Source organism: Leclercia sp. LTM14, assembly GCF_023736175.1.
Lineage (GTDB): Bacteria > Pseudomonadota > Gammaproteobacteria > Enterobacterales > Enterobacteriaceae > Enterobacter > Enterobacter barmai.
The window spans coordinates 1-115,343 of record NZ_JAIKTT010000002.1 but is presented as its reverse complement, the minus strand read 5'-3'; the positions used below and the strand labels follow the sequence as shown (position 1 = coordinate 115,343).

The 115,343-nt window shown below is 57.6% G+C and carries 88 protein-coding genes and 6 pseudogenes (1 of these 94 running past the window's edge); 40 read left to right on the top strand and 54 right to left on the bottom strand.

Going from position 1 to position 115,343, the window contains the following annotated elements; all coding sequences use genetic code 11:
• A protein-coding gene (locus K5I40_RS04905; RefSeq protein WP_039028582.1) for an isocitrate/isopropylmalate dehydrogenase family protein crosses the window boundary here: on the bottom strand, positions 1 to 1,061 show its 5' portion. It extends 10 nt beyond the left edge of the window; only the first 1,061 of its 1,071 coding nucleotides appear in the window; the start codon lies at positions 1,059 to 1,061; the stop codon falls past the left edge of the window.
• Between the two features lie 324 nt (positions 1,062 to 1,385).
• Between K5I40_RS04905 and otnK the strand changes: the two genes are divergently transcribed.
• The 6 genes from otnK to K5I40_RS04875 all read left to right on the top strand — a co-directional run bounded on the left by otnK (position 1,386) and on the right by K5I40_RS04875 (position 10,178).
• Positions 1,386 to 2,645: a 3-oxo-tetronate kinase gene (gene otnK / locus K5I40_RS04900; RefSeq protein ID WP_223075381.1), complete on the top strand. Its 1,260-nt coding sequence runs from the start codon at positions 1,386 to 1,388 to the stop codon at positions 2,643 to 2,645.
• Positions 2,638 to 3,276, top strand: coding sequence for an aldolase (locus K5I40_RS04895; protein ID WP_223075382.1), 639 nt, complete (start codon positions 2,638 to 2,640; stop codon positions 3,274 to 3,276). The genes otnK and K5I40_RS04895 overlap by 8 nt, the downstream gene beginning before the upstream one ends.
• 592 nt (positions 3,277 to 3,868) lie before the next feature.
• Positions 3,869 to 4,438: a TetR/AcrR family transcriptional regulator gene (locus K5I40_RS04890; protein WP_223075383.1), complete on the top strand. Its 570-nt coding sequence runs from the start codon at positions 3,869 to 3,871 to the stop codon at positions 4,436 to 4,438.
• A gap of 147 nt (positions 4,439 to 4,585) precedes the next feature.
• The gene (locus K5I40_RS04885) at positions 4,586 to 5,707 is read left to right on the top strand and encodes an efflux RND transporter periplasmic adaptor subunit (RefSeq protein ID WP_223075384.1); all 1,122 of its coding nucleotides are present in this window, start codon (positions 4,586 to 4,588) and stop codon (positions 5,705 to 5,707) included.
• A complete protein-coding gene (locus tag K5I40_RS04880; RefSeq protein WP_223075385.1) occupies positions 5,707 to 8,817 on the top strand; it encodes an efflux RND transporter permease subunit in 3,111 nt (1,036 codons plus the stop codon). Before K5I40_RS04885 ends, K5I40_RS04880 begins: the two co-directional genes overlap by 1 nt.
• Positions 8,817 to 10,178, top strand: coding sequence for an efflux transporter outer membrane subunit (locus K5I40_RS04875; protein ID WP_223075386.1), 1,362 nt, complete (start codon positions 8,817 to 8,819; stop codon positions 10,176 to 10,178). Before K5I40_RS04880 ends, K5I40_RS04875 begins: the two co-directional genes overlap by 1 nt.
• A gap of 185 nt (positions 10,179 to 10,363) precedes the next feature.
• Here the strand turns inward: K5I40_RS04875 and K5I40_RS04870 are convergent.
• The 3 genes and pseudogenes from K5I40_RS04870 to K5I40_RS04860 form a co-directional block, all read right to left on the bottom strand.
• Positions 10,364 to 11,223 (bottom strand): annotated as a pseudogene (locus K5I40_RS04870) (SMP-30/gluconolactonase/LRE family protein).
• A gap of 57 nt (positions 11,224 to 11,280) precedes the next feature.
• Positions 11,281 to 11,748: a DMT family transporter gene (locus K5I40_RS04865; RefSeq protein ID WP_223075387.1), complete on the bottom strand. Its 468-nt coding sequence runs from the start codon at positions 11,746 to 11,748 to the stop codon at positions 11,281 to 11,283.
• Positions 11,749 to 11,762: 14 nt separating this feature from the next.
• Positions 11,763 to 13,160 (bottom strand): amidohydrolase family protein, encoded by a 1,398-nt coding sequence (locus tag K5I40_RS04860; RefSeq protein WP_223075416.1) that lies wholly within the window; start codon positions 13,158 to 13,160, stop codon positions 11,763 to 11,765.
• Between the two features lie 128 nt (positions 13,161 to 13,288).
• Between K5I40_RS04860 and K5I40_RS04855 the strand changes: the two genes are divergently transcribed.
• A complete protein-coding gene (locus tag K5I40_RS04855; protein ID WP_223075388.1) occupies positions 13,289 to 14,221 on the top strand; it encodes a LysR family transcriptional regulator in 933 nt (310 codons plus the stop codon).
• A gap of 77 nt (positions 14,222 to 14,298) precedes the next feature.
• Here the strand turns inward: K5I40_RS04855 and K5I40_RS04850 are convergent, their stop codons facing one another.
• Positions 14,299 to 15,489, bottom strand: a complete 1,191-nt coding sequence (locus K5I40_RS04850) for an MFS transporter (RefSeq protein WP_223075389.1) — start codon at positions 15,487 to 15,489, stop codon at positions 14,299 to 14,301.
• 87 nt (positions 15,490 to 15,576) lie between these two features.
• On the opposite strand from K5I40_RS04850, the gene K5I40_RS04845 reads away from it, so the two are divergent.
• Complete coding sequence (locus K5I40_RS04845) at positions 15,577 to 16,371, top strand: helix-turn-helix domain-containing protein (RefSeq protein WP_223075390.1); 795 nt, start codon at positions 15,577 to 15,579, stop codon at positions 16,369 to 16,371.
• Positions 16,372 to 16,571: 200 nt separating this feature from the next.
• Here K5I40_RS04845 and pgaD read toward each other — a convergent pair whose 3' ends face one another.
• From pgaD to K5I40_RS04810, 7 genes are all read right to left on the bottom strand, one after another.
• On the bottom strand, positions 16,572 to 17,009 hold the full coding sequence (gene pgaD, locus K5I40_RS04840; protein WP_039028573.1) for a poly-beta-1,6-N-acetyl-D-glucosamine biosynthesis protein PgaD: 438 nt from the start codon (positions 17,007 to 17,009) through the stop codon (positions 16,572 to 16,574).
• Positions 17,006 to 18,340: a poly-beta-1,6-N-acetyl-D-glucosamine synthase gene (pgaC, locus tag K5I40_RS04835; RefSeq protein ID WP_223075391.1), complete on the bottom strand. Its 1,335-nt coding sequence runs from the start codon at positions 18,338 to 18,340 to the stop codon at positions 17,006 to 17,008. Before pgaC ends, pgaD begins: the two co-directional genes overlap by 4 nt.
• The gene (gene pgaB / locus K5I40_RS04830; protein ID WP_223075392.1) at positions 18,337 to 20,352 is read right to left on the bottom strand and encodes a poly-beta-1,6-N-acetyl-D-glucosamine N-deacetylase PgaB; all 2,016 of its coding nucleotides are present in this window, start codon (positions 20,350 to 20,352) and stop codon (positions 18,337 to 18,339) included. The genes pgaC and pgaB overlap by 4 nt, the downstream gene beginning before the upstream one ends.
• Positions 20,353 to 20,361: 9 nt before the next feature.
• A complete protein-coding gene (pgaA, locus tag K5I40_RS04825; RefSeq protein ID WP_223075393.1) occupies positions 20,362 to 22,824 on the bottom strand; it encodes a poly-beta-1,6 N-acetyl-D-glucosamine export porin PgaA in 2,463 nt (820 codons plus the stop codon).
• A 325-nt stretch (positions 22,825 to 23,149) separates the two neighbouring features.
• Positions 23,150 to 24,565 carry a surface lipoprotein assembly modifier gene (locus K5I40_RS04820; RefSeq protein WP_223075394.1) on the bottom strand — a complete coding sequence of 472 codons (1,416 nt, stop codon included), beginning with the start codon at positions 24,563 to 24,565 and terminating at the stop codon, positions 23,150 to 23,152.
• A 52-nt stretch (positions 24,566 to 24,617) separates the two neighbouring features.
• Positions 24,618 to 25,364 carry a Slam-dependent surface lipoprotein gene (locus K5I40_RS04815; protein WP_223075395.1) on the bottom strand — a complete coding sequence of 249 codons (747 nt, stop codon included), beginning with the start codon at positions 25,362 to 25,364 and terminating at the stop codon, positions 24,618 to 24,620.
• 541 nt (positions 25,365 to 25,905) lie between these two features.
• Positions 25,906 to 26,316, bottom strand: a complete 411-nt coding sequence (locus tag K5I40_RS04810; RefSeq protein WP_251929543.1) for a TetR/AcrR family transcriptional regulator — start codon at positions 26,314 to 26,316, stop codon at positions 25,906 to 25,908.
• A gap of 91 nt (positions 26,317 to 26,407) precedes the next feature.
• Between K5I40_RS04810 and K5I40_RS04805 the strand changes: the two genes are divergently transcribed.
• The 9 genes and pseudogenes from K5I40_RS04805 (at position 26,408) to K5I40_RS04760 (ending at position 32,818) form a co-directional block, all read left to right on the top strand.
• Positions 26,408 to 27,328 (top strand): NmrA family NAD(P)-binding protein, encoded by a 921-nt coding sequence (locus K5I40_RS04805; RefSeq protein ID WP_223075397.1) that lies wholly within the window; start codon positions 26,408 to 26,410, stop codon positions 27,326 to 27,328.
• An 82-nt stretch (positions 27,329 to 27,410) separates the two neighbouring features.
• Positions 27,411 to 28,013: a site-specific integrase gene (locus K5I40_RS04800; RefSeq protein ID WP_223075398.1), complete on the top strand. Its 603-nt coding sequence runs from the start codon at positions 27,411 to 27,413 to the stop codon at positions 28,011 to 28,013.
• Positions 28,014 to 28,159: 146 nt separating this feature from the next.
• Positions 28,160 to 28,396 (top strand): annotated as a pseudogene (locus K5I40_RS04795) (bacteriocin immunity protein); the annotation flags it as partial.
• Between the two features lie 397 nt (positions 28,397 to 28,793).
• Complete coding sequence (locus tag K5I40_RS04790; protein ID WP_223075399.1) at positions 28,794 to 29,780, top strand: DarT ssDNA thymidine ADP-ribosyltransferase family protein; 987 nt, start codon at positions 28,794 to 28,796, stop codon at positions 29,778 to 29,780.
• Positions 29,698 to 30,509, top strand: a pseudogene (locus K5I40_RS24095) (DUF6977 family protein). The gene K5I40_RS04790 and the pseudogene K5I40_RS24095 overlap by 83 nt, the downstream one beginning before the upstream one ends.
• A 13-nt stretch (positions 30,510 to 30,522) precedes the next feature.
• On the top strand, positions 30,523 to 30,765 hold the full coding sequence (locus K5I40_RS04775) for a hypothetical protein (protein ID WP_251929542.1): 243 nt from the start codon (positions 30,523 to 30,525) through the stop codon (positions 30,763 to 30,765).
• Entirely contained in the window at positions 30,762 to 31,025 is a 264-nt protein-coding gene (locus tag K5I40_RS04770) for a hypothetical protein (protein WP_223075402.1), read from the top strand. Before K5I40_RS04775 ends, K5I40_RS04770 begins: the two co-directional genes overlap by 4 nt.
• A 337-nt stretch (positions 31,026 to 31,362) precedes the next feature.
• Entirely contained in the window at positions 31,363 to 32,100 is a 738-nt protein-coding gene (locus K5I40_RS04765) for a DUF4145 domain-containing protein (RefSeq protein WP_223075403.1), read from the top strand.
• Positions 32,101 to 32,215: 115 nt separating this feature from the next.
• Positions 32,216 to 32,818: pseudogene (locus K5I40_RS04760) on the top strand (tyrosine-type recombinase/integrase).
• A 169-nt stretch (positions 32,819 to 32,987) separates the two neighbouring features.
• Here the strand turns inward: K5I40_RS04760 and dsr1 are convergent.
• Positions 32,988 to 36,815, bottom strand: a complete 3,828-nt coding sequence (gene dsr1 / locus K5I40_RS04755) for an anti-phage defense-associated sirtuin Dsr1 (protein ID WP_223075404.1) — start codon at positions 36,813 to 36,815, stop codon at positions 32,988 to 32,990.
• A gap of 267 nt (positions 36,816 to 37,082) precedes the next feature.
• On the opposite strand from dsr1, the gene K5I40_RS04750 reads away from it, so the two are divergent.
• Positions 37,083 to 37,574: a DUF523 domain-containing protein gene (locus K5I40_RS04750; protein WP_223075405.1), complete on the top strand. Its 492-nt coding sequence runs from the start codon at positions 37,083 to 37,085 to the stop codon at positions 37,572 to 37,574.
• A gap of 90 nt (positions 37,575 to 37,664) precedes the next feature.
• Here the strand turns inward: K5I40_RS04750 and K5I40_RS04745 are convergent, their stop codons facing one another.
• Positions 37,665 to 38,156 carry a GNAT family N-acetyltransferase gene (locus K5I40_RS04745; RefSeq protein WP_039028560.1) on the bottom strand — a complete coding sequence of 164 codons (492 nt, stop codon included), beginning with the start codon at positions 38,154 to 38,156 and terminating at the stop codon, positions 37,665 to 37,667.
• Between the two features lie 70 nt (positions 38,157 to 38,226).
• Positions 38,227 to 38,646, bottom strand: a complete 420-nt coding sequence (locus K5I40_RS04740) for a translesion error-prone DNA polymerase V autoproteolytic subunit (RefSeq protein ID WP_039028559.1) — start codon at positions 38,644 to 38,646, stop codon at positions 38,227 to 38,229.
• A 244-nt stretch (positions 38,647 to 38,890) separates the two neighbouring features.
• On the opposite strand from K5I40_RS04740, the gene K5I40_RS04735 reads away from it, so the two are divergent.
• The 4 genes from K5I40_RS04735 (at position 38,891) to K5I40_RS04720 (ending at position 41,613) form a co-directional block, all read left to right on the top strand.
• Positions 38,891 to 39,082 carry a hypothetical protein gene (locus K5I40_RS04735; protein WP_223075406.1) on the top strand — a complete coding sequence of 64 codons (192 nt, stop codon included), beginning with the start codon at positions 38,891 to 38,893 and terminating at the stop codon, positions 39,080 to 39,082.
• A gap of 219 nt (positions 39,083 to 39,301) precedes the next feature.
• Positions 39,302 to 40,027 carry a hypothetical protein gene (locus K5I40_RS04730; RefSeq protein WP_138369116.1) on the top strand — a complete coding sequence of 242 codons (726 nt, stop codon included), beginning with the start codon at positions 39,302 to 39,304 and terminating at the stop codon, positions 40,025 to 40,027.
• Positions 40,028 to 40,045: 18 nt separating this feature from the next.
• Entirely contained in the window at positions 40,046 to 40,936 is an 891-nt protein-coding gene (locus K5I40_RS04725; RefSeq protein ID WP_039028557.1) for a LysR substrate-binding domain-containing protein, read from the top strand.
• A 149-nt stretch (positions 40,937 to 41,085) separates the two neighbouring features.
• Positions 41,086 to 41,613: a LuxR C-terminal-related transcriptional regulator gene (locus K5I40_RS04720; RefSeq protein ID WP_039028556.1), complete on the top strand. Its 528-nt coding sequence runs from the start codon at positions 41,086 to 41,088 to the stop codon at positions 41,611 to 41,613.
• Between the two features lie 42 nt (positions 41,614 to 41,655).
• Here the strand turns inward: K5I40_RS04720 and K5I40_RS04715 are convergent, their stop codons facing one another.
• The 14 genes from K5I40_RS04715 to K5I40_RS04650 form a co-directional block, all read right to left on the bottom strand.
• Positions 41,656 to 42,843: an OmpP1/FadL family transporter gene (locus tag K5I40_RS04715; RefSeq protein WP_223075407.1), complete on the bottom strand. Its 1,188-nt coding sequence runs from the start codon at positions 42,841 to 42,843 to the stop codon at positions 41,656 to 41,658.
• A 224-nt stretch (positions 42,844 to 43,067) separates the two neighbouring features.
• Positions 43,068 to 44,183 (bottom strand): BamA/TamA family outer membrane protein, encoded by a 1,116-nt coding sequence (locus tag K5I40_RS04710; RefSeq protein ID WP_223075408.1) that lies wholly within the window; start codon positions 44,181 to 44,183, stop codon positions 43,068 to 43,070.
• Positions 44,180 to 45,796 (bottom strand): mechanosensitive ion channel family protein, encoded by a 1,617-nt coding sequence (locus K5I40_RS04705; protein ID WP_223075409.1) that lies wholly within the window; start codon positions 45,794 to 45,796, stop codon positions 44,180 to 44,182. The genes K5I40_RS04710 and K5I40_RS04705 overlap by 4 nt, the downstream gene beginning before the upstream one ends.
• 107 nt (positions 45,797 to 45,903) lie before the next feature.
• Positions 45,904 to 54,693: an autotransporter-associated beta strand repeat-containing protein gene (locus tag K5I40_RS23985; protein ID WP_251929540.1), complete on the bottom strand. Its 8,790-nt coding sequence runs from the start codon at positions 54,691 to 54,693 to the stop codon at positions 45,904 to 45,906.
• A gap of 39 nt (positions 54,694 to 54,732) precedes the next feature.
• Positions 54,733 to 55,596, bottom strand: a complete 864-nt coding sequence (locus K5I40_RS04695) for an ESPR domain-containing protein (RefSeq protein WP_251929538.1) — start codon at positions 55,594 to 55,596, stop codon at positions 54,733 to 54,735.
• Between the two features lie 257 nt (positions 55,597 to 55,853).
• Complete coding sequence (locus tag K5I40_RS04690; protein WP_223075410.1) at positions 55,854 to 56,849, bottom strand: HAD family phosphatase; 996 nt, start codon at positions 56,847 to 56,849, stop codon at positions 55,854 to 55,856.
• Positions 56,846 to 57,862 (bottom strand): oxygen tolerance domain protein, encoded by a 1,017-nt coding sequence (locus K5I40_RS04685; protein WP_223075411.1) that lies wholly within the window; start codon positions 57,860 to 57,862, stop codon positions 56,846 to 56,848. Before K5I40_RS04685 ends, K5I40_RS04690 begins: the two co-directional genes overlap by 4 nt.
• Positions 57,859 to 59,382, bottom strand: a complete 1,524-nt coding sequence (locus K5I40_RS04680; RefSeq protein WP_039028549.1) for a tetratricopeptide repeat protein — start codon at positions 59,380 to 59,382, stop codon at positions 57,859 to 57,861. Before K5I40_RS04680 ends, K5I40_RS04685 begins: the two co-directional genes overlap by 4 nt.
• Entirely contained in the window at positions 59,379 to 60,356 is a 978-nt protein-coding gene (locus K5I40_RS04675; RefSeq protein ID WP_138369121.1) for a VWA domain-containing protein, read from the bottom strand. The genes K5I40_RS04680 and K5I40_RS04675 overlap by 4 nt, the downstream gene beginning before the upstream one ends.
• On the bottom strand, positions 60,349 to 60,789 hold the full coding sequence (locus K5I40_RS04670) for a DUF4381 family protein (protein ID WP_039028547.1): 441 nt from the start codon (positions 60,787 to 60,789) through the stop codon (positions 60,349 to 60,351). The genes K5I40_RS04675 and K5I40_RS04670 overlap by 8 nt, the downstream gene beginning before the upstream one ends.
• Positions 60,790 to 61,695 carry a DUF58 domain-containing protein gene (locus K5I40_RS04665; protein ID WP_223075412.1) on the bottom strand — a complete coding sequence of 302 codons (906 nt, stop codon included), beginning with the start codon at positions 61,693 to 61,695 and terminating at the stop codon, positions 60,790 to 60,792. It lies immediately after the preceding gene.
• Positions 61,695 to 62,693: a MoxR family ATPase gene (locus tag K5I40_RS04660; RefSeq protein WP_039028545.1), complete on the bottom strand. Its 999-nt coding sequence runs from the start codon at positions 62,691 to 62,693 to the stop codon at positions 61,695 to 61,697. Before K5I40_RS04660 ends, K5I40_RS04665 begins: the two co-directional genes overlap by 1 nt.
• Complete coding sequence (locus tag K5I40_RS04655) at positions 62,690 to 63,985, bottom strand: anaerobic sulfatase maturase (RefSeq protein WP_039028544.1); 1,296 nt, start codon at positions 63,983 to 63,985, stop codon at positions 62,690 to 62,692. The genes K5I40_RS04660 and K5I40_RS04655 overlap by 4 nt, the downstream gene beginning before the upstream one ends.
• 48 nt (positions 63,986 to 64,033) lie before the next feature.
• Positions 64,034 to 65,626, bottom strand: coding sequence for an arylsulfatase (locus tag K5I40_RS04650; RefSeq protein WP_039028543.1), 1,593 nt, complete (start codon positions 65,624 to 65,626; stop codon positions 64,034 to 64,036).
• Between the two features lie 494 nt (positions 65,627 to 66,120).
• Between K5I40_RS04650 and K5I40_RS04645 the strand changes: the two genes are divergently transcribed.
• Complete coding sequence (locus tag K5I40_RS04645) at positions 66,121 to 67,044, top strand: hypothetical protein (protein ID WP_251929528.1); 924 nt, start codon at positions 66,121 to 66,123, stop codon at positions 67,042 to 67,044.
• 437 nt (positions 67,045 to 67,481) lie between these two features.
• On the opposite strand, the gene K5I40_RS04640 is transcribed toward K5I40_RS04645, so the two are convergent.
• Together K5I40_RS04640 and K5I40_RS04635 are read right to left on the bottom strand one after the other, a co-directional pair.
• Entirely contained in the window at positions 67,482 to 68,369 is an 888-nt protein-coding gene (locus K5I40_RS04640; protein WP_223075772.1) for a dihydrodipicolinate synthase family protein, read from the bottom strand.
• A gap of 18 nt (positions 68,370 to 68,387) precedes the next feature.
• On the bottom strand, positions 68,388 to 69,266 hold the full coding sequence (locus K5I40_RS04635) for a DMT family transporter (RefSeq protein WP_223075773.1): 879 nt from the start codon (positions 69,264 to 69,266) through the stop codon (positions 68,388 to 68,390).
• A gap of 88 nt (positions 69,267 to 69,354) precedes the next feature.
• Here K5I40_RS04635 and K5I40_RS04630 point away from each other — a divergent pair, with 88 nt between their 5' ends.
• The 3 genes from K5I40_RS04630 to K5I40_RS04620 all read left to right on the top strand — a co-directional run bounded on the left by K5I40_RS04630 (position 69,355) and on the right by K5I40_RS04620 (position 71,512).
• Positions 69,355 to 70,689 carry a PLP-dependent aminotransferase family protein gene (locus tag K5I40_RS04630; RefSeq protein WP_223075774.1) on the top strand — a complete coding sequence of 445 codons (1,335 nt, stop codon included), beginning with the start codon at positions 69,355 to 69,357 and terminating at the stop codon, positions 70,687 to 70,689.
• Positions 70,690 to 70,976: 287 nt separating this feature from the next.
• A complete protein-coding gene (locus K5I40_RS04625; RefSeq protein WP_039028538.1) occupies positions 70,977 to 71,159 on the top strand; it encodes a general stress protein in 183 nt (60 codons plus the stop codon).
• A gap of 119 nt (positions 71,160 to 71,278) precedes the next feature.
• Entirely contained in the window at positions 71,279 to 71,512 is a 234-nt protein-coding gene (locus K5I40_RS04620) for a hypothetical protein (RefSeq protein WP_138369127.1), read from the top strand.
• Between the two features lie 78 nt (positions 71,513 to 71,590).
• Here the strand turns inward: K5I40_RS04620 and K5I40_RS04615 are convergent, their stop codons facing one another.
• Together K5I40_RS04615 and cybB are read right to left on the bottom strand one after the other, a co-directional pair.
• Complete coding sequence (locus tag K5I40_RS04615) at positions 71,591 to 72,859, bottom strand: MFS transporter (protein WP_251929526.1); 1,269 nt, start codon at positions 72,857 to 72,859, stop codon at positions 71,591 to 71,593.
• 9 nt (positions 72,860 to 72,868) lie between these two features.
• Positions 72,869 to 73,396, bottom strand: coding sequence for a cytochrome b561 (gene cybB, locus K5I40_RS04610; protein ID WP_039028537.1), 528 nt, complete (start codon positions 73,394 to 73,396; stop codon positions 72,869 to 72,871).
• Between the two features lie 184 nt (positions 73,397 to 73,580).
• On the opposite strand from cybB, the gene gap reads away from it, so the two are divergent.
• Both gap and K5I40_RS04600 read left to right on the top strand, forming a co-directional pair.
• On the top strand, positions 73,581 to 74,582 hold the full coding sequence (gene gap / locus K5I40_RS04605; RefSeq protein ID WP_223075775.1) for a type I glyceraldehyde-3-phosphate dehydrogenase: 1,002 nt from the start codon (positions 73,581 to 73,583) through the stop codon (positions 74,580 to 74,582).
• A 103-nt stretch (positions 74,583 to 74,685) separates the two neighbouring features.
• Positions 74,686 to 75,612: an alpha/beta hydrolase gene (locus K5I40_RS04600; protein ID WP_223075776.1), complete on the top strand. Its 927-nt coding sequence runs from the start codon at positions 74,686 to 74,688 to the stop codon at positions 75,610 to 75,612.
• A 175-nt stretch (positions 75,613 to 75,787) separates the two neighbouring features.
• On the opposite strand, the gene aldA is transcribed toward K5I40_RS04600, so the two are convergent.
• Positions 75,788 to 77,227 carry an aldehyde dehydrogenase gene (gene aldA / locus K5I40_RS04595; protein WP_223075777.1) on the bottom strand — a complete coding sequence of 480 codons (1,440 nt, stop codon included), beginning with the start codon at positions 77,225 to 77,227 and terminating at the stop codon, positions 75,788 to 75,790.
• Between the two features lie 199 nt (positions 77,228 to 77,426).
• Entirely contained in the window at positions 77,427 to 78,230 is an 804-nt protein-coding gene (locus tag K5I40_RS04590) for a YdcF family protein (protein ID WP_223075778.1), read from the bottom strand.
• Positions 78,231 to 78,621: 391 nt separating this feature from the next.
• On the opposite strand from K5I40_RS04590, the gene K5I40_RS04585 reads away from it, so the two are divergent.
• The 5 genes from K5I40_RS04585 to K5I40_RS04565 all read left to right on the top strand — a co-directional run bounded on the left by K5I40_RS04585 (position 78,622) and on the right by K5I40_RS04565 (position 84,998).
• On the top strand, positions 78,622 to 79,944 hold the full coding sequence (locus tag K5I40_RS04585) for an MFS transporter (protein ID WP_223075779.1): 1,323 nt from the start codon (positions 78,622 to 78,624) through the stop codon (positions 79,942 to 79,944).
• Positions 79,945 to 80,100: 156 nt separating this feature from the next.
• Positions 80,101 to 81,753, top strand: a complete 1,653-nt coding sequence (locus K5I40_RS04580; RefSeq protein ID WP_375540658.1) for an MFS transporter — start codon at positions 80,101 to 80,103, stop codon at positions 81,751 to 81,753.
• A 34-nt stretch (positions 81,754 to 81,787) separates the two neighbouring features.
• Positions 81,788 to 82,867 (top strand): HlyD family secretion protein, encoded by a 1,080-nt coding sequence (locus K5I40_RS04575; RefSeq protein WP_138369131.1) that lies wholly within the window; start codon positions 81,788 to 81,790, stop codon positions 82,865 to 82,867.
• A complete protein-coding gene (locus K5I40_RS04570; protein ID WP_223075780.1) occupies positions 82,864 to 84,240 on the top strand; it encodes an efflux transporter outer membrane subunit in 1,377 nt (458 codons plus the stop codon). The genes K5I40_RS04575 and K5I40_RS04570 overlap by 4 nt, the downstream gene beginning before the upstream one ends.
• A gap of 98 nt (positions 84,241 to 84,338) precedes the next feature.
• Positions 84,339 to 84,998 (top strand): O-methyltransferase, encoded by a 660-nt coding sequence (locus K5I40_RS04565; RefSeq protein ID WP_223075781.1) that lies wholly within the window; start codon positions 84,339 to 84,341, stop codon positions 84,996 to 84,998.
• 428 nt (positions 84,999 to 85,426) lie between these two features.
• Here K5I40_RS04565 and hrpA read toward each other — a convergent pair whose 3' ends face one another.
• Positions 85,427 to 89,329 (bottom strand): ATP-dependent RNA helicase HrpA, encoded by a 3,903-nt coding sequence (gene hrpA / locus K5I40_RS04560; RefSeq protein ID WP_039028527.1) that lies wholly within the window; start codon positions 89,327 to 89,329, stop codon positions 85,427 to 85,429.
• A gap of 203 nt (positions 89,330 to 89,532) precedes the next feature.
• Between hrpA and azoR the strand changes: the two genes are divergently transcribed.
• The gene (azoR, locus tag K5I40_RS04555) at positions 89,533 to 90,138 is read left to right on the top strand and encodes an FMN-dependent NADH-azoreductase (RefSeq protein WP_138369136.1); all 606 of its coding nucleotides are present in this window, start codon (positions 89,533 to 89,535) and stop codon (positions 90,136 to 90,138) included.
• A 272-nt stretch (positions 90,139 to 90,410) separates the two neighbouring features.
• Positions 90,411 to 90,563, top strand: coding sequence for a Hok/Gef family protein (locus K5I40_RS04550; RefSeq protein ID WP_039028525.1), 153 nt, complete (start codon positions 90,411 to 90,413; stop codon positions 90,561 to 90,563).
• Positions 90,564 to 90,652: 89 nt separating this feature from the next.
• Here the strand turns inward: K5I40_RS04550 and paaY are convergent, their stop codons facing one another.
• From paaY to paaA, 13 genes and pseudogenes are all read right to left on the bottom strand, one after another.
• Entirely contained in the window at positions 90,653 to 91,249 is a 597-nt protein-coding gene (gene paaY / locus K5I40_RS04545; RefSeq protein WP_039028524.1) for a phenylacetic acid degradation protein PaaY, read from the bottom strand.
• A gap of 10 nt (positions 91,250 to 91,259) precedes the next feature.
• On the bottom strand, positions 91,260 to 92,195 hold the full coding sequence (gene paaX, locus K5I40_RS04540; RefSeq protein WP_223075782.1) for a phenylacetic acid degradation operon negative regulatory protein PaaX: 936 nt from the start codon (positions 92,193 to 92,195) through the stop codon (positions 91,260 to 91,262).
• Positions 92,196 to 92,282: 87 nt separating this feature from the next.
• On the bottom strand, positions 92,283 to 93,599 hold the full coding sequence (paaK, locus tag K5I40_RS04535) for a phenylacetate--CoA ligase PaaK (RefSeq protein ID WP_139565263.1): 1,317 nt from the start codon (positions 93,597 to 93,599) through the stop codon (positions 92,283 to 92,285).
• 52 nt (positions 93,600 to 93,651) lie between these two features.
• On the bottom strand, positions 93,652 to 94,857 hold the full coding sequence (gene pcaF / locus K5I40_RS04530) for a 3-oxoadipyl-CoA thiolase (RefSeq protein WP_223075783.1): 1,206 nt from the start codon (positions 94,855 to 94,857) through the stop codon (positions 93,652 to 93,654).
• A complete protein-coding gene (gene paaI / locus K5I40_RS04525; protein ID WP_039028520.1) occupies positions 94,857 to 95,279 on the bottom strand; it encodes a hydroxyphenylacetyl-CoA thioesterase PaaI in 423 nt (140 codons plus the stop codon). Before paaI ends, pcaF begins: the two co-directional genes overlap by 1 nt.
• Positions 95,269 to 96,690 carry a 3-hydroxyacyl-CoA dehydrogenase PaaH gene (gene paaH / locus K5I40_RS04520; RefSeq protein ID WP_223075784.1) on the bottom strand — a complete coding sequence of 474 codons (1,422 nt, stop codon included), beginning with the start codon at positions 96,688 to 96,690 and terminating at the stop codon, positions 95,269 to 95,271. The genes paaI and paaH overlap by 11 nt, the downstream gene beginning before the upstream one ends.
• 1 nt (position 96,691) lies before the next feature.
• A complete protein-coding gene (gene paaG, locus K5I40_RS04515; protein WP_223075785.1) occupies positions 96,692 to 97,477 on the bottom strand; it encodes a 2-(1,2-epoxy-1,2-dihydrophenyl)acetyl-CoA isomerase PaaG in 786 nt (261 codons plus the stop codon).
• 2 nt (positions 97,478 to 97,479) lie between these two features.
• Positions 97,480 to 98,245: pseudogene (gene paaF, locus K5I40_RS04510) on the bottom strand (2,3-dehydroadipyl-CoA hydratase PaaF).
• Positions 98,242 to 99,312, bottom strand: a complete 1,071-nt coding sequence (gene paaE / locus K5I40_RS04505; protein ID WP_039028516.1) for a 1,2-phenylacetyl-CoA epoxidase subunit PaaE — start codon at positions 99,310 to 99,312, stop codon at positions 98,242 to 98,244. Before paaE ends, paaF begins: the two are co-directional and overlap by 4 nt.
• Before the next feature lie 7 nt (positions 99,313 to 99,319).
• Positions 99,320 to 99,817: a 1,2-phenylacetyl-CoA epoxidase subunit PaaD gene (gene paaD / locus K5I40_RS04500; protein WP_039028515.1), complete on the bottom strand. Its 498-nt coding sequence runs from the start codon at positions 99,815 to 99,817 to the stop codon at positions 99,320 to 99,322.
• Positions 99,818 to 99,831: 14 nt separating this feature from the next.
• Positions 99,832 to 100,578: a 1,2-phenylacetyl-CoA epoxidase subunit PaaC gene (paaC, locus tag K5I40_RS04495; RefSeq protein ID WP_223075786.1), complete on the bottom strand. Its 747-nt coding sequence runs from the start codon at positions 100,576 to 100,578 to the stop codon at positions 99,832 to 99,834.
• 7 nt (positions 100,579 to 100,585) lie between these two features.
• Positions 100,586 to 100,873: a 1,2-phenylacetyl-CoA epoxidase subunit PaaB gene (gene paaB / locus K5I40_RS04490; RefSeq protein ID WP_032611057.1), complete on the bottom strand. Its 288-nt coding sequence runs from the start codon at positions 100,871 to 100,873 to the stop codon at positions 100,586 to 100,588.
• A gap of 11 nt (positions 100,874 to 100,884) precedes the next feature.
• On the bottom strand, positions 100,885 to 101,814 hold the full coding sequence (paaA, locus tag K5I40_RS04485; protein WP_039028513.1) for a 1,2-phenylacetyl-CoA epoxidase subunit PaaA: 930 nt from the start codon (positions 101,812 to 101,814) through the stop codon (positions 100,885 to 100,887).
• Between the two features lie 282 nt (positions 101,815 to 102,096).
• Here paaA and paaZ point away from each other — a divergent pair.
• The 3 genes and pseudogenes from paaZ (at position 102,097) to K5I40_RS04470 (ending at position 107,798) form a co-directional block, all read left to right on the top strand.
• Positions 102,097 to 104,141: pseudogene (gene paaZ, locus K5I40_RS04480) on the top strand (phenylacetic acid degradation bifunctional protein PaaZ).
• Positions 104,142 to 104,316: 175 nt separating this feature from the next.
• The gene (gene tynA, locus K5I40_RS04475; protein WP_223075788.1) at positions 104,317 to 106,584 is read left to right on the top strand and encodes a primary-amine oxidase; all 2,268 of its coding nucleotides are present in this window, start codon (positions 104,317 to 104,319) and stop codon (positions 106,582 to 106,584) included.
• 164 nt (positions 106,585 to 106,748) lie between these two features.
• Entirely contained in the window at positions 106,749 to 107,798 is a 1,050-nt protein-coding gene (locus tag K5I40_RS04470) for a GGDEF domain-containing protein (protein WP_052246144.1), read from the top strand.
• A gap of 166 nt (positions 107,799 to 107,964) precedes the next feature.
• Here the strand turns inward: K5I40_RS04470 and K5I40_RS04465 are convergent, their stop codons facing one another.
• Positions 107,965 to 109,464, bottom strand: coding sequence for an aldehyde dehydrogenase family protein (locus K5I40_RS04465; RefSeq protein WP_223075789.1), 1,500 nt, complete (start codon positions 109,462 to 109,464; stop codon positions 107,965 to 107,967).
• 235 nt (positions 109,465 to 109,699) lie between these two features.
• Here K5I40_RS04465 and feaR point away from each other — a divergent pair, with 235 nt between their 5' ends.
• On the top strand, positions 109,700 to 110,605 hold the full coding sequence (gene feaR / locus K5I40_RS04460) for a transcriptional regulator FeaR (protein WP_138369149.1): 906 nt from the start codon (positions 109,700 to 109,702) through the stop codon (positions 110,603 to 110,605).
• On the opposite strand, the gene K5I40_RS04455 is transcribed toward feaR, so the two are convergent.
• Genes K5I40_RS04455 through K5I40_RS04445 form a run of 3 tightly spaced genes read right to left on the bottom strand, consistent with a single transcriptional unit; the run spans position 110,606 to position 113,761 of the window.
• Positions 110,606 to 110,926, bottom strand: a complete 321-nt coding sequence (locus tag K5I40_RS04455; protein ID WP_223075790.1) for a YdbL family protein — start codon at positions 110,924 to 110,926, stop codon at positions 110,606 to 110,608.
• A 7-nt stretch (positions 110,927 to 110,933) separates the two neighbouring features.
• A complete protein-coding gene (locus tag K5I40_RS04450) occupies positions 110,934 to 111,125 on the bottom strand; it encodes a YnbE family lipoprotein (protein WP_039028506.1) in 192 nt (63 codons plus the stop codon).
• Positions 111,122 to 113,761, bottom strand: a complete 2,640-nt coding sequence (locus K5I40_RS04445; RefSeq protein ID WP_223075791.1) for a YdbH family protein — start codon at positions 113,759 to 113,761, stop codon at positions 111,122 to 111,124. The genes K5I40_RS04450 and K5I40_RS04445 overlap by 4 nt, the downstream gene beginning before the upstream one ends.
• Positions 113,762 to 113,970: 209 nt before the next feature.
• On the opposite strand from K5I40_RS04445, the gene K5I40_RS04440 reads away from it, so the two are divergent.
• Positions 113,971 to 114,960: a 2-hydroxyacid dehydrogenase gene (locus K5I40_RS04440; RefSeq protein ID WP_039028504.1), complete on the top strand. Its 990-nt coding sequence runs from the start codon at positions 113,971 to 113,973 to the stop codon at positions 114,958 to 114,960.
• 272 nt (positions 114,961 to 115,232) lie between these two features.
• Here the strand turns inward: K5I40_RS04440 and K5I40_RS04435 are convergent.
• Positions 115,233 to 115,343 (bottom strand): IS3 family transposase (locus tag K5I40_RS04435; protein WP_223074744.1); only part of this gene is annotated, 111 nt, incomplete at its 5' end.

Sequence of the window (115,343 nt, the reverse complement as noted above, 5' to 3'; positions counted from 1 at the left end):
ATAGCCGCTGCCACTTTTTCTGCAAAAGCTTTGGTGCCGCAGGTGCCGCCCAGATCCGGCGTGCGGGTTGCCGGGTTCTCCAGCACTTCGTCCACCGCACGGCCGATCTCGTCCGCCGCTTTGAGGAATTTCGGCTGGTTGTGCTTCTCGGCATACCAGGCCAGCATCATCGCCGCAGAGAGGATCATTGACACCGGGTTGGCTTTATCCTGGTTCTGAATATCCGGCGCGGAACCGTGCTGCGCCTGAGCGCAGCAGTGGGTATCGCTGGCCATGATAGAGCCCGCCAGGCCCAGGCTGCCGGAGAGTTCGCTTGCCAGATCGCTGATGATGTCGCCATAGAAGTTAGTAGCCACTAACACATCGAAGCGTTCCGGGTTACGCACCAGGTGCGCGGTGGAGGCGTCCACCAGCAGATCGTCGAGCTGCACTTCCGGGAACTCTTTTGCCACCGTGCGCACGGCTTCGAGGAACAGGCCGTCGGTCATATGGAAGCTGTTGGCTTTGTGAATAGCGGTCACTTTTTTCTTGCGCTGCATTGCCAGCTCAAAGGCTTTACGGGCAATGCGCTCAGAGCAGTGACGGGTGATTTTGCGCGTGGACAGGGCCATATCCGGGCTTGGCATGACCTCCCCCCAACCGCGGGTCATGTTACGGTCCGGATAAAACCCTTCCGTGGCCTCGCGCATAATCACCAGATCCATGGTTTTGCCCTCTTTCATGTTCGACGTCAGGAAAGGACGCGTCCGTGCCGGGCGAACGTTGGCATACAGATCCAGACCGATACGGAAGCCCGCCGAGACGTTGCGACCGCCCTTTTCCGGTGCCGGATAATCTGCGTGTGACTGGGTGCCCAGGATAATGCCATCGTAGGTTTTCGCTCTGTCTAACGACTCCTGACGCAGCGTGGTGCCGTATTTCTCCAGGCTTGTGAAACCCACCTCTTCGTAATCAAATTCAAAATCCAGGCCGAAGGCTTTATCCAGTGAATTCAGCACGGTTACCGCAGCTGAGGTGATTTCAGGGCCGATACCGTCACAAGGCAGAACCAGAATGCGCATAAAAAACTCCAGGTAGGTTGTTTGCTTTCGATTGCATTTTTATAACAATAAATGCATCTATGGCAAGGTGATGCAGATCACGTTTATCCGATAAGTCTTTTCAGATTTAGCATTTTCTTTACCTTTCATACACTTGCAGGCAGCAATTTTTTGCGTCTTAAATGCCTGCAACTTCTGGACGCAACCGGGAGGTAGCACTTTGGGACACAGTGTCGCAAATTGACCCAAAATGTGATCTTAACCACGTTTTAACAATCACCACATTTGCATTTATATATACATAAAAGCAATATAACGACATCAACGGGTTTGTGAGGAATGAACATGACTAAGTTAGGCGTCATCGCCGACGACTTTACCGGGGCAACCGACATTGCCAGTTTTATGGTCAACGCAGGCTGGAAAGTGGTGCTCTTTAATGGCGTGCCCACCGATGGCTTCGACGCGCAGGACACCGACGCCATTGTCATTGCCCTGAAGAGCCGTTCGATTCCGGTCAACGACGCGGTGGAGTTGTCCTTAGCGGCTTCGGCGTGGCTGAAGGCGCAGGGGTGCCAGCGCCAGCTCTTCAAATATTGCTCGACCTTTGACTCCACCGCCCAGGGCAATATCGGCCCGGTGACCGATGCGCTGATGAAGTTTCTGGATACCCCAGCCACCCTTATCTGCCCTGCGGTACCGGATAACGGTCGCACCATCGTGCACGGCCACCTGTTCGTGAAGGGTGAGCTGCTGAATGAGAGCGGCATGGAGCACCATCCCGTCACGCCGATGAAGCACGCCTCCCTGAAGAAGCTGATGGAAGCGCAGTCTGTCGGGCTGTGCGGGCTGATCAATCTCGATACGGTGAAAAACCATCCCGCCGCACTGGCAACGGAGATGGAAAAACAGCAGGCGAACCGGGCCCGCTACTTCATTTTCGACGTGCTCGATAACCAGGATCTGCTGACCGTCGCCAGCGCCACGTCGCATTTCCCGCTGGTGACGGGCGCGGCCGGGCTGGGTTACGCCATCGCCACCCTCGATAAACAGCGTGCCGGAACCGCAAAACAGACGATGCAGGTCAAGGCCAGCGGCGCGGGGGTGGTGCTTTCCGGCAGCTGTTCTGCGATGACCAATCAGCAGGTAGATTTCTACCAGCAACGCGCCTCGTCCCTGGCGCTGGATGTGGAAAAGATCATTCACGACCCGGCGTATCTGGAAAGCGTCTCGCAATGGGTCATCACCCGTGGCGGTGAACCGCTGGCCCCGATGGTCTACGCCACCCAGCCGCCGCAAATCATCGAGCTTATCCAGAAACACTACGGCGCGGCGTTCGTCAGCGACAGGATCGAAACCTTCTTCGCATCGCTGGCCCGGACGCTTGCCCGGGCTGGCTTTAACAAGTTTATCGTCGCGGGGGGCGAGACCTCCGGCGCAGTGACTCAGGGTCTGAACATTGAGGGGATGATCATTGGCGAGCCTGTGGCACCCGGGGTGCCCTGGACCCAGGTCCTCAACAAACCGCAGTGGGTGATCCTCAAATCCGGCAACTTTGGCAGCCAGGATTTCTTCCAGAAAGCACAGGAACATTATGATGAGTGAACAACAGTTAAGAGAAGAGATGGTGCGCTATGCCCGTTCCATGTTTGAGCGCGGCTACAGCAGCGGCGGCGCGGGCAATATCAGCCTGAAACTCCCGGACGGCACGATTCTGGCGACCCCCACCAACTCCAGCTTTGGCGATCTTGTTGCGGACGAGCTGAGTAAAGTCACCATGGACGGAGAGCAGATTTCGGGTCAGAAGGCCTCGAAAGAGGTACTGATGCACCTGGCGATGTATCGTCAGCGCCCGCAGTGCGGCGGCATTGTTCATCTGCATTCGCCGTGGCTCACCGCCCTGTCGTGCCTGCCGGGCATTGATCCTGAAAACGCCCTGCCGCCGATCACCCCCTATTACGTGATGCGTGTCGGCAAACTGCCCGTCGTACCCTACATTCGCCCGGGTTCACCGCTGATCGCCGAGCATGTCGAAAAACTGGCGGCGGAACATAACGCCATTCTGCTCGCCAATCACGGCCCAATTATTTCCGGCAAGACACTTCGCGAGGCGGTATTCAACGCCGAAGAGCTGGAGGAAACGGCGAAACTCTATTTCATGCTGAAACCCTTTGGTATGAATACCCTGACTCAGGAAAACGTCGACGAGCTTAACGCCACTTTTAATATGAAATAATAAAATTTCCCTGCGTTATTCCTCGCGCAGGGGATCCCCACAATAAATAGCGGCACGGTCGGCTCCCTCTCCTCTTTGGGGAGAGGGCTGGGGTGAGGGGGAACATGCGACTCTGGAGGTGGTTCCGTTCACTGTATGATTTGTGCTTCTCTGTCAGCCGCGTCACCCGTGAACGTGCTAAGTGGGCTCGCCGCCGCCCCCTTAGCAATCCCGGCTCCCGGCCAGGAAAATCGCCGCTTCGCGGTACACTCAGCTTATTCCCGCAGGCTTTCGGGTCGGGGGCGATCCTACATCCATGTAGGTCGCAAAGTCTGGGTCATGAGCGTTTGCGCCCTTCTCGCCGCGCTGGTACCCGGGATTACTCCACTATAACACGGCAAAAAAAGGGCGGATAACTCTCTGCCTTTTTTTGCCTCCTTTTTTTCATCATATTCTTAATACCGCCCCGCCTCTTTTCCATAAAAACTCCATATTCCCTCCATTATTAAAATCCGGAAATATTCATTCGTTATGTAAATAAAAAAAGCCTTTCCAATTCGCTCCTGAAATGCATAATGAGAACGATCATTCTCACTTTTACAGGGTTGCCCTGATGAGCACGAAACTGGAACAACGCCAGAAACAGCGGCAGGACGAGATTATTACGGCTGCCCGCCGCTGCTTTCGCTCCAGCGGGTTTCACGCCGCCAGCATGTCGCAGATCGCCGGTGAAGCGCAGCTGAGCGTCGGGCAAATCTACCGTTATTTCAGCAACAAAGACGCCATTATCGAAGAGATGATCCGGCGTTTCATCGACTCGCGCATCGAAGAGATGCAGGGCAAAACGCTGGTTGAAGGCATGCCGCAGATGCTCGCCTGGCGACAAACCCTCAACGAAGATGACGATGCGCTCATGCTCGAGATGTCCGCCGAGGCCACGCGCAACCCGCAGGTTGCCGCCATGCTCAAAGAGGCCGAAGCGCGGATGTTTGCCAACGCCTGCGAGCACCTGAAAAAGCAGTTCCCCCACCTGAGCGATGACCATATTCGCTGCTGCGTGGAAATTACCGCGGTGATGATCGAGGGGACAATTTACCGTCGATTAACTCCGTTAAAAGTGCCGTCAGAACAATTAGAGCCCATTTATCAGGATATTTTAAATATGCTTTTCTCTGCTAAGTAATCGCATGTAAATAATCAGCCGTACCCGATTATTTCCTTATTTTCATTTCCGGCACTGCCGGAGATGCGGCATCGCTGTGCCTTTAATCAGTCCTCCACCCTGTTAAGCCATTAACAGGGCTGGCTTCGTTCACCCTGGAAAAAGATTATGAAAACCATAATAACCCCCATCGCGGCATTACTCCTCCTGACCGGGTGCGATGATGCACAAACATCTGCTCCCCCACCTCCCCTGCCGGAAGTGGGGATTGTCACCCTGATGAGCCAGCCGGTTCCCGTCGTCAGTGAACTGACCGGCCGCACCACCGCCGCCATGAGCGCCGAAGTGCGCCCCCAGGTGGGCGGGATTATTCAGAAACGGCTCTTCACCGAAGGCGATACCGTCAAAGCCGGACAGGCGCTGTATCAGATTGATCCCTCCAGCTACCGCGCCGCATTTGATGAAGCCGCGGCCGCGCTGAAACAGGCGCAGGCGCTGGTGCAGGCCGACTGCCAGAAAGCCCAGCGCTATGCCCAACTGGTGAAAGACGACGGCGTGTCGCGCCAGGACGCGGAAGACGCGAAATCCACCTGCGCGCAGGACAAGGCCAGCGTGGCGTCGAAGCGAGCGGCCCAGGAGAGCGCCCGCATTAACCTCAACTGGACCACCGTCACCGCACCCATTGCCGGGCGCATCGGCATCTCCTCCGTGACGCCCGGCGCGCTGGTCACCGCCCAGCAGGATACCGCCCTCGCGACCGTTCGCGGCCTGGACAGCATGTACGTCGATCTCACGCGATCCAGCGCCGATCTGCTGCGCCTGCGCAGGCAAACCCTTGCCAGCAACAGCAATACGCTGAGCGTGACGTTAACCCTGGAGGACGGCAGCACCTACAGCGAAAAAGGCCGCCTGGCGCTGACCGAAGTGGCGGTGGATGAATCCACCGGCTCGGTCACCCTGCGCGCCGTCTTCCCGAACCCGCAGCATCAACTTCTGCCGGGAATGTTTGTCCGCGCCCGCGTGGACGAAGGCATTATGAATGATGCGATCCTCGCCCCGCAGCAGGGCGTTACCCGCGACGCCAAAGGCACCGCCACCGCGCTGGTGGTCAATGCCAGCAACAAGGTGGAGCAGCGCCAGCTGCAAACGGGCGATACCTACGGCGACAAATGGCTGGTGCTGAGCGGCCTGAAGGCGGGTGACAGGCTGATTGTGGAAGGTACCGACAAAGTGACCGCCGGGCAGGAAGTGAAAGCCGAAGAGATGAAAACCACCGGAGGAGACGCCTGATGTTTTCCCGTTTCTTCGTGCGTCGTCCGGTCTTTGCCTGGGTGATCGCCATTCTGATCATGCTCGCCGGGATGCTGGCGATCCGCACCCTGCCGGTGGCGCAGTACCCGGACGTTGCCCCGCCGTCGATCAAAATCTCCGCCACCTATACCGGTGCCTCTGCGCAAACCCTGGAGAACAGCGTCACCCAGGTGATTGAGCAGCAGCTGACCGGGCTGGATAACCTGCTCTACTTCAGCTCCACCAGCAGCTCGGACGGCTCGGTGAGCATTAACGTCACCTTCGAACAGGGAACCGACCCGGATACCGCCCAGGTGCAGGTGCAGAACAAGGTTCAGCAGGCGGAATCGCGCCTGCCGACCGAGGTGCAGCAGTCCGGCATTACCGTTGAAAAATCCCAGAGCAACTTCCTGCTGATCATGGGGGTGTACGACAAAACCGATACCGCCAGCAGCTCGGATATCGCCGACTGGCTGGTGAGCAACATGCAGGATCCGCTGGCACGCGTGGAAGGCGTCGGCAGCCTGCAGGTGTTCGGCGCGGAATACGCCATGCGCATCTGGCTCGACCCGGCGAAGCTGGCCTCTTACGCCCTGATGCCCTCCGACGTGCAGAGCGCGATTGAAGCGCAAAACGTGCAGGTCTCTGCCGGGAAGATCGGCGCACTGCCTTCGTCGAACGCGCAACAACTGACCGCCACGGTGCGCGCCCAGTCGCGCCTGCAGACGGTGGATCAGTTTAAAAACATCATCGTCAAAAGCCAGGCCAGCGGCGCGGTCGTGCGCATCGGCGACGTGGCGCGCGTGGAGATGGGCAGCGAAGACTACACCGCCACCGCGAAGCTGAACGGCCACCCGGCAGCGGGGATGGCCGTAATGCTTTCTCCGGGCGCGAACGCGCTTAATACCGCCACGGCGGTGAAAGACAAAATCGCCGAATTCAAAAAGTCGATGCCGGAAGGCTACGACGTGGCCTACCCGAAAGACAGTACCGAGTTCATCAAGATCTCAGTTGAGGACGTGATCCAGACCCTGTTCGAAGCCATTATCCTGGTGGTGGTGGTGATGTACCTGTTCCTGCAGAACATCCGCGCGACGCTGATCCCGGCCCTGGCCGTCCCGGTGGTCCTGTTGGGCACCTTCGGCGTGCTGGCGCTGTTCGGCTACTCCATCAACACCCTGACGCTGTTTGCGATGGTGCTGGCGATAGGCCTGCTGGTGGATGACGCCATCGTGGTGGTGGAGAACGTCGAGCGTATTATGCGTGACGAAGGGCTGCCTGCCCGGGAAGCGACCGAAAAATCGATGGGCGGAATCTCCGGCGCGCTGGTCGCCATTGCGCTGGTGCTCTCGGCGGTCTTCCTGCCGATGGCCTTCTTCGGCGGTTCGACCGGGGTGATTTACCGTCAGTTCTCGGTCACCATTATCTCGGCGATGATCCTCTCCGTGGTGGTAGCGCTGACCCTGACCCCCGCGCTTTGCGGCGCGATCCTGAGCCACACCACGCCGCACAAAAAAGGCTTCTTCGGCGCGTTTAACCGCTTCTACAGCAGGACCGAACACGGCTACCAGAACAAGGTGCTGCGGGCCCTGCGCCGCTCCGGCGGCATGCTGATAGTTTACGCCCTGCTCTGCGGCGCGATGGGCGTGGCGATGCTGAAACTGCCGGGCAGCTTTTTGCCCACGGAAGACCAGGGTGAAATCATGGTGCAGTACACCCTGCCCGCGGGTGCCACGGCAGTCCGGACCGCCGAGGTCAGCCGCCAGGTGCGCGAGTGGTTCCTCACCAAAGAGAAAGCCAACACCGACGTTATCTTCACCGTCGAGGGTTTCAGCTTTAGCGGCAGCGGCCAGAACGCCGGGATGGCCTTTGTCTCCCTGAAAAACTGGTCCGAACGTCAGGGCGACGAGAACACCGCCCAGGCGATTGCCCTGCGCGCCACCCGGGAGCTGAGCACCATCCGGGATGCCAGCATCTTTGCCATGACGCCCCCGGCGGTTGACGGTCTGGGCCAGAGCAACGGCTTTACCTTTGAGCTGATGGCGACCGGCAACACCGACCGCGACACCCTGCTGAAGATGCGTAACCAGCTGATTGGCCAGGCCAACCAGCAGAGCACCCTGCAGGCGGTGCGCGCCAACGATCTGCCCCAGATGCCACAGCTGCAGGTGGATATTGACAACAACAAAGCCGTGTCGCTGGGGCTCTCCCTGAGCGACGTCAGCAGCACCCTCTCCAGCGCCTGGGGCGGCACCTACGTGAATGACTTTATCGATCGCGGGCGCGTGAAAAAGGTCTACATCCAGGGCGACAGCGATGCCCGCGCCGTGCCGACCGATCTCAATAAATGGTATGTGCGCGGCAGCGACAGCAGCATGACCCCGTTCTCCGCCTTTGCCACCACCCGCTGGGAGTATGGCCCGGAGAGCCTGGTGCGTTACAACGGTTCGGCGGCATATGAGATCCAGGGCGAAAATGCCAGCGGCGCCAGTTCCGGCACCGCCATGAGCCAGATGGAGCAGCTGGCGAACAACCTGCCGTCCGGCACCACCTGGGCGTGGAGCGGCCTGTCATTGCAGGAAAAACTGGCCAGCGGCCAGGCGATGAGCCTGTATGCCCTCTCCATCCTGGTGGTGTTCCTCTGCCTGGCGGCGCTGTATGAGAGCTGGTCGGTGCCGATTTCGGTCATCCTGGTGATCCCGCTTGGGGTGCTGGGCGCGGCGCTTGCCGCCTCGCTGCGCGGCCTGAACAACGACGTTTACTTCCAGGTGGCGCTGCTGACCACCATCGGCCTGTCGTCGAAAAACGCCATCCTGATTGTGGAGTTCGCCGAAGCCAAAGTCGCCGAAGGCTACTCCCTCACCCGCGCCGCCCTGCGTGCCGCCCAGACGCGTCTGCGTCCCATCATCATGACCTCGCTGGCGTTTATCGCGGGCGTGACGCCACTGGCGATTGCCACCGGTGCCGGGGCCAACAGCCGCGTGGCGATCGGGACCGGCATCATCGGCGGGACGCTGGCCGCCACGCTGCTGGCGATCTTCTTCGTTCCTTTATTCTTTGTACTGGTGAAACGTCTCTTCTCCGGTAAACACGCAAACCGGAGGTCATAATGTTTCGTGTATCTGTTTTAGCCCTGGCCCTGCTGAGCGCAGGCTGTGTGTCGTTAGATCCCACTTATCAGCGCCCGGCCGCCCCCGTCCCCGCCACCCTGCCCGGCGCCCACGGCGAGGCCACCGCCGTCGTCAGCCAGTGGCAGCAGGTGATGAACGATGCCCGCCTGAAAAGCGTGGTGACGATGGCGCTCAACAGCAACCGCGACCTGCAAAAAGCGATTGCCGATATCGATGCCGCCCGCGCCCAGTATGGCGAAACGCGTTCATCCCTCTTCCCGACGCTGGATGCCGGGCTGAGCCATACCCGCAGCCGCACGCTGGCGGGCGGCGTGACCACCAGCGATGAAGCCAACGGTACGGTCTCCAGCTTTGAGCTGGATCTGTTTGGCCGTAACCAGAGCCTGTCCCGCGCCGCGCGGGAGACCTGGCTTGCCAGCGAATTCACCGCGCAGAACACCCGCCTGACGATGGTCAGCGAACTGACCACTGCCTGGGTGACGCTGGCAGCGGATAACAGCAACCTGGCGCTGGCGAAATCCACCCAGCAGAGCGCCGCGAACTCGCTCAAAATCGTCAAACGTCAGCAGGAGGTCGGCGTGGCGGCGGCCACGGACGTCAGCTCCGCCATGGCGGTGTACCAGCAGGCGCGCGCCAGCGTGGCGAGCTACCAAACGCAGGTGATGCAGGACAAAAACGCCCTCAACCTGCTGGCGGGCGACACCGTGCCGGACAACCTGCTGCCCGGCACGCTGGAGAGTCTGAGCGACAACGCCATCACGCTGATCCCGGCGGGGGTCAGCTCCGGCACGCTGCTGCGTCGCCCGGATATTCAGGAGGCGGAGCATAACCTGCTGAGCGCCAACGCCAGCATCGGTGCCGCGCGGGCTAACTTCTTCCCGACCATCTCGCTGACCGCCAGCGCGGGGGTCGGCAGCGATTCACTCTCCTCCCTGTTCAGCCACGGGATGCAGGTCTGGTCGTTCGCGCCGTCCATCACGCTGCCGCTGTTCAGCGGCGGCAATAACATGGCGCAACTGCGCTACGCCGAAGCGGAGAAGAAGGGGCTGATCGCCACCTACGAGAAAACGATTCAGAGCGCGTTTAAGGACGTGGCCGACGCGCTGGCGCGCCGGGAAACCCTGAGCGAGCAGCTTGATGCCCAGCGCGAGTACGTGGCGGCAGAGCAAAAAACGCTGGATGTAGCGACCCGCAGCTATCAGGCGGGAGCGGGAGATTACCTGACGGTACTGACCGCACGGCGCTCGCTGTGGTCGGCCCAGTCGTCGCTGATCGCGCTACAACAGACCGACCTGGAAAACCGCATAACCCTGTGGCAGTCCCTTGGGGGCGGTATTTAGCAGGATTCGCCAGGCATGCCATCGTCGCCAGCGCCGTGCTGGCGACGAACTATGTGCGTGAGTTTGAGCCTGGTTCGGGAAGACTGGAGTGACTGACGGTAGAAAGAGTCTTAAAGAGCGGAATGTCGGCTTTGTGCCAGGAACGGATGCTTTCTCTAAGCCTGAATCTGATCAAATGCCAGAGGTTATATTTTGTGCGCTGCAAAACGGCTTTCTGGTAATCCGGCAAAAAAAGTGACCGAATGCTGAAAAGCGCACCGTCATAAGCGGTTGGCTCTGCGAGTCCTACCCGGGCACTGGTACAAGAAAGTGTGTGGAGTGACGAACCACCAAGCACCGGGCAGGTTGTCTGGAGGGCTGGCGCAGAAAGAATGCTGTGTATTTCTCCCCCCGGACTGTATCGGACAACCCGACTGCCGCCCCATTCTGCGTTCCACAGATAGCCCTGCGCATCAATGCAGGAACCATCAGGCGCGCCGCCGCCTTCGATTTTGGTGAACACGCGCTGGTTTTGCAGCGAGGGGTAATCGCAGCACATAATCCGACCCTGCATCGAGTCACAGTAATAGAGCGTGCCACCATCGGGGCTGAAACAGATGCTGTTCGGTATAGCGACATCGGGCAATGCAAGCGTCTCAACAGTCAGCGTTGCCGCATTGAGTCGATGAAACTTACCGATGACTTTAACGGGATAATCGTCATCCAACGTCCCGAAGACAAAATTACCGGCACGGTCGCACCGTCCATCACCTATACGGGTGCCGGTGTCTCCCGGTGAAGCAGCCACTGGGGTAATTAATCCACTGTTGAGATCATAGAAAGCCAGCCTTGTCGCGAATCCCATCAGCAGAATGTGATCCTGTTCAGTCAGGGCAAAGGAGCCAAGACGTTCAGGCAGCGACCAGCGCATCACAGCATCAATACCTTCTTCTATGGCGAGAAGTTCACTGGCTTCAATGTCAGTCCAGTAGAGCCTGCGGGTTCTTTCACACCACAGCGGGCATTCTCCCAGCGTATTCCTGACCTCAGCTGCAATTGAAAACATGTTAATCCTCCGGATATAAAAGATCGTACTGCACGATGGCAAAAGTGGATAACGCAGTTACTGCAGAAAACGTGCAGAGAGCCGATCGCCGAAAAGCGTGACAGCAAGTCCGAGTAGCATGACAACCATTCCCCCCAGCCTGACTAACGAAACCGGGCGCTGCACAGCGCCCAGCAAGCCAAAATGGTCAATCATCTGCGAGGAAAGTAACTGTCCGACAATTGCCAGCCCGAGCAGAGCTGAAAATCCGATTTTCGGCGCCAGCACGACATAGCTGAACAGGGCACATGCGCCTATCAGGCCGCCCGCAAGACTCCAGAGGGGTTGTGACGGGATCGCCGCCAGCGATGTCATTAGCCCGCCCCTGAGCAGTGCGTAAATCCCCAGACTGAACGCGCCCGCCGTGAAGGAAAACAGCGCCGCAGTGACCGGATCACCTTCCAGTCCCATTGCCAGCTGGCTGTTCAGGGTTGTCTGCAGGGTGATCCCCAGACCTGCGGCTAACGCGATTACGTAATAAATCATGCTTTTCATCCCGGTCAGTCTGCCTGCTCCAGCGGCAGGAAGGCGTCAGCAAAAATGTCAGGCTGGTAGCCAGAGGCGGCAAACAGGTGCTCACGCGACTCATCAATCGCCGCACGCAGTCGCGCGCTGTCTACGCCCAGTACCTTACCGTTCTGTTTAACGATGCGCCCGCCGATCATGACGGTATCGATATTGCTGCGCTCGGCGGCATGTACCACCGTGCCAAAGGCATTTCCGGACGGGTACAGGTTGAGATCACTGGCGTTAATCAGCACCAGGTCAGCCTGCTTGCCTGGCGTCAGGCTGCCCACTTTCTCCTGCAGCCCTGCACAGGCCGCACCATCAATAGTCGCGGCTTTAAGGAGTTGCGCCGCCGGAAGCGTTTTCAGCGTTTGTTCAGCATCGCAGCACTGCTGCTGATGCATGCCCATTACCCGCTGCAGGTAAAAGGCGACGCGCATCTCCATAAACATGTCGGTGCTGTACGACGTTTCATTGTCCACGCTCAGGCCAGGCTTGATGCCATGACGCTGTGCGGCCTCAATGGCGAACATCCCGCTTTCGATGCCATAGTGCGAATCTGAGCGTGGGCAGACGTTTACCCGCACACCCGCTTCCCGCAGAATTTCCCATCCCCGGTCAGGCAGCGCCGTGCAGTGATTGAAAATATTGTCCGGCCCCAGAAGCCCCTGCTGATGCAGCGACTCAAGTTCAGCCCCCATCTCAGCGCCAAAGAACTCCGTGACAATCGACAGCCCCAGCCTGCGGGCCTCGGCCCACAACTCTGGCTCCAGCTGGGCCATGACGGCGAGAGTGACCAGGCTTTCAGGGTTGTCGGTGAAATACTTCTCCTGCAGACGCTGCCAGTTTCCGGGCCAGTGCGCTTTATCCCATTCGCCGGCTACCGGTGCACCGGAAGCATGAATGGCGCGAATACCGGTATCAAGCAGGGCCTCGACGGCGGCATCGGCATGCGCTGCAGTTCGGCTGTTGTGCGAGTTATCAATCATCGTGGTGATGCCCGCATCAATAGCGCCCAGCGCCGTCAGCAGGTTGCCGACATAGATATCGGCAGGACGGTAATATTTAGCGAACGAGAAGTGTGTGGCGTTGCTGTAGTCGTCCAGGCAGGTGGCGTTTGGATTAATGCGGCGCAGCTGTCCTTCCCATGCATGACGATGAGAATCGACCATTCCCGGCATGGCAATCATATTGGTGGCATTAATGACTTGCGCCCCCGGCACATCAAGGTTCTGGCCCACGGCGGTAATCGTTGAGCCGTTGATGAGAATATCACCACGCTCAATGTTACCGATGTTCTCGTCCATGCTCAGTATCGTCGCGCCACGAATCAACGTAGCCTGTGAAGTGACATTTTGATTGTTAACAATATTTCTGATGTAACCGGCCATAAACTTGCCTCTTTCCTGATCAATGGGGAAACGATACGCCACACCATTAGCCTGAAAAAGATGCGTAAAGTGTTTTCATAATTCATAATTTGCGAATAATCAGACTCACTTTTACCCGGAGCAGAACGATGGATCGGATTCAGGCTATGCAGGTTTTCACGCGGGTTGCTGAAGCCGGGAGTTTTGTTCGCGCGGCAGAAACACTTTCACTGCCTTCTTCCACCGTTACCAGCACGATTAAAAACCTGGAGAAATACCTGCAGGTGCGCCTGCTGAACCGCACGACAAGACGGGTCAGCCTTACTCCTGAAGGCCTGCAGTATCTGGCGCAGTGCCGGGAGATCCTGTCGCTGATTGAGCATAGTGAATCCAGCCTGACTGATTCCCTCAGACGCCCTCAGGGGCGGCTGCGGGTTGATATGCCTGGTGGGATCGCCCATTTCATCGTCATGCCCCACCTGAAAGACTTTTACCGGCTTTATCCGGATATTTACCTGATGATTGGCGTGAGCGATCGGCAGGTCGATCTTGTGCAGGAAGGGGGGGATTGCGTCATACGAACCGGTGAATTAACGAACTCCACACTGGTTGCCCGTCCGCTTGGCCGGTTTCGCTGGGTGACCTGCGCCTCGCCGGACTATCTCAGAAAGTTCGGTGTCCCTGAGACGCCTGAAGCGTTGTCACAGCATCGGGCGATTCATTACTTTTCCGGTTCTGGAAGACGCACGAGTGAACTGCGTTTTACACGAGGCACTGAGGCCTTCTCTGTTCCGGTTGAGGGGGATGCAGCCGTTAACGAAACGGGACTCTACATCAGACTGTGTCTTGAAGGTTTTGGGCTGGCGCAGCTCGCTGAGAATGTGATTTCGGAGAATCTGCAGCAAGGCAAACTGATTGAGGTTCTGGCAGACTGGCAGCCCCCCTCCGTGCCGGTAACGATGCTCTATCCGCATCAGCGTTTTCTCTCTCCCGCCGTGCGTGCTTTTGCTGACTGGATCTCCGGACTTTTCAACGAAGGCGCAGGTGAGAAAGGTCTTTCCGGTAAAAGACGGCTCCGGTAAGAGGACGGCTCTTCAGTACGACAATTAATAACCCCCTCAGCAGAGGAACCGAACGTTCCCCTGCTGTGTCTGTAAATTCAGCCCGGCTGCAGTGCAGGTTCCAGGTGAGCGTTTCGTCCGGCAGCCATTCCGGTGCAGGCGCCTGCGACTGCGATTGCTGCGGTCATCAGTAATGGCACCGTCCAGCCTCCGGACAACTCCTGTACTTTGCCCAGCAAAAGCGGACCCATCGCCGCCATCAGATAACCGACACTCTGCGCCATGCCTGACAAGGCGGCAGCATCACCCGCGTTTTTAGTACGCAGCCCGATGAATGTCAGACCCAGCATCATGCTGGCACCTGAGCCGAAGCCGAGAAGCGCGGCCCACAGCATCGCCATAGCCGGCAGATACAGGATGCCGATAAAGGACACTGCGGTTAACAGGCTGACGCCAGCAGCAGCTAATTTCTGATCGTTGAGACGACGCAGCGTGGCCGCCAGAATCAGGCCGGGAATGGCGGTGGTCAGCTGAAGGATGCCGTGTACCTCGCCAGCCTGAGCTGAGGAGAGTCCACTGTGCGTAAGAATGGCTGGAAGCCAGCCCACCGCAACATAAAACGGCATCGCATTCAGGCCCATAAACAGGGTGACCTGCCATGCCAGAGGCGAGCGCCAGACCGCGACGGACGCCGCTTGTTTCTCACCCGCGGCTGGCAGCTGATGCTTGTTCGTTAACTGCGGCAACCATAAAAGCAGCGCAAGGAACGGTGCTATAACCAGCATGGCTAACGCGATGTTCCATCCCCAGTTCTGCGTCAGAGGAATGACAATGGCTGAACCAATGGCACCCGCGGCACCCATAGTGATGGAATACGCCCCCGTCACGGAAGCCACGTTACCGGAAAAGTCACGTTTGATAAGACCTGGCAGAAGGACATTGCCCAGAGCAATCCCGATACCTATTAATATGGTTCCGCCATAAAGCGCCCAGACGCTGCCTGTGGAGCGAAGCAGGATGCCTGCAGAAATCACGGCCAGGGCAGCAAAAAGGGTGCGTTCCAGGCCGTACCTGCGGGAGATGGGTGCGCTCAGGGGAGAAAAGGCGGCAAAGGCCAGTAAAGGTAGCGAGTTAAGCAACCCAACGGCTGTGATACTTAGCCCAAAATCATGGCGAATAGACTCTAAAACGGGTGCGATAGCGGTAAAAGGAACACGCAGGTTAATGGCGATAAAAAGGATGCCGGTCACAAGTATGACTGAAGACCACTTGTTCGTCGTGTGGGACATAAATTTTGCTTTCTCTGGAAAAAAGAAAGACTTTAAAGAAAGCATGAGTTACAGAATATAGATAATCTGACAACATATAGCTAAATCATGCCAGTCAATAAAAAAACCGTGACCTCGCCGGAGGAGTTTAACGCCGATGCTTTCAGTCAGGCTGCTATTGCCCTGCATGTATCATCGTCAGGCGAGTATGCCGGGCAGAGTCCGCACACTCATCGCAAGGGACAACTTATTCTCTCTTTGCGCGGTGCAGTGAGCTGTGAGGTTGAGGATGCGCTGTGGCTTGTTCCACCGGGACATGCAGTCTGGGTTCCGGGTGAAATCCCTCATAGTTGCCGGATTACGAAGAATGCAGATACCTGCTTTCTGTTTATCGAACCCGGCGCGGTGGTGATGCCGGAAATCTGCTGTACCCTGGCGATTACGCCTCTGGTCCGCGAGCTTGTTCTGTATCTTGCAGAGCAGGGACAGGTTTATTCTCCTGACAGTAAAACCGCCAGGCTCGCAGCAGTGCTGCTGGAACATATTCCGGATGTGCCGGTTAAAGCGCTCCATCTTCCCGTATCGGATCATCCTAAAATCCGGAAAATGGCTGAGGCACTTTTTAATGAGCCTGATGACCGGCGAACGTTAAAGCAGTGGGCTGCTCATCTGGCCATCAGCGAGCGATCTCTGGCCAGACGGATAAAAGAGGCAACAGGAATGAGCTTTGGTCGCTGGCGTCAGCAACTGCATTTGATGATAGCCCTGAGCCATCTGGCAGAAGGTCAGTCCGTGCAGCGCGTCGCCGGAATGCTGGGATATGATTCGGTCAGCGCGTTTATTACGATGTTCAGAAAAGCACTGGGTAAATCACCGACGCAATATTTTTCGTCTCTAAACTAATGCAAAACAACACAAACCGGATTTTTATAAAGAACGCCAGGGTCCGCTTTTCGCTCATAGCTGCCGAAAATTTCCAATACCAGGCACTTGTTTTGCCCAGTGTTGGTATTTTCCTGGGCATTGCAGCCGGTTCGTTACGCGCACCGCAGGCAACCCAAAAAACCTGCCAGCAAACATCCAGACTTACCGGCAGGTTTTTGTTACTCGCTCTGCACGCCAGCGAAGGTTTTCACCATCCACACGCGGTCAATGGCGCCCGTATCATAATGGGCAAGAGTAAAGACCTGGGCCTGACTCATCACCAGCGCCAGTTCGGGGGTGATATTGAAACTTGCCGCCACTTCATCGCGTTCAAGTTCCGGCCGTCGCTTACGACGTTCAATACGAAAGCGAATCTGGTTGTATTTTGCCCAGCCGATCAGCGCCATACCAATAAGACAGGCCACCAGCAGGTAGATACTCAACGTATTGAGCGTGGTGTAGAACGGCCGGGTCCCTATAAAAGGATCATGTTCAATCGCGTTTATCAGACCACTGTAAATCAGCCAGCTAAACCCCAGCCAGGCAATGATCGTTAACAGGGCATCCAGCACGCGAGGAAGCCGCTGTTGTTCAGTAAAAATTAACGGTTGCATCATGGTTTTAATCTCCCAATACCACGATCGGGACTCACCCAACGAGCTCTGCTGCGTTTGCGGCGCAGCATGACTTTCGGGAAAGCCACAAGCGTAGTGAACAGGCTCAACATCCAGTACACCACCGGAAACCAGATAACCCAGAACAGCGACGCCGCAATACCCTTCTCGTAGCGTCGTTCAATAAACAGACTGACCGCGAACTGCAACAGACAGACCACGCCCAACATCAGGCCGGTAAAAGCCGGTGGGAAAAGGTGCTGAACATATAAAGAATCGGGCATCGGAATAAGCAGCCCGATGAGAAACAACAGGATGGTGATGGCATAGGCAAAGGCCCATGCGGTTGACATACAAAACTCAATAAACAGAGGCCACATGCGCCGGTACTCCCAGCCCCACAAGCGACGCATATTGATAATAAACACCTCCGCGCCCCCCTGCGCCCAGCGCAGACGCTGCTTCCAGAGCCCTTTCAGCGTCTCGGGCATCAAAATCCAGCACAGCGCACGAGGTTCAAAGAAAATGGACCAGTGGCGCAGCTGTAACTTCCAGCTGATATCAATATCTTCCGTGATCATATCCGGGCTCCAGTACCCCACCTCTGCCAGGGCGCGACGGCGAAACGCGGCAATGACGCCGGAAACGGTAAAGACCTGACCATAGACGCGCTGGGTACGCTTGATGAGGCCGATAATAGATGAAAACTCCCCCACCTGGACTCGCCCAATCAGCGTTGAACGCGTGCGGATACGCGGATTGCCGGTCACGGCCCCCACGCGAGGATAATTGAGCAGCGGTGCGACCATATATACCGCTGCATCCTTATCCAGCAGCGCATCACCATCAATGCACACCAGAAAATCACTGCGCGCCGCCGCCGCACCCGCCTGCAGGGCTACCGCTTTGCCCTGATTTTCCGCCAGATGAATCACCCGCAGCCGCGGATATTCACTCGCCAGCTTGTCCAGCACGGCCGCGGTGTTGTCTATAGAGCCGTCATTAATAGCAATCACTTCTATATTTTCATAACGTTGCGCCAGCGCCGCTTCGATAGTCTCCCGGGCATTCACCCCTTCGTTAAAGCACGGCACAAGAATGGAAATCAGCGGATTGCCTGCGAGTTCAGGTGGCGGCGTGTCCGGCCCCCATGGCCAGTGGCGCTCGCGGTAAAACCAGAAGTAAAGCCCACCGCTCATCCAGAGGGCCGACATAAACAGCGGCCAGAAAAAGACGAAATTAAGGATCACTTCACCGGTAAAAATCACCGCCACGCCGAGCGGAAAACTGAACATCAGGCAAAGGATCAGGAAGGCGATGAGGCGATCGGTCATTTTTGCGGATACCAGTAAGAGGAAAAAGCAGAACGGATCTCTGCCATCCGGGGTTGATCGTTAATGAAATCGTCCGGGTAGTAGCCAAAGTTTCCGGCGCCGCTCATCTTGAGCTGCCGCATCCACCCGTTAAGCATTTCACCGCTAATATCGTCCTGCCCTGCCCCCTTACGCCAGTCGCGTGCCTGAAGTTCAAAAACCGTTTTATCCAGTGCGCCAGGGTAACGGGCGACCTGCCTGACGAGTCTGTCCAGCCAGGCATTGGCATCCTTGACCGGGACATTTTCCATCAGCGGCATCGCCATCGGGGCTGTCCAGTCGTAGGTGCCGAGAAAATCATTCAGATTCTGCGCAAACCAGGTTTCGCTCTGCGGATCCAGTACCGGCATGGCGTAAATGTTGCGGGCGGTTTTGACCTGTGGCCCGCGCACGGCACGCACGGTTTGCGTGAGCTGTCGGGTAAAATCAATCAGGGCGCGACTTTTAAAGCGCGTCCAGCGCGCCAGCAGCTGCGGGTCGGCGCGGATCTGCGCAATGTTGTCCGGGAAGCCTGCTGCACGATAGGCTTTGAGCGCATCCGGAGAGGCATCCTCAAAGTCGGTCAAAAAAGCGTCATCATGGAACAGGATGCCGCTGAAGTTAGCATGGCGCGCCAGGTCCTCGTAGATGTCGTTGATCCTCTGCCGGGCAACCGCACTCCAGGGAGATAAGCGCAAATAATGGCGGTTATCTGGCGCACTTCGTCCGGTATCTGGCGACCAGGCCGCCACGCGAGGCACCGAGGGATCTAACCCAAACGCCAGCACCGGCATCCAGGCGTAAACCTTCACCCCGGCACGGGTCTGCAGCTGCCAGGACACGAAGTTAAACAGATCCGCCCGCATAGGTAGCCAGCGACTGCGGAAATAGAGCGCATTGACGTTGCCATCCCCTTTTGGATCGGCATAGGCCTGTAAAAAGACGTGGGTTATCTTCATGTCGAAAACACGCTGGATGAGCACATCAATATTTTTACGCTGTTGAGCCGGGTTTTTGTCGTACACATAGTCGAGATCGATATGCATAACCCGCATGGTGTCAGGTTCCCTGACCTGGGCTATCTGGCTGGCGAAACTGCGCAGCGAAGGGTTGTTGGAAATCAGCACCCGGGGAATGTCTTCCAGACTGGCGGCATTCGCCAGACCCTGGTTCAGGCTGAACGCCATCTGGTAGCCCTGCTGATGCGCGAGCTTCAGCGTGGTCCCGCTCGCCGCACCGTAGGGCCAGACCCAGGCGCGCGGTGCTTTCCCGGTGACCTCTCTGATTTTGTTCGAAATGCGAGCCAGGTCGGCCCCCATACGCTGTTCAAACTGCGCATCCGTTTCGTACTGCCCGCGGGTTTTATCGTAGAAACGGTTAGCGGCCGCGGGCTCCTGACTGCCCTGCGGATTGGCCTGGTGGCCGTAATGGGATGCCCAGGTGTGCGCACCCACTTCCACCAACCCCGACTCGCTGGCCTCCCGCACCATCTTCCAGGTGGCAAATTTTTCCCGCGGCGTTTTTAGTCCGCCAAAATCCACCAGCGAATGTTCCGGGGCATCCACCCAACTGCCGACAGGCGCCCAAAGAGCAGGCCATTTGAACAACCGAAGCAGCGGCAGAACGCGCGTCGAGAAGCTACTGTATCCATCATCAAAGGTCAGCATCACCGCCTTTTCAGGCAATGTCGTTTTCCCGGCATGGGCATCCAGCACCTGCTGCACGCTAATCGGGTGGTAGCCGTTATCATTCAGCCAGGCAAACTGGTCGTTCAGGGCGCTGGTGCGCACGGACAGATAGCGCTGATCGGCGGCACCGTCCTCCACGTCATGCCAGGCCAGCACCAGAAAGCTGTTTGTGGGCCAGCGCTGGTCCGCATACAGCGCCGGGCGCTCGGCGGGAGGAAGATAACGCGGTGCCGCGGCCAGTGCATATATGCTCATCATCATCCACCCGACGATTACCCCTGCGGCAAGAAGCCATCGTTTCATCATGAAGCGCCCTTAAAACCTGACATTCAGATCAAATGCGAGGGCAATATTGCGCTCCCGCTTCCCGTCGTAAGGACGCTTATCCCAGGTCAGTTTCACCCCGGCATCCACTACGTTATTCCATTGAATTCGTTGTCCGTAACCTAACTGGTTGATGGCTCCAGGGCTGTGCCCTTTTTGCCAGTAACCGCCCGCTCCCGCCTCAAACTGCTGCTTCCAGACCGTGTCGTAATGGCGGTACAGCACCTGTTCGGCGCGCAGCCCTGCCACCGCCGAAAAATCACGTTTGGGGTTGTAATAAGGCACATCTTCTTTGCTGTTATTACTGCCGCCGATGCCAGGGATGAAATCCAGAGTAAAACGTGGCGACGTCCAGAGGCGTTCTTTACCGCTGATGCCGTATTCCAGCCGATCGTTGCCGTCGGTGAAGTGCGCGCCGGAAAGCGAAACCTGATATTCGCGCCGTTCGTTCTGATACCAGCGCACCCACAGATCGCCGCCGTTGGAGTTCACCCCATTGCGCAGGGCACGCAGCGGCGTGTTACGGGATAACCGCTCCGCCGAGGCCCCGGCCCGCCAGTTGTCGCTGAAATCGTACCAGCCGGAGAGGCGTCCGCCGATTTTCTGATCGCTGCCATCATTGCGCCCGGAGATCTCCATTTCGGCCCAGAGATCCCTTGAGGTCCACTCCGCGCCCGCCAGCAGGTCCCGGCTTATTCCCTTCCCCTCCTCAAAATCGCCACGGGCAAAGTTGTAGCCGGTAAACAGTCGCCAGTTTTGGTTAATCGGTGGGCTATAAAGCGCCGTGTTGAGGGTAAAATCGTTTTTGCCGCTGACCGGACTGTCGGAGGAGATGCCCTGAGACCCGGCTATGCGCAGTTCAGCTTTGTTATGCACCGCCATCAGTCGTTCAAGCTGCAACGTGGCGGCGTCATCCGGGCTGCGCTTCACCACATCCTTCGTCAGCTCGTCGGCCTGCCGCCACTCCTGCAGCTCCATAGCCGTCCATGCCTGTTGCCGTTCCAGCGCCAGGTTGCTGGGTTCAATGACTTCGGCAAGCTTAAGTTCGCGCTCTGCGGCACGCGGTAACCCTCTCGCCAGCAGCACTGAGGCATAGGCAATACGCAGCGCCTGGTTACCCGATCCTGTACGCGCCAGCCGCTCCGCATGCGTCTCGGCTGCAGGCAAATCATTGGTGGCCACCAGATATTCGGTTTGTAAGGTTCTGGCCAGCAGCCAGCTGTCATTGGGCTGCGGTGTGGGAGAACCATAGATCCGTTGCAGGTACGGGGTCTCTTTACTGTAGGTATCCAGCTGCTGCTTCGCTTCGTCGAAATGGTTGTTATCGAGACGGGCATACAGCAGCTCCTGTTGATCGTCCATGGTCAGCGGCTGTGATGCCAGGGTTGAGCCACGCGGAAAATAGATGCTTTCAAGCAGCGACTCGGCTTTGTCCGGCTGCTTCTGCGCAAGATATGCAGAAGCGACCCATCTTCTGGCGTAGTCAGGAACGGGCTTTCCGTTCGCCTCGAGCGATTCAAATTCGGCGATCGCGTCATCCATATGTTTACGGATAACCAGCGCCCCCAGCCGGTCAATTCTGGCACGTCGCACATCAGCCTGCGCCTCGGGGTTGTCTTTCCACTCGTCAATCAGCGCGTTATAGCGAGCCAGTGCTTTATCTGCCACCAGAAATCGCTCATCTTCATTGCGGGTGGGCGTGAACGCCGCGCGGACGGTTTGCGCCGCCGCATCCAGTTCAAGCTGACGTTTAATGGCATCCGGCTGCGGGTAGCGCTCTGAAAGGGTCAGCGCGGGGCCGGCAATACGGTTGGCCGACATGGCAGCCAACAGCGTGGGCACCACGTTTTTGTTTTGGTCTGAATCGGTATCGAGTTGGCTGGCCGCCAGGACGGAATCCCAGTTTTTCCCCTGAGCATGATAAACATACGCCAGCAGTGCCTCTCTCTCTGGCCCCGGCTCCTCGTCTGCCCAGCGCCGGGCTTCGGTGATGGCCTGCTCGTTGCGATGGGCATCTGCGAGCGTCATTATCCAGCCGGTGCGGGCGTCGCTATTACCGGGCTCGTCTTGCAGAACGGTTTCCCAGACGGCCAGCGAGGCATTCCACTGCTTTTGGTTACGCAGCGCGCGGGCGGCAGCGACCTGCCCCCGGGCAGGGATGTCCATGCGCTGGCGATAACGATCCCATACCGCCAGCGTTTCAACGTCATTATTGGCCCATGAGGAAACCTGAAGCCAGTCAGCAATCTCTCCCGCCGTTAACTGTGTCTGCTGTTCCCGAACGGCAAGGTATTGCAATAAAGGCTGGCGGTCGCCATCCCGAGCCTGAATAATAAGTTCATCGTAGGCAGACGTTTGGGCGTATGCCCATGTCGGGAATAACATGCTCACCATTAATAAGTATCGTCCTGAACGCAGTTTAATAACCCGCGAGGAGCAGGAAACTCTGAACATAGTTAACCCTTTATCTCTGTTATAACGTGAGCCTTTCATTTATTCATGACGAAAAGATGACTGAAACTCAATAAATAAACAAGCAACAAAAAAGTCTATATAAATTTAAAATCTCATGCTTTTTCCTTATTTATTATTTTTCAGCCAGGCACTACCGTTTTTTTCAAACAACCCCTGAGCGCCACTCAAAAAGTTAGCAGCCACCTTTACCTTTTACCAACCCATAAAATAAAAAAAACACGCCGGAGCGTGCTTTTCATGTTAATCTCATTCTTTCGTATCAGATCCTTTCTGCATACTCAGTAAAAAGTGCTGGCAATGCCTGTTAAAAATTCTTATCCAGCGCAAGCGTGATATTCCTCTGTCGATAATCATAGAAATCGATATTGCTGTCGACCCGCTTCCAGGTGAAATTTAGTTTCGGCATAACCCCAAAGAAATAAAGGTCGCGATGCCAGAGCGAGAGATTATAGATCTGTTCATTATCTTTCCGGCGCGTCGAGAATATATCGCTGTCGGCCTGGTAATCGCGTCTGGCAACGGCCGTGGTGGCGGCAAAAGAGAGTTGCCAGGGCATATCAACCTGCACCCCGCTGCGCAAACCTACCCGATGGTTAGATTCACTGCGGGTGAAGGTCTGCTGATCGAGCAGATCGAAGCCAGCAAATCCTGACACCCGGTTACTGAAGGCATGGGACAGGGTTGTGGAAGAGTAACGGTTTTGCCCGCGCAGGAATCGATAATCTTGATCATCATAATCCAGCTTCTGATATTCCAGCGCCTGACTCACCTGCCAGGTGGGCGTCAGTAAATAACTGTATTCGGCGCGCACGCCAGGGCCAGAAGAATACGCCTCGGTGCCATACCATCTTTTTTCATAAAAAGGCAACAGGGCAAATTGCTGGCGGAAATTACGCCATTGATATCCGGCATAAGCACGGGTGGTAATATCATCAAAATCATGATTATTCCAGTAACTCTTTCCGTTTACCGTACCCAGAAATCGCAAGCCATGCTGATCGTAGAGTTGTACATCTTTTTGTAATGCGCCATTGAACCAGAAACCTTCCCCACGCTGAGGGAAACTATCCTTATTACGAATAAAAAGACGATCGCCAACCCGAATGGTTTTACCCGATGACGCATTATTCACATTGCTGTCATTCAGATAGCTCAGGCTGAATGAACCCGTTAATGCGCTGCCTTTCTGAATGCGCTCAAGATATTGGGCAATGACCTGCTGAATATTCTCAGGCGGATTGCTTTGTAATACGCGACGAAATTGATAATCAGCCGCGTCAAACTGCCGATTTTCAAACATGGCACGCGCTAAATCCAGACGCACCGCCGCATAGTCAGGATGCTGACTCAGAATAGCGCGATAGTGTTCAATCGCCTCTGCATAATGCCCCTGACTGCGCGCCAGACCGGCTTTTGCAAAAAGAATCAGGGTTGAATCCGGATTGGGTGACGCCTCATAGACAGGTAAAATGGCACGCACCATCGGCCACTTTTCTTCACGAATGGCCTGATCGAGCAGCGCCATCGCCAGCTCTGGCTGTTCCGCCAGTTGAGCATTGGTCACATGCAGCGTGTTATCGCCAGACCCGGCGCGCTTGTCCGGCGTGGTCAGTCGTTCAAAGTGGGGAGCAGCAGGAATCGAGTCGGTTTCCGGCGGCGCAGCAAAGGCAACGCTGAGCGGGCACAGCAAACTCAGTGCGCCAGTACGCAAAATAGTCATAGAAAGGCTTACCATCTGAAGGTCCGGTCAGCCAGGCTGACCGGGAAACGATTTATTGACGTGTCGCGCCAAAGGAAGCGTTTTTAGTGGTGTCTGCAAACTGCGCCACACCGCCTAACTCTTCAGCCGTGGGACCATTGAAATGGCCGGTGAACGTTCCCGCCTGCCCGCCGGATTGCGCATTACCGGTGAAACCCCCGTTGGCAATGTTGCCCTGCATCGCAATTTCGCTACCAAAGGTATCATTTCCGGCAATGGTGCCGTTGATGGTTTTCGCAGCAAAATCAATGTTAAAGCTGGCATCGCTCAGGATATCTTCACGCATACCGTGACCCACATAGGTCGCCGTTCCCTGGGTTGGCACGTTAGCCGCGAGCGTGGCATCCCCGGTGTAGAAGACGTCATGCTGCCCTTTTTCAAACTGTGTCCAGGTACCGAACGTGGTGTAACTCATACGGCCACAGCACCATGACGTTGAGGAGACCGGGGAACGGTCGTCACGGGTGAGCCGCTGGGTTTGCACCAGGCCCGCAGAGATCCCGGTGCCGCGCATAACATATTCACGGCCCTCAGGAGTGGTGTAGGTCCAACCGGAAAGGGTACCGCCGGTGGTCAGGCTGACCGGTGCCGTGGCCGGGGTTTCCGGCGTGGTGCCCGTATTGCTGTTATCCGTTTGCTCAGGCGCAGTGGTTACCGGGGGCGCGCTGTCGCTACCACCGCCCCCGCCGCCGCCGCCGCCGCCGCCACATGCAGTCAGTACAAAAGCGGTCAGTAATAAACCAGGTTTTAAGATCCCCATACGCTAAACGTCCTTGGTTGTGAATAAATTCGCACGATTTGTAACATAATTTTTGCGAATGAATTTACGCCAAAACATTCAGCATCTCTAATGAATAGGACTTATTCCCGTTAATTATAAGATTAATCTTAACAACGACTTAAATAAGCTCACGCCTGCGAATCTGTTAACCGGCGTTAATTTGACTTAAGGCGATTAATTAGCGCTTTTTATTATGTGCCCTTATTTACCCGATGTTCAGATACCAACAGGACGGGATATAAAGTTAAAGAGATAATTGACGACTCAGGATAAGGCAGACGATACGCATCGGGACTAAATCTGAACTCATCAACGGTCCGCTTTGTGCCAACAGCGGACGTCCGGATGAAGGTTCTCGCAGACTTAACGCAACAAGTAAGATTCGCTCATTAGTCTCTGCTGAGAAGCCCGGTATAGAGAAGTGACAAAGCGCGCTCTTTGATTTTTTCACGCTCTTTAAGATCTCTTCCACACAGTATTGCTCCAAGCATCGAAGATATTAGTGGTAGATCCTCAGCTATCAGGTCATGACGAAGATTCTCTTTTTTGCCCCATCAGCAAGACACCTTTCTGCTATTCGGATAAATCTCTCACGTGCAAGAGTTGCCATCCTAGAATCTCTCCCGGCAGACCGCCAGTATTCAGAGAGCACGGGGCTTGTCACGAGATTCTGCGCAATGTGTTCAATCAGTTCGCAGGTTGAATAAACGCTATCGGTTTCATTCTCCCTAGACTCCATTCTCGTAAGCGATCTGTCCAGTAACGCATCTAACAAGGCCTGCCTGTCTGGAAAGTTTCGATAAAACGTTCCCGGCCCTACTCCGGCGCGCTCAGCAACCGATTCAAGCGGTGTGCTAATACCTCGGAGCGCAAATTCAATTTCTGCAGCATCGAGAAGTTTTTCCCGACGCTCAACGGCATCTCGCCTCATGGTAGGCCTCTGGTTGAATCAACTACAATTGACAAAGTGGAGCATTTCCTCCACTTTATGTTTTTCGATGCAATTAAGCAAGTGAGGAACTATGTCTGACAATCATTCCCGTATTGTACTGGTTACTGGGGCCACAGGCATGCAGGGTGCCGGTGTGGTTAAAAACCTTCTCTCCGGCGGGTACCGCGTGCGTGCGCTCACCACCGATGCAACCAGTGAAAAGGCCAGAGCACTTTATGATAAAGGGGCTGAACTTGTTGAGGGCAGTTTTGAAGACCAGCCATCACTGGATCGGGCCCTTCAAGGGGTAGAGGCCGTGTTTTCACTACAATTGACTGACCCTTCAGGTCAGCATCGAGAGGTCATGCAGGCTAAATCTCTGATCGAATCGGCAAAAAAAAGTGGGGTAAGACACTTTATTCAGACTACCGTTTCGGGTGCGGGCCAGCATAAAAATGCCGACTGGTTTAAATCGGAAAAATGGTCAGCCAGCTACTGGAATGACAAAATGTCGGTACAGGACGAGGTCAGAATGGCCGGGTTTGAAAGATACACAATCCTGAAACCTGCACTGTTTATGGAGAACTTACTTCCTCCGAAAGCAGCGGGAATGTATGTCGGCCTTGATTCAGGTCGTCTGATTTCCCGTGTGCCAGAAGGCGTCAAGTTAGCCTGGATATCTTCAGAAACGCTGGGGTACGCAGTGCGTTTTTCCTTAGAAAATCCCGATGTCATGAATGGATGTGAACTGGAGCTGGCTGACATGCTGGCTACGCCGGTTGAGATAGCTACAGAACTGGAGCAGGTAACCGGACTTACTGTGAAATATGAATATGCAGAATCACAGGCCATGATTGATATAGGGTTCAGACCTGGCGTGATAAATGCTCAGGAATGGCAGGCAGAAGTCGGTTATCCGGCTTTACCTGAGATGGCCAACAGGCTGGGCATAACTACTTTATCTTTTCGCGAGTGGGCAATGCTGCATAAGGATGAGTTTGAAGTTTCTTGACTTTCCTGAGACCCAGGGCGTCTGCTGTTCGCTCATAAGGGACAACCATACTCAAATCTCCCACATTGCAGGAGATTTGAGTATGAACACATCACCGTGGAACAAAGACCGTATCATCGGCCAAAAAAGACCACTTCAGATATCTCATATCTGGGGGATCCGAATCCGGCTTGAACTGGAAGGTAAAACGCGCGATTTAGCTCTGTTCAATATGGCCCTGGACAGTAAGCTTCGAGGCTGTGATCTGGTCAAACTCAAAGTATCGGATGTGGCAAATGGTAGTGCGGTTTTAAGCAGAGCAACGGTGTTGCAACAGAAAACCGGTAGCCCTGTGCAATTCGAGATAAGCAAAGGGACAAGAGAAGCTGTTGCTGCATTGATGAAGCTTAGCAATTTGCACAGTAAAGACTTCTTGTTTCGGTCTCGGGTCGGAACTAACCAGCATATTTCAACCCGGCAATACAACCGAATCTTTCATGGGTGGGTAGAAAAGCTTGGTCTCGAAGATTCGCTTTACAGCACACATTCCTTGAGAAGAACAAAACCTTACCTGATCTACAAGAAAACCAAGAATCTTCGGGTGATCCAACTTCTGTTGGGTCATAAGAAACTGGAAAGCACAGTCCGTTATCTGGGCATTGAAGTCGATGACGCGTTAGAGATCTCTGAATCGATTGAAGTCTAAGGTTGTCAGGGCTGCAACAGCAGCCCTGTGCCAGAAGCGGACCTTGATGACATTGTGGTATGTTACTTTATGGGGAGTAGGTCATAAAACCTAAACGGCACATTGATATTCATAAGGATAAGTAACGTGGCTGAAAAAAATTATCCAGTTATACAGAGAAAGAGTTCTATGACTTCATTACAAAAATCAGAACGGCTGATTTCCTATCAGAATCGGCTCATGACGAAGCCATTTATAAATTTAGTCAATTGACAGAGCATCCTGATGGTTGGGATCTTATATATCATCCTGAACCGAATGCAGATAATTCAACACAAGGAATTATCAATGAGATAAAAAACTGGCGTTCAGCTAACGGCAGACCAGGCTTTAAACCTGAATAATTGCTCAATGGCTTTTGTTCGTAATCATCTTAAGTTAAATGTTAACGCGATCCGCATCGGTTCATTAATACATCGTGTATGCTAGCCATGCTTTCCTTCGTTATGATAAAAAATGAGCACTTCCGCTTTTCGCTCGCAGCAGACCTTATGACCACGCCGCCTGTCCGCTGCGTGCCAACAGCGAACGTTTGTGGTTCTAAAACACTCTTTGGTGTGGCCAGTATATGTCTAGATTACCCGTTGCGATTCAATCGGCTGACATTACCTATCACGATTAAAAGGTAAACTCATGAAAAATAATGAACTAATGTCCATTCGTTTCTTGAATACATACAGTGAAAGGAATAGCATCATTTTCTACCATTAGAACCTACTCACGATTACAAGCAGAGGCAGTATGTGGACTGTTATCGGCATACTTTTTGTTTTAGGCATTATTGGCAATGCATTCAGTAAGAAGAAAACACCGCCAGCACGACCGAAGTTCCCCCCCACGGTAGTACACCCTGAGGCACCGCCGAAGATAGCCCCAACACTTGTTGTTGCCCCTACGCCAGTTATATCGCCTGATGTAGGAGAAGTGCGGCTGGAGCGGCAGGACGCGATAATGCTGCTAAGCCAAGTGACGGGATTAAAGGAACTGCTGCTGACACGTTACGCTCTCACAGGCTTGACCAGACTCTCTCCGGCGTACGCGTCAGATCTGCACTTTGCCTTTATGCGTGAACTGAGAAATTTGCATTTTTATGCGATCCAGAATTATGACTGGCGCAACTTGATCGATTATACGAGCATCAAACGTAAGCCGATTTCAGCCCTATATCATTTCACCCATATTTCTAATCTACAGAGCATTCTTGAGCACGGGATTCTCACTCGTCAGCAACTCGAATCGTCTGATCAGCCATTTTACTATAACGATAACCTGCGCCTGGATGGTGTGCGCGATTCAATTTCGCTTTCGGTAGGACATGTGAACAATAAAATGCTTTATAAATACACCCAAGGGCTGAACGATCATGAATGGGTCATACTGAAAATCAAAACCGAGTTGATTACCGGCCCCCTGAGCCCATCGTTTGACCATACCAATTTGCTCAACCGCAACGTATATTGCAGACATAATGCTGCATCGTCCGGCGTGACGTCCATCAGTATTGCCGAACGCCAAACTTACAGTGCATTCAATGCCATGTTCGTCGGTGACAATGGCGAAGAGCACGATCTACCGGTAGATGTTCAGTCGGAGATTCTTCATCTTGGCACCATTCCGACACACTTTATCAGCGAATTAATTTTCTATGGGCAGGAGAACGTTCCCGCCTGGCTTAACAATTTGCCGCAGCGTATCGTGGTGGATCCATCCCGTTTCTCATTCAGGTAACCCTATGGCTATACGTCCGGTATTTATTCCCAGAGAAGATGGTCCCGCGCTGGTAGAGATTGTAAACGTCGATTTTGAATGGTCACCAGGGCTGTCCGTTAGCCAGAAGCAGAAATCTATTGCCTCTTTGCACTCAAATTTTCAAAAACAATTTCCGGATGCCCGGACACTTGAGGTTTCCAGCAAATCAGAAGAAGAACTGGGTCGGCAGTTGAGTGCATTTAATATGGGAGTGACAAGTAAAAATGGTCACTTTATTAGCGTGGAATCGCTGTTTCAATCCTCGAAAGTGTTTGTTTCAGACTCCGGAATCCTGGGTCCATTTCGCGACTGATGCTGGCATCACCTAAAGAGGCGAAGCAGTCAGAGAAGCTGAAAAATGCAGGGGTTTTAAAGCATTTTTCCTTCCGACCAATCGAGGCTCGCGAGGAAGAGATTTGGCCTACAGAGCCGAAAACAGCTTTTTATGACTGGTTATATTTGAATACACTAAACAATTCACCATTGAAGGTACATCTTGCTCACTATTCAGCGTTCACCGATATTGAATTTAATCCTGACAAATCAATTAATTGTCAGGCTTATTCGGTGGCACTGTGGTGTGCACTGACCCGACGTAGCCTGATTTCAGGGGAGATCCCTGGCCGGGAAGATTTCTTACGTCTGGTCACACAGTTTACGATCCACAACACCAGCGATGGTGTTCCTCGCAATATGAGTTTGTTCTAAAAAGGCAGGAGAGATGATGGCCAGACGTTCGACGATTGGTAATAAAACCCGTGACGTTATTGCTGAAATGAGATTCGCCACCATCCCGGTCGCGCGGCGCAATGAAATTATTGACGAAGTACAACAAAAGTACTTGGCACGCCTTAACGAGGTGAAATCCCATGTGAATAACCTGCCTCCTGCTCAGCGCGAGGAGTTTCACCAGACTCTGGCAACAATGCTAACGCAAGTGACTTTTAAGAGGAGCGAGACATGAGCGAGAACAAAATCCTGGCATCCGTATCTTCTTCATTGAAAACCGTCAGCGCAGGAATTAACACACTGAATGAGAATATCGGTTCTTGGGCAGAAGAGTATGCCTTTCGCGCCCATCAGGAAAGTTTGCTTGAGCTGGAGGTGATGGTGATGGAAATGGCGTTGAAGACGGTGCAGGAGAAAGCAAAACGTGAGAAGGAGTATCAGGAACTGCTGAATGGGATGGACCCACAGACTCGGAAAATTTTTGACAAACTATGATTGCCGCCACGTGGTCCAGCTGGGGGCATTCACAATTAGCCCTCCTGTTAATGAATATACCGCGCTGTAAGTAATGTGTTTATTAGTTATAACAACAGGTGCGAGCTTCCACTTTTTCGCTAGCAGCAGATGCCCGGGTCGGTTGGCTGACCGCTTCGTGCCAGAAGCGGACCTATAGGGGTTCTAGAAGAACGTTAATATAGTGACCAATTTATGGCGACCACTTCACAAGTCATTCATAGGTATGCTTTTGAAAACTCCGGGAATAGATTAATGTGTATACATTCTTACCTGACATGACTATCTATGTCACAGCAGCTATCGAGGGCGTTGTAAAATGGCAGTACATAAAATCTCTGAGCAATTTCATGGCAGTTTGAGTGTCGACTGGCCGTGCCCCATCTGTCATCAAAAAACTTTGCAAATTATAAAAGACAGTTTCATTACGAAAGAATCGGCCGAAACTCGTGGGTGCTGGAGTGAAGATTGGTTCGAGCCTGAAATGAGCAAATCAGTGTTCGTCTGCATGGCGGAATGCGCAAGACCACAGTGTAAAGAAGTTGTGGCTTGCTCAGGTATTGGTGGTACAGATAGATACTGGGATGATGACATTGGAGACCATCTAGAAAATTGGTATCGCCCAATGTCATTCTCACCGGTACTGCATCCTTTCCTGATTCCTGAGCAATGTGCGGAAGAGATAAGAAAACCGCTTACCGCTTCCTTCTCAGTTTATCTCAGTCAGCCTGGGTCTGCAGCTAATCTGATCAGAATTACGGTTGAAAGGATGCTTACGGCCATCGGCGTGCCTGAGTTAAATGACAAAAATAACCGAATTATGCTTCACCATCGCCTCGAGAGCCTTGAGGGACAATATGCGCCTTATAAAGACACCCTGATGGCCATAAAATTTCTAGGAAATGCCGGTAGTCATACCTATGACGAAGTAAACATTGATGATATCGAAGCTGCATTCGGGATTATGGAATATGTAGTGAATGACCTTTTCTCTGGTAAGAAAGAGTCTATTGATATTCTTTCCAAGCGTCTCCACGGGAAGTTTGGAAAACAGTAAAACGGAATAGCTTCTATTTTAGGAACCATCTCCCATTGTAGGTAAGTACTACCTTTCGCTTTTCGCTCACAAGGGACAACCATACTCAATCTCCTACATTGCAGGAGATTTGAGTATGAACACGTCAGCGTGGAACAAAGACCGTATCATAGGCCAAGAAAGACCACTTCAGATATCTCATATCTGGGGTATCCGAATCCGGCTTGAACTGGAAGGTAAAACGCGCTATTTAGCTCTGTTCAATATGGCCTTAGACAGTAAGCTTCAAGGCTGTGATCAGATCAAACTCAAAGTATCTGATGTTGCATATGGTAGCTCTGTTTCAAGCAGAGCAACGGTGTTGCAACAGAAAACCGGTACCCTTGTACAATTTGAGATAACCAATGGGACAAGAGAAGCTGTTGCTGCATTGATAAAACTTAGCAAGTTGCACACTAAAGACTTCTTGTTTCGGTTTAGGATCTGAACTAACCATCACATTTCAATCCGGCAATACAACCGAATCTTTCATGGGTGGGTAGAAAAGCTTGGTCTCGAAGATTCGCTTTACAACACATATTCTATCAGAAGAACAAAACTTTACCTGATCTACAAGAAAACCAAGAATCTCCGGGTGATCCAACTTCTGTTGGGTCATAAGAAACTGGAAAGCACAGTCCGTTATCTGGTTATTGAAGTAGATGATGCGTTAGAGATCTCTGAATCGATTGAAGTCTAAGGTTGTCATGGCTGCAACAGCAGCCCTGTGCCATGAGCGGACTTTTAACGCCGCAAATCACCGACAGACAAAAGTTGCATAGCGAGGCGCGAGCGACACAGTATTTGTCTGTCCGTGTGTATTTGCCTGATTAGACCTCGCTGCTCATATGGCTCGAGACCCGTTACTTTCACAATCCATGCCTTCGACAATATTCACTTAGTCGCTGGTAGCGAGCATCTTGCTCAAGCTTTGTATCAGCTTGCACGATTTGTTCCAAACACGGCCCCAACTCACTGAGCCCCCACTGTTGGTCTGCAATTATGGCATTCAGCAAGCCCAGTGCGTCCGATGGATACCGGCTGCACATACCCGATTCGAGCAAAAGGTGAACGACGTAGTACGGGTGTTCGATCGGTTGCAGCCAGTCCTGCACCGCAGTCAAAGCCGCTGGGAATTCACCTCGTGCAGCAATCACCATACGAGCCAAGGACTCGGAGATGCGCGGAGTGGCCAAGTCGCGGGATTTTGGCCAGATCTGTTGCCAGAATGGCTGGGCACGGTTTTTCCAATAGTCCTCACTCTGATCGGCCGTACCTTCAAGGGCCTGGGAGAACGCCTGCGCGGATTCCTCCAGACCTTCTTGTGGAAGCGTGCTAATTGCCGTTCTGAACTCCTCCACGGTGTATCCCTCGGTCGGGCCCAATGCTGCGTAAGTCAGGATGGTAGCGAATTGCTGGCGGTGCTCGCCAAGATCAGCGTAGTGATTTGCGCTCTCCAGGAACTGCAACTTGAAGACTGTCAGCAACGGCTGGTACAGGCGCGGCGACCAGAGGAAGCCTTCCCACACGGCTTTTGCTTCGGCGGGGTTGCTCCAGTCAAATAAGGGCAACAGGTGCTGTTCGGTCCAAGGGCGATCTACGCGGAAAAATGCGATCAGCTGCGAACCCAGCAGCACCCGGCCATGGCGGAATCGATTTATCTGCACGTCGCACAGTATAGTGAAGATGAACTTCAACTCAGCAGGAAGCAGATCATTGTCATTCGGGTCCTGCTTGAACCACAGGTTGATAAGTGCTTGCGTGATATGCCCGATGGGATGGTTGATAGACGACCCGACAGGGTCATTGGTCTCGATTTCGTTTCGGAGAATGCGAGCCCCTGAGTCTCTTTCCAGCGCCAGGACGCGGCGGCAAAGGTTCAGCAGGATGTCCTCGTGACGGCTGATGGACTTGGAGGCCACCTCCATCCACCAAGTGACAGCGTGGTCAATCTCCTGAAGTACTGCATCAGGCATGGTCTGCACCAGCGGTGCAGCGTACCGCCAAGAACGCAACACCATCCCTTCTTTAGTCCAAGTTTGCAGAGCTTCACGCCACCGGCCCGCAGGCCACACCTCATCTTGTGATAGCTCATATAACGCGGATAAACTGTGAAAAAAGCGCGTGCGGCAAACTTCACACCATGTGTCTTCGTAGAAAGGCCTACGTTCTGGCATCGGTATTGCGAGCCATTGCACTAGGTCCTGCCGCTTACGGGGCGCTATGTCGACATTTCTACTTTCCTCGTAGTCTGGGTCACCGGTGCCGCTCATCCAATGAGAGAACTCATCACGATCGTTGGTTGCCAACTGCCATTCTGGGTAGGCAGAGGATATTTCCGTCAAACGTGCCGCCGCAGGCGCACCCAAAACGAGGCCAGATGTGCTGAGCTTGGCCAGATGTAGCCAGACGGAGCGTGCCACCAAGTATTGCCAGTATTCTGGTTCCAAGTCATCCTTATACATCTCGCGCGGAGGTCCCACCAAAATGGCTGCTTCCAGACGGTCTTGTGCAGTTCCTGCCAAATGTCGCCCCTGCAAAACAAACAGCCTGAATACCTCCCGTCCGGTATCTGTGGACCACAGCCACCACGCTCCTTCCACCAGTAACCAATTGACCCACCGATCGGGCGATATGCAGTCGTCTTTGCTCGCGGCAAACAGAGCCAGACGTTTGAAGGTGGGGTATGGCAATTCAAACCAACTCAGAGCTATATGCGTAGCGTGAGCGCTGTCGTTGGAGCGAACTACCAGCCATGCATCGCGAAGTAATTCAATCAGGCTCACCCAGTCGCGGAAACCCCGGTTCTGCCAGTGCGGAGTGATAGACGGTAGATCCCAATGCGATCGGTCGCTACGGTCGTCTGCCTCGCCCAACTCCCGCAACAGGTCCAGTGCATCACGCAACAACAGCTGGAAATCTTCCAACAGGTACGGCAAAGCCGATTGCCATGGATCGTCGGCAAGGTCGCGCAGCGTTGAATGCACATGATCGACGGCCAGCACCAACTCCCAGTCCACCAATTGCTTGATTCGTGAAGGCTCGTCGGTGTTGCTCGAATCATCGTCATCCCAGCGAAACGGCTTCTTCAACACCACTTTGGGAGAAAGTAACTCGCGTAACTCCAGGCGCAATGTGGTGGTCAAGCCCTCGCGCTTCAGGCGGCCTTGCCAGCGATACAGGTTGGGATCACGCCATGGCGACTTCACTCGGCCACTGAGAAGAAGCCGCCACAAGGTGGACATCAGGGGACCGGGAATAGCCTTGGGGGCATGCAAGAGAATATCATCCCGCTCGGAGGTATTGCCATCTCGCTCCAGCGCCGCGAAGCGCTCCAGTTCTTGCTCAATCAGTAACGCCCAACGGTCGTGTATTTGCCCGCCGCGTTCTGCAATCCAGATGATCAGTCTTGGATCGTCCAGATAACGAACCAGCCAGCGGGCTATATGGAACATCACGTCATCCCACTGGCTACCGCTGACGCCGCCAGAGGCCAGAAGGATCTGCGGAGCACGGTCATAGGGTGCAGGCCGCCGAATCAGGCTGAATCGAAGTTTGGTGTCGACCTCTACGTGCGGAGGCACATGGAAGCGCGGCAGATCAGTGTACTGAAAGCGTTCGTCCGAGAAGGCTTCCAACAGCCAGTCCAGCGGTGGGGCGGGATTGAGGTCCGCAAAGCGTTTTGCCGGTAAACCTGATTTATCTGACAAGGCCCAAAGCATCCGGCCAACGAAATCGTCCTGCCGTAAGCTGTCCTGCGGACGGGCAAGAGCATGTTTGACAACAATGGCCTCTTTACCCTGCACACCGTCGCGATAGGTATCTGCCCAAGCGTGCAACGTTTGGTGCAGCACTGAATGGTTATTGGTACCCGCCGGTACAGTATAAAGGATAGGTGTGACGCCTTTGGCTTCCCACTTGATGGCTTTCCGGTGCTCCTGCCCCGGTTCACAATCGCCCAGTGCCCATGCTTGAGGCGTGACCTCACCGAGCATCCGATCGGCCGCCAGCGCATCCATCATGTAGCGCAGTACCGGGTCGTTGATGCTGTAGCCCACGAAACAGACAACGTAGTTGCGGAACAACTCGCTCACGAAGCGGGCTGCCCAGCGCTCCGTGAGGTAGGCCAAGCCAAAGTCCCCGCTGGTGACTACAAGACGATTCAGGGCGGTATCGTCCGCCTTTTCTGGCAGCAGCCCATGCAGGTAAACCAGCCCATCCCAGCGGCTGTTTTTCGGAATAGGCAGCATCGGCGCTGTATAGGCTTGGAATGCTTGGTCCGTGCGTTTGGCTGCCACATGAAAGATGCGGTCAAAGTTGGTAGTGACCAATCGTACGGCACCCTCGCGGCTACGCGCTAAGCGCAACAGCGCCGCCTGGGTATCGGTAGCTCCCCTGCGACTGATCTTTGGCTTCAGGGCTTTTGCCAGCGCGCGACGGACGGCCAAACGCTGCCCCGGCAAGCGCCGTTCAAGCAGATCCAGTGTGGCGTCGAACTGACCGCGCTCGAAGGCCTCACGCTCAATTTCGGAAAGTGTTGTGCCGTTCAGCCGATAAATCTGATCCACTAAACCCTTGAAATCCGGCAAATCGGCAGGATAGGAAATTCCTGCTCCGCAGAAGAAAACCACGCGGCCTTCCTCGTGTGCCTGCAAAAGTTCATCCGGAATGTCAGGGCCGTGGGTGATAAATTGCATTCCTTTTCTTCCTATCCAATGTCTATATTCATTCGCGAAAACGAGGATTCAATGGGGCTAATGGCTTGTTATACCGGCCGTGAAAGGTCGGCTTACTCTACCTTGTAAGGTAACAAAGTCCAACGTCCGCTTCTCGCTCAAAGCAGACTCTCAGCCCCGTCCACTCCGTGTCAGGCGTGGACGTTCTTACGTTGAAATCCTTTAATTTATGAGGATGGAGCAAGCTGTTACAATCCTTCGTCTTTTTCATCCCGACACCCAGAAATAATGATAAATAAAATATTGGTCAGTGCTTGTCTGATGGGCCTGAAAGTCCGTTATAACGGAAAAGAGAAAGCGCAGATGACTCATCAACTTGCTCGCTGGCAACAGGAGCAGCGCCTGGTGATCCACTGCCCTGAGTTAGCGGCCGGGCTACCTGTTCCGAGACCACCTGCAGAGATTGTGTCGGCTGATGGTAAAGACGTAATGTGCGGACAAGCCAGAATAATTGAAAATACTGGAAGGGATGTTACGAAGCATTATCAACTTGCAGCCTGGCTGGCTCTGCAAGCAGCACGAGAATCCGGGTGCACTGCTGCATTGTTAACTGATGGTAGTCCAACGTGCGGAAGCCAGTTTATCTATGACGGTTCTTTCCGTAGTCAGCGTAAACCGGGTATGGGAGTGGCGGCATCGCTGCTCTCCGAACATGGCATTGCGGTATTTTCAGAAACGCAGTTTGCAGAGCTTGTGAGCTGGATTGAAGAACGGGAATGAAGGGTTCCCCAGGTTTAAGCCGAACGGTATCAGATTCGCTTTTCGTTCAGGATGTGCCTGCCGGGCTCGCGCCGCGGCAGGCGGTTTACATCAGAGCGTCATCATCATTTCATGCCAGGCCATGCCGCCGTGATCGGAGGCAGACGGCCTGATGTACTGGTAGCCAAAGTGGGCATAGAGATCGACGTGGCGATCCTTGCACATCAGGTGAAGGGTCTTTTTATTCATCGCTCTCATCTGCGACACGAATTCACGCATCAGCAGCGACGAATAGCCTTTGCCCTGGTGAGCCGGGTCGACCACCACGGACATGATCACCGCGTTTGGCGCCGCGGGATCGTGCCCCACCAGCTCCTTAAACTCTTCGTCGGACATCACCACATCCCACGCGCAGCCCGCATTAATAAAGCCGATGACCTTGCCCTCCAGCTCCATGCAGAGGAAGCCTTCCGGGTAGCGGTTAATACGGGTGGCAATTTTTTCACGCGTTGCCGCTTCATCCCCTTCATAGGCGGTGATTTCAATCTCAAAGCAACGATCGACGTCAGCAGGGGTTGCCTGGCGGAATACCGGGGTGGTCATGTTTTTACCTCTTCATCGTGTTATGGCCGACAGGTTACCTTTTCCTGAGTGCGTGTGCGTCAGAATTTGGCTAATCCGCCGACTTAACGATGTAGGTCACCACCCCAAAGATATCGAGAGAGTCCTCACTGCCCACAAGGATCGGCGAATAGGCGCTGTTCATCGGGTTAAGCTGCACCCTGGGCCTGAGCTGGAGGCGTTTTACCGTAAATTCCCCTTCCACCGCGGCGATAACAATATCTCCGTGCTGCGCGGTTCTGGCGCTGTCGACAATCAACAGATCGCCGTCGCCGATGCCGGCATCAATCATCGAATCCCCCGCCGCCTTGACGAAATAGGTCGAGCTGGGGTGTTGAACAAGTAATTTATTCAGATCGATACGCTGCTCAACGTAGTCCTGGGCCGGACTGGGAAAACCGCACTGCACCACATCGCTGAAAAGGGGGAGCGCAATCACCTCGCGCAGCGCTGAAAGTTGGTAAAACTCCATGATTCGTTCCTCGAATACTGTTTTTATATACAGTAGTCGTGACGAGAGGCGCAATCAAGTCGTGGGCCAGCAACGGCAGTTTATTGCTTAACCGCTTCGCTTATAAGTGATTATTGCAGCTAGAAATATTTGTTTTGTAAATGTTTTCAGGACGGGTGCGCAGCGATTCTTTCTGCAAAGCCCGGGGGATCGACTATTTTTTAATTTCAGACACCGGTTGTTTATCTGCTGAAAGGTAAATCCCATGCTTTCTAAGCTTATCGTTCTCGTCGTCGCTTTACTCTCCGTCAGTGCGCAAGCGAGTGCTGACAATACGCCCCAACAGCCCGAAAATAAGGCCGAGGTTATCACCCAGAACAGTGGCGATAAGGGGGAGTCTGATCATGAAAGCGTGGTATTCCTGGCGCAAGGCATGAGTGGATTTATTGGTTTTTAATGCAGAATTAGATGTGATGTACGAAATAAGATATCCTGTCGACTTCAGGACATTTACATCATCAGGCATTTACCAATGAGCATAATCGATATTAACAGGATGAAACTGTTTTTATGGCGTAAATATTTACCTTTGTTACAAAGTCATAGCGCCGCGAAAGGTACACCATACGACTATTATTCCGTTTTTTTAAAAGATGCAGAAAATAATCGTTATATTTTGCAGAACATACAGGACTGGGATAACGCCCAGGATGCCTCTTTATCATTATCGTCGCTGTATCAGAATGGCAATATTGTAAAAAAACTTGTCGATATTCCTGAGATGGACGCCGAAATCGTCCATTACAAAAAAAATTATGCGCAGACCTATAAAAGCATTATTGCATTTGCGCTCGATCGCACCCTGAAGGTTATTACGCTTAAAACCCAGATTGCCCGCCTGAAAGGCAGAGTGATTTCAGGCGCAAAATCGGATACCGAAACTATCAGCCGTGACCGGTTTAATTTACTCAGGCTACTGGTCGCCAGCTATGTTAATCAGCGGCCCTCACGCACCGCGTCCGGGTTTAGTGTGGATGAGGTGATCGCCCTGCTGTATGGCACGCTGTGGTATAAGCATATTAAAAATGAAGCCTTCAGACGAAAAATAAAACTGCTGCTGGAGTCGCTGGTGATAAGCGGAGATTTAACCGAAGACCAGGGTATTTATTACGTTCAGGGTCAGGCAATCACCACCCTCGTTGAGTATGAGAAAGAGGATCGCCGGGTTACTCAGCAACAAAAGATGCACAAAAATATTGTCCGCTTTATGTTCGTTATTACCGTTGCCACCTTATTGATTATTCTGGTGTTGCTGGGCATGGCCGGGATCGTCGATTTATCTGCCATCTGGCAAAAAATCCTGCAAATTAAACCGGTCCGGTTTATGCTGAAATTCATCTAAAAACAGGAAGTGACGCCAGTGGAACACAAGTTTGATATCAAAACCTTAAGAACCATTCATACGCTTTGCTCCTGCGGCAGCGTAATGCAGACCGCGAAGCTCCTGGGCGTCTCTCCCGGTGCCATCAGTTACACCCTCAACAAAGCGCGCAAAATCACCGGTTCGGCCCTCTTTTATCGTTCCAGAACGGGGATGGTGCCGAGCAGCCTGGCAGAAGAGCTCAGCCAAAAATATCAAAAAATAGTCAACGAACTTGACGTAGAGAGCGTCCTTTCCGCAACAGAGAAAAATATCTTTACCGTCAGCTGCTATTCCGTCCTTGAACTGCTGCTGTCAACCGCGCTAATTGCTACCACGGAGCAGCTCCCCCGCATCAATTTTTGTTCAGCCATTGAAAACGATGAAGCCAGAATAGCCAGGATCAGAAATAAAGAGGTGGATATTGATATTGGCACCCGTCTTCCGGTGAATAACTCCATCATCCAGCTTAAATTTTTCACCAGCGAAATCTCGGCCATTGTCCGGCACAACCATCCGGAAATCGGTGAAATATTTTCCCTGTCTGACTGGACGCAGCATCAGCATGCTATCTGGTCCCGGGGAATGCATTTGATCAGCGACAGCGTTGAACAAACCAACCGGTTTAATGCACTTTTCCAGACGCGTAATGTCGCCTTTGTCGCCAGCAGTACGCTCAATCTGGTGATGCTTTGCGCCCACAGCGACCTTATCATTTTGTTACCAACGTTAATTGCAAAAAATATTCAGCCCCTGCTCCCGATAAAAGTTCTGGATGTTCCAGCAGAACTTGATATGTCTTATGAGTGTTATCTTCATTATCATCACTCCCTCGCCACCAACCCCATGCTGGGAAAATTAATTCAGCAGTTTCAGTCTACGGTGACATAAGGCCAGCGGTCATAACTTCAGTAATTACAGGACAATTCAAATAATTTAAATCGAGTATTTAAATTTTCGCGGCCGTTTTAATTTTACAGCCCCCTCCTTCATCTATAACCTAGCTGCTCCCTTTTAACTCTCTATAACTCGATATTATTATGCGTACTGTTTTCTTAAGCGATAATTATTATCTTTGTTCAGGCATTCATTGCTCAAAGCTGAATACTGTATTTATGAGTGATGATGCAGATCTGGACCAGCTGGATGAGTTGGGTACATTTCGGGATGTCATCATCGCTATTGCCCACGATGGCCTGCGTAACCAGGTTATTAAAAAAGTAAGGCAGGAGAAATCCAGATATATTGTTTTACTGAACGAAATTGAGGCTGATTGCTACATCAAAATAGATAACATCATTTACTCATCGTTGCGCTTTACCCTGCAACCGTTGCAGCATCTGATCAACTTTTTTCCTCACTTCAGGCAGCATCACTTTACGCGCCGGGAATACGACGTGCTGAAGCTGGTTCACCTGGAGAATCATAAAATTGCCAGGCGTCTGAGCCTGTCGCAAAAAACCACCAGCACCTACCGTATCAAGATTCAGGAGAAGCTGAACATGCGAGCAAAAAATATGCTCGCTATGCACAGGGTCAGATCCGCCATCATCGACTCGTCATTTTGACAGCAGTTTGATAGCCACTCCCGCCAGGCAGTGGCGCGCGCCTTAAAACTGATAGCTGTAGTTCAGGCTGGCAAACCACAGGTACGGATCGTCATAGCTGCCTTTCAGGATCGCCGGAGACTGCACCCGGGAAGACTGCATATGCAGATATGAAACCGCAAAACCAATATTGCTTTGCGGTGTTATCTGATATTGCGCGCCGGTGGCGAAACGCCATTCGTCGCCGGTCGGGAGCGACAGCGCCACGTCACTCTGCGATTCATAAATGGTGCTGTCAAACGCCACCCCGGCATTGATACGCCACTGCTCTGTCGGGCGATACTGCACCCCCAGCGCCGTGTGCCAGGAGTCTTTGAGGCGGTTTTTCTTGTCGAGATCCTGCCCTACCACGGTAATTTGTGGGCTACCGAACTGGCTCCAGTCCTGCCAGCCCAGATCGCCCATTACCGACCACGTCTGATTAATATCATGCACCAGGCTTAACATGATCTGCTGCGGAGCCCTGACCTGCGCCGAGATCGGCAGATCGTATTCAACGTTCGGCAGGTTCGGGAAGCGGGCCTTGCCGTCAATATCAAAGTCATATTCGGTTTTACTGGTCCAGGTGATCCCCGCCCGGGTCTGGTCGGTGAGTTCCATCAGTAATCCCAGGCGATAGCTCATGGCCCAGTCGTGATCTTTTTCGGTTTTATCATCACCGTCGACGTTGCGCGTCAGCGAGAAGAGTCCGTAGTTAACGTTGACCGAGCCGCCAATCGACACCCGGTCGTTCAGCTTATAAGCCAGCGAAGGGCTTAGGGTCAGAGCGACCATTGCGCTCTTCTTGAGAAGCCTGTCGCCCGCCCACTCACCGTAGTCGGTCGCCAGGCCGTAGTTGCCGTACATGCCGATCCCGGCATACAGATCGTCATTGATTTTTTGCGCGTAAAAGCCGCTGGCATTGGGGAACGCGCTCATGATATCGCCCGGGCTTTTTCGGCCGGACTCGTTGTCCAGGGTGTAAGGAATGTTCCCGTCCATCATCTGCACGCCGCCGGTGAACATGTGATCCGGAAGGCGGGTCATCCCGGCCGGGTTCGTGACAATGGTTGACGCATCCTGGGCGCTCGCCGCCTGCCCCGCACCGGCAAGGGCCGTATCTTCCGTGCCGATTTCGTAGAAGTAGAGACCACTGGCATGGCCCGTCTGGGCGAAAAGCAGCCCCAGACATATCACCGTCAATTTTTTCATTTGCCACCTGCTTATTGTTGTCTGTTTAGTAAACGTAAATAGCGCCCCTGCGCTCACCCTTGCTGTGTCCCTGATAAACCGGAGCAGGGATCTTCCGGGGAAAACGCGGAGATTTCTTCAGAAAAGCCTTAAACGGACTGAAAACCGTCCCCTTGCGCTGTTTCGTGCCGCGCTCACATGCCAGGCGGCACCATGACCTTAGTCCATCGCATAACCATTCTCATTTACAGGCCGGAGCCCACGTTGAAATAGACCGCCTGCTCGTGATCGCTGAAGGCCACGTCCACCCCGGTGTGTAACCCGTACTCCCGGGCGATCAGATAACGAAACCCGGTGCCCCAGGCCACTTCTGCGCTGGTGTAGAGATCGCTGGCGCTATCTTCGGCGCTACCGGCCCCGACAAAGCCCTGTACGATCCAGCGCGGCGTCACCTGCCAGCCCAACTGGGCCTGCACGGTACTGACATCGTCGCCCTGATAGCGATAGCTGGAGATCCCCCGCAGCTTGATGTAGGGGCGTGCCATCGGCGGCAGGTGTTGATCCTGTTGGGAGAGCATTTGATAGTTCCCGGCGAGCGACAGCGTCCAGGTGGGGTTCAGCGGCAGGAAAACTTTGCCGTCCAGGGTCAGCAGATCGTAGCGGTAATCGCCTCCCAGGAAGTGGCCGTAAAACTGGTACTCACCGCTGAGCGAGACCCCTTGCCCCGGCCAGAAGAAGTTATCGGTGGTGTCATATTCCGCCACCACGCCAAGCGACGAAGAGGTGCTGTCATCTCCCAACACCCGCTGCCACACGCGATCGATAACCGGATTGTTTTTGGCGGCGATATCCGCCTTGCTCCAGGACTGGGACGCACCGAGAAACACCGGCGAATCCCCGACGCGGAACAGCAGTTTGTGCATGCCGCCGTAGCCCTGGGTTTCGGTGTTGATGGCTTTGTTGCGGCTGAACCCGGCGACATCGCCGGAATAGATATCAAGATTGATATCGGCATAGCCGCCAGCAATGAGATAGCGGATATGGTCCTCCTGCCAGGTCCGCCGGTGGCCACCGCCGACAAACCAGGTGCCGTTTTCAGTGCCGCCTCCGCCGAATGCCGTCATCGCCGGAGGGATAAATCGCCCGTTAGCCTGGGTGCCTTTCCCGTGCAGAAACAGGCCAAACAGCCCGCCGCCGTAGCCGATGGCGGGCTCGGTGATCACCACCGGGATCGGCAGAAATCCGTAAGGCTTATCCTCAAGGTTATGGCTCATATCCAGCATGCCGTCTTCAGGATCGATCAGGCCAGCCGACGTGGCTTGCCCGCAACAGAGTGCAGTCAGCAGCAACAGCCGCTTCATCCTTTATCACCGTCGGGAGCCGACGCCGGAGCCGGATACCAGTTCTCTTTCGCCACCATCACCGCGCCCTCTGGCTGCATCACGAAGTTCGGCGACATGATCTGCACGTTAAACTCGTTGAACACGTCCTGTATGTGGCTGTGCAGTTCGTTGCGGGCCATCGCCAGCGACTGGCCCGGCAGGAGCCGGACCTGCAACTCATAGGCGATATACCAGTCCATCAGACTCAGCTGGCGCACCAGCGGCGCGTGGGTATGATCGATGCCCTGCGCCCGCTTGGCGGCCAGCTCCAGCATGGCGTGGACCTGCCGCCAGGGGGTGTCGTAGCCGATGGTAACGCCCACCGTCAGGTTCACCCCGCCGTCCGGGTTCTGCACGCTGAGGTTGGTGATTTTGCCGCTCACCACCACCGCATTGGGCACCGTCACCACGTAATTTTCCCGGGTGATGATCTTGGTGGCGAGCATGCCTATCTCGCTCACCTGCCCCTCGTTATCCCCCACCCGGATCACATCCCCTTTGCGCAGCGCGCGGGAATAGGTCAGCACCAGACCGCTCATGGCGTGGTTCATCACCCCCGCCGATCCCAGGGTGAGCATTAAACCGAAGAAGACGCTGATCCCCTTAAAGGCCAGCGAGTTGGCACCGGGTAAAAAGGGGTACGCCGCAGAGAGGGCAAACAGCCACACCACCACCGAAATCAGCTTGCGGGTGGCGCCGACGGTTTCCGGGTGGATCCCCGGCAGCTGCAGCCGCCCCGCCTCTACCTGGTTCAGGACCACTTTCAGCAGCTTGAGGATAAACGCGGTGATAAGAAAAATGAGCATAACGATCAGCAGCCCCGGCAGCGCCGAGACAATCGACAGCGCCATCTGCCGCAGCACGCGCATCGACCAGTCGCCGAGAGAGGTTCCCCATACACGGGTCCAGGGGAAGAGGCTGAAGACCCAACTTAGCCAGAAATAAAACGCGACGATCCCCAGTAAAATCATCAGCAGGGCGTACAGCCGCGTTTCGATGGCACCGATAAAACGCCGCCAGCGATGCGGGATCCAGCTACGGTTCTCAATAATCCGCTGACGATAAAAACGCCGTACCCAGCGCCAGGAGCGGTATGCGCCATAACAGAAGAGAATGAAGATCAGGAATCCCGCCGCCGCTTTCACGGTGGAGAGCGCCAGCCAGCCGGAATCATACTGATCGCGCAGGGCCATACGCTGGGCTTCCATACGGGCCAGCACCCGCTGGGCGGCCTGATCCAGCGTTAAATCATCCCCTTCGTCCAGATCCCCCTGCGCCAGCAGCATCACCGGTTTGCCGTTCATGACGATCAGCCTTCCCTGCTGGTTGTAGCGTGACACCGTCACTATTTTGAGCGGCTCACGCACGTCCTCCTGGGTGAAGTTGCGCAGCGTATTGCGGATACGCAATACCCGCTCCTCGGGCGTGGTCAGGCCAAACTTCGCCTGCAGCATGACGATGGGTTGATGAAAGATATAGACGGTGCGGGCGCGCTCCTGCTCGGTGGGCGCCTGACGCGGTTCCGCTGCCTGTGAAATAAAAGCAAAACCAGAGAGAAAACACGTTAACAGTACGAGCAGGATCCTGTTCATTTCTACCACCCGAAACGCGCAATTATCGTTATTTTTCAGACTGCCCGCGAAACGGCTGGTCTGTGCTCATTTGAGCGTAGACCAGCGTTTCGCTAATGCAATACCACTCAGAAACGGATCTTCATCCCCAGCGAGGCCGAGATGTCGGCATCGAGACTGGTTTTGCCGCTGTTGTCCCAGGTTTTGCCCACTTCGGTGTAGGCCTGAACGTCGTCGGTCACCATCCAGGTGGCACCTACTGCCGCCTCGGTGGCGGAGAACTGCTGGTTGGCCTTCAGCGTGGTTTTGCCGTTGCTGTTGGCGGTATTGCGGTAGGTCACCTCATCCTGGCCGTCGGTCAGCTCCTGCCAGTAGTTCACCCGCACGTACGGCTTCACTATGCCGTGGTTGGTGTCGTACTCCGCGGTGAGACGCGCCCCCAGACGGCCAATCACCGCGTTGTCGGCCTTGACGCTGACCCGCGTTTTGGCCGGATCCTTGAGGGTGACATCATCGAAATCACTCCACTGCCAGATCAGCTGGGCCTGAGGCTCAAATGCCCAGCCGGTATCGCCAAAGTACCAGGGTTTACCCACTTCAACGGAGGCGGTCACCGAGTTGCCGTCCGGGTGGTAGGTTTCATGGTCGGTCATGTTTTTCAGATCGACCGAGTGATAGCCGTACTGCAGAACGTTATCGACGTACAAGCCGTCGGTGTCGGTCCAGGTGGCATAGCCGCCAAGATAGGTGGAGAAGGTAGAGTTGTACGCCGCCCCCCCGCTCATCCCGGTATTGCCGTCGATGGCGCTGTCGATATCCATAAAGGTGGTATACATCCCGGCACGCCACTTGTCGTCCTGCCACAGATCGAGCCCCATCTGCATGCCGTTGTACTGGCTGTGGCTGGTGCTGCCTGTGGCGTCATCCAGTTTCTGATCGACGGTTTTGGTCAGGTAACGCGCCCAGAAACGTCCCTCCTGGTCGGCAGGGTTGTCCGCCCGGTAAGGCCGCTCGTCGCCCTGGCGCAGGTGCAGGGTGCCCAGCACAAACAGGTCCGCCTGACGGATAATGGACGGCAGCGTATCGAAGCCCGGCACGTCCGGGCGATAGCCGGCACGCAGGAACCAGTCTTCGCCCGCGCCGTTGATATCCCCCGCAAACAGCTGGTACTCCCAGGCCCCGGCGGTCAGATAGTCGGAGCCGAGTGTGAAGGCGTCTTTGGTGGTTTGCGCCGTGGTGACGCCGCCGTTGATGGCATCGACCACCAGAATGCCGTCGCCCTCGGTGGGCTCCCCAAGCCGGCTGACGTCGATATCCAGCAGGGTGGTGCCGCTGGCGGTTCCGCCGTCGATCACCAGATGGTCCGCTACGCCGGGGCTGTTCTGCTGGGCGGCAATTTTCAGCGTGCCGTCAAGACCCACATAGTCGCCCTGCACCGTCAGCGTCGAGCCTACATCGCCGCCGCGCAGATTCACCGTGCCCTGGTTCACCAGGTTCGCCACGGTCTGATTATGCCCGCCGGTATCAAGCAGACCGTTGCTGCTGACAATATGGCTGGAGGCACTGCTGAACCGGTTCTCGCCACCTGCCAGTAACGTGCCGTTTTCCACCAGCGTATAGCCGGACCACGTGTTGAGCCCGTTCAGGACGGTAGTGCCCTCACCGCGCTGAATAAAATCACCGGTGCCGCTAATGATGCCGTTAAGATCCAGGGTGTTAGCGCGATCCACCACCAGCGTCGCCAGGTTGACAATATTCCCCAGCACGCTGCCGCTATTGCTGCCATTCCCCAGTTGCAGGGTACCGTTACGGATAGTGGTATCGCCCTGGAAGCTGCTGTCCTGAGTCAGGGTCAGGGTGCCGTCACCCTGTTTCGCCAGATTGCCGCTGCCGCCTATCGCCGTGAGCAGCGAGACATCGTTGCCGTTGGTGTCGATCGCCCCGCCGTCCCCGGCGAGCGTCACGGCGCGGGCGGTATCAAACGCGGCACCGTAGCGCAGCGTACCGCCGCTGAGGGTGATGCCGGTGCCCGCAGCGCCGAGGTTCGGATCGCCGGAAACCTGCAACACCCCGCCGCTGATGGCGGTCCCGCCCTGATAGGTATTGCTGCCGTTCAGCACCAGGGTGCCGAGATCGGTTTTATTCAGTCCGCCGCTGCCGGTGATTTGGGAATTGATAGTGGCGGTATAGCCTGCACCGTCCAGGGTGCCATCGCCGACCCGCAGAACGGTGTCGGCGGTGTTGGTGGTGATCACCCCGTCGTTAATAACGTAGCCGTCAGTCATAAACTGCGCGCCGCTGATGGTCACCGCCCCGAGGCTGTTATCCACCGTCACGGTGCCGGATTCGCCGCCAAACACCGCGAAGGCGCCATCGCTGAACGGGGTGTTAAACGCCCCTTCCGGGTTAGTGCGATCGGTGGTCCAGTTATCATTGCCGTTGCTGTTCTGCCAGACGCCGTTACCGCCGTCGATCACGTCGTTATTTTTCAGCGACCCGCCCGCGCCGCCGAAGCCATCCCAGAAGCGCATGGTGTAACCGGTGCGGTTTACCAGGTTGACCTGGCCGTCGATAGAGGTCTGGACATAGAGATCGTCTGCCGCCGCGGGAGCCGTGCCGATCTCCAGAATGTTGTTGGTCAGGGTGCCGCTGTAGTCGATCACGCGATAGACGCCGACGTCAAAGTTCCCGCCCGGAGTCTGGGTGATATTGAGCTCGCCATCGAGGTTCAGGTCACCGTTCACCGTCAGGAGATCGTTCAGCGCCCCGCCCGGGGTGCCGGACTGGCCGAACTGGAAATCAAGCTGGGCATTCTGCGCCAGCGTCAGGCTGCCCATGGTGAGTTCCCCCACGCTGTCCAGCGTCGCGCCCGGCGTCAGATGGCCATCATCCGCCACGCTGACGCTGCCGCCCAGGGTTCCCGCGCCGCCAAGGGTAGCCCCGGCATCGATGGTCGCCGCCCCGGAGGCCGCACTCTGGTCGCCGTTGACCAGCAACACGCCCTGCTGAACCGCAGTCGCGCCGGAGTAGCTGTTATCCCCGGTCAAGGTCAGGGTGCCGCCGCCGGTTTTCACCAGCCCGCCGCCAATGCCGCTGATAATCCCGCTGATGGTGTCGTTCAGGCCGAGGTTACCTTCCGTCAGGGTGGCCGCGCCCAGGTCGACGTTCCCGGCCCCGGAGAGGGACCCGATAGCGGTATTGCCTGCGGAGCCCGCCAGCGTGACGTTACCGCCCGCCAGGTTACTGATACGCGCCGACGCCGCCTGGGCATTGCCCGCAAACGCCACCGTGCCGCTGTTGGTGGTCAGACTGGTTCCCGCGTCGGCGCTGCCGGAGAGCAGCATTTGGGAGTCAGCATCGACGTTAATCGTTGCCGCCCCGCCGCTGCTGGTGTCGGTCAGTTCAAGGGTACCGTTGGTCAGATTGATGGTGCTGCCGTCCGCCGTCGCCGTATCGTTAAAGGCCAGGGTGGCGTTGTTGACGTCAAACAGATGCGACTGGGCCGCGCTGTCGTTGTTCACATTGAGGCGCGCCGCGTCGGTCAGGCTCACCGTGCTGTCGGCCCGGCCCAGCGCGCCGGTGGCGTTGGCATTGACGGTCAGGGTGCCGGTGCCGTTTTTACCGGTGATCGTGGTGTTCCCCTGATACGTATTCGCGACGTTAAGATCCAGCACTCCATCGCCCGTTCCGGTGGAGCTGTCTTTCACCGCCAGCGGGCCGTCGCCGCCAATGCCCCCCTGAGAGGCGAAAGTATTGCCGTACACGTCAAACGTACCGCCCGCCACGCCATCGACGATAAACAGGCGGTCGGTGGTGTAATCCGCCCCGGTCTGGAAGGTGGCGCCGTTCTTGAGGAACACAAAGGTTCCGGCGTCGCCGAGGCTGGAGTCTTTGGACACCTGTAGGGTGCCGTTCCAGACCTCTGTCCCGCCGCTGTACTGGTTGTCGCCGTTGAGGATCAGACGGCCCGGATCGGTTTTCAGCAGGCGGATCGCCCCGTCGGCATCGCTGTCCTGCACCAGGTCAACGTTGAGAGTGGTATTCACATCCGCACCCGCCGCGCCATCCCCGACGCGAATGGCGAAGTAGCTGTCGCCGTGGGTTCCGCCCACCGCGTCATAGCTGTTATCCGGCGTGATCACGCCCGCGATGCCGGTGGACACCATGTGCAGCTGCGAATCCTGGTTGATCAGATCCGGCGTCAGCACATAGCCGTCGGTCGTAAACTGCATCCCGCTGGTGATGACATCGCCAAAGGCATTGCTGACCAGCACGGTATCGGCATCGCCCTGGAAGACGGCAAAGGCGCGCTGGGACCACGGGGCGTTGCCGACGCCGTTGCTCTGGGTCCAGTTGTTACTGGTGCCAGCAATTAAGGCGTTCCAGGAGCCGAATCCGCCATCGACAATGCCGTTGCCGGAGGTGCCGTCGCCGTGGTTGGTGGCGTTCAGATCGCCGTCCCAGAACTGGAGCTGGTTGGAAGGCACCACAAAATCCAGCACCAGGTTGACCTGACTGGCGATGTTGGTCTGAATGGCATACTGGTTGGCATCGTTCGGCGGTAAGGTGCCGATGTCCATGGTGTTATTGATCAGTGCCCCGCCGTAGTTAAACAGGCGATAGACCCCCGGCAGGAAGCTGCCCCCCGCGGTGAGCGCCACGTTCACCACCCCATCAAGGGTGAGATCGCCCGCTACCGTCACCAGATCGTTCAGCGCCCCGCCCGGAGTATAAACTTCTCCCAGCTGGAACTGGCTGTCGGTGTCGCTCGCCAGGGTCAGGTCGCCGTTGATGGTCAGCTCGCCGGTGCCGTTCCCGCGGGCATCATCCCCCGGACGCAGCACGGTGCCGGTCTCAAAGACCACGTCGCCGCCCAGGGTGCCGTAGCCGCCGAGGGTGGTGCCGGACATCACCGTGGTCAGCCCGGTGCCGGTCTGCACGCCGTTGATCAGCAGCGTGCCCTGCTCGACGGTAGTGGTTCCGGCGTAGCTGTTATTGCCGCCCAGACGCGTCACGCCGCTGCCCAGCTGGCGGAACGCCCCGCTGCCGGAGATGACGCCGTTTAACGCCACGTCGTCTGAACGGTTGACGGTTAACAGCCCGTTGTCGGTGATGTTGGTGGTGGTGGCTAAGCTCCCGGTGGTGCCGCCGTTGCCCAGCGCCAGTTCTGAATCCGGGCCGATCAGCGTATTGCCGGTGTAGGTGTTGTCACCCAGCAGGACGGTGTCGCCGCCGCCGATGCGCTCCATGCCGCCGGAGCCGGAGATGACGCCGCTGTAGGTCTGAGCCCCTGCGCCGTCAAAGGACACCAGGCTGTTAGCGCCCACGGTGGCAATGTTGTACTGGCGAACCGTCGCCTCGCCGCTGGTAACGGCATTATCCCCGGTGCGCAGCGTCGCCCCGTTGTTGACGTTGATCTGCGATGCGCCAGAAAGGGCAAGATCGTTGACCACGCGGATATCGGTGGGATCGCCGTCCAGGGTCAGGGTGCTCCAGCCGGTGCCGATGTTGGTGCCCGTTGCCAGATCGTCCGCCGCCAGCGAGCCGATATTCGCCGACCCGGCATTGCTGTGGGTGCCGTTAAAGGTCAGCCTATTGTTGGTGCCCCCTTCGCTCAGCACGTGGCGAACGCGGGTCATGCTCACATCGCCAAAGGTGGCGCTGTCGTTGCCGTCGGCCCCGGTGAAGGTCACGCCGCCCGCGAATTCGCCCGCCGTAAAGCCAAACTGGTCGCTGCCGCTGCCGAGGGTGATCTCCCCCTGGGTGGTTCCGGCGTTGATGTTCATCAGATCGTTGCCGCTGCCGGTGAGCACTACCTGCGCCGTGTCGCTGGCAGCCCGCAGCGTGCCGGTGTTGACGACAGTGTTATTGGCCGTACCCGAGGCATCAATAACCGTCGCGTCCTCGCTCTGGCTAATGATATTGCCGGTATTGGTGATGGTGCGGCTGGCGGCGGTGCCGTTCAGGGCGATCAGCGACTGCGCGTTAGTGGTGCTGGTAGAGGTGATGGTGCCGCTGTTGCTGAATGCCGACGTGTTCTGCGCCAGGATGGTGCTGCCGGTGTCGCTGCTGGTGGTGATGACCCCGCTGTTGCTCAGGCTGCTGGCGTTGGTCGCCTCAATCGCCGCCCCGGCGGTTGACCCCATGGTGATGGAAGTGCCGGAGTTCACGTTGCCGGAGGTGCGCGCCAGCACCCCGGTGCTGTCGGTACCGTTACCGTTGATGGTGTAGCCGGTGCCGATGGTCAGATCGCCGGTGGTTTGCGAGCCGTCCGCCTGCATAAAGGCAAACCCGCTGCCGCTGCCCGCCACGTTCAGGACGTTGCCAGTGCCTTCTGCGGTGAAGGTCACCGCCGTGCGAATAGCAGGGCCATCGCCGGAATTAATGGTCACGTTGTTCAGGTTGATGTTACTGGAGCTGGCATTGTTGTTGATGCCCGCCCCGGTTCCGGTCACGTCGATGGTGGTGTTGCTGGCGTTGAAGGAGGAGGCTCCGGTGCTGTCGATGCGCACCCCGTCCGCGCCGTTGCTGGCGGTGATCTGGTTCCCGGTGCCGTTGACGGTGAGCGTCGCTCCGTTACCCGCCAGCTGCACCGCCGCCAGGCCGCCGTTGGCGGTGACGGTGCCGAGCTGGCTGACCGTTGCGCCCGCCCCCTGCACCCGCAGGCCGATGTTACCGCTGCCAGCGGCCCCCGAAACGGTGATCGCCCCGCTGTTGTTCAGCAGACCCGCGTTCTGAATATCCACGCCAATGTTGTTGGTGCCAGCGACGCTGACCGGGGCGGTGACCGTCGCCTCGCCGTTGTTGTGCAAAATAATCCCGGTACTGCTGTTCCCCAGCAGGTCAATCGCCGCCCCCGCATTCAGGGTCAGATTGCCGAGGTAGCCGACGTTATACCCCACAATACCCGTCTGCCCGGCGGCAGAGGTGATAACCGCATCGGAAGTGACGCGGGTTAAGCGCGGATCCGGATCGATAGTGGCGTCGATGTTGTAGTTACGCCCGTCCACCAGCACGGCGGTGGTGTTATCGCCCGTCAGGTTAATCGCCCCGTCGGTGATCGCCCCGTTGGCCCCGCCGGTCACTTTGACCCCCACCGCACCCGCGCCGGAGACGTTAATGGTGGCATCCCCGGTGGTTAACTGGGTGGCGACGTCATCCGCCGGGTCGGCATTGTTCAGATCGTCCACGCCGTTGGCAAAGACCCCCGTCGAGCCCTGGCCTGAAACGTTCAAATCGTAGCTGCTGCCGGTCCCGGTATCGCCGTTGAAGACAGCCCCGTGATCGACGACGAAGAGAATCGACTGGGTCTGGGCGCTGTCGGTAATGGTGGCATTGGTGATATTGATGCTGGAGCCCTGGCCCCAGGCGTAATAGCCGATTTGCTGCGAGTTCTGGAACGACAGTGACGCATCTGCCCCGATATCAATGGTGGCATTGCCCCGGGCGTGCACGCCAATCGCCCCCGCCGATAACAGGCTGATATCGGAATCCAGCGTCACCTGGGCGGCATTGTTGTTCAGGCCTTCGGCATAGACGGCGTAGTTGCGGTAGGTGTATGGCTGGTTATCGGTGCCGCCGGTATCCCCCGCACTGCCCACCACAATCTCGCTGCTGGCGGTGGAGTTCAGGGAGGCGTTGGCGGACTGCGCCAGGATATTCAGGGCGATGTTGTTGTCACCATCAACAAAAATATTCCCGTTGTTGGTCACCACCCCGCCATTGTCTTTGACGTACATGCCGTAGTTGGCGGCAGCAGAGGTCTCGCCGGTCGACGTTGGCGTCAGGGTACCCAGCACGTTCAGCTGGCCGTTGTTGGTCGCCGCCTCGGTGCCGCCCTCAACCAGCATCCCTGCGGCATTGCGGGTGCCGGAGAGCAGCGTGATGGTACCGTCGGCAGTGTTCTCCATGTTGCCCTGGCCGGTGGTGTACATCCCGGCGCTTAACGCCCCGCTGCCCACCAGATTCATCGCCTCCGGAGTCTCCCCGGAGATAACAGGCGTTGCGCCAAGATAAATTTGCCCGGCATTGGTCACGGTGCCCGTTGACTCACTGTAAATCGCATACCCGGCAGCCCGTCCATCGGGATTACGGCTGTTACCCGTCAGGGTAATAGTGCCGGTATTGCTGAGGGTACTGTTACCGCCAACGGCCATCCCCCATGCGGTACGGGAGGCGTTATCCGTTACCGCAACATTGATGTAACCCTGGTTGGTGAGCGTGGCGTTCGTTACGCCAACCATCCCTACGCTACCGGCGTTGCTCACATTCTGGTTAACGCCGTCTTTCTCAAGGAATAGCCCGGCGTTAATCACCCCGGTATTCAGCGCCGTGCCGTAACTGGCCAGCATCGCCGCCGAGGTGGGGCTACTGCCGCTACTGCGCCAGGCGTTGATGGTGCCGTTGTTGACGATCGCCCCGCCGTCGAATGCCTCCATCACCGCCGAGGCCCCATCCACGGCGAGGCTCGCATCGGTGGTGACGGTCCCGGTTGCGCCCGTGCCGTTGGCATAGATCACCCGCAAGTCTCCGGTGCCGAGGGTGGCGTTATTGTTATGCGCCAGCCTGTCTTCCCAGACGTTATAGGTGAGATTAATTTGGGTGCTTTGCGCCTGGCTGAGTAACCCGGTGATGATGCTGTTATAGACGGTCTGGGCTTCTACCGCCGAATCAATTACTTCGCCATCCACCTCAGCACCCGCGGTCAGCCAGTACTGAATTTGCGGGCTTCCGGCGTACGCGCCCTGGCCGGTGAGGTAGTTGTTTACATCGGCGATGTCATCGGAGGAGGTGATGTTAAATTCGCGGGTACCCACCTGAATCACCCGCCCGCCGGGCAATTCGGTGTAGTTCGGTAACGTCAGGGTGTAGTTATACTGGGTACTTTGCGCCCCCACGCTCTGCGCTTGCGCACTCACCACCGCCGCAGGGCGGAAATGAATGTAGTTATCAGAGAGCTAGTTCACTGCGCTGGTAGCGGTCTCTCCCGCATCGGCCCGTGCCAGAGTGGAGTTTTTGGTCAATAGATCGAGAGTGTTTTCCGCTGCGGCTATTGGCGTTGCGCCGTTGGTATCCGCCCCGACGTTAATGTTTGCCGTGCCGCCATCATTCCCCACCTCGGCGATCCCAAACCCATTCATAATCCGGACGGAGTTGGGGTCATACACCGACAACTGCATGTTCCCGACCGGGGTATCATCCGAGGAAACAAAGGTATTTGAGTCGTAAATACTGATGACCTGGAAGCTGCCGTCCAGTCCGGGAACCTCAACGTTGAGCTCCTGATCCTGCTGCGGGTTGGCCGGGTTTGGCGAATAGGTAAACTCACCGATATTGGCTGAAGTAATAGGTGTTTCGACCCCCTGCGAATCGGTGGCCGTGATGGTCAGGATGCGATCGCCTTCGGGCGCAACGGCCCCGGGCAAGGCACTGGTTACTGCCACCGTGCGTCCGCTAACGCCATTCCCGGCAGTGACATCCGGCATTACCGGTACCGGCCCGAGAATATTCAGCGTGGTGCCCGGCGCATAATGATTCGGTAAAACCTCATTATCGATGCTGAATGCAATGCCGGTGTTAATGACGGTATCGAAGTTATAAGCAGGATCGGTTGAGAATAAATAACTGGGGTAAACCGAAGCCCAGTTAACATCGTCAGCAGAAGCGACACCGGATAAACCGAAGAGTAATACCGGAGCGGCGCGGGTGACCAATAAGCGGCGCCGACAACGTTTTGATCCAGTATGCGAAGTAGAAAGTTCACCTACCGCGACAAAACAGCCTGCCACATGGCTCCATACATGACGATATATTTTGTTCATAACATACCCTGTCTAACCCAATAGTTTGAAATCTATGGAAATACGCGGAAAAGTTAAGAAACATTCAGACAATGAATATATTTAGGTTAGTCGAATAAATTTATTTTACCTGGCAGAAAGCCCGGTAAATTCAATACGAAAAAGTAATGAGGAAGGGAGAAAAACTACGCATTATTCAGAGTACATCCACCCTGAAGCCCTCTTTTAAATCGACCTGAATAAGGCTGATAGTAAAAGAGGGGGAAACAGGCCAAAGGCTATTTTTTACACAGTGCCGGATCGAAAACGGTCTTCCAGTCTTTTTGCATATCCACCACCGTCCAGCCTTTTTCTTTCGCTACGCTTAAGCCCTCTACCAGTTTTCCGCTGGCAGGAGGATGGCTGTCATAGGCATATTCCCGATCGGCATCGGTATGATGAACAATAAGCCCAAATGTTCTGTAATCCGGATTGGCCGCGGTGTATTGCATCATGGCTAAATCACCGTCGCTGTTACCAAAGGCGGCCACCGGACGTTGCCCCATAAACAGGTGGATCGCCACCGGTTTGGCGGCGGCATCGTCGTTAAAGGCACCTTTCATGGTTTTGCGCAGCTGGGTGCCGTTATCGGTCAGCGTAAAGTCGCTGAGCGCAAACGAGCCGACCACCTGCTCAGGCGGAATGCCGTACATTTTATTACTCAGCACCCGCATAAAGTCGATTCCGCCGCCAGAGATGATCCAGGTCTTAAAGCCGTTCTCCCGCAGATAGTCCAGCAGCTGGCGCATCGGCTGGTAGCCCATGGTGTCGTAGCGGCAGCCAAAACGTTGATCGCGCTGGTTATCCACCCACTGGCTGACGCGCTGGTCAAACTCCTCGGTGGTGATGTCACTGTGCGTTGCCGCCAGAAGCTGCATCAGCCCTTTTTCACCCGAGGCAGCGACCGCCTTCAGGTCGTTATTCAGCACAGCGCCCAGCACCGGATCGTTCTTCCATTCCGGATGCTGCGGCGCAAGGCGTTTGACTTCATCCACCGCAAACTGCAGCTGGAACGTCAACGGCGCTTCAGGCCACAGGGTACCGTCGTTATCAAACACCACGTAACGTTTGTCCGCCGGAATAAAGGTTGCGCGGTCCTGATTCGTGGCATTTTGTACCCACTGCACGATAGCGTTTTTTGCTGCGGTATCATTCCAGGCTGAGAGCGGATCCGCCGCATGGGCACCGCTGACGGCACCAAGCAGCAGCACGCTGAGCATTAACTTTTTATTCATCGTTCACCTCTTTTTTCAGGCGTCAGTTTGGGCAGAGGGACAGGAGCCCAAAAGTTGCGCCACCTATGATGGAGATATTTAAGGCTTCGCCACAGCAGACGTCGCGTCAACAGGATAACGGCAGCCAGGATAACGACCGCCGCGACGATCAGCGCCGTTCGACAGTGATGTTCATCCGTTGTCCCCCGAAGTGCCGATTCGCTGCCCTGCGCGCGCGCTTCGGCCACCTGCAACGTGGACCCCGGTAATTCGGCAACCTGCCACTGCTGATGGGCTGTGTCCCACCAGCGCAATTTAACGGGCGGAATGACAATCGTACCGGCCCGGGACGGGAGATAGCGCAGCTTCTCCACCCGCTGAGCCCCTTCGATTTGACCGCGCCCCGACTTCAGCAACGTGTTTTCGGGGGTCAGCCGTTGGGTATCGGTTCCGGGGATCGCATACAGGATCTGCGGGATTTGCGCCGCGGTAATGCCGGTGGCATTCACCGTAACAGCGCGCTCCACCACATCCCCCACCCGCAGTTCGCCGTCATTGCTGGCGTGATACTGGGTAATTTTCTGGGTCAGGGTCAGGCTACTGGCGGGAAGGAAGCGGTCCGGCTGTTCCACGCCCTCAGGCCACGCCACCGCGGTTTTCAGCTCCGGCAATTGCACGGTGACAGGGGCCTGGCTGGCAGAAGTGAGCGTGACCTCCGTGGCGGGCAGCAGCAGATCGCCCTCATCCCACGCCATCACCTGTCTTTCGAGGCGAATACCGCTCCAGCTTGTTCCTCCCTGGCGGCGACTTAACAGCTGATTCGGCAGCGGCGTGGTCATTAATGCCCCGTTTTTAATCACAAAATCGGGCCATTCCGGGGGCGGATTAAACCAGCTGTCGGTCCAGAAGGTGACCGCGATAACCACCGGCTGGCCTGGCGCGACATGTTCAGGTGCGACCAGTTCGCGGGTGATATCCATCGCCGCGCGGGCGGGTATTACCGCCAGCAACAGCAGAAGAAGAAAGGCTTTCATGGCGTCGGCTCCGTACTGGCGCGGTAGAGATTTTCCAGCAGGCCGGATGGTGATACCTCCAGATTGTCGAACCACTGCTCCACCTGTGGATTACTGCTGGCCGTGGGCTCAAGATCCTGCTGATTTACCCCCTGACCTTTCTTCAGATCGTGCTTAATCTCGTCGGGCTTGTAGTCCTGCTCCTTGCCCTGGGCAGCCTGGCGGTCGCGCTCTTTCTGGCGCAACTGCATGATAATGGCGGCGATAGCGGCGCGGTTCTTTTGCGCCAGCGCCCAGTCAGGACGCAGGCTTAACGCGCGATCGTAGCTGTTAAGGGCCTGCTGCCACTGCTTTTGTCCGGCGTAGCTGTTGCCCAGCCACAGAAGCGTATCGGCGGTCTGCGGAGCCTGGCGAAACGCTGACGCGGCGGCGACAAAATCCTCCGCGCGGTAGTACGCAATCCCCTGCCAGAGCGGATCCTGGAAACGTTGCGCTGCTTTCGCGTAGTCGCCCTTGTTGAACGCCAGCTGCCCCTGCATATCCGGGCTTACCCAGGCATCCAGCCAGGCGGCCTGACTTTGCGGGGCGTACAGCAGCGGCACGACAACGATCAGGGCACAAATCAGCTGCCGCCGTCCGAAAAGCAGCAACAGCAGCATCGGGATGACCAGCAGATACCCGCTGTTTTTCCAGTGCAGATCGCCGCGGGCGTTGTTCTGCGAAGCCACCGACTGCTGGATGTGACGGGTTATTACCGGCAGATCGCTGTCATCATTGCTCACCAGCGTAACGGGAATACCGCCGTCACGCAGGCCGCTGAAACGTTCGACGTTGAGGCGGGTATCGATCCCACGCTGGGCGTAATCGTCAGGCAGTTCGCCGCCGCGCGCCGTACCGGGCACCCAAATCTGTAGCGGCAGTTTTTGTTGTGCGAGCCAGGCCGCATCCTGCGGCGAGAGGGTATCGGCGATCAGTAAAATATTGCGCGGCGCATCGGGGGTTTCCGGCATATTTTTCAGGGCCAGAGCGATGGCCTGCCGTAACCCGGAGCCTTCGCCCTCGGGCAACAGCGCAGGATTTTGCGCGTGAAGAAACAGCGAGTAGAACGAGGGATCGACGGTCAGCGGCGTGGTGAGGTAAGCCTGAGCGTTATACACCACCAGCCCAAAATGCGTGCCGGTTGAGCGCGACATCAGCTGCATAATTTTGCTTTGCATCCGCTGATGGCGGCTGGGCGCAAGATCCTGGGCGTACATGGCCGGATCCTGCTGTAACACCACCATCAGATTACTTTGCGGGGTCAGGGCAGCGGGCAGTTCCCGCTGCCAGGTCGGGCCTGCCAGGGCGATCACCCCCAGCGCGCAGAGCCAAGGCAATACCCGGGTGATGCGCTTTTTGCGTCCAATAATGAGTGCCCTGGCAAAGGGTTTATCCATAATCTGCTGCCAGGCACTGCGCTGTCCGGTCGCCACAAACCACAGCAGCGCACAAACGAGCAGACCCGCTAACCACCAGGGATGGGTGAAGTGAAAATCACTCATGCGGCTCTCTCCCGAATGAATCGCCCAACCGCGAGCAGGACCAGTAACCCCAGCGCCAGCAGCAGCGGCCACTGGAAGAGCGGAACGTGCCACGACCAGCCGATGGATTTCACCTGTACCGGGGTGATGGCGTCGATCTCTTTCCAGACGCTGTCCAGCGCGGCCCCGGAGTTGGCCGCCGTCCAGGATTGCCCCCCGGTGATCTGCGCGATGTTCTGCATCAGCGGCAGATCCACTTTGTCATCCCCGGTACTGTTGATATCGCCAAAGGCGATGGTGTGCACCTGAACGTGATGGGCAGCGGCCAGCTGAGCGGCCAGAGCCGGTGCCAGCTGCGAAGCGGTATCGTTGCCGTCAGTCAGCAGGATAGCCAGTTTACTGGCTGCTTTATCGGTGGTGTTATCCAGCAGTTTGACCCCGACGCCCAGCGCATCACCGATGGCCGTTTGCTGGCCAACCATGCCGGGAGCCAGTTGATTGATGCGCGTTTGCAGCGCCTGCTTATCTTCGCTGACCGGAGCAAACGGCCAGGCCTGGCTGGCAAATATCACCAGACCTATGCGATCCGACTGCCGGGCCGCGACAAATTTTCTCACCGATGCCTGGACCGCCTGCAGGCGTGTCACCCCGCCCTGGACATCGTTTTTCGCCATCGAACCGGAGACATCAAGGATCAGCACCACGTCACGCATGGGTTTTTGAATATGCTGGGGCGGCGTAAGGTACTCCGGGCGGCAGAGCGCCGCCACCAGCAGCAGCCAGACCAGCCAGAACAGCAGGCTGGACAGTTTACCGGTGCGCACCGGCTGGCTGTTCAGCTTCAGCTCATCAATCAGTTCCGGTAAAAACGGGACCCGGACCTGCTCTTTGACCTCTCGCTCCTGCGACAAAAAATAGCGGCCAATCAGCGGCAGAAAAATCAGCAACGCTGCCCACGGCCAGGCGAAATCGATCCGGCTCAGATACTCAGACATAGGGCAGTTTCTCCAGCCAGTTTTTCAGCTGAAGCTGCAAACGCGCGGTGCGACCGGCGTCGAGCTGGTTATCGGGCTGGCAATATCGGACGCTTAACTGCTGGCGCAAATCATCGTCGATGTCGACCTTTTGCAGCAGTTGTTCGGGGGTGATGGCGTTGCTGACGCTGGCGCGCGGCTGGTGCATCAGCAGGATGCGTTTGATCAGTTCCAGCCAGCCATCGACGCTGTGGGGTTGTTGCAGCGAGGCCCGCGCTTCCCGACGCCAGGCGTTACGCCGCCAGCGCGCCAGACGGAACAGGGCGAACAGCAGCAATGCGATAAGCACCACTCCCCCCGTCACCCACCAGCCTGGAGGTAACGGAAACCAGGAGATACCCTGCGGCAGCGCCGGAACGGCGAGCTCAGGAACGCTAAATCCTTTTTCCAGCATTCAGAGGCCCTTTTGTAACTGTTTGATAAGATCCTGAGTGACCACAATCTGATTAACGCGAATACCGAGGCGTGTCAGGCGATTTTCCAGACGCGCCAGCCGGGAGGTAATGCTCTGTTCGATGTCATCTTTTAGCTGAGGTGAAAGCGAAAACGCAGCCTCACGCCCCTGATAGCGGGCGGCCAGATCGCCGTGCGCAGGGAGCCGCAGGTGCAGATCGTCAAGCGTGATGAAAGCGCTGATCTCACAGCGTCGTCTCAGGCCTGCCAATAAAGCTTCTCCGGCAGCATCCAGATCGTGAAAATCGCTGAGTACTGCCACCCACGCGCCCGCCGGAATAAGGGGCATGGTGCGTTGCAATACGTGGGTAAGCGAGACAGAGGCAGGGGTTTCGTCAGGATAGCGCGAAGGTAGCGCCTGGTTATAGCGCAGCACATCATCCAGCACTGCCGGTAAATTACGGGCCGGGGCACGGCATTTTTGCAGGCTGTAATCGCTGTCGCCAAATACCACGCTACCGACTCGGTCGCCGTCGTGCCAGCAGCGCCAGGCCAGCAGTCCGGCAATTCTGGCGGCGGCAACGGATTTGGTCTGCCCGCGGGTGGAGAAATACATATCCAGCCGCTGGTCGACAATCAGAAACACCGGACGCTCGCGCTCTTCGTTATAGAGGCGGATCCAGGGCGTTCTCAGGCGCGCCGTGGCCTGCCAGTCAATCAACCGCACGTCGTCGCCCGGCTGGTAGCGGCGCAGGCTGTCAAAGTTAAGCCCACGCCCCTGCTGACGGGAGACGCGCTCCCCGGCCAGCGCACCGGGCGGAATTTGCCCCGGCGGATTGGTCAGCAACCGCGCTTCCCCTGCCAGCGCCATCAGCGTGTCGCGATCGACCTGCAGTGCGCTGTCCATCACGCCACCACAGCGTCGAGTAACATCCGAATGATGTCGTCCGCAGAACGGTTATCGGCACTGGCCTGATAACTCAGCATCAGACGATGGCGCAGTACCGGCGGAGCAACGCGCTGAATATCTTCCGGCAGCACCGCGTCGCGGCCCTCCAGCCAGGCCAGGGCGCGTCCACAGCGATCCAGCGCCAGGGTACCGCGCGGGCTGACGCCAATCCCAATGTATCCCGCCAGCGTGTCACTGACCTTCTGCGGATGGCGGGTCATGTTCACCAGGTTCACAATGTAATTTTCAATGGTTGGGGCAACATGAATCGCCGAGATCTCCTGCCAGCAGGTGGCGATATCCTGCTGAGAGAGCATCAGGGTTTCTGGCTGTACCACGGCAGGCTCAGAGCTTTGCGCCAGATACTTCTGCTGCTGTTCGGCCCGCACCATCTGCATCACTTTTTGCTCGTTTTCACCTGACGGGTAATCCACCAGCACTTTCATTAAAAAGCGGTCGAGCTGGGCTTCCGGCAGTGGCCAGGTCCCCTCCTGATCCACCGGGTTTTGCGTCGCCAGCACCATGAATACGCCGGGCAGCGGCCAGGTTTTTCCGGCGACGGTAACATGACGCTCCTCCATCGCCTCCAGTAGCGCTGACTGCACGCGTGCCGAGGCGCGGTTTATCTCATCCGCCAGGATGATGTTGCCGAATACCGGGCCCGGACGAAAGCGGAACTGGTCCTCTTCACGGGTGGCATTTTGCTGGTAAATCTCACTGCCGGTGATGTCAGACGGCAGCAGATCAGGTGTGAACTGAATGCGGCGAAACTCCCCTTCCACATGGCGGGCCAGCTCGCGTACCGCCCGGGTTTTTGCCAGTCCCGGCAGCCCTTCCAGCAGGACGTGCCCATCGCACAGCAGCGCCACAATCAGCATTTTTACGACCGACTCCTGGCCTAACACCTGTTGATTCATGCGCTGCTCAAGCTGAAGCAGTTTTTCTCTGTTTGTCATTTACGCAATCCTGCAAAGTCACGTTTCAGAAGCGTGGCGATACCGACCAGGATCGGCTCGGCATAATTGAAGAACGCTTTGATGCCGGGGCATAGATAGTTGAGCCCGGCTTCACCGTCCGGGGCGCGGACAATGCGGTTTTTCGGGCATTCACCCCAGCACAATTTCAGATAAGGACACTGTTTGCAGTATTCCGGCAGAGTCTCTTTTTTGCCTAAGCCAAAGGCTTTCTGCCGTTCGGAAAAGGCCATGTGCGCCAGTTTTGTGTCGGCGATATTGCCGATCTGGTATTCGGGGTAGACATAGTGGTCGCAGGAGTAGATATCGCCGTTTTTCTCCACCGCCAGTCCTTTTCCGCAAAACTCAGAGGCGGTACAGATTTGCGCGGGCATCCCCATGGTTTGCGCCACCGCCGTTTCGAACAGGTTCACCTGCACGCGGCCTAAATCGTTATTCACCCACTCTTCGAACACGGTTTTCAGGAAAGTGCCCCAGTCGTCGGGATCCACCGACCAGTCGGTGACGATAGAATCTAAATCGCCCGGTCTGGCACGGCGGGTGCCGGTTACCGGGATGGTCTCATCACGCCAGAACTGCGGTGCGGTGCTCTTGAAATCGACGGGTTCCACGCAGGGATTAAACTGGACGTAGGTCGCCCCCAGTTCACGGGTGACAAAGCGGTAAACGTCAAGCGGGAAGCGCGCATTGGTGCGGTTTACCGTCACCAGGGCGTTAAAGGGCACCTTATATTTTTTCAGCGCCTCAACGCCTTTCATCACTTTATCGAAGGTCGGTTTGCCGCTGCGCGTCACGCGGTAGCGGTCATGCAGTTCTCGTGGCCCGTCGATGGACAGCCCCACCAGAAAGCGATGTTCTTTGAGAAATTCGGCCCATTTGTCGTTAATCAGCACGCCATTAGTTTGTAAGTCGTTTTCGATGCGCTGGCCGGGCTTTTGATACTGTTTCTGGAATTTCACTACCTTTTCGAAAAACTCCAGTCCCATCAGGGTCGGCTCACCGCCCTGCCAGGAGAACACCACCTGATCGCCATCCTGACCATCGATGTACTGGCGAATGAAGTTTTCCAGCACTTCATCGCTCATGCCGGTGTGGCGGTCCTGATGCAGAAGTTCTTCTTTGTGCAGATAAAAACAGTATGAACAGTCGAGATTACAGGTCGAGCCGGTGGGTTTCGCCATGACATGGAAGCGTCTGGTATACGCTGGCCCCTTGCCGTCATATTTTTCTGCGGACGGTAACGCTTTAACAGGCAACGTGGTGCTGTACTTCATCGCGATCCCCTGATGACCGGGTGGTTGCCCACCCGGGTTTAACGACAATTAATTACTCTTCGCGCCTTGCTCAATCAGCGACTGGACGTCGGAAACGGTAAACGAGCCCGGTTTCTGACGCGGCGGGAACTCCTGGAAGCTTTGCAGCATCTCGCCAACGTATTTCTGCGCGCCGCCCAACAGGAACAGACGGCTGTAGAACCAGTTGTTGTAATCCATACCGGTATCGCCTTTCTCCAGCGGGTCGATCTCCAGATCGAAGATCATCGGCGCACGCAGGACGGTAAACGGATAGCGCCAGACGTCCATGCCGGTATGTTCCTGAATCATAAAGTGCGCTTTCCAGCGGCCGTAACGGATGGCCAGCAGGTCACCGTCATCACTCCAGTAGAAGAACTCTTTACGCGGGTCTTCACCTTTGCCCTGCAGGAAGTCGAGCTGGTTATAACCGTCCAGGTGAACCTTGTAGGTCATGGAGGTGGTTTTGTAGCCTTTTAACAGCTGCTCTTTGATGTCCGGGACACCCGCAGCGGCCACCAGAGTCGGGAACCAGTCGTTACTGCCAAAGATATCGTTGATCACCGTACCCGGCTGGATATGGCCCGGCCAGCGGATCATCGCAGGGACGCGGAAGCCCCCTTCCCAGCCGGTATTTTTCTCGCCGCGGAACGGCGTCATCCCCGAGTCAGGCCAGGTGGCCAGCATCGGGCCGTTGTCGGTGGTGTAGACCACGATGGTGTTATCTTCGATGCCGAGATCTTTAATTTTCTTCAGCACTTCACCTACCGTCTTATCATGCTCAACCATGCCGTCGGCATAGGTTCCAAGCCCTGTCGCCCCGATACTGGCGTCTTTCAGGTGCGTCTTGTTGTGCATGCGGGTGGTGTTGTACCAGGTGAAGAAAGGCTTACCGGCCTTAACCTGGCGCTCCATAAAGTCGTTGTTGGCCGCGAGGGTTTCATCATCGACGGTGCCCATACGCTTGATGGTGAGCGGACCGGTATCTTCGATTTTGCCGTCAGCGCTGCTCTTAATTACGCCGCGCGGGCCAAACTGTTTACGGTATGCAGGATCTTTCGGGTAGTCCGGGTTCTCAGGTTCTTCTTCGGCATTCAGGTGGTAAAGGTTACCGAGGAACTCATCAAACCCGTGGGCGGTAGGTAAAAACTCATCCCGGTCACCGAGGTGGTTTTTACCAAACTGCCCGGTGGCGTAGCCCAGCTGTTTAAGGATGTTGGCGATGGTAGGATCGTCTTTGCTGAGACCCTGAGGCGCGCCCGGCATGCCCACCTTACTCATCCCGGTACGGAACGGCATCTGCCCGGTGATGAAGGACGAACGCCCGGCCGTTGAGCTCTGCTCGGCATAATAGGAGGTAAACTTCGCCCCCTCATTGGCAATACTGTCGATATTTGGCGTCTTATAACCCATCATGCCCTGGTTATAAGTACTGAGGTTCCAGTAACCCACATCATCACCAAAAATAACGACAATATTGGGTTTTGAATTATTTTGCTCTGGAGCAGTTGGAGCCGTGGTTGTAGATGAAGCGGGTGCTGCATAGGCTGCGGTAATTGCACTCGATGCAAGCGTTAGCATACTGGCCAACACTGTCCGCTTGAATGGAACGGATTTGAGCATGGTGGAACTCCTTTCATTAGAGGCAAAAAAAGTATAGGCAACCTACTGATGAATGGGGCAATTGTCATAAATAAAACATTTAAAAATGGATAAAAAATAGCAGCGCCACATGAAGAAAAATATTTAACTCAATGATTTTAAATAATTAATTAAATTTAGTTTAAATTCACAATATGCGAGTTATCGTTCTCGCTGGTGTATCGTTGCGTGTAATTGTCGCTTCATTGAATTCATCTGTTTTTACTCCCAAAAGCACAAATCAATCGAAAAAAGCGACTAAAGAAGAGAGGAAATTTTTAAACCTCTTTTATTTTTAACTTTTTGTATAATATAAAAATATCTCGCTGATGTAGTATCGGTATGCCCTCTTGAAAGGTTCATCAGCTGCCGTCCGGCGGTTCTGAAAAAAACTCTCCTGCTCTATAGTTAATTAACCCCCATGCTTGCTGAAGCGGCGAGGCGTTATGCGTGTGGCTTTTCCCGGTCTTCTTTTAATGCTGACTGCCACGATGGTTTATAGCCCGGCGGCATATGCGGTGGATAACCCTCGGATAAAACAGCGCGCGGATGCCGTCCTGACGTTAATGAGTTATATGGTGATTCCTGACGTAACCGCCAGCGATCTGAATATTGGCACCGGCAGCAATGAAAGTAACGAACTCACCATCACCCAGTTTGGCGGCGGCGCCACCCTGAGCGAATCCTTCCCGATTTACGTTGAAGGGGCATTGGGTTACAGCCGTTACGACCCGCAATTCGTGGTAAGTAATGGCACGGAAACACGGCGCATCCCCACCCGCTGGAACAGCCTGACCGGTACCGGGGGAATTGGCTGGGATTTCCATCTTCATCGCGATCGCTGGGGCGGAAATCTGATCCTGCGCCCGATAGCCAATGTGATGCTGGGCACCATGGCCAGCGATGTACGCATCGGGGCCTGGGTCATCGAGCGACGTCGACACGCGGATTATGATTTTCTGGATGGCGGCAGGCTGAATGCTTACGGCACCGGCGGTTCACTGATGCTCGACTATGAACTGGTATCAAAACCCCAGGATATTGATATAGAACTGCGCTACTCGGCAATGCGCCTGCAAACCTTCGGCAGCACTTCCGATGCCGTTGACGGGCATGCGAACACCCAGAACCTCGGCCTGTACCTGCGCCGTCGCGCGCCCATCTCCGACTGGACGCTGTTAAAAAGCCCGGTGCGCTATGTGCTGGAAGGCGCACATACGGAATATCTGGGCGAGCAGCGCGGCAGGCTCGGGTTTAACAGCCTGAGTTCAGTTGGGGCAGGTATCGAGCTGGACAGCAGCAAGTATCCGGTCTTTGTCACCCGCACGCGCCTGGTGGCGCGCTACATGTTTGGTCAGAATACCAGCGGATATGGGATCGGCCTGGCGATGAGTTTTTAAGGTGCCATGCCCGGCGGCATTACAAAAATTCGTAGGCCGGGTAAGGCGAAGCCGCCACCCGGCAAGGAAACTATGGTGAAAGGAACCACCACCGCATCCGCATGTTCCCCTCACCCTGACCCTCTCCCCAAAGGGGAGAGGGAATAACCCCGCCCGGCGGCGCTGCGCTTGCACGGGCCTACAAATGCAGTTCGTGGCCGTTCGTAGGCCGGGTAAGGCGCAGCCGCCACCCGGCAAGGAAACTATGGTGAACGGAACCACCACCGCGTCCGCATGTTCCCCTCACCCTGACCCTCTCCCCAAAGGGGAGAGGGAATAAACCCCGCCCGGCGGCGCTGCGCTTGCACGGGCCTACAAATGCAGTTCGTGGCCGTTCGTAGGCCGGGTAAGGCGAAGCCGCCACCCGGTAATGGTGCACCGCGCCCCGCCCGGCGGCGCTACGCTTGCACGGGCCGACAAACCTGTCCCAGCACCTCCCGCTCTTCCCCCACCAGAGTCTGCAACGGAAACGGCAAACACGGCGCCGCAACCCTGCCCGTCAACTCCGCCACCGTCGCAATCACCCGCAAACTCCCGTACCGACGGAAGAACCCCCACAACGGCTCCAGCGCGTCGTTGAGCCGCCGGGTTTCCTCCACATCCCCCCGCAGCGCGGCTTGCGTCAACCGCAGGCAATAATCCGGGAAAAGCCCACCCAGCACCGAGTACCAGACATCACATCCTGCCAGCAGACCGGCTGCCGACTGCGCATCACCGCTGATGCCAATCGTCACCCCCTCTGCCACCTGGCTTTTCAGCGCCGTCACGCGGGCGGAAGCCTCCGCCGGATCCGCCGGAATATAGCCGAGCTTAATTGAACCCATACCAGGCAGCGCCGACAGCGCCACCAGTAGCTCATCAGTAAAGTCAAAACCGCTGGTGGCCGGGTTGTCGTAGATACAGAGCGGAACGGAGATTTCACCGCACACGCGCTCGTACAGGCGGAACACCTCTTCCGCCGTCAGCTTCTGGTAGCAGAGCGGTGCCAGCAGCAGACCGCTCACCCCGGCTTTTTGCGCATCGTCTGCCAGCCTCAGGATCTCTTCCGCGTTGACGCTGCCGATACTGGTCATCACCGGCACGCCTGCGGCAGCGCTTACCGCCAGCCGGGTGGCGGCAAAACGCTGCTCCCGGGTCAGATAGGCATAGCTCCCCGTAGAGCCCAGCGCCCCGATGGAATTCACCCCCGCCGCCGCCAGCGCTTCAATCAGCGCCACAAAGGCTTTTTCATCAATCTCACCCTTTACCAGCGGCGTCAGGGGAAATGCGCTCAGACCTGTAAACATCCTGAATTCCTTATAAAATTATCGGGAAAATTTCCGCGAACCTGCCACACATAAAATCACGCCCAGGGTGATAAACAGCATCACCGGGCTGACCTTCTCATGCAGCAGCGTGGCGGACAGCCCCAGCCCCAGAAAGGGTTGCAGCAGCTGCAGCTGCCCAACGGCGGCGATCCCACCCCGGGCAAGCCCTTTGTACCAGAAGATAAAACCGATCAGCATGCTGAACAGCGAGACATAGCCCAGCGCGGTCCAGGCCGATATACCAACAGAGCTGAATGATGCAGGCATTGTCAGACAGGAGGCAACCACCATGAAAGGTAGCGCCAGGATCAGCGCACAGCCGATCACCTGCCAGCCGCCGGATTCGCGGGTCAGCGCCGCCCCTTCGGCATAGCCCAGGCCGCAAACCACCACCGCCGCCAGCATCAGCAGATCGCCGGTTAACGAGAGCGCGGCACTTTGCGACAGCGCAAAACCCACCACCAGCAGACTGCCGAGCACCGAGAAGATCCAGAAGGCTCTGGCAGGCCGCTCCTTGCCGCGCAGCACCGCGAAAATGGCGGTCATCAGCGGCAGCAGGCCAAGAAACACAATCGAATGGGCGGCGGTAACGTGCTGGAGCGCCAGGGCGGTCAGCAGCGGAAAGCCGACAACCACGCCCAGAGAGACAACCATCAGCGGCACGATTTGCGCGGCGGGCGGGCGTTTTTCCCGTAACACGAGGATCAGCACCAGGGCCAGCGCCCCGGCAAGGGAGGCCCGGGCAAAGGTCAGGAAAAAGGGATCGAAATCCTGCACCGCAATCCGCGTGGCGGGCAAGGACCCGCTGAAAATCACTACCCCCAGCAGGCCATTCAGCCAGCCCGAAAGCGAGGTTTTATCTCCCGCACTATTCATTACCCTTACCTCACGTGTTGAGCCTCTGTTGAGCGGATGGTAGTCTCGCCAATCCGATACAATCAAATTATTGTCATGGATACATTTGATGAAAGCCCGCTATAAAGCCATCGTGGATCGCTACGCGCAGCAGATCCGCTCCGCCACGCTGACGGCAGGCACCCGACTGCCGACCCACCGGACGCTCGCCGCCCGGGAACATATCTCGCTGGCCACCGCCACGCGCGTCTATGCCGAGCTGGAGAAGATGGGGCTGGTCAGTGGGGAAACCGGGCGGGGAACTTTCGTCAGGGAGATCCTGTTGCCGTCCGGGCTGGGGATCGACCAGCAGGCGGTCGCCACCGATGTGCTGGATCTGAACTTTAACTATCCCGCCCTGCCGGGTCAGGGGGAGCTGCTCCGGGAGGCGCTCAGGCAGATCGCAGGCGTCGGCGATATTGAATCGCACCTGCGCTATCAGCCGCATGCAGGCAGGCAGACGGAGCGGGAGATCGTGGCCGCACACCTCTCCGGGCCGCACTTTCAACCTTCGGCAGATAACCTGTTGATTGTGAACGGTGCCCAGCATGGCCTGACCATCGCCCTGATGGGGCTGCTCAGGCCCGGCGACGTGGTGGCGGTAGATGCCCTCACCTACCCGGGCTTTAAGGCGCTGGCGGCGCTGTATCACCTTGAGCTGGTTGCCATTCCCGCCACGCCGACCGGCCCGGACCTGGACGCGTTACGCCAGATCTGCCAGAGGCGGCACGTGCGTGCCATTTACACCATGCCCACGCTGCATAATCCCCTGGGATGGGTGCTGGACCGCAACCAGCGTCAGGCGCTGGCGAACATCGCCCGGCAGCACGATCTGCTGATCGTCGAAGACACCGCCTACAGCTGGCTGATCCGCCGTCCGCCGCCGCCTGTTGCCAGCCAGGCCCCGGAACGCACGGTCTACGTCACCGGATTTTCAAAAAATGTGGCGACCGGCCTGCGGGTCGGGGCGGTGGTCTGCCCGCCTGCGCTGCGTCCTGCGCTGGAGCGCGCCATCCGGGCCACCACCTGGAATACGCCGTCGGTGATGACCGCCATGGTCTGCCACTGGATCCAGGACGGCACCGTGGCCCGCTTCGAAACCCTGAAAAGGCGCGATGCCCGGCAGCGGCAGCGGGTGCTCAACACGGTGATGGAGGATCTGCCCTGCATTACCCATCCCAACTCTTACTTCGCGTGGTTGCCGCTGGCGGATGAGGCCCGGGCGGATCGGGTGGTGAAGGCGCTGATGGACAACAACATCTCCGTCTCTACCGCAGAGCCTTTCTCCACCTCCGGCACGGTGCCGCAGGCGATCCGCGTCGCCCTCGGATCTGTGCCGGTTGAGACGTTGCGCCACGCGTTGCAACAGGTCAGAGCGGCGATTGAACTGGAGCAGAGCCGATAAGACAAGTCTTAATTTCACTCGAAAGTGGAATTATTTTATGAATCTGTAAACACCTCTTATCGCCCGAAAATTATTCATCAGACATATAAGCCTCGCTAACTTATTTACTGGCGAGGATATATTCATTACGCCAGAAAAAATATTTAAAGATTTCGCTACGGGCAGGAAAAAAACGCGCCGGGAGACTTATTGACCTTTCCCCCGTTCTGTCTACAGTTATTTTGCACGCATTTGAGAGAGTTAAATCTCTTTCAATATATATTCTCAACGAAAACTGGAGACATGTTATGACCAAGCATCGAGGCGGTTCCGGCAATTTCGCAGAAGACCGGGAGCGTGCATCCCAGGCGGGCCGTAAAGGCGGACAGAGTAGCGGCGGTAACTTCAAAAACGATCCGCAGCGGGCATCCGAAGCGGGAAAAAAAGGCGGACAAAATAGCCGGGGCGGCGGACGTAAACCCGCTGCGTAATCGTCTGAATATATTCTTCCGCTGACGCGAATATGTCAGACAATATATTCAGAAACGTAAAGAACGGTAATTAACACCACTCCTTGTAAATGCAGCCCGATAAATTATGCGGAGGTTATATGATGCATTTAAGAAGAAGAGTTCGTAACGCACGTAATAATCATCGCACCCGTGATGATGTCGGCTGGATAATTCCGGGTGATGCTGAGCGTACCCGTTCACCCGATAGCGCCCCGGATAGCGGACCGGCGCTCAATATCGTCGGGAGTCAGGATGCTGACCGTGAAGTGAGGCTCAGTCAGCGTCAGTCCTATCTCGTTAACGCCATCGCGCACCGGGATCTTCTGAAGTAATCAGCTGTTAAGTGATGCAACATTTGTAGTGCTTTGTTATTTGCCCGGCCTTCCCCGCCGGGCATTTTTATGCCGCGTTCAGGGGCGCAGCGGCAGCCCGGCGGTCTCTTTCGCCCGCAGCACCGTGAGGAAAGAGATCAGCGCCGCCGCCATGATAAACAGCGCTGGCGAGTGCTGATTGCCGCTTTCGACCAGCAGATACGTTGAGAACCAGGGCGTAATGCCGCCAAAAAACGCCACCGCCAGGTTATAGGCGATGGCGATGCTGCCAAAGCGAATGCGGGTAGGAAACAGCTCCGCCATGGCCGCGCTGCTGGCGCCATCAAAAAGCGCGATGCAAAGCCCCAGCAGCAGCATCGCCAGTATTGCTGCGAAGATATTGCCCTGCGCCATCAATGCCATCGCAGGCCAGCTCACGAGGATAAACCCGATGCAGCCCGCCAGCATCAGCGGCCTGCGGCCAAACTTATCCGACAGATAGCCCATAAAAGGGATCATCACCGCGACGGCCAGCAGACCGAGGGTGGTGATGAAATAAGCCTGCTCCTGTGGGAAGCGCAGTTCCGTCGCCAGATAGCCGGGAATAAAGGCCTGCAACATCCAGTGCCCTACCGCTTTGATCGCCACAAACCCGATGCAAAAGCCGAGCGCGCGCCGCTCGGTGGTGACCGCCGTGTGCAGCGGCGCGGCTTCCGTTTTATGGCTTTTCTTCAGCGCCAGGAATTCGGGGGAGTCCTCAAGGTGGGTTCGCAGCCAGAGGCCAATCCAGCCCAGCGGACCGGCGAGCAAAAACGGAATACGCCAGCCCCAGTCGTTCATCGCCGATTCCCCCAGCACGGAGGTGAGCAGCAGCACCAGGCCCGAGGCGGCCACAAAGGCCAGAAAGCCGAAGTTATCTATCCAGCAGGTAAAGAAGCCCCGGCGATGGGCGGGCGCATACTCCGCCAGAAAGGTGGTGGCCCCTGCGCTCTCGCCCCCGGCGGCGAATCCCTGAACCAGCCGCACCAGCACCAGCAGCACCGGGGCGAGCAGCCCCGCCTGGGAAAAGGTCGGCAGCAGTCCGATTAAAAAAGTGGCCCCGGAGGTCAGCAGGATCACCGTGGCCAGCACCCTGCGGCGGCCAATCCGGTCGCCGAGCGATCCGAACCACAGTCCGCCCAGCGGGCGCATCACAAACCCGGCGCCAAAAACCGCAAACGACGACAGCAGCGCCGTCAGCGGATCTTCCGCATGGAAGAAGTGCATGCCAATCAGGGCGGCTAAAGTGCCGTATAGCCCGAAATCGAACCATTCAACAAAATGGCCAATTCCGGTGGCAAACAGCACCTTGCGCAGTTGAGGGGACACGGGAAGCCCTTAGCGCTTTTTCGGCATCATGCGCAGCAGGGTGTTGTCTTTCCAGTAGTAGTGATGAAGTAGCGCGGCAAAGGCGTGGATCCCGATGATAAAATAGCCCAGGTTCGCCAGGGTGACGTGCCAGGCCTTCAGCGTATCCACCAGATCGAAATTCGATTCGGCGGCGTGCGGCATTCCCAGCCCGAACGCAAACCAGGTATTGCCCCGGTTATACATCATCACCAGGCCAATCAGCGGCAGCGCAATAAACAGCAGATAGATGGCAAGGTGCCCCAGGTGGGATAAGCCGATATACATCGGTTTTGGCTTGGGCACGATCGGCGGCGCGGGATACTTAAGGCGCACCAGCAGACGCGCGACCATCAGCACCAGAATGGAAATGCCGCACGACACGTGGATCATATTAATCAGCGGACGGTCGCTGCGGGGGAACCAGCCGCGAAACTCCATGGCACAGTAGGCGACGATCACCAGCAGAAAAACCAGCCAGTGAATCGCAATTTGCAGGCCGGTGTATTTGTTGCGCATAAGTATTTCCTGAAAGAATGCCAAAAAACGTAAAATAACCAGCTTCAGTTAAAAATTCATTAATTATTGTCCCCGATTTTTCAAAAACTTCCGCGCAGATGAGCCATCTTCAATTGCCTCGCTGGGCTTCATGGTCTAATCCTGGATGAGTTCACCCTACCGTACGTCCACACAGGAGAGGATCATGAGTAAGATTGGCATTAACGGTTTTGGTCGTATTGGCCGACTGGTTCTTCGTCGGTTGCTTGAAACTCAGGACAGTAATAGCGTGGTGGCGATTAACGATTTAACGTCGCCGAAGGTGCTGGCCTACCTGTTGAAACATGACTCCAACTATGGCCCCTTCCCCTGGAGCGTCGACTTCACGGAGGATTCGCTGATCGTCGACGGCAAATCCATTTCGGTCTATGCCGAGAAAGAGGCGAAGAACATTCCGTGGAAAACCGCCGGGGTGGATCTGGTGGTGGAGTGTACTGGGTTCTACACCTCGCAGGAGAAATCCCAGGCTCACCTGGACGCAGGTGCCAAAAAAGTGCTGATCTCCGCCCCGGCCGGCGAGATGAAAACCATCGTCTTTAACGTCAACGACGACACCATCGAGGCCAGCGACACCATTATCTCTGTCGCCTCCTGCACCACCAACTGCCTGGCCCCACTGGCGAAAGTGCTGCACGACGCCTTTGGCATCAAGGCGGGCACCATGACCACCATCCACGCCTATACCGGCACCCAGGCGCTGGTGGATGGCCCGCGCGGCAAAGATCTGCGCGCATCCCGCGCGGCGGCGGAAAATATTATTCCGCACACCACCGGCGCGGCGAAGGCCATTGGACTGGTGATCCCGGAACTGAGCGGCAAGCTGAAAGGCCACGCCCAGCGCGTACCGGTCAAAACCGGCTCCGTGACCGAGCTGGTGTCGATTCTGGAGAAAAAAGTGAGCGTGGATGAGATCCATCAGGCGCTGAAAAAGGCCACCGAGGGCAACGAGTCCTTTAGCTATACCGATGAGGAGATTGTCTCTTCCGACGTGATCGGCTCGCACTTTGGGTCAGTCTTCGATGCCACCCAGACGGAGGTCACCGACGCGGGCGACGTCCAGCTGGTGAAAACCGTGGCCTGGTACGACAACGAGTATGGGTTTGTCACCCAGCTGGTGCGTACCTTGGATAAATTCGCTGCGCTTTAATCACACCGCGGACAGCCCTGCTGTCCGCATCCTGTGAATCCGTTCAGAGTTTCAATTCGTTAACCCTGATATAACAAACGCTTTCCAGAGAGGGAGCGTTATTATGGAAGCACTGAGCCGCGAAACATTAGAACAGAACATGGCGCAGGCCGTTGGCCGCTCGGTAACCTTTAGTATCTGGCCCACCCCTGAAGCGCCCGGCGCGCGCACCAGCGACGCCGTTTTTACCCCCGAACCCCGCCACACCGGCACCTCCGACTACGATCGCGCCGTTACCGGCATCCGCTCGCCACAGATAACCGTCTATGCGCCGGACAAACCTAACGGCGTCGGCATTCTGGTGGCGCCGGGCGGCTCCTTGCGTCGCGTGGTGCTGGATAAAGAGGGCAGCGCGCTGGCCTCCTTCTTCAACGCACGCGGCTATACCCTGTTTGTGATGACCTACCGTATGCCGGGAGACGGTCATGAAGAGGGTGCCGACGCGCCGCTGGCGGACGTGCAGCGCGCCATGCGGGTTATTCGCGCCAGCGCCCGGGAGTGGAAGCTGGACCCGGCGCGCATTGGGGTGCTGGGCTTCTCGGCGGGCGGCCACGTGGCGGCAAGCCTCGGCACCCGTCATGACGACGCGGTATACGCCCCGCTTGACGCCGTCGACGAGTGCTCTGCCCGACCGGCCTTTATGGCGCTGGTCTATCCGGTGATCACCATGCAGGGCGAACATTACCACCCGGGCTCACGGCATGAGCTGATGGGCGATAACCCTGGCGAGGAGCAGATCCAGCGCTATTCGCTGGAAACGCGCGTGACCCGCGACGCTCCGCCGACCTTCCTGCTACACGCTGCCGACGATCCGGCGGTAAAAGTTGAGAACAGCCTGGCGATGTACAGCGCCCTGCGCCGCGCGGGGGTACCGGTTGAGATGCATCTGTTCGAGCGTGGAAAGCACGGGTTCGGCATCCGCGATGCCCAGGGCCTGCCGGTCGCCATCTGGCCGGAATTGATGATGAACTGGATTTCGACGAAGGTGTAAACCTGTAACGCCGGGCGGCGGCTTCGCCTTACCCGGCCTACAAAACCAACAACCGGCATCGGACACGTAGGCCCGTGCAAGCGCAGCGCCGCCGGGCATGTTGGCGGCTATGCGGCCTGATGCCCTCACCCCGGCCCTCTCCCACAGGGAGAGGGAGAAATACCGGGCATGTTTATCACGACTGCAAATACACCACCTGGGTCTGCAGGTACTCGTGCAGACCGTGCTTGCCGTCGGCCCCGCCGATCCCCGATTTACGCCAGCCCGCGTGGAAGCCCTGCATCGCTTCAAAGTTCTCGCGGTTGATGTAGGTTTCGCCGAACTTAAGCCCTTTAATGGCTTTCATCGCCACGTTCAGGTCCTGGGTGTAAATAGAGGACGTCAGACCATAGTCGCTGTCGTTAGCCATCTTCAACGCCTCTTCCAGGGTGTCAAACACTACCACCGGCAGCACAGGTCCGAAGGTCTCTTCGTGCATGATGGTCATATCCTGACGCACGTCGAGCAGCAGCGTTGGCGGATAGAAATAGCCCTTACCTTCCACCGCTTTACCGCCCAGCACCACTTTCGCACCCTGCTCTACCGCCAGAGCGACTTTCTGCTCAACGCGCTCCAGCGCCGCGGCGTTGATCAGCGGCCCCATGGCGACATCGTTGCGCTCGGCCGGATTGCCAAACTGCACCGCTTTCATCGCTTCGCCCAGGCGGTTTACAAAGCGGTCGTAGATGCCCTTCTGCACATACACGCGCTCGGCGCAGTTACATACCTGCCCGGTGTTGATCACGCGGGAGTCGACAATCGCCTTCACCGCCAGCTCCAGATCCGCATCGTCCATCACGATGGCCGGGGCTTTACCGCCCAGCTCCAGACACACTTTGGTGATGTTCTTCGCGGCGGCAGCCATGATCTTCTCCCCCGCGCCCACGCTGCCGGTCATGCTGACCATCGCCACTTTCGGGTTGCCCGCCAGCTCCTGGCCTACGGTTTCCCCCCGGCCCAGCACCAGGTTAAAGACCCCTTTCGGCAGGCCAATTTCGTCGACGATTTTCGCGAAGGCGATGGCGTTATTCGGGGTAAATTCGCTCGGCTTGATAACGATAGTGTTGCCGGTCAGCAGCGCCGGGGCCAGCTTGCGGGCAATCAGGAAGAACGGGAAGTTCCACGGCAGGATGCCGGTGGTGACGCCAAGCGCGCGTTTGAACAGCAGAATGTTTTCGCCCGGACGATCGCTCTGGATAATTTCGCCCTCGTAGCGACGCGCCCACTCTGACATGTAATCGAGATAGTCGGCGGTGAAGGAGACTTCGACCTCGGCGAGCTGCTGGATCTTGCCGCCTTCGGCCACGATCAGGGCGCTGATTTCACTGGCGCGTTCGCGAATGCCTGCGGCGATTTTACGCAGCCAGCCCGCACGCTGGATGGCTGGCAGCGCCTCCCAGGCATCCTGGGCGCGTTCGGCAGCGTCGATCGCCTTGCGGGCATCTTCAGCGCTACCGTCGGGAATACGGGAAATGACCTCTTCGGTGGCCGGGTTGATCACATCAATCCAGGCATCACCCTGCCAGGCAACAAACTGTCCATCGATATACATAGGATGTTGTACGGGTACTGTCATGACTCGCTCCTGTAATTGCACTGTTTTTAACAAGTAAAATTATTGTTAAAAACTACAGATCCCGATCCTCAATCCCAGCGTATCGCGCTGTTTTTGTGAGACATCTCATAAAAGAAACGGGTCAGCAGGAGAAAAGTATTACATTCCGGCAACAGAGGGTTGCCCGTTTGCGTGAAACTCATCGCAAACGGGCAAGGGGTTACAGCAGAGAGCGGCTGGCCAGCGCCTCGGTGAGGACGGCGTCATTGCGCAGGATCTGCCAGGCAGCCTCCACCTCGGCAGGAATATCCACATGTACAATGAAATCCCGGCCGAGCGGGCCGTAACCATTAATGTCATCCCGCAGGCGCGGGAGCTCACCCAGCACCAGCGACAGATAGCGTTCGACGGGCCACAGCCCCTTACCGCCGCCGCGAAACGCCAGACCGTCATCGCTGTTTTGCAGCTGCGGCACGACGCCTGGGTGGCTGGTCCATTCCGGGGCATCCGGTTTATCGCGGTAGACGCGGGCAAACGTCGCCATGGTGCGGCGCTGCATGGTCGGGTCCTGCACCACGATCCCGCGCTTCACCGGCAAATGGTGATGCGAAATCATCGCCGCGCTGAAGCGGGCATTTTCACCGCAGTTGGTGGACTGGTCTTCCACCAGCAGGCGCTCGGGCGGAATATGCCAGAACTCCCGGGCGATCTCCGCCAGAATGGTGGCTTCGGCTTTGCCGGTAGTGCGTACTTTGTTGTAGCGCGGGTGTCGCGCAATGGCGGCGTATAAAAAGGTGGTGGAATGGCCTATCCCGCCGCTGATCAGCAACGGCACGGCAAGCTCCGACGCCAGACGGCAGGCCGCGTCGATGGCGGGGATCACCGCGTTACCGGCCAGCACCACCAGGTTGGCCCGGAGCGCGGGCGGATTGTAAGGCAGGTTATCTTCGGCAAGCCAGTGGCCGACGGTATTCACCGCAGCCAGGGTTTTATCCGGCAGGGATGGGAAGATCGTGAGACTCATCGTTACCTCCTTGCAGCATTTACGTTCAGGGTAACGCGCGGGCCGTCGCTTAACAGAGGATCCCTCTGAAAGCCAAATCGGCAGTTACCTTATAAGAATAGTCATTAAACTGAAATAACCAGAAACGTCCAAAAATCAGCAGGTTGCACCTGCATTATATGCTGCAATCTACCCTGATAAAAAAATTAAGCGCCAGAAATATCGCACCTGTCAGCATCGATAGCTGCTTATTTCACCGTGATCTGACCAGTTTTGACATTTCGCCGCTTGCCAAAAGTAACAGCCCTCCCTAAGTTGCTTAACAATTCGACAACCTTTTTCCTTTATCGGGTTGCACCCGAAGCGCGCCGGGTGTCACCCGCTTCATCATCCACTGGGCGGGATCACGGTTATGACACAACAACACGAAAGCAGTGCCGCAGTTCTACGTAAAAATAAAAAGGTGCTGGTCGCCAGCCTCACCGGCAGCGCCATTGAATGGTTTGACTATTTTCTCTACGGCACTGCCGCCGCGCTGGTCTTTAATAAGATCTTCTTCCCGATGGTCGACCCGGTCATCGGCCTGATTTTGTCCTATCTTTCGTTCTCATTAACCTTTTTTATCCGCCCCATTGGTGGCGTGATATTCGCCCACATCGGGGATCGCATTGGGCGCAAGAAAACGCTGGTCTTAACCCTGTCGCTGATGGGGGGTGCAACCGTGATGATTGGGCTGCTACCCACCTATGAGCAGATTGGCCTCTGGGCCCCGGCCCTGCTGATCCTGATGCGTATCATTCAGGGGATGGGGATCGGCGGCGAATGGGGCGGCGCCCTGCTGCTGGCCTATGAATACGCCCCTGAAAAGCGTAAAGGCTTCTTCGGCAGCATCCCGCAGGCGGGGGTCACCATCGGCATGCTGATGGCCACCTTTATCGTCTCGCTGATGACCCTGTTCAGCGAGGAGGATTTCCTCTCCTGGGGCTGGCGAATTCCGTTCCTGCTGAGCTCGGTGCTGGTGCTGCTGGGCCTGTGGATCCGCAAGGATATCGACGAAACGCCGGAGTTTAAGAAGGTGAAATCCTCCGGCAAAGTGGCAAAAGCCCCCCTGCGTGACACCCTTAAATATCACTGGCGCGAAGTGCTGATCGCCGCCGGGCTGAAGGTGGTTGAAACCGCGCCGTTCTACATTTTCTCAACCTTTGTGGTGAGCTACGCCACCACGACGCTCAGCTACCAGAAGTCGCAGGCGCTGGAGGCGGTCACCCTCGGGGCGCTGGTCGCCACCGTGATGATCCCGCTGATGGGGCTGCTGTCGGATAAGGTCGGTCGCCAGCGGATGTATGCCGTCAGCGTCTTTATCCTCGGCCTGTTTATCGTGCCGTGGTTTATGCTGCTCAATACCGGCACCACCTGGGGCATTGTGCTGGCGACGGTGATCGCCTTCGGGGTGCTGTGGGCCCCGGTCACCGCGGTGCTGGGTACGCTGTGCTCGGAGATTTTCACTGCCAACGTGCGCTATACCGGCATCACCCTCGGCTATCAGCTGGGTGCCGCGCTGGCGGGCGGTACCGCACCGCTGATTGCCACCGGCCTGCTGGCGAAATATAACGGCGACTGGGTGCCGGTGGCCTGGTATCTGGGGGTGACGGTGACCATCTCGCTGATTGCCATCTTCTGCGCCAGCCGGGTGAAGCGCGCCCCGGTGATTAACGCGCAAACTCACGAACTCTGATCATCAGGCGGCCAGCCCTGCTGGCCGCTTTTTCCTGAACTTCCCTCTCACATTTGCTTAACCCGCCGTTATCATATTCACTTGAATCAGACATTGCGTCAGACGTAGAATCATTAGCCCACTAACTATTCATTCACATCACAGGTATTTATCGCTATGCGCCTGCCCCAACGCGACCCCTATGCTCCTCGCGAGTGGCAGCCTCACGAAAAGCCGATGCTGTTAGGCTCCCCCTCCACGCCGGTGCACAGCACCCCGAAGCGTATCGCCTATGGCGTGGTGGGATTACTGGTCTGTCTGACCGGCGCGCTGGGCAATGCGATGGTCGCCGCCAACCTGCAAAATTTACAGGGCACCTTTGCCGCCTGGTCCACCGAGATCGCCTGGCTCCCGGCGGTCTACGTGATGACCAACGTGTCGATCAACCTGCTGCTGGTGAAGTTTCGCCAGCAGTTTGGCCTGCGCGCCTTCACCGAAGGGTTCCTGGTGCTGTATGTGCTGGTGACCTTTTTTCACCTCTTTGTTAACGATCTCAGCTCGGCCCTGATGGTGCGCGCCGCCCACGGTATGGTGGCCGCCGCGCTCAGCTCGCTCGGGATCTACTATCAGATCCAGGCCTGGCCGGCGAAACACCGTCTCAAAGCCCTGACCATCGGCATCACCGGCTCCTCGCTGGCGATCCCCATTGCGCGGCTGTTCTCCACCGAACTGCTGCAGCTGGACGAGTGGCGCGGGCTGTATCTCTTTGAGCTCGGTCTGGCGCTTATCTCGCTGGGCTGCGTGATCGCCCTCAAGCTGCCCCCGGGCGACCGGCGCCAGGTGTTCGAGAAGAAGGACTTCATCACCTTTATTCTGCTGGCGCCGGGCATGGCGCTGCTGTGCGCGGTGCTGTCCCTGGGGCGGCTCGACTGGTGGTTTGAAGCGCCGTGGATCGGCTGGGCGCTGGCGGGTTCGCTGGTGCTGATTGTCTCAGCCATCGTTTTTGAGCATAACCGCAGCAACCCGCTGCTGAATACGCGCTGGCTCTCCAGCGGCAGTATTGTGCGCCTGGGGCTGATTATGCTGCTGATCCGCATCGTGCTGGCGGAGCAGAACACCGGGGTGATCGGCTGGCTGCAGTATGTCGGCCTGCAAAACGAGCAGATGACCCATCTGGCGTGGTCGATTTTTGCCGGGATCGCCTGCGGTATCGCCGCCAGCTGCCTGACCATCAAACCCACAAAGCTCGCCTGGCCGATTATCACCTCGCTGGTGCTGATGATTATCGCCTCGCTGCTCGACAGCCAGTCCACCAGCCTCACCCGCCCGGATCAGCTGATGCTGAGCCAGTTCCTGCTCGGGTTCGGCAGCGCCTTCTTCCTCGCCCCGGCGATGCTGGCCGGGATTGGCGGGGTGATTGCCGACCCGCGGAACCTGGTCAGTTTTTCGGTGCTGTTCGGCATGAGCCAGAACATCGGCGGCCTGCTGGGGTCGGCCATTCTCGGCACCTTCCAGACCTGGCGTGAGAAGTACCACTCCAGCCTGCTGGCGGAACAGCTCACCAGCCTGAATCCGCTGGTCAACGAGCGCCTGCAGATTTACAGCCAGATGTACCGCAGCCTGATTGGCGACGATGCGCTGGTGAGCGTGCAGTCCACGCTGCAGCTGCAGAACGCCAGCACGCTGGAGGCAAATATTCTCGCTTACAACGATACTTATCTTCTGACGGCTGGCATTGCCACCGCCACGCTGGTGTGGATTTTATGGCGCTTGCTGCGGCTGCGCATTACTGCCCGTCTGGCGCTGAAAAAGGCCACCGGCAGTCAATAATGGATAAAAAATTAATGATGTTTCTGGAGAAGTTATGAGTCAGCAGGATGCCGCTAAAGAGCAGGCCAATACCCGTAATAATCTGCGCGTGGTGTCAGTGTTCGCCGCTGCCGCCATCGGCATCGTCGGCGTGCTGGTGATCCTCTACGCCTGGCAGCTACCGCCGTTTACCCGCCATGTCCAGTTCACCGATAACGCCTACGTGCGCGGCCAGACCACCTTTATCAGCCCGCAGGTGAACGGCTATATCACCGAGGTCAAGGTGCAGGATTTTGAGCGGGTGAAGAAAGGCGACCTGCTTTTGCAGATTGACGACCGCATCTACCGCCAGCGCGTGCATCAGGCCGAGGCCCAGCTGGCGATGAAGGTAGCCACCCTGAACAACAACCTGCAACAGCGCAAAAGCGCCGAGGCGGTGATCCAGCGTAACGATGCGGCGCTGAAAAACGCCCGGGCCCAGAGCCAGAAGACCCAGGCCGACTTAAAGCGGGTGAAGGACCTGACCGCCGACGGCTCGCTGTCGATTCGTGAGCGGGATGCCGCTCTGGCAAGCGCCGCCCAGGGCAGCGCCGACATCGACCAGGCAAAGGCCACGCTGGAGATGTCGCGCCAGGATCTGCAAACCGCCATTGTTAACCGCGCCGCGCTGGAGGCGGATGTCGAGAACGCGAAGGCGGCGCTCGAACTGGCGCAGATCGACCTGCAAAACACCCGCATCGTCGCCCCGCGCGACGGCCAGCTCGGGCAGATTGCCGTGCGCTTAGGGGCCTACGTCACCGCCGGAACCCATCTCACCACCCTGGTGCCGCCGCAGCACTGGGTGATCGCCAATATCAAAGAGACGCAGCTGGCGAACCTGCGCGTCGGCCAGCCGGTGAAATTCACCGTTGATGCCCTGAACGATAAAGCCTACGAGGGCCGGGTGCAGAGCATCTCCCCGGCGACCGGGGTGGAGTTCAGCGCCATTACGCCGGATAACGCCACGGGGAACTTCGTCAAGATTGCCCAGCGTATTCCGGTGCGCATCGAGGTGCTCGGCAAGCCGGAGGAGTCGGCCCTGCTGCGCCCGGGGATGTCGGTGCAGGTGACGATTGATACCCGGGAGGCAAAATGATCCGCCGCCCACTCGTTGCCGTGATGATTGCCGCCGCCCTGAGCGGCTGTCAGTCGGTGGATGTCGCCCCGGCAAAACCGACGTTGCAGATCCCCGCCCAGTGGCGAGCCTCGAGTGGCCCAGCCAGCCCGGCAGAGCAGATGTGGTGGCGCAATTTTCACGACAGCCAGCTCAACCACTACGTTGACCAGGCCCTGCGCAACAACAGCGACGTGCTGATCGCCCGGGAGCGGATCAACGAGTATCAGGCCCGGGTGTATGCCGCCGACGGCAGCCTGTTTCCGACGCTGGATGCTGACCTGAGCGCGGGTCGCGCCCGCTCCCAGTCGGCGGCGACCGGTTTGCCGGTTTACGGCGCGCTCTATAAAGGCAGCCTGACCGCCAGCTATGACGTGGATATCTGGGGCGTGAACCGCCGCACCAGCGATGCCGCACAAGCGACCCTCGAGGCGCAAAAGGCGGCCGCGGCGGCAGCGGATCTGACCGTGGCGTCGTCGGTGGCATCGGGCTACGTCACCCTGCTGGCGCTGGACGAGCAGCTTAAGGTCACGCAGTCGACCCTGAAAGCACGGGAAGAGGCCTTTAACCTGGCGCAGCGGCAGTATCAGACCGGCTATAGCTCGCGCCTGGAGCTGATGCAGTCCGACTCGGAACTGCGCTCGACCCGGGCCCAGATCCCGCAGGTGCAGAACCAGATTGCCCGCCAGGAGAATGCCCTCAGCCTGCTGCTCGGCAGCAATCCGGGCTCCATTGCCCGCAGCGCGGATTTCGACACCCTGACGCCGCTGCGTATCCCGTCGCAGCTGCCGTCATCACTGCTTAATCGTCGGCCTGATATTGTGCAGGCGGAACGCCAGCTTATCGCGGCGGATGCCACTCTTGCCGCCTCGCGCGCCAGCCTGCTGCCGTCGATCAACCTCACGGCGACGGGATCGATTCAGGATCGCACCCTGCCCGGCCTGCTGGATAACCCGCTGGAGCTGTGGAGCATCGGCGGGAGTATTCTGGCCCCGCTGCTGAACCGCCAGGCGCTGAACGCCCAGGTGGATATCGGCCAGTCCCAGCGCAACCAGGCGCTCTACAGCTATGAGAAAACGGTGCGTAACGCCTTTAAAGAGGTGAACGACAGCCTGGATGCCATCGCCCGTTACGGCGAGCAGCTCACTGAGCTGGTGGCGCAGCAGGATGTGGCCCAGGAGACATTGCGCATCGCCCAGAACCGCTATAACAACGGCTATTCGTCTTATCTGGACGTGCTGGACGCCCAGCGCACGCTGTTCTCGGTGCAGACCAGCGTGGTGCAGGCGAAAAATAACCTTCTGCTGGCGCAGATCGATCTGTATAAGGCGCTGGGCGGTGGATGGTCGGTGTAAAACGCCCGGCGGCGCTGCGCTTGCACGGGCTTACGGATTTCGTAGGCCTGGTAAGCGCAGCGCCACCGGGCAATGCTCTCACACTAAGGGGTCAATCTATGCAACAACAGTGGTCTGCCGTAGATAATTACATGATTTCCGAGCTTATTCCTCATGATGAGGTGCTGCAGAAGGTCCTTGAGAATAACCAGCGAGCAGGTTTACCGGCCCACGACGTCGCCGCCAATCAGGGGCAACTGCTGGCGCTGTTTGTGCGCATGTCCCAGGCGAGGCGCATTCTGGAGATTGGCACGCTGGGAGCTTACAGCAGCATCTGGATGGCGCGCGCCTTGCCCGCTGATGGCAAGCTGATCACCCTGGAAGCCGACCCGGCGCATGCCGCCGTTGCGCGTCAGAATATTCATCTGGCGGGGCTGGATCAGCGTATCGAGCTGATTGAAGGCCCGGCCCTGCTCTCCCTTGAGCGCTTCGATAACATCCCGCCTTTTGACCTGATTTTTATTGATGCCGACAAACCCAATAATCCTGGCTATCTGGAGTGGGCGCTGCACTACTCCCGGCCGGGGACGCTGATTATCGGCGACAACGTGGTGCGCGACGGGGAAGTGATCAACGGCCAGAGCGACGACGCCCGCGTGCACGGTGTGCGGCGGTTTATCGAGATGATCGGTGACAATCCGCGCCTGACCGCAACCGCGTTACAGACGGTAGGTGTGAAGGGTTGGGATGGGTTTACGCTGGCGCTGGTGAACGGGTAAAAACCGCCGGGCGGCGCTACGCTTGCCCGGCCTACAAAACCCGGCCCGTCAACTTTTAACGCAATGAGAGAGTATCACGGGAATCATGACTTACAGCGGCACCCTTGTCCGGCTGAAAATCGCCGAAGCGTTTCCGGAAGGCCGGGGCGAGGCGCAGGGATGCGCCGAGAGGGTATAGCCTGCAGGGATGCAGGCTGGTGCCCGACCCGAAAGCCTGAAGGAATAAGCTGAGGGCACCGCGAAGCGGCGATTTTCTTGCCGGGAGCCCGGGTAGCCAGGGTGGTGGCGATTGAGCCACCCTGGCACGTTCACAGGTTCAGGATTAACAGAGAAGCAAGAAACGTAAGGTGAACGGAACTACCACCGGTGCCACATGCATCCGCAAAAACCATGTAGGCCCGGTAAGCGCAGCGCCACCGGGCAGGGTTTTACCCTGAGATCTGCTCCATCGCCTGCAAAATACGCTTATCGGAGATCGGATACGGCGTCCCAAGCTGCTGGGCAAAGAAGCTGACGCGCAGCTCTTCGATCATCCAGCGGATCTCCTGGACGTCTTCGTCATCGCGGCGGGCTGGCGGGAGCTTGTTCAGCCACTGCTGCCAGCGCTGCTGCACCGCTTCCACCTTCAGCATCTGCGCCCGGTCGCGGTGCGGATCGATCGCCATCTTCTCCAGACGCTTTTCAATCGCCTGTAAATAGCGCAACGTATCGCCTAAACGCCTGTAGCCGTTGCCGGTGACAAACCCGCGATAGACCAGCCCCGCCATCTGCGCTTTCACGTCCGACAGACCCAGCGCCATGGTCATATCCACCCGCCCTTTCAGGCGTTTATTGATGTTGAACACCGCAGTCAGGATCTGTTCGACCTGCTTCGCAATGTTGACCACCGTCTCGTTGAGTTCGGCGCGCACCTTATCGTGCAGCTTCGCAAAGCCCTCTTCCGTCCACACCGGGCCGCCCGCAGCGTGGATCAGCTGATCCACGCCGCAGGAGATGCAGTCGTCGATCAGATCCAGCACCTTGCCGTACGGGTTAAAGTAGAGCCCCAGCTTGGCTTTGTTCGGCAGCTTCTCATGCAGATACTTGATCGGCGACGGGATGTTTAACAGCAGCAAACGGCGCAGCCCGCGCCACATCGCCTGCTGCTGCTCCTGCGGATTATCAAACAGCTTGATCGCCACGCTGTCGCGCTCGTCCACCAGCGCTGGCCAGGCTTTCACCTTGTAATTGCCGCGCTTCTGCTCGTAGCTTTCCGGCAGCTGACCAAAGCTCCAGATATGCAGCCCGCTCTGCTCGATTCCGTCGTCGGCCACGGCAGACAGGGTCTCCTGTACTTTACCTTTCAACGCCTCTTTCAGATCGGTGAGGGAACGGCCTTCCTGCAGCTTTTTGTTTTTGTCGTCCACCACCCGGAAGCTGATTTTCAGGTGATCGGGCACCTGATCCCAATGCCAGTCCTCCCGGTCGATGGTGACGCCCGTCATGCGGCGTAGCTCGCGCTCCAGGGAATCCAGCAGCGGCAGCTCCAGCGGCGTGGCGCGCCCCAGGAACGCCTCGGCATAGTTCGGCGCAGGCACAAAGTTACGCCGCACCGGTTTGGGCAGCGATTTAATCAGGGCGATAATCAGCTCGCGGCGCAGGCCGGGAATTTGCCACTCAAAGCCGCTCTCCTCCACCTGGTTGAGCAGCGGCAGCGGGATGTGAACGGTGACGCCGTCGGCATCGGTCCCCGGCTCAAACTGGTAGCTCAGGCGCAGCTTGAGGTTGCCCTGATGCCAGAAGTTCGGGTAATCCAGCTTGCTGACCTGTTCCGCCCCCTCTTTAATCAACATGCTCTTTTCAAAGTTGAGCAGGTCCGGGGTCTCGCGGCTGACCTTTTTCCACCAGCTGTCGAAGTGGCGCGCAGAAACCACGTCGTGGCTGATGCGCTGGTCGTAAAACTCAAACAGCGTCTCGTCATCCACCAGGATATCGCGACGGCGGGTTTTGTGTTCCAGCTCCTCCACTTCGCTGCGCAGCTTGAGGTTTTCGCGGAAGAAGGCGTGACGGGTCTGCCAGTCGCCCTCCACCAGCGCGTGGCGGATAAACAGTTCACGCGACAGGGCCGGATCGATCTGGCTGTAGTTGACCTTACGCGCGGCCACCACCGGCAGGCCGTAAACGGTGACCTTCTCGGTCGCCATCACCGCCCCCTGCGCCCGCTCCCAGTGCGGTTCACTGTACGAGCGTTTCAGCAGGTGCTGCGCTACCGGCTCGACCCACTCCGGGTCGATACGCGCGGCAATGCGCCCCCACAGGCGGCTGGTCTCCACCAGCTCGGCCACCATCGTCCACTTCGGCGGCTTCTTGAATAGACCTGAACCCGGGAAGATAGAGAACCGGGCGTTACGCGCCCCGGTGAACTCCTGCTTGTCGGCATCTTTCATACCGATATGCGACAGCAGACCGGTCAGCAGCGCGATATGAATTTCGCGGTACTCCGCCGGCTCGCTGTTCACCGGAATGCCCAGCTCCTTCACCACCTGGCGCAGCTGGGTGTAGATGTCCTGCCACTCGCGCACCCGCAGATAGTTGAGGAAATCCAGCTTGCACTGACGGCGGAACTGGTTCGACGAAAGCGCTTTCTGCTGTTCGCCGATATAGTTCCACAGGTTCACAAAGGCGAGGAAATCGGACTCTTTGTCGTGGAAGCGGCGGTGCTTCTCGTCCGACGCCTGCTGCTTGTCCATCGGACGCTCGCGCGGATCCTGAATGGAGAGCGCCGAGGTGATGATCATCGCCTCGCGCACGCAGCCGTGTTTTTGCGCCTCCAGCACCATACGCGCCAGACGCGGGTCCACCGGCAGCTGGCTGAGCTGGCGGCCCATTGGCGTCAGCTTGTAAACGGTGGCCTGCTCGTCGGTGGTGATCGCCCCCAGCTCCTCCAGCAGGCGCACGCCGTCCTGGATATTGCGCTTGTCCGGCGCTTCCACAAACGGGAAAGCGGCGATGTCGCCGAGCCCAAGAGCGGTCATCTGCAGAATGACCGATGCCAGGTTGGTACGCAGAATTTCCGGGTCGGTAAACTCAGGACGCGACAGGAAATCGTCTTCCGAATAGAGACGAATACAGATCCCTTCCGAGACGCGTCCGCAGCGGCCTTTACGCTGGTTGGCCGAGGCCTGGGATACCGGCTCAATCGGCAGGCGCTGCACCTTGGTGCGGTAGCTGTAGCGGCTGATGCGCGCCGTGCCGGGATCAATCACATATTTAATGCCCGGTACGGTAAGGGAGGTTTCCGCCACGTTGGTCGCCAGCACGATGCGGCGGCCGCTGTGGGACTGGAACACCCGGTTCTGCTCGCTGTTGGAGAGACGCGCGTACAGCGGCAGGATCTCGGTATGGCGCAGGTCGCGCTTGCTGAGCGCGTCGGCAGTATCGCGGATTTCGCGCTCGCCGCTCATAAAGATCAGAATATCGCCCGGGCTTTCATTCCCCAGCTCGTCCACCGCGTCGAAAATGGCCTGCAGCTGATCGCGCTCGGTGTCGTCGGCGTCTTCCACCATCGGGCGGTAACGCACTTCAACGGGATAGGTACGACCGGAGACTTCGATAATCGGCGCGTTGTTGAAATGGCGCGAAAAACGTTCCGGATCGATGGTCGCCGAGGTGATGATCACTTTCAGATCCGGACGACGCGGCAGCAGCTCGCGCAGGTAGCCCAGCAGGAAGTCGATGTTCAGGCTGCGCTCGTGGGCTTCATCGATGATGATGGTGTCGTACTGCATCAGCATCCGGTCCTGCTGGATCTCCGCCAGCAGGATCCCGTCGGTCATCAGCTTGACCATGGTGTTGTCGCTGACGTGGTCGCTGAAGCGCACCTTATAGCCGATGCAGCCGCCCGGCTCGGTTTGCAGCTCTTCGGCAATTCGGTTTGCCACGGTCCGCGCCGCCAGACGACGCGGCTGGGTGTGACCGATCAGCCCCTTCAGCCCACGCCCCAGCTCCATACAGATTTTTGGCAGCTGGGTGGTTTTACCGGAGCCGGTCTCCCCCGCCACAATCACCACCTGGTGATCGCGCACGGCTTCGAGGATCTCCTGCTTTTTCTGGCTGACGGGCAGGTTTTCCGGATAGACGATCGCCGGGCGCGCGGCTTCGCGCAGCACGACCTTACCTGCCGCCTGTTCAATCTCTTTCGCCATCTCCTGGAAAATGGCCTGTTGTGCATCAGGATTTTTAACCTTCTTCACCCCGTGCAGACGGCGGGCAAAGCGCTGTTTGTCACGCAGCATCAGCGTATCAAGCTGTTGCATAAGCATCGGGAAGGTTAATTTCTGTTGTTCTGTCATAGCGTTAACGGGCAGTGCACTGCCGGATAAAATCTCTTTTTAATGATTGATATAGAGTACCACATTGACGGTTTTTGCGCCTTATTCAAAAATTTCGAACATAGGCTTCGATATATTGCGCTATCCCTGCGACAGGATTGTGAATAGAGTGTCATCAAGCAACGGGGTAACCCCCCTCATCAAATACAACAAAGGAATCACCCATGAGCAAAGTATTAGTTCTTAAATCCAGTATTCTGGCAGGGTACTCTCAGTCTGGTCAGCTGTCTGATTATTTCGTTGAACAGTGGCGTGAACAGCACAGCGCTGACGAAATCACCGTCCGCGATCTGGCCGCTCAGCCGGTACCGGTACTGGATGGCGAACTGGTTGGCGCGCTGCGTCCGAGCGATGCTCCACTGACCCCACGTCAGCAGGAAGCGCTGGCGCTCTCTGATGAGCTGATTGCCGAGCTGAAAGCGCACGACGTGATCGTGATTAACGCGCCGATGTACAACTTCAACATCCCGACGCAGCTGAAAAACTATTTCGACCTGGTGGCGCGTGCAGGTGTAACCTTCCGCTACACCGAGAAAGGACCAGAAGGTCTGGTGACCGGTAAACGTGCGATCGTGCTCTCCAGCCGTGGCGGTATTCACAAAGATACCCCAACCGACCTGGTTGCCCCGTATCTGTCCCTGTTCCTGGGCTTCATCGGTATCACCGACGTGAATTTCGTGTTCGCTGAAGGTATCGCTTACGGTCCGGAAGTGGCGACGAAAGCCCAGACCGACGCCAAAGCCGCTATCGACAGCCTGGTTGCTGCATAAGATTTCCCACTCCCACCGCCCGGTGGGAGTTTTTTTATTTCCCCTGCTGTCCCCTGCATTTACGAGACGCCTCGTAGAATCAGCGCTGTAATCTGCGCATCTTCAAAGAAATCCTTATTATGCCGGCGGGTGCTTGAGGCTGTTCAACCTCAGGCAAACTTGCCGTAGGCTGGACAGTAAAAAGCCCCAGGAGATTTTTCAATCCACCTGGGGCTACCATCCAAAACCTAGCAAGTTGGATGTTAGCCCCTTCTGAGCAAGGAGGCAATAACATGCTGACAAAGTACGCCCTTGTGGCAATTGTGGTGCTGTGCTGCACAGTGCTGGGATTTACGCTTCTTGTACGCGAAACCTTATGTGAGTTGAGCGTAAAAGAACGTGGTATGGAGTTTAAAGCTGTTCTCGCTTACGAATCGAAGAAGTAGCTAAAACGCGGGGAGCAATCCCCGCGTATCCCATTAGCAGGCTGGATCTCAATGCACCTTTTAGCCCTCTCGGATGAGAGGGCTAACTCTTAGCTGGCCGATTTCGGCCGCAGGTTTTCGTCAAACACCAGCCGCTTACGATCCGGCTCCGCCTCGTGCAGCGGTTCGACCTGATGCATCGTCTGTTTGCAGCGATCCACCAGAGTCTGATATTCGCGGGTGCCCTGCTTTTTCCACGCTTTTTCCTGCTCGCTGAGCACGCGGATGGCTTTGGCCGGGCTGCCGATAATCAGATAGTCGGCAGGCATTTCCGCCTTCGCTTTCACAAAGGCCGCCGCGCCGACGATGCTGTTTTCGCCAATTACTGCTCCGTCCATGATCACCGCGTTCATTCCCACCAGCGCGTTACGTCGGATCACGCAGCCGTGCAGAATGGCACCGTGCCCGATATGCCCCTCCTCTTCCACCACCGTGTCCTGCTCGGGGAAGCCGTGCATGATGCAGTTATCCTGAATGTTGGCCCCGTCTTTGACGACGATGCGCCCGAAATCTCCGCGCAGGCTGGCGTTAGGCCCGACATAAACCCCCTTGCCGAGGATCACGTCGCCAATCAGCACCGCCGTCGGGTGGACATAACTCTCTTGTGGCACAACCGGTGTCAGACCATCGATTTGATATACAGGCACATAACCTCCGTTACGCGGGCGTCAGGCCACCGAAGCGCTGCCAGTAAGAGGTGCCCGGCGACGGCAGTTCGCCGACCGAGGTTTCCCCTTTCTCACTGACAAACGCCAGCGCCCCTGGCGCCACGCGCTGATAAATGTTGATGCACAGCTGGCGGGCCGTCTGGCCTGCCCAGTGTGACGGGAGTAACTCTTCCGGCAGGAGCGGATCCTTGAGCACCACCCGGCGATAAAAGTGGATCAGCAGCAGCTGGATCTGGAAGCAGCGCTCCGGCGTCAGCTCCTCCGGCGTGGCCTCGCGCAGCAGAGGTAGCACCGGACGGAACGAGTCGATAAAGGTTTCATACATCAGGTTCTGCTCGCTGAGCTGCCAGCACTCCTCCACCCGGGCGCGCAGCGCGGCGCGGGAGAGCGCCAGCGGCGAGTGGGCCTCAAAGCAGATAACGTTGTCCGCCACGCCCGCTTCATGCAGCAGCGTCTGTACATCTGCCAGCTGTTGCGACGGCGACGCCATCAGGCTCGGCGCCAGGGTGCCAAATCCCTGCCAGATCAGCTGCTTTTTCACATCTGCCAGGGTGGCTTTGTCCATCCCTTCGGAGAGCAGCAGCAGCCACTTGCCATCCCAGGCCGGAAGCTCGGCGCGGTAAATTTTGGTCTCGGCCCGGCGGGTTAAGCGCAGCCCTTTGTCGCTCAGCCGGTAGAAGCTGCGGCGACCGATGCGGACCACATCCAGCCAGCCCTCCTTGTTAAGACGGAACAGCGCGGTACGCACGAAGCGTTCGCCGAATCCCATTCCCTCCAGCAGAGCCGCCAGGCTTCCCAGCCAGACTTCCCCCCCGCGATGGGACAGGGCATCACCGTACAGGGAGGAGATCAGCGAGGTGCCGCTGACGGGAACGGAGCTGACCGCGTGCTGGATAAAGGCGTCGAGTTTACTCATGTGATTCATTCTGTTGTGATTATTTTGTCGGATGAATCATAGCATAGCCCCGCAAGCCTGACCCTCCCCAATACGGAGAGGGCCAGCAGGTCAGGATCAGCCGTTGGCGGCAGCCTTGCGCAGGTCGAAGACGCGGCAGGCTTTGCCCTCGGAACGCGGGATGCTGCCGCAGTTCACAATGGTCACGTCGGTGGAGATCCCCACCATCGATTTAATGCGGTGGCGCAGCTGATGGCAGACGTTGCAGCGCTGCTCGTGGGTCAGCGTCAGGCTGCTCTCTTTCAGCTCCACTTTCACGGAAAGCGAATCAAGATGACCGCGACGGTTCACCTCAAGCTGGTAGTGCGGCGACAGGTGTTCAAACTTGACGATCTCCTCTTCCAGCTGGGACGGGAAGACGTTCACGCCGCGAATAATCAGCATGTCGTCGCTGCGACCGCTGATGCGATCCATGCGGCGCATGGTGCGGGCGGTGCCCGGCAGCAGACGGGTCAGGTCGCGGGTGCGGTAGCGGATCACCGGCAGCGCCTCTTTAGTCAGGGTGGTGAACAGCAGTTCGCCCTGCTCACCGTCCGCCAGCGGCGTGCCGTCGTTCGGGTTGACGATCTCCGGGTAGAAGTGATCTTCCCAGATGGTCGGGCCGTCGGCGGTTTCGATACATTCCATCGCCACGCCCGGGCCCATCACTTCCGACAGGCCGTAAATGTCCAGAGCGGTAATGCCGAGGCGTTTTTCGATTTCGCGGCGCATCGCCAGAGTCCAGGGTTCAGCACCAAATACGCCGACGCGCAGGGAGCATTTGCTGGCATCGCCGCCCATCTGGCGCTCAAGCTCTTCGATCAGGTTAAGGCAGTAGGATGGCGTCACCATGATCATGTCCGGCTGGAAATCACGGATCAGCTGGGCCTGCTTCTCGGTCTGGCCGCCGGACATCGGGATCACCGTTGCCCCCAGGCGCTCGGCACCGTAGTGCGCGCCCAGCCCCCCGGTGAACAGGCCGTAGCCATAGGCAACGTGAATTTTGTCTTTCGCACTGCCGCCCGCGGCGCGCAGGGAGCGGGCCACAATGTTGGCCCAGTTATCAATGTCGTTTTGCGTGTAGCCGACCACGGTCGGTTTACCGGTGGTGCCGGAGGAGGCGTGAATACGCACCACCTGCTCCATCGGCACCGCGAAGGTATCAAACGGATAGTTGTCGCGCAGATCCTGCTTGGTGGTGCACGGGAACTTGCGGATATCCGCTAACTCTTTGAAATCGTCAGGGTGAACGCCCGCCGCATCAAACTTGCGTTTGTACATCGGGACGTTTTCATACGCGTGTTTTAAGGTCCACTTCATGCGCTCGGTTTGCAGGGCCTGCAGCTCATCAAGGGAGGCGGTTTCGATGGCATCAAGCGCTGTTGTCGATGTCATTGTCGTTGCAGTTGTCGTTGTCATAGTAGGGTACTCACATTTTTATAATTGTTCAGACACGCTCAAGGATCATGGCAATGCCCTGACCGACACCAATGCACATCGTACACAGCGCATAGCGCCCTTTACGACGGTGCAACTCGTTGCTGGCGGCCAGCGCCAGACGGGCTCCGCTCATCCCCAGGGGATGGCCTAAGGCAATCGCGCCACCGTTAGGGTTAACGTGCGGCGCATCGTCCGCCAGCCCCAGCTCGCGCAGGACGCCCAGCGCCTGGGAAGCAAAGGCTTCATTCAGTTCGATAACGTCCATATCGTTGATGCTCAGCCCGGCGCGCTCCAGCACGCGGCGGGTGGCGGGCACCGGACCCAGCCCCATCAGACGCGGCTCAACCCCGGCGGTGGCCATCGCCACGATGCGGGTACGCGGGGTTAAGCCCTGCGCCGCCGCCATCTCTTCGCTGGCGATAATCAGCGCCGCGGCACCGTCGTTCACGCCGGACGCGTTACCGGCGGTGACCACGCCGCCCGCGCGGAACGGGGCTTTCAGACCGGCCAGCATCTCCAGAGTGGTGTCCGGGCGCAGATGTTCGTCATGCATCACTTCGGTGACTGCCCCTTTCTTGCCCTTAATCATCACCGGCACAATCTCCTGGGCCAGAATGCCGTTGGCCTGGGCCTGAGCGGTACGCTGCTGGCTGCGGAACGCGAAGGCGTCCTGGTCTTCCCGGGAAATTCTTAACAATTCCGCTACATTCTCTGCCGTTTCCGGCATGCTGTCAGAACCAAATTGCTGCGCCATGAGCGGGTTCACAAAACGCCAGCCGATGGTGGTATCAAAAATTTCATTCTGGCGCTGGAAGGCGCTGGTGGCTTTGCCCATCACAAACGGCGCGCGGGACATCGACTCCACGCCCCCGGCAATCATCAGGTCGCCATCACCGGCGCGAATGGCGCGGGCCGCGAAGCCAATTGCATCGAGACCAGAGCCGCACAGGCGGTTCAGGGTGGTGCCGGAGACGGTCTGCGGCAGCCCGGCCAGCAGCAGGGACATGCGCGCCACGTTACGGTTGTCTTCCCCCGCCTGGTTGGCGCAGCCAAAGATCACATCGTCGATGCGCTCCGCATCCAGACCCGGGTTACGCGCCAGCAGCTCACGCAGCGGAATAGCGCCGAGATCGTCCGCGCGAACCCCAGACAACGCACCGGCATAGCGGCCGATGGGGGTACGGATCCCGTCACAAATAAAGGCGTCACGCATTATGCTTCTCCTGTGATCGTGCCGCCGATGCGGTGGGATTTCCCACGGAACAGGGCAACGGTTTTTTGTTGTTGGTTAACGATTTCAATGTCGTACACGCCGGTCAGCTGGCCCTGATGACGCACCTGCGCTTTCGCGGTGAGCCTGTCACTGGCAAACGCCGGGCGAACAAAATCAATGGTGCAGCCCGAGGCCACCGCCGCCAGCCCCTGGCTGTTGCAGGCGTAGGCGAAGGCGGTATCGGCGAGGGTAAAGAGCTGGCCGCCGTGGCAGGTTTTATGGCCGTTGAGCATCTGCGGCGTGACGGTCATGGTCAGCACCGCGACGCCGTCATCCATCTCGATAATGTCGATGCCATAGGCCTGGGCGCAGGCATCGTTTTCATACATGGCGCGGGCGTTGCGCCAGGCGTTATGACTCATAGCTACTCTCCAGAAGCGCGCGCTGGCGCAGCAGGGATGAAGGACGGTAACGCTCTTCGCCGTAGTGGCGTTGCAGGTTTTCCAGAAGGATAAGCAGACGCTGCCAGCCAAGCTGTTCTCCCCACGCCAGCGGACCGCGCGGATAGTTCACCCCGAGGCGCATGGCGGTATCGATATCCTGTTCGCTGGCGACCCCTTTTTGCAGGGCGTCGAGGGCTTCGTTGACGATCATCGCCACCGTGCGCCAGATAATCAGGCCCGGATAATCCGCCACCTGCAGCACGCGCTTGCCCTGCTGCTGGAAATAGCCCACCGCTTTCAGGGTGGCGGCGGTCGGGTTGCTGGCGGCGGCGGCAATCACCGTCACGTCGGCCTCCTGTCTGTCGAACACCACCACCGGCTGGGCGTAGCGGTTCGCCAGCGCCTGGGCGGTCTCACCCTGAGTTTCAATCAACAGTACGCCGCCGATATCGGTGACACCGTCACTTCTCTTTTGCTGTTGCGTGACACTGTCACTACCAGCGACATGCTCAAACCAGTTCACCGCAGGCTTTTCGTTGCGCCAGTTGTAGACGCCCTGCCCGCTCTTCTTACCGAAACGCCCGGCCAGCACCAGCTCCTGCTGCACCAGCGACGGCAGGAAGCGGCGCTCCTGCCAGAAGGCGTTGAAAACGGAACAGGTGACGGCGAAGTTGACGTCCTGGCCGATCATGTCGGTCAGCTCCAGCGGCCCCATCGGGAAGCCAGCACCTTCGCGCAGCGCGGCGTCGATAACTTCCGGCGCGGCAACCTGCTCTTCCAGCGCGCGCCAGGCTTCAGCGTAGTACGGACGCGCCACGCGGTTAACGATAAAGCCCGGCGTGGAGTGGCAGCGCACTGGCTGCTTGCCCCAGCGTGTTGCCAGTTCCATCAACTGGGCCACCACCTCTTCAGAGGTCGCCAGCCCGCTCACCACTTCCACCAGCTTCATCACCGGTGCCGGGTTAAAGAAGTGCAGCCCCGCCACGCGCTCAGGGTGGCGCAGGTCGGCGGCAATGGCGGTAATGGAGATGGACGAGGTGTTGCTGGTCAGCAGCGTTTTCGCCGGGCAGATCTCTGCCAGCTGAGTGAACAGCGCTTTTTTGACCGCCATCTGTTCAGAGGCGGCTTCAATCACCAGGTCCGCCACCGCCAGCGAATGAATGTCAGTGACCGGCACCAGGCGCAGTAGCGTCTGTTCAGCGTCGTGTGCGCCCAGCTTGCCGCGCGCTACGCGGGATTCGAGACGGCCGCGGATGCCGTCGATGGCGCGGGAGATGGCATCGGCGTTGATGTCATACACCAGAACCGGATGCCCGTGGCTGGCCGCTACTTCGGCAATGCCTGCGCCCATAATGCCGCTGCCAATGACCGCTACGGTATGAATCGTCATCTTATTTCCCCGTAAACTGCGGTGCGCGTTTGTTGAGGAAGGCGCTGACCCCTTCGCGGTAGTCGGCGCTGCGCCCGGCCAGGCGCTGATAGTCGCGCTCCAGATCCAGCTGCGCGTCCAGGGTGTTGGTTTCCGCGGCGTTGATCGCCTGCTTGATCAGACCTAAGCCAAAGGTCGGCTGCGCGGCCAGATGCACGGCCAGCTGGCGGGCGGTGTCGGTCAGTTCGGCGTCGTCCACCACCTGCCAGATCATCCCCCAGGCGTGCGCCTGCTCGGCGCTGATTTTCTCGCCCAGCAGCGCCAGGCCCATCGCCCGGGCGCGGCCCGTCAGGCGCGGCAGCAGCCAGGTGCCGCCAGAATCCGGCACCAGACCGAGCTTGCTGAAGGCCATCACAAAGTTCACCGAGCGGGCGGCAATGACGATGTCGCAGCCCAGCGCCAGGGTTGCTCCGGCACCGGCGGCCACACCGTTCACCGCGCAGATCACCGGCTTGGGCAGTTTTGCCAGACGGCGCACCAGCGGGTTGTAAAACTTCTCCACCGACATCCCGAGGTCCGGGGCCGGACTGTTCGGGTCGACGTTACGGTCGTTCAGATCCTGCCCGGCGCAAAAACCGCGACCGGCACCGGTGACCAGCAGGCAGCGCACGGTATCGTCGCGCTCCGCCTGCTTCAGGCACTCCGCCAGCTGCTGGTGCATCTTCTCATTGAAGCTGTTGAGACGCTCCGGGCGGTTCAGGGTGATGGTCATTACGCCCTGCTCAACGTGACTCAGAATGAAATCCATGGTTAGCGTCCTTTAAATTCGGGGGTGCGTTTTTCAAAAGGCGTCGATCCCTTCCCGGCGATCGTCGGTGGCCGCCAGCAGGGTAAACAGCTGACGCTCCTGGGCCAGCCCGGCCTGTAAGGCCACTTCCTGGGACTGGCGCAGCGCCTGCTTCGCCGCCTGCAATGCCAGCGGGGAGTGGCGCGCCATCAGCGCCGCCTGCTGCAGGGCATATTCCAGGGACAGGGATTCAGGGTAAATATCGCTCACCAGTCCTGCCGCCAGCGCCTGACGGGCGGTGATGCTCTCCCCGGTCAGGACCATTTTGCTGGCAAGGGATTTACCCACGCTGCGGATCAGGCGCTGGGTGCCGCCTGCGCCAGGCATGATGCCTAAGGTAATTTCCGGCAGACCGAAACGGGCATTCTCCCCGGCGATGACCACATCGCACAGCAGCGCCAGCTCGCAGCCCGCGCCCAGGGCATAGCCGTTTACGGCGGCGATCAGCGGCTTGTTGAAGGCGTTGATCCGCGCCCACAGCTGGGGGCGAATGTCGTTGAGGGTGGCGGGCAGATCTTTTTCCGCCATCTCGTTGAGATCGGCCCCGGCGGCGAAGAAGCGTTCGTTCCCGGCAATCACGCACACCGAGATTTCGCTGTCCGTCGCGGCGGCTTCAAGGGTAGTTGCCAGCTCGCCCAGCAAGGCATTGTTCAGCGCGTTGCGGGCCGCCGGGCGATTGAGGGTCAGGTGCAGCACCCGTCCGTGACGGGCGACAATCAGGTCGCTCATGCCATCCCCTTCGCGTCAAAGTCCACCACCACGTCGCTGGTCAGCGGCAGGGCCTGACAGCTCAGGACGTAGCCCGCCGCCAGTTCATCCGGCTCGAGGCTGTAGTTGGTGACCATATCCACCTTGCCGCGCACCACTTTGCATTTACAGGTGGCGCAGACTCCGCCCTTACAGGCGTAAGGCAGATCGGCACCCTGACGCAGGGCGGCGTCGAGAATGCTCTCGTCGTCGGCGGTGAGGGTAATTTCACGGTCGCGTCCGTCCTGGCGCACCGTCACTTTCTGTCCTTCGGTCTGCACCGTATGGGTACGCTTGACGGTCGAGCCCGGCGTATTGAAGCGCTCGAGGTGCAGCGATTTTTCCGGCATGCCCAGCGCTTTCAGCGTCTGTTCGGCTTCGTCCATCATCGCTGCCGGGCCGCAGATAAAGGCTTCGTCAAACTGGCTGAAGTCGATTAAGTGTTTGCCCAGCGCCTGTAGTTTTTCACCGTCGATGCGCCCGTGCAGCAGCTCGCTGTCCAGCGTCTCCTGGCTGAAGATGTTGACCACCTGCAGGCGGGTCGGATAGCTGTCCTTCAGGTCGGCCAGCGCCTGGCGGAACATCATGCTCTGGCTGCTGCGGTTACCGTAGATCAGCGTGAAGTGGCTGTTCGGTTCGGTTGTCAGGGTGGTGGCAATGATCGCCAGCATCGGGGTGATGCCGGAGCCCGCGGCAATCGCCAGATAGCAGCCTTCACGTTCAGCCAGCGGCTGATAGCCAAAATGCCCCTGGGGCACCATCACCTCCAGCGCCATTCCCTGTTTGATCTCATCCCGGGCATAGCGCGAGAAGCGGCCGCCGTCGATGGCTTTCACCGCCACGCTGATTTCGCCGGTACGGGCGCTGCGGCAGATGGAGTAGCAGCGGCGCAGCTCTTCGCCCGCAAGATGGGCTTTCAGCGTCAGATGCTGGCCCGGACGGAAGCGATACGCCTCCTGTAAAGCCTGGGGAACCGCGAAGGTGATGGTCACCGCATCGCGGGTTTCGGGTTCCACTTTTGCCACCGTTAAGGAATGAAACGTTGTCATGGCGACCTCAGATACATTTGAAATAGTCGAAGGGTTCACGGCAGCTGTCGCAGCGATACAGCGCTTTGCAGGCCGTGGAACCAAATTCACTGATTAAAGTGGTGCGGGTGCTGGCGCAGCGCGGACAGGTCACCTCGGCAGGCAGATGCGCGTGGCAGCTGTGTCCGGCCGGGGGGCTGATGCCGTACTGACGCAGGCGCTCCCGGGCGTCCGGGGTCATCCAGTCGGTAGTCCATGCCGGGTCGAGCTGGATGGTAATCTGCACCGGGGCATAGCCGTGGGCGGTCAGCGTGTCGCGGATCGCCCCCATCAGATGGTCGGTGGCCGGACAGCCGGAATAGGTTGGCGTAAAGCCGATGGCCCAGCCTTCACCCTGCGGGGTAACGCTGCGCACCATGCCCAGATCGGTAATGGTCAGCACCGGGATCTCCGGGTCCGGGATCTGGCTTAACAGAGACCAGATCTGCGGGACGGCGGCGGGTGCGAGTTCGACGGCATGCTGCATAGTGTTCTCCTGCTTTACCACTGCTGGCCGGGGTACACGCGCTGCAGATATTGCATCTCTGCCAGCATCGGTCCCAAATGTTCGGTATGCAGCCCTTTTCGACCGCCGGTACGGTAAGCGGACTCGGACGGTACGCTCAGCGTCGCCTCGTTCAGCCCGGCAAACACTTCCGCTTCCCACTCGTCGCGCAGGGTGCGCGGATCGACGGCAATCCCGTCGGCGGCCAGGCCTAAGTCTACCTCGTCAGCCTCGAACAGCTCGGCGGTAAAGCGCCACAGGTCGTTTACCGCCTGCTGCATTTTTTGCCCCGACACCTCGGTGCCGTTGCCCAGACGTTCCAGCCAGCCGCGGCTGAAGCGCAGGTGGTAGCGGGCTTCTTTGATGGATTTGGCGGCGATGGCGGCAAGCTGCGCGTCGCGGCTCTGGGTCAGACGGGTAAACAGCGCCACGTGCCAGGCGTCGATAAAGTACTGCCGGGCGATGGTGTCGGCGAAGTTGCCGTTCGGCTGTTCCACCAGCAGCAGGTTGCTGAACTGGCGTTCGTCGCGCTGGAACGCCAGCGTATCTTCGTCCCCCGCCCCTTCCAGTTCGGCGGCGTAGGTTAAAAAGTTGCGCGCCTGGCCCAGCAGGTCGAGGCCGATATTGGCCAGCGCGAGGTCGATCTCCAGTTCCGGGGCATGACCACACCAGGCGCCCAGACGCTGAGAAAGCACCAGCCCGTTATCACCCAGGCGCAGAACATATTGCGTTAACGTTTTCATCCCTGCCTCACATGTGCTCAATGCCATCAGGGATGGTGTAGAACGTCGGATGGCGGTAGACCTTGCTTTCCGCCGGATCGAAGAACTCACCGCGCTCTTCCGGCTGCGAGGCGACAATTTCGCTCGCCTTCACCACCCAGATGGAGCAGCCTTCGCTGCGGCGGGTGTAGGCATCGCGGGCGTTTTCCAGCGCCATGCGGTCATCGGCGGCATGCAGGCTGCCCACGTGACGGTGGGATAAACCCTGTTTGCTGCGGACAAAAACTTCGTACAACGGCCAGTATGTTTTGCTCATCTTGATTCCCCTTACGCAACCTTGCGGGCGTGTTGTTTTTCTGCGTGCGCCAGTGCGGCTTCGCGCACCCACGTCCCCTCTTCCCAGGCTTTATTCTTGGCGGCCAGGCGTTCGTGATTACAGACCCCACGCCCGTTGATAACGTCGTCGAACTCCTGCCAGTCGATCTCACCAAAACGGTAGTGACCGCTTTCGGCGTCAAAGTGCAGATCCGGGTCCGGGACGGTCATGCCCAGCATTTCCACCTGCGGCACGGTGTTGTCGACAAAGCGCTGACGCAGCTCGTCGTTGCCAAAACGTTTGATCTTCCAGGCCAGGCTACGGGCGCTGTTCGGCGAGTTGTCGTCGTTCGGGCCAAACATCATCAGGGCCGGCCACCAGAAGCGGTTGATAGCGTCCTGCAGCATCTGGCGCTGGGCTTCGCTGCCCTGGGCCAGCGCCATGCAGGCTTCAAAGCCCTGACGCTGGTGGAAGCTCTCTTCTTTACAGATTTTCACCATCGCCCGGGCATAGGGGCCGTAGGAGGTACGGCACAGCGCCACCTGGTTAACGATGGCCGCGCCATCCACCAGCCAGCCGATCACGCCGATATCCGCCCAGCTCAGGGTCGGGTAGTTAAAGATCGAGGAGTACTTCATCTTGCCGTCGAGCATCTTCTGGTAGATGTCTTCCCGGGCGCAGCCCAGCGTTTCTGCCGCGCTGTAGAGGTAGAGACCGTGCCCGGCTTCGTCCTGCACTTTCGCCAGCAGTATGGCCTTGCGGCGCAGCGTCGGGGCGCGGGTGATCCAGTTACCTTCCGGCAGCATGCCGACAATTTCGGAGTGCGCATGCTGGCCGATCTGGCGGATCAGCGTCTTACGGTACGCGTCAGGCATCCAGTCCTGGGGCTCGATGGCCGTCTCTTGCGCGATGCGCTGCTCAAAGCGTTGTTCTTCCGTCACGTCACCACCCTTTTGATTCGCTTAACTAGTAATTCGTGTTCAATGATGAATCACGTTGTTTAATAAAAGTTACACAAAGGTTAATGATAAACCCAAGATCCCTTTGTCTGTTTTGTGATGAGGCTCGCAAGACATTTCTGAAGCCCAGACGTAGCAAGGCCTGCCTCAGTAGAGAAGATATAGCGAGATCACAATGTTAATAAATCATTAACAAGAAACTTGCTTTTTATGATTCACAAACGAACTATCTATAGTGAAATCACGAACCATCTGGAGAGAAAGATGCAGCAGTTAGCCAGCTTCTTATCCGGCACCTGGCAGTCTGGCCGGGGCCGTGAGCGCACCATTCAACACGCCATCAGCGGTGAATCCCTCTGGTCCGTTACCAGCGAAGGGCTGGACATGGCCGCCGCGCGTCGCTACGCCATCGAGAAAGGCGGCGAAGCGCTTCACGCCATGACCTTCATTGAGCGCGCCGCAATGCTGAAAGCGGTGGCTAAACATCTGTTGAGCCAGAAAGAGACGTTCTATGCCCTGTCGGCACAAACCGGGGCGACCCGCGCCGACAGCTGGGTGGATATCGAAGGCGGGATCGGCACGCTGTTCACCTTCGCGAGCCTCGGTAGCCGCGAATTGCCGGACGATACCCTGTGGCCGGAAGATGAGCTGATCCCACTCTCAAAAGAGGGCGGATTTGCCGCGCGCCACGTCCTGACCTCCAAATCCGGCGTCGCGGTGCATATCAACGCCTTTAACTTCCCCTGCTGGGGGATGCTGGAAAAACTGGCTCCGACCTGGCTGGCCGGGATGCCGGCGATAATCAAACCGGCCACCGCCACCGCCCAGGTAACTCAGGCGATGGTGAAAGCCATTGTCGACAGCGGCCTGGTGCCGGACGGGGCCATTAGCCTGATCTGCGGCGGTGCGGGGGATCTGCTGGACCAGCTCGACCACCAGGACGTGGTGACCTTTACCGGCTCTGCCGTTACCGGCCAGTCGCTGCGCGTGCACCCGAACATCGTTGCGAAATCCATTCCGTTCACCATGGAAGCCGACTCCCTGAACTGCTGCGTGCTGGGGGATGACGTCACCCCGGAACAGCCGGAGTTTGCGCTGTTTATCCGCGAAGTGGTGCGGGAGATGACCGCCAAAGCCGGGCAAAAATGTACCGCTATCCGCCGCATCATCGTGCCGCAGGCGCAGGTGGAGGCCGTCAGCCAGGCGCTGATCGCCCGTCTCGAGAAAGTGGCGGTTGGCGATCCGGCGCAGGAAGGGATCAAAATGGGTGCCCTGGTCAACGCCGATCAGCGTGCCGACGTGCAGGAGAAAGTGGATGCGCTGGTAAGCGCAGGCTGCCAGATTCGTCTGGGCGGTAAAGCCGACCTGACTGCTGCCGGGGCCTTCTTCCCGCCGACGCTGCTGTTCTGCCCGCAGCCGGACGAAACCCCGGCGGTTCACGCCACCGAAGCCTTCGGCCCGGTCGCGACCTGATGCCGTATCAGTCCCGGGAACACGCCATGGCTCTGGCCCGCGCCGGTGAAGGCAGCCTCGCCGGGACGCTGGTCACCGCCGATCTGCGTCTGGCGCGACAGTTTATCGCCGGGGCCGCCCGCGCCCACGGTCGTATCCAGATCCTCAACGAAGAGTCGGCCAAAGAGTCCACCGGCCACGGCTCGCCGCTGCCGCAGCTGGTGCACGGCGGTCCGGGCCGCGCGGGTGGCGGCGAAGAGCTGGGCGGCCTGCGGGCGGTGAAACACTACCTGCAGCGCACCGCCATTCAGGGCAGCCCGAGCATGCTGGCCGCCATCAGCCAGCAGTGGGTGCGCGGTGCCCAGGTGCAGGAGGATCGCGTCCATCCGTTCCGCAAATACTTCGAAGAGCTGCAGCCGGGCGACAGCCTGCTTACCCCGCGTCGCACCCTGACTGAGACCGATATCGTCAACTTTGCCTGCCTGAGCGGAGATCATTTCTACGCCCACATGGACAAGATTGGCGCGGCGGAGTCGATCTTCGGCGAGCGCGTGGTGCACGGTTACTTCCTGATCTCCGCCGCGGCGGGGCTGTTTGTCGACGCGGGCGTCGGGCCGGTGATCGCCAACTACGGCATGGAAAACCTGCGCTTTATCGAGCCGGTGAAGCCGGGCGACACCATCCAGGTGCGTCTGACCTGCAAGCGCAAGACGCTGAAGAAACAGCGCACGGCGGAAGAGAAACCGACCGGCGTGGTGGAATGGGCGGTTGAGATCTTTAACCAGCACCAGCAGCCGGTGGCGCTCTACTCCATCCTGACCCTCGTCTCACGTCAGCACGGAGATTTCGACGCCTGACCCCCTCCCTCCGGGTAACGTCGCGCACGTTACCCGGCTTCTGGCACATCTGACAAAACATCTGGCAAATGCAGGCAAACACTACGCACAGCGATATTGCTATGTTGGCAATGACTAAACCGCGCGCAGAACAGCGGTCCCGAGTGGATAACAACACATACAACAGAGGTTAATCATGGGAAGCTCCTCCATTTTTTCTCCACGTAAAACGGCGCTGGCGTTGGCCGTTGCTTATCTCTTTTCCGGTCAGGCGCTGGCTCACGGTAGCGCAGCGCATATGGTCGAGATGGATAAAACCCTGACCGAATTTGGCGCGGATGTGCAGTGGGATGACTATGCCCAGATGTACACCATCAGCAAAGACGGGGCCTTCATCAAAGTGAAGCCGGGCGCAACAACCGCCATCGTCAACGGCAAGCCGCTCACCCTGCAGGTGCCGGTGGTGATGAAAGAAAACAAGGCCTGGATCTCCGATACCTTTGTCAACGATGTGTTCCAGTCCGGTCTTGATCAGACCTTCCAGGTTGAAAAGACCCCGCACCCGCTGAATGCCCTCTCCGCGGATGAGATCAAACAGGCCGTCGAGATCGTAAAAGCCTCGCCGGACTTTAAACCGAACACCCGCTTTACCCAGATCGCCCTCGCCGAGCCGGAAAAAGCCAAAGTGTGGGATTTCGTGCTGAACGGCACGGCGGTGGATGCGCCGCGTCAGGCCAATATCACCATGCTGGACGGCAAATTTATTATCGAAGCCCTGGTGGATCTGAAGGATAAGAAAATCCTGCACTGGGAGCCGATCAAGGACGCCCACGGCATGGTGCTGCTGGATGACTTTATGGCGGTGCAGAACATCGTGACCTCCAGCCAGGAGTATGCCGACGCCCTGAAAAAACGCGGCATCAACGACCCGAAAAAGGTGATGGCCACCCCGCTGACCGTCGGCTTTTTTGACGGTAAAGATGGCCTGAAGCAGGAAGACAGGCTGCTGAAAGTGGTGAGCTACCTGGATACCGGCGACGGCAACTACTGGGCGCACCCGATTGAAAACCTGGTGGCGGTGGTCGACCTGGTTGAGAAGAAGATTGTCAAAATTGAAGAAGGCGCAATTGTGCCGGTGCCGATGCAGTCCCGTCCGTATGATGGCCGCGACCGCGAACCGGTAGAGCATAAACCGCTGGAGATCGTGGAGCCAGAGGGCAAGAACTACACCATTACCGGCAATATGATCCACTGGCAGAACTGGGACTTCCACCTGAGCCTGGATTCTCGCGTCGGGCCAATTATCTCCACCGTCACCTTTAACGATAACGGTAAAAAACGCCAGGTGATGTACGAAGGTTCGCTGGGTGGGATGATCGTTCCTTACGGCGATCCGGACGTGGGCTGGTACTTCAAGGCGTATCTGGATTCCGGCGACTACGGCATGGGCACCCTGACCTCTCCGCTGGTGCGCGGCAAAGATGTGCCGTCCAACGCCGTGCTGCTGAATCAGACCATCCCCGACTACACCGGTGCGCCGATGGAGATCCCGCGTGCGATGGCGATTTTCGAACGCTACGCCGGGCCGGAGTATAAGCATCAGGAGATGAACCAGCCGAACGTCAGCACCGAGCGTCGTGAACTGGTGGTGCGCTGGATCAGCACCGTGGGGAACTACGACTACATCTTCGACTGGATCTTCCACGAAAACGGCACCATCGGCATCGATGCCGGGGCGACCGGTATCGAAGCGGTGAAAGGCGTGATGGCGAAAACCATGCACGATCCGAGCGCCAAAGACGATACGAAATACGGCACCCTGATCGACCACAACATCGTCGGCACCACCCACCAGCACATCTACAACTTCCGTCTGGATATGGACGTGGATGGCACCAACAACACCCTGGTGGCGATGGATCCGGAAGTGAAGCCGAACACCGCTGGCGGCCCGCGTACCAGTACCATGCAGATCAACCAGTACAACATCGACAGCGAGCAGCAGGCGGCGCAGAAATTTGACCCGGGCACCATTCGTCTGCTGAGCAACACCAGCAAAGAGAACCGCATGGGCAACCCGGTCTCTTACCAGATCATCCCGTACGCGGGCGGCACACACCCGGTAGCCACCGGCGCGAAATTCGCACCGGACGAGTGGATCTATCACCGCCTGAGCTTTATGGATAAACAGCTGTGGGTGACCCGCTACCATCCAAACGAGATGTACCCGGAAGGGAAATTCCCGAACCGCTCCACCAAAGATCAGGGGCTGGGGCAGTTCAGCAAGGATAACGAGTCGCTGAATAACCAGGATGACGTGGTGTGGATGACCACCGGCACCACCCACGTGGCGCGAGCGGAAGAGTGGCCGATCATGCCAACCGAGTGGGTGCATACCCTGCTCAAACCGTGGAACTTCTTCGACGAGACGCCGTCGTTAGGTAAGAAGAAAGAGGCGCAGTAAGTGAGTGTAAAAGGCCGGGCGAATGCCCGGTTTTTTGCCCGTTAATGACTTGCCGATCGGCCTATCGTGCTTATAGTGAGTATTATCTTTTGCTTTTTTTGGGTTAAGCATTGTTACGTCGAAAATCTTCAAGCCTTCGGACAGAACCTTTTTCACGCAGGGACATGGTCACACGCGGGCTAATCATCAGCATTCCCTGGCTGGCGCTGGTTAACATCACCTTTGCCCTGCTGGTTCTGTTGCGAAACTGGCTATTCAGCGACATCGACCGTCTTTACGAGGTCGGCACGGCCCGTGCCGCGACGATAGATCTGCTAATGCTGACGGTAATCGTCCTGTTTAGCCTCTCCCTGCTGCTGGTCTGGCGCAAAAAGCGGGGGCTGAGTCTGCTGTTGCTGCTGGCGGGGCTGATCTGGTCCTTCTGTAGCGTCTGGTTTATCGCGCATCTGCAATTGCCGTTCGCCTGGCCGCTCTGCACCACTCTCCTGATGACCTCTCTGGCCGCGCTCTATTTTTATCCCGTCGGGCTTGTCTGCTATGCACTGCCGCTGTGGATCGCGATGCCCGTTGCCAGCGTGATGCTGAACCAGGGCGTCAGTCTGCGCTTTCTGGTGGTGTGGCTTATCTTTACGGGGATCCTGGTCTACGGACGGTTTATTTTACTGCGCTGGTTTGACGAGGCCTGGCTGCGCCATCAGCAGAATCAGGCGCTGATTGCCCGCCTGGACGCTCTGGCGCATCAGGACCCACTCACCGGCACCGCCAACCGCCGGGCGATGGAGGCGGTGCTGGAAAACGCCGTCGAACAGGACAAAGGTTTTGCGCTGATCATGCTCGATGTGGATCAGTTCAAGCGCTACAACGATTTTTACGGGCATCAGGCCGGGGATGAATGTCTGGCGGCGGTGGCGCTGGCGCTAAAAAAAGTGGTGCGCAGCCCGGACGATGTGGTGTCGCGCTACGGTGGCGAGGAGTTTCTGCTGATCCTGTTTGATGCGACGGAAAAAGTTGCGGAACGGGTGGCAGCGCGCATTCAGGAGAGTCTGCGCGCCGCGGCAATTCCGCATGCCGCCTCAACGGTCAGCGACAGCGTCACGGTCAGCATGGGGATCGCTTCGATGACCGTTGGTCAAACGGCCAGCGAGGTGATTGCCCAGGCCGACGCCGCGCTGTACCGGGCGAAAAATGCAGGACGAAACCGCTGGTCCTGCTAAGGGTGCGGATTTTTGGTTCGGTGCGGTTTGGTGTCGGGTGGCGGCTGCGCCTTACCCGACCTACAGACGGCACTGTGCGGTTTTTTGTCGGGTGGCGGCTGCGCCTTACCCGACCTACGGGTGAACACAAGGTCGTAGGCCCGTGCAAGCGCAGCGTCGCCGGGCGTTAGTACCGCACGCACACTGATTTGGTTTCACACCAGCCATCCAGCCAGTCAGGGCCGAAATCACGCCCGGTGCCGGACTGCTTCATGCCGCCGAACGGCAGGTTGGCGTCGATCAAGGTATGGCTGTTCACCCACACTGTACCGGCCTGCAGACGCTCGGTGTACTCCAGCGCTTTGCTGATGTTTTGCGTCCAGACGCTGGCGGTCAGACCGTATTCGGTATCGTTCGCCAGGCGTAATGCCTCTTCGCCGTCGGCGACGCGCACCAGGTTCACCACCGGGCCAAACACTTCTTCGCGGGTCAGGCGCAGGCTGGCATCCGGGTTCACCACCAGCGTTGGCGAGACATAGTAACCCTGGTCGTTGGGACCACGATTACCGGTAATCAGCTCCGCCTGACGCGACTGCGCCTCGTCGAGGAAGGTCTGCACCTTGTCACAGTGGGCGCGGGAAACCAGCGGGTTAATGTGCGCCTCCTGGGACATCCCCGGCCCGACGCTCAGGGATTTCACCGCCTGCTCAAAACCGCTCACCACGGTATCAAACAGCGGCGCTTCGATGTAAATACGCGAGCTGGCGGCGCACACCTGGCCCTGGTTGAGGAAGCTGCCGGTCATCAGCCCTTCGATCACCCATGACGGATCGGCATCTTTCAGCACGATGGCCGGGTTTTTACCGCCCAGTTCCAGGGTTACGCCCATCAGGCGGTCGGCGGCGGAGCGCGCAATTTGTTTCCCGGTGGCGGTCGAGCCGGTAAAGCTCACTTTGGCGATATGCGGATGGTTAGTCAGCGCCGCGCCACACACCGCACCGCTGCCGGTGACCACGTTAAAGACGCCGTCCGGGATCCCGGCTTCGCTGGCCAGTTCCGCCACGCGCAACAGGGTCAGCGGCGTGGTTTCGGACGGTTTGATCACGATAGAGCAGCCTGCCGCCAGGGCGGGCATCACCTTCCACATGCCGATCAACAGCGGGAAGTTCCACGGCACGATCCCGGCCACCACGCCAATCGGCTCTTTGCGGGTCCAGGCCTGGTAGCGGGCACCCTGCGGCATCGGAATGGAGAGATCCAGCGTCTTACCGGAAATTTTCGTGGTCAGCCCGGCGGTGTAGCGCATCCAGTTCAGGGTGCAGCCCACTTCAAATGCGCGGGAGATGTTAATGGATTTGCCCTGCTCGAGGGTTTCAAGCTGGGCCAGCTCCTCGGTGTGCTGCTCCACCAGATCGGCGAAGCGCAGCAGAATACGTTCACGCTCAGCGGGCAGTTTGCCGCACCAGCTGCGGGCCACGAAGGCGCGCCAGCCGGACATCACCGCCCGGTCGACATCCTGCGCGCTGGCATCGGCCGTGGAGGCAATCACCTGCCCGGTTGCCGGGTTATAGATATCCAGACGCTTTTCGCTGTCGGAGGCGGACGGTTGTCCCTCAATCCAGAGACCGTGCTGGCGATCCAGAAATTGCTGCACGCTGTGCAGTACTGCGACCTGTGTATCAGACATAGCGATTCCTTATTATTCGCAGGGTGTCATCGCAGTCTAAGATGGGTTTCGGCAATGCGCTTTTATCTGTGTGACATTCGCTTTGTCGGCTGTGACAGGCTCCGCAAAACGCGACAATACTGCCGTTTCGCTCTCTTCCTCCGCCGGTTTTTTTACAGGATTTCGCCCCCTGTCACGGGCAATTAGAAACATAAATGCAACAATGTTTAAACATTCACGACGTAGCGGGTAACACATGCGTGCAAACGAAACGGACAATTATCAGCAGTGGCTGGCGCAGATAAACCAGGTTTGCGGCAGTTTTGCGGCCCGGCCGATGAGCGGCGAGTTTTACGGCGAGCTGGAGTCGACCTGGACCGGCAACCTGAAGCTCAGCACCGTCACCGCTGGCGGCGTGAATCTGTTTCGTACCCGCCAGGAGATAAAAACCAGCAACGATGCCTGGTTCTACACCGTGTTTCAGCTGGAAGGTGAAGCCGGGCTGGAGCAGGACGACCGGCAGATTGTGCTGAACGCAGGGGATATCACCCTGATTGACGCCTCCCGCCCCTGCTCGATCTACTGGCCGGAGAAATCCCGTCAGATCTCACTCCTGCTGCCGCGCCAGATCCTGGAGCAGCACTTCCGTTTTCAGGAGGTGAGCTGCGCGCAGAAACTCTCCCGCAGCCTGCCTACCGTACAGCTCAGCTACCGTCTGCTGCAGGACAGCATGAACAACCCGGCACTGAGCGAGACCGAAAGCGAAGCCGCGCTGGAGGCGATGGTCTGCCTGCTGCGCCCGGTATTGCAGCAGCGTGAAACCGTGCAGCCGCGCAAGGAGCGTCAGTTTACTCAGGTCCTGACCCTGATCGACGACCATATTCAGGCTGAACACCTGCGCCCGGAGTGGATTGCGGCGGAATGCGGGATGTCGGTACGCAGCCTCTACCGGATGTTTGCCGAGAAAGGGCTGGTGGTGGCGCAGTACATTAAGAATCGCCGTCTGGATCTGTGCGCGCAGATGCTGCGCGGTGCCCGCGACGACGAAAAACTGGCGGGAATTGGCTACAGCTGGGGCTTTACCGACCATAGCCACTTCTCAACGGCGTTTAAGCAGCGCTTTGGGATTTCGCCGGGCGAATACCGCAAACGCCACCGCTGATCACTTCTGCATCCACTTGCCGTTGATCCCCTGGACGTACTCGCCGGGGCGGGCGCGTTCGACCAGTTTTGTCCCGGCCATTTTCGCCACTTCATCCACCGGAATGTTATTGCTGTCCGCCAGTTTCTGATAGCTGTCGGTGCGCGCCTTGTTGATCTGCTCAACCAGCGCCAGGGTTTCTCTGTCGTGACTGCGCGGGGCGATATACCCGCTCAGCGTCTCCCCGACGCGCCCCTCGGTGCGGGCCTCATTGAGGGTCAGCGCCAGCGCGGGCGCGCTGAGCAACAGGGTTAGCACAATCAGCGCAATGCGTTTTCTCATGGCGGCCTCAGAACAGATCGCTGCGCGATTTCAGCAGCGACTCCACGTCTTTATCCACTTTGATGTGGATTTCATGTTCAATTTTGACGTTCATGTTGATGGTGATCGGCTCCTTCGACGCCGCCACTTCGATCCTCGGCGTGCAGCCTGTGAGCGTCAAAATCACAATCGCGGTGAAGCCACCGGCCAGCTTTTTCATGGTTGTTCCTTACATTCCTTGCCTGTCGGACAGCGGTTATCCGGTAGTGCTGCGTGCTCCTCCAGCCACGTCTGCAGCTTGTCGCCAAAACGCAGGCTGCGCCAGAGGGTAAACACGTTCTCCTGATGGGTGTAGTTGAGATTAGCGGCCTGCGTCTGGCCCTCGACGCGGCTGGCGCCACGCAGGGTCGAGGCGAGGGTTAATTCACCCAGATTATCTAAATTGAGTTTCGTCCACGACTGCGAAATTTCCATATAGCGAAGCCAGTTAATCGCGCCCCCCGCCGCCCCGTTCTCTTTGACCAGCGCATCGGCGGTGTCTTTATCGAGACGCAGGGTCATGGGGCCAGCGTTGGTCAGCCAGCCATCTTTGATGATCCACCTGTCGTTGTCCAGCCATAAGGGCAGCGCCCCGCTGAACGGCCCGGAGAGGGCAAACTGTTTGGGATTAATCGCGCTAATCAGTTCGCTGGAGGAGATGTTCTGCACCCGCAGAAGCGCCGCATCGTGCTGGGGCATGCGCAGCTGCTGCAGGGCCACTTTGCCGCCCAGCAGATCGACGCTGACGTTGCTGAGCAGCAGCGGGTTCGCGTCGCTCCAGGGATAGTCGCCCTGCAGATCCGCAGTGATATTGCGGGCGGTGACCTGGTTTATCACTTCGCCAATGCGCAGCGTCACCGGGCCGTGGGTACCCAAGGACCAGGTGCCCTGGCCGAAGCGGAACGGCAGGACAAAATCGACGCCGTTGATTTTGTTGTCCGGCATCCAGACGCTGCCGCTTTTCAGCACCCCGTGACCACCGGCCTCAAAGCCCTGATCCGCCGCCGCAGAATAAGCCACCTGGGCATAGAGCTCGCCGTCCTTGAGGGTCATCTTCCAGTCCGGTGGGATCAGCGGCTGGAAGACGGTTAAGGACTGCTTCGGCCACCACGCCTGACCGCGCAGGCGCTCCCCGTCCCAGCGCCCGTTCAGCTGTACCGGGCCGATGGCCCGGGCATTGAGGGCGCCTTTGTAGTTGAAAAACGTCGGATCGCTGCCGTCGACGCTGAATTTGATCGTCGAAGGCGGTAATACGCTGCCGCCGGTAAAGGTGGTTTCTCCGGCATCAAAGGACAACGCGCCGCTGAAGTGCGGCTTAGCAGGATCGCGCTGCCAGCGAATCGGGCTATCCAGCACCATGCGTGGCGCGCTGGCATGCATTGTGCCGTACTTTAGCTGGTCGAAACCGGTGGAAAGCTCGCTGAGCTCAATCACGCTGTCGCGCCACTCGCCCCTGCCTGCCACGTCCCAGCGGGCCTGCATCGGGGTGAAGTTGCCCTCGCCCCAGTAGCGCCATTGCCACAGGCCGTTGTCCGGCAGGAAATCACTGGCCCGACCGTCGAGATGCAGGGTGAAATCCCCCATCTCCTGCTCATGGGCGCGCAAAATGGCCTGCAGACGCCCGTCGATGCCTTTACGGGTGAGCGCCACGCCAGCCAGCGGCCAGCGAACCTCGTCGATATTCAGGGAGTCGATAATCCGCCCCCGCGAGCGCAGCAGCGCCCCCGGCGCAAACGCCAGCCGGGGATCGGCAAGACTGCCGGTCAGCGTGGCGGGCAGCTTCGCGTAGAGCGTCAGGTCGTTCTGTTTGGCAATGCCCGTAAGCTGCATCGGCATGTTGCTGTTATCCATGCTCAGCTTGCCGGGGCCAAAGGTCAGCACCGCATTGCCCTTCCCGGCGTCGCCCTGGGTGAGCACGTTCATCCGCCCGCTAATAACAGCCTTTTCCGTCCCCTGCTGCCAGTTGTCGATCTTAAGCCCCAGCCGTCCGCTGAGCGGAATTCCGGCCTGATCCCAGCGCCAGCGCCCGTCGCTGATGGTGAGCTGTTCCGGGGTGATCTGCCAGGGAAGATCCAGCAGCGGCTCGCCGCTCTCCCGGGCAATCATCACCAGCTGGCCCTGATTGTCCTGCCACGTCAGTTCGCCATCCACAAGCGTTGGGATCTGCGGCACCGAGAAGGTCGCCACCGTATGCCCCTGTACCGGCAGGCCGTCCGGCACCAGCGGCAGGGTAAATTCCCCCACCAGTTTTACCGGCTGGGGATTATCGGGAAGATGAAGCGTGACGTCGGTGACGGTCAGGGAACGCCCGCGTAGTTTGCCCCGCAGGCTAAACTTATCGCCGTGGTAGACAATTTCCTGCAGCGACGGCGTTAGCGAGGCGGTGAGTTTCCCCTCCCACGCCTGCCAGGGGGAGAGCGTCAGACGGTCGATGGTCAGCCAGGTGTTGGGCAGCAGGGATTGCCATTCGGCCAGGGTACGCGGCGCGGCGGGCGAAGGCTCGCTGGCGGGGATTTTACTCAGGCAGGCGCTGTTGAGATCCAGCGCGCCGATGTTGATTTTCCAGCGGCTGGGGTGGCTGAGGGTGGCATCTTCGACGCGGGCAATTTCGCAGTCATCCACCAGATAGCGCAGATCGGAGATCACCAGCGCGTTGCGGGTTAAGCGCGGGCTTTTCTCAAAGGCGATGCGGGTCCCGGCGGGCAGCCAGATCCCGGCGAGCGTTGGCACCCACTGCGCAAGGGTCAACAGCAGCGTTAACGGCAAAAGAATGATAAGCAGCAGTAGCGCTATCGCGGCTTTGTATGTACCCCTCATGGGCAGTTAATATCCTGATTTAGCGGAAAAATTAGCCGACAGTGCCGAATATTGTGGCATGTTTAGCCCGCCAGTTGAAGCGAACGCCATTTTTAAGGATAGTTGCTACAAAATTATTCAGAGAACTTATTGAATTCAATAATATTTTATAAATTGTAAGATTATTTTAATCATGCTAACGTAATTGAAAACTCACTGGAGAAAGTCTTATGAAACTCGCTGTATACAGTACAAAGCAATACGACAAAAAGTATCTGCAGCATGTTAACGAGGAGTATGGCTTCGAACTTGAATTTTTCGACTTTCTGCTTAACGAAAAAACCGCCAAAACCGCACATGGTTTTGATGCAGTCTGTATTTTCGTTAACGATGACGGCAGTCGTCCAGTGCTGGAAGAGCTGAAAAAACAGGGTGTGAAGTACATCGCTCTGCGCTGCGCGGGCTTCAATAACGTGGATCTGGATGCGGCGAAAGAGCTGGGTCTGCAGGTGGTGCGCGTCCCGGCCTACTCGCCGGAAGCGGTGGCGGAACATGCTATCGGCCTGATGATGTCCTTAAACCGCCGTATTCACCGTGCTTATCAACGCACCCGTGACGCGAACTTCTCTCTGGAAGGTCTGACCGGGTTTACCATGTACGGCAAAACTGCCGGGGTGATCGGCACCGGTAAAATCGGCGTGGCGGCACTGCGGATCCTGAAAGGATTTGGTATGCGTCTGCTGGCGTTTGACCCGTACCCAAGCGCAGCCGCGCTGGAACTGGGCGTGGAGTATGTCGACCTGCCGACCCTGTATGCGGAATCCGACGTGATCTCCCTGCACTGCCCGCTCACCGCAGACAACTACCATCTGCTGAACCAGAGCGCCTTTGACCAGATGAAGGATGGCGTGATGATCGTCAACACCAGCCGCGGTGGTCTTGTAGATTCTCAGGCGGCTATCGAAGCCCTGAAAACCCAAAAAATCGGCGCGCTGGGGATGGACGTTTACGAAAACGAACGCGATCTGTTCTTTGAAGATAAGTCTAACGACGTTATTCAGGATGACGTGTTCCGCCGCCTGTCCGCCTGTCACAACGTATTGTTCACCGGCCACCAGGCGTTCCTGACCGCTGAGGCGCTGATCAGCATTTCAGAAACCACGCTGGGCAACCTGAGCCAGCTGGAGAAAGGCGAGAAGAGTCCGAACGCGTTGTTTTGACAAGCTGATTGCGAAGCAACTCAGTAGTTCAGGTGACTAAAAGACTGACAGCAATACCCAAGTCCGGCTGAAAATCGCTGAGGCGTTGACCGCAGGCCGGGGCGAGGCGCAGGGATGCGCCGAGAGGGCGTGACCTACAGGGATGTAGGATCACGTCCGACCCTAAGCCTGCGGGAATAAGCTGAGGGCACCGCGAAGCGGCGATTTACTTTGCCGGGAGCCGGGATTGTAAAGGGGGCGCGATTGCACTGAACCCCGTTTCCTGGACACCTCTATTCTTGTGTTTTTTCTGCCTGAGTCCGGTACGCCACCGGGCTCAGGCCGCCAGTTTTCAGGCTGATTCGTTCAGTGTTGAAGTAACGGATATAAGCCTTGATATCCCG

Coding starts and splice junctions, on each gene's coding strand:
- paaD (WP_039028515.1), bottom strand. CDS start 99,817: ATGCAGCATGCCGTCGAACTCGCACCCGCCGCCGTCCCGCAGATCTGG.
- K5I40_RS04600 (WP_223075776.1), top strand. CDS start 74,686: ATGGAAGCACTGAGCCGCGAAACATTAGAACAGAACATGGCGCAGGCC.
- K5I40_RS04440 (WP_039028504.1), top strand. CDS start 113,971: ATGAAACTCGCTGTATACAGTACAAAGCAATACGACAAAAAGTATCTG.
- K5I40_RS04470 (WP_052246144.1), top strand. CDS start 106,749: ATGGTCACACGCGGGCTAATCATCAGCATTCCCTGGCTGGCGCTGGTT.
- K5I40_RS04665 (WP_223075412.1), bottom strand. CDS start 61,695: ATGGACAGCGCACTGCAGGTCGATCGCGACACGCTGATGGCGCTGGCA.
- K5I40_RS04740 (WP_039028559.1), bottom strand. CDS start 38,646: ATGGAGTTTTACCAACTTTCAGCGCTGCGCGAGGTGATTGCGCTCCCC.
- pgaA (WP_223075393.1), bottom strand. CDS start 22,824: ATGTTCAGAGTTTCCTGCTCCTCGCGGGTTATTAAACTGCGTTCAGGA.
- K5I40_RS04845 (WP_223075390.1), top strand. CDS start 15,577: ATGCCAGTCAATAAAAAAACCGTGACCTCGCCGGAGGAGTTTAACGCC.
- K5I40_RS04735 (WP_223075406.1), top strand. CDS start 38,891: ATGCTTTCTAAGCTTATCGTTCTCGTCGTCGCTTTACTCTCCGTCAGT.
- K5I40_RS04690 (WP_223075410.1), bottom strand. CDS start 56,849: ATGAATAAAAAGTTAATGCTCAGCGTGCTGCTGCTTGGTGCCGTCAGC.
- K5I40_RS04750 (WP_223075405.1), top strand. CDS start 37,083: ATGATAAATAAAATATTGGTCAGTGCTTGTCTGATGGGCCTGAAAGTC.
- gap (WP_223075775.1), top strand. CDS start 73,581: ATGAGTAAGATTGGCATTAACGGTTTTGGTCGTATTGGCCGACTGGTT.
- K5I40_RS04570 (WP_223075780.1), top strand. CDS start 82,864: ATGATCCGCCGCCCACTCGTTGCCGTGATGATTGCCGCCGCCCTGAGC.
- K5I40_RS04710 (WP_223075408.1), bottom strand. CDS start 44,183: ATGAAGCGGCTGTTGCTGCTGACTGCACTCTGTTGCGGGCAAGCCACG.
- K5I40_RS04550 (WP_039028525.1), top strand. CDS start 90,411: ATGCTGACAAAGTACGCCCTTGTGGCAATTGTGGTGCTGTGCTGCACA.
- paaK (WP_139565263.1), bottom strand. CDS start 93,599: ATGACATCGACAACAGCGCTTGATGCCATCGAAACCGCCTCCCTTGAT.
- K5I40_RS04635 (WP_223075773.1), bottom strand. CDS start 69,266: ATGAATAGTGCGGGAGATAAAACCTCGCTTTCGGGCTGGCTGAATGGC.
- K5I40_RS04640 (WP_223075772.1), bottom strand. CDS start 68,369: ATGTTTACAGGTCTGAGCGCATTTCCCCTGACGCCGCTGGTAAAGGGT.
- K5I40_RS04875 (WP_223075386.1), top strand. CDS start 8,817: ATGTTTCGTGTATCTGTTTTAGCCCTGGCCCTGCTGAGCGCAGGCTGT.
- K5I40_RS04565 (WP_223075781.1), top strand. CDS start 84,339: ATGCAACAACAGTGGTCTGCCGTAGATAATTACATGATTTCCGAGCTT.
- K5I40_RS04450 (WP_039028506.1), bottom strand. CDS start 111,125: ATGAAAAAGCTGGCCGGTGGCTTCACCGCGATTGTGATTTTGACGCTC.
- pgaD (WP_039028573.1), bottom strand. CDS start 17,009: ATGATGCAACCGTTAATTTTTACTGAACAACAGCGGCTTCCTCGCGTG.
- K5I40_RS04810 (WP_251929543.1), bottom strand. CDS start 26,316: ATGAGGCGAGATGCCGTTGAGCGTCGGGAAAAACTTCTCGATGCTGCA.
- K5I40_RS04625 (WP_039028538.1), top strand. CDS start 70,977: ATGACCAAGCATCGAGGCGGTTCCGGCAATTTCGCAGAAGACCGGGAG.
- K5I40_RS04855 (WP_223075388.1), top strand. CDS start 13,289: ATGGATCGGATTCAGGCTATGCAGGTTTTCACGCGGGTTGCTGAAGCC.
- paaG (WP_223075785.1), bottom strand. CDS start 97,477: ATGGATTTCATTCTGAGTCACGTTGAGCAGGGCGTAATGACCATCACC.
- K5I40_RS04790 (WP_223075399.1), top strand. CDS start 28,794: ATGTGGACTGTTATCGGCATACTTTTTGTTTTAGGCATTATTGGCAAT.
- K5I40_RS04715 (WP_223075407.1), bottom strand. CDS start 42,843: ATGAAAAAATTGACGGTGATATGTCTGGGGCTGCTTTTCGCCCAGACG.
- paaB (WP_032611057.1), bottom strand. CDS start 100,873: ATGAGCAAAACATACTGGCCGTTGTACGAAGTTTTTGTCCGCAGCAAA.
- K5I40_RS04770 (WP_223075402.1), top strand. CDS start 30,762: ATGAGCGAGAACAAAATCCTGGCATCCGTATCTTCTTCATTGAAAACC.
- K5I40_RS04575 (WP_138369131.1), top strand. CDS start 81,788: ATGAGTCAGCAGGATGCCGCTAAAGAGCAGGCCAATACCCGTAATAAT.
- paaC (WP_223075786.1), bottom strand. CDS start 100,578: ATGAAAACGTTAACGCAATATGTTCTGCGCCTGGGTGATAACGGGCTG.
- aldA (WP_223075777.1), bottom strand. CDS start 77,227: ATGACAGTACCCGTACAACATCCTATGTATATCGATGGACAGTTTGTT.
- K5I40_RS04865 (WP_223075387.1), bottom strand. CDS start 11,748: ATGATTTATTACGTAATCGCGTTAGCCGCAGGTCTGGGGATCACCCTG.
- K5I40_RS04720 (WP_039028556.1), top strand. CDS start 41,086: ATGCGTACTGTTTTCTTAAGCGATAATTATTATCTTTGTTCAGGCATT.
- K5I40_RS04675 (WP_138369121.1), bottom strand. CDS start 60,356: ATGTCTGAGTATCTGAGCCGGATCGATTTCGCCTGGCCGTGGGCAGCG.
- K5I40_RS04895 (WP_223075382.1), top strand. CDS start 2,638: ATGAGTGAACAACAGTTAAGAGAAGAGATGGTGCGCTATGCCCGTTCC.
- paaX (WP_223075782.1), bottom strand. CDS start 92,195: ATGAATCACATGAGTAAACTCGACGCCTTTATCCAGCACGCGGTCAGC.
- K5I40_RS04800 (WP_223075398.1), top strand. CDS start 27,411: ATGAACACATCACCGTGGAACAAAGACCGTATCATCGGCCAAAAAAGA.
- K5I40_RS04775 (WP_251929542.1), top strand. CDS start 30,523: ATGATGGCCAGACGTTCGACGATTGGTAATAAAACCCGTGACGTTATT.
- K5I40_RS04455 (WP_223075790.1), bottom strand. CDS start 110,926: ATGAGAAAACGCATTGCGCTGATTGTGCTAACCCTGTTGCTCAGCGCG.
- K5I40_RS04630 (WP_223075774.1), top strand. CDS start 69,355: ATGAAAGCCCGCTATAAAGCCATCGTGGATCGCTACGCGCAGCAGATC.
- K5I40_RS04705 (WP_223075409.1), bottom strand. CDS start 45,796: ATGAACAGGATCCTGCTCGTACTGTTAACGTGTTTTCTCTCTGGTTTT.
- K5I40_RS04820 (WP_223075394.1), bottom strand. CDS start 24,565: ATGACTATTTTGCGTACTGGCGCACTGAGTTTGCTGTGCCCGCTCAGC.
- K5I40_RS04645 (WP_251929528.1), top strand. CDS start 66,121: ATGCTGACTGCCACGATGGTTTATAGCCCGGCGGCATATGCGGTGGAT.
- K5I40_RS04695 (WP_251929538.1), bottom strand. CDS start 55,596: ATGAACAAAATATATCGTCATGTATGGAGCCATGTGGCAGGCTGTTTT.
- K5I40_RS04680 (WP_039028549.1), bottom strand. CDS start 59,382: ATGAGTGATTTTCACTTCACCCATCCCTGGTGGTTAGCGGGTCTGCTC.
- K5I40_RS04880 (WP_223075385.1), top strand. CDS start 5,707: ATGTTTTCCCGTTTCTTCGTGCGTCGTCCGGTCTTTGCCTGGGTGATC.
- K5I40_RS04655 (WP_039028544.1), bottom strand. CDS start 63,985: ATGAAGTACAGCACCACGTTGCCTGTTAAAGCGTTACCGTCCGCAGAA.
- tynA (WP_223075788.1), top strand. CDS start 104,317: ATGGGAAGCTCCTCCATTTTTTCTCCACGTAAAACGGCGCTGGCGTTG.
- K5I40_RS04465 (WP_223075789.1), bottom strand. CDS start 109,464: ATGTCTGATACACAGGTCGCAGTACTGCACAGCGTGCAGCAATTTCTG.
- pgaB (WP_223075392.1), bottom strand. CDS start 20,352: ATGATGAAACGATGGCTTCTTGCCGCAGGGGTAATCGTCGGGTGGATG.
- feaR (WP_138369149.1), top strand. CDS start 109,700: ATGCGTGCAAACGAAACGGACAATTATCAGCAGTGGCTGGCGCAGATA.
- K5I40_RS04860 (WP_223075416.1), bottom strand. CDS start 13,160: ATGGCCGGTTACATCAGAAATATTGTTAACAATCAAAATGTCACTTCA.
- K5I40_RS04580 (WP_375540658.1), top strand. CDS start 80,101: ATGCGCCTGCCCCAACGCGACCCCTATGCTCCTCGCGAGTGGCAGCCT.
- pgaC (WP_223075391.1), bottom strand. CDS start 18,340: ATGACCGATCGCCTCATCGCCTTCCTGATCCTTTGCCTGATGTTCAGT.
- K5I40_RS04850 (WP_223075389.1), bottom strand. CDS start 15,489: ATGTCCCACACGACGAACAAGTGGTCTTCAGTCATACTTGTGACCGGC.
- K5I40_RS04805 (WP_223075397.1), top strand. CDS start 26,408: ATGTCTGACAATCATTCCCGTATTGTACTGGTTACTGGGGCCACAGGC.
- dsr1 (WP_223075404.1), bottom strand. CDS start 36,815: ATGCAATTTATCACCCACGGCCCTGACATTCCGGATGAACTTTTGCAG.
- otnK (WP_223075381.1), top strand. CDS start 1,386: ATGACTAAGTTAGGCGTCATCGCCGACGACTTTACCGGGGCAACCGAC.
- K5I40_RS04670 (WP_039028547.1), bottom strand. CDS start 60,789: ATGCTGGAAAAAGGATTTAGCGTTCCTGAGCTCGCCGTTCCGGCGCTG.
- K5I40_RS04620 (WP_138369127.1), top strand. CDS start 71,279: ATGATGCATTTAAGAAGAAGAGTTCGTAACGCACGTAATAATCATCGC.
- K5I40_RS04650 (WP_039028543.1), bottom strand. CDS start 65,626: ATGCTCAAATCCGTTCCATTCAAGCGGACAGTGTTGGCCAGTATGCTA.
- K5I40_RS04815 (WP_223075395.1), bottom strand. CDS start 25,364: ATGGGGATCTTAAAACCTGGTTTATTACTGACCGCTTTTGTACTGACT.
- K5I40_RS04590 (WP_223075778.1), bottom strand. CDS start 78,230: ATGAGTCTCACGATCTTCCCATCCCTGCCGGATAAAACCCTGGCTGCG.
- K5I40_RS04585 (WP_223075779.1), top strand. CDS start 78,622: ATGACACAACAACACGAAAGCAGTGCCGCAGTTCTACGTAAAAATAAA.
- hrpA (WP_039028527.1), bottom strand. CDS start 89,329: ATGACAGAACAACAGAAATTAACCTTCCCGATGCTTATGCAACAGCTT.
- K5I40_RS04890 (WP_223075383.1), top strand. CDS start 3,869: ATGAGCACGAAACTGGAACAACGCCAGAAACAGCGGCAGGACGAGATT.
- K5I40_RS04685 (WP_223075411.1), bottom strand. CDS start 57,862: ATGAAAGCCTTTCTTCTTCTGCTGTTGCTGGCGGTAATACCCGCCCGC.
- K5I40_RS04660 (WP_039028545.1), bottom strand. CDS start 62,693: ATGACAAACAGAGAAAAACTGCTTCAGCTTGAGCAGCGCATGAATCAA.
- pcaF (WP_223075783.1), bottom strand. CDS start 94,857: ATGCGTGACGCCTTTATTTGTGACGGGATCCGTACCCCCATCGGCCGC.
- K5I40_RS04765 (WP_223075403.1), top strand. CDS start 31,363: ATGGCAGTACATAAAATCTCTGAGCAATTTCATGGCAGTTTGAGTGTC.
- K5I40_RS04885 (WP_223075384.1), top strand. CDS start 4,586: ATGAAAACCATAATAACCCCCATCGCGGCATTACTCCTCCTGACCGGG.
- K5I40_RS04745 (WP_039028560.1), bottom strand. CDS start 38,156: ATGACCACCCCGGTATTCCGCCAGGCAACCCCTGCTGACGTCGATCGT.
- cybB (WP_039028537.1), bottom strand. CDS start 73,396: ATGCGCAACAAATACACCGGCCTGCAAATTGCGATTCACTGGCTGGTT.
- paaI (WP_039028520.1), bottom strand. CDS start 95,279: ATGAGTCATAACGCCTGGCGCAACGCCCGCGCCATGTATGAAAACGAT.
- paaH (WP_223075784.1), bottom strand. CDS start 96,690: ATGACGATTCATACCGTAGCGGTCATTGGCAGCGGCATTATGGGCGCA.
- K5I40_RS04445 (WP_223075791.1), bottom strand. CDS start 113,761: ATGAGGGGTACATACAAAGCCGCGATAGCGCTACTGCTGCTTATCATT.
- azoR (WP_138369136.1), top strand. CDS start 89,533: ATGAGCAAAGTATTAGTTCTTAAATCCAGTATTCTGGCAGGGTACTCT.
- paaE (WP_039028516.1), bottom strand. CDS start 99,312: ATGACAACGTTTCATTCCTTAACGGTGGCAAAAGTGGAACCCGAAACC.